Source organism: Clostridium sp. 19966, from assembly GCF_032335695.1.
Taxonomy (GTDB): domain Bacteria; phylum Bacillota; class Clostridia; order Clostridiales; family Clostridiaceae; genus JACTOJ01.
Map to the genome: position 1 here is coordinate 173015 of NZ_JACTOJ010000002.1, position 115343 is coordinate 288357.

At 32.4% G+C, this 115343-nt stretch carries 103 protein-coding genes, 2 tRNA genes and 1 riboswitch (1 of these 106 cut by a window edge); of the genes, 15 read left to right on the plus strand and 90 right to left on the minus strand.

The genetic code is table 11. From position 1 onward, the window contains the following. The 10 genes from prfB to IAI10_RS02740 form a co-directional block, all read right to left on the minus strand. Window positions 1-567 (minus strand): peptide chain release factor 2 gene (prfB, locus tag IAI10_RS02695; protein ID WP_315671753.1). Its coding sequence is split into 2 segments (ribosomal slippage): window positions 1-488 and window positions 490-567, totalling 1122 coding nucleotides (it extends 556 nt beyond the left edge of the window); the frame shifts between segments, so codons are not numbered across the junction. 19 nt (window positions 568-586) lie between these two features. After that, entirely contained in the window at window positions 587-3097 is a 2511-nt protein-coding gene (gene secA / locus IAI10_RS02700; RefSeq protein WP_315671754.1) for a preprotein translocase subunit SecA, read from the minus strand. Between the two features lie 261 nt (window positions 3098-3358). Beyond that, entirely contained in the window at window positions 3359-3886 is a 528-nt protein-coding gene (hpf, locus tag IAI10_RS02705; protein WP_315671755.1) for a ribosome hibernation-promoting factor, HPF/YfiA family, read from the minus strand. A 545-nt stretch (window positions 3887-4431) separates the two neighbouring features. Further along, a complete protein-coding gene (locus IAI10_RS02710; protein WP_315671756.1) occupies window positions 4432-5109 on the minus strand; it encodes a phosphoribosyltransferase family protein in 678 nt (225 codons plus the stop codon). After that, complete coding sequence (locus IAI10_RS02715) at window positions 5082-6101, minus strand: hypothetical protein (protein WP_315671757.1); 1020 nt, start codon at window positions 6099-6101, stop codon at window positions 5082-5084. Before IAI10_RS02715 ends, IAI10_RS02710 begins: the two co-directional genes overlap by 28 nt. A gap of 32 nt (window positions 6102-6133) precedes the next feature. Further along, window positions 6134-8353 (minus strand): ATP-dependent RecD-like DNA helicase, encoded by a 2220-nt coding sequence (locus IAI10_RS02720; protein ID WP_315671758.1) that lies wholly within the window; start codon window positions 8351-8353, stop codon window positions 6134-6136. A 366-nt stretch (window positions 8354-8719) separates the two neighbouring features. After that, window positions 8720-9895, minus strand: a complete 1176-nt coding sequence (gene metK / locus IAI10_RS02725; protein WP_315671759.1) for a methionine adenosyltransferase — start codon at window positions 9893-9895, stop codon at window positions 8720-8722. 64 nt (window positions 9896-9959) lie between these two features. Next, a riboswitch (SAM riboswitch) is annotated at window positions 9960-10060 on the minus strand. Between the two features lie 103 nt (window positions 10061-10163). Continuing rightward, a tRNA-Tyr gene (locus IAI10_RS02730) sits at window positions 10164-10248 on the minus strand. Between the two features lie 7 nt (window positions 10249-10255). After that, a tRNA-Thr gene (locus IAI10_RS02735) sits at window positions 10256-10327 on the minus strand. A 222-nt stretch (window positions 10328-10549) separates the two neighbouring features. Further along, complete coding sequence (locus IAI10_RS02740; protein WP_315671760.1) at window positions 10550-11221, minus strand: hypothetical protein; 672 nt, start codon at window positions 11219-11221, stop codon at window positions 10550-10552. Between the two features lie 104 nt (window positions 11222-11325). Here IAI10_RS02740 and yyaC point away from each other — a divergent pair, with 104 nt between their 5' ends. After that, the gene (gene yyaC / locus IAI10_RS02745) at window positions 11326-11865 is read left to right on the plus strand and encodes a spore protease YyaC (protein ID WP_315671761.1); all 540 of its coding nucleotides are present in this window, start codon (window positions 11326-11328) and stop codon (window positions 11863-11865) included. Between the two features lie 41 nt (window positions 11866-11906). On the opposite strand, the gene IAI10_RS02750 is transcribed toward yyaC, so the two are convergent. The 27 genes from IAI10_RS02750 to prmC form a co-directional block, all read right to left on the minus strand. After that, window positions 11907-12920, minus strand: a complete 1014-nt coding sequence (locus IAI10_RS02750) for a rod shape-determining protein (RefSeq protein ID WP_315671762.1) — start codon at window positions 12918-12920, stop codon at window positions 11907-11909. A gap of 84 nt (window positions 12921-13004) precedes the next feature. Beyond that, a complete protein-coding gene (spoIIID, locus tag IAI10_RS02755) occupies window positions 13005-13259 on the minus strand; it encodes a sporulation transcriptional regulator SpoIIID (protein ID WP_315671763.1) in 255 nt (84 codons plus the stop codon). A gap of 218 nt (window positions 13260-13477) precedes the next feature. Continuing rightward, entirely contained in the window at window positions 13478-14209 is a 732-nt protein-coding gene (locus IAI10_RS02760) for a M23 family metallopeptidase (RefSeq protein ID WP_315671764.1), read from the minus strand. A 126-nt stretch (window positions 14210-14335) separates the two neighbouring features. Further along, entirely contained in the window at window positions 14336-15394 is a 1059-nt protein-coding gene (spoIID, locus tag IAI10_RS02765; protein ID WP_315671765.1) for a stage II sporulation protein D, read from the minus strand. A gap of 154 nt (window positions 15395-15548) precedes the next feature. Further along, entirely contained in the window at window positions 15549-16802 is a 1254-nt protein-coding gene (gene murA, locus IAI10_RS02770; protein ID WP_315671766.1) for a UDP-N-acetylglucosamine 1-carboxyvinyltransferase, read from the minus strand. 65 nt (window positions 16803-16867) lie between these two features. Further along, on the minus strand, window positions 16868-17536 hold the full coding sequence (locus IAI10_RS02775) for a hypothetical protein (RefSeq protein WP_315671767.1): 669 nt from the start codon (window positions 17534-17536) through the stop codon (window positions 16868-16870). Window positions 17537-17759: 223 nt separating this feature from the next. Then, complete coding sequence (locus IAI10_RS02780) at window positions 17760-18155, minus strand: F0F1 ATP synthase subunit epsilon (protein ID WP_315671768.1); 396 nt, start codon at window positions 18153-18155, stop codon at window positions 17760-17762. A 14-nt stretch (window positions 18156-18169) separates the two neighbouring features. Further along, window positions 18170-19570 (minus strand): F0F1 ATP synthase subunit beta, encoded by a 1401-nt coding sequence (atpD, locus tag IAI10_RS02785; protein ID WP_315671769.1) that lies wholly within the window; start codon window positions 19568-19570, stop codon window positions 18170-18172. Window positions 19571-19600: 30 nt separating this feature from the next. Beyond that, window positions 19601-20452: an ATP synthase F1 subunit gamma gene (atpG, locus tag IAI10_RS02790; protein ID WP_315671770.1), complete on the minus strand. Its 852-nt coding sequence runs from the start codon at window positions 20450-20452 to the stop codon at window positions 19601-19603. Window positions 20453-20475: 23 nt separating this feature from the next. Continuing rightward, complete coding sequence (gene atpA / locus IAI10_RS02795; RefSeq protein ID WP_315671771.1) at window positions 20476-21990, minus strand: F0F1 ATP synthase subunit alpha; 1515 nt, start codon at window positions 21988-21990, stop codon at window positions 20476-20478. A gap of 4 nt (window positions 21991-21994) precedes the next feature. Next, window positions 21995-22540, minus strand: coding sequence for a F0F1 ATP synthase subunit delta (locus tag IAI10_RS02800; protein ID WP_315671772.1), 546 nt, complete (start codon window positions 22538-22540; stop codon window positions 21995-21997). A gap of 2 nt (window positions 22541-22542) precedes the next feature. Beyond that, window positions 22543-23022 carry a F0F1 ATP synthase subunit B gene (locus IAI10_RS02805; protein ID WP_315671773.1) on the minus strand — a complete coding sequence of 160 codons (480 nt, stop codon included), beginning with the start codon at window positions 23020-23022 and terminating at the stop codon, window positions 22543-22545. Window positions 23023-23077: 55 nt separating this feature from the next. Continuing rightward, a complete protein-coding gene (gene atpE / locus IAI10_RS02810) occupies window positions 23078-23320 on the minus strand; it encodes an ATP synthase F0 subunit C (RefSeq protein ID WP_315671774.1) in 243 nt (80 codons plus the stop codon). Between the two features lie 35 nt (window positions 23321-23355). Further along, on the minus strand, window positions 23356-24042 hold the full coding sequence (locus IAI10_RS02815; RefSeq protein ID WP_315671775.1) for a F0F1 ATP synthase subunit A: 687 nt from the start codon (window positions 24040-24042) through the stop codon (window positions 23356-23358). Window positions 24043-24046: 4 nt separating this feature from the next. Further along, complete coding sequence (locus IAI10_RS02820) at window positions 24047-24421, minus strand: ATP synthase subunit I (protein ID WP_315671776.1); 375 nt, start codon at window positions 24419-24421, stop codon at window positions 24047-24049. A gap of 712 nt (window positions 24422-25133) precedes the next feature. Further along, complete coding sequence (locus tag IAI10_RS02825) at window positions 25134-26312, minus strand: acetyl-CoA C-acetyltransferase (protein ID WP_315671777.1); 1179 nt, start codon at window positions 26310-26312, stop codon at window positions 25134-25136. Between the two features lie 199 nt (window positions 26313-26511). Further along, complete coding sequence (wecB, locus tag IAI10_RS02830; RefSeq protein WP_315671778.1) at window positions 26512-27657, minus strand: non-hydrolyzing UDP-N-acetylglucosamine 2-epimerase; 1146 nt, start codon at window positions 27655-27657, stop codon at window positions 26512-26514. 19 nt (window positions 27658-27676) lie between these two features. Continuing rightward, window positions 27677-28708, minus strand: coding sequence for an MraY family glycosyltransferase (locus IAI10_RS02835; protein WP_315671779.1), 1032 nt, complete (start codon window positions 28706-28708; stop codon window positions 27677-27679). 37 nt (window positions 28709-28745) lie between these two features. Further along, on the minus strand, window positions 28746-29234 hold the full coding sequence (locus IAI10_RS02840) for a deaminase (protein ID WP_315671780.1): 489 nt from the start codon (window positions 29232-29234) through the stop codon (window positions 28746-28748). A 23-nt stretch (window positions 29235-29257) separates the two neighbouring features. Next, window positions 29258-29887 carry a uracil phosphoribosyltransferase gene (upp, locus tag IAI10_RS02845; RefSeq protein ID WP_315671781.1) on the minus strand — a complete coding sequence of 210 codons (630 nt, stop codon included), beginning with the start codon at window positions 29885-29887 and terminating at the stop codon, window positions 29258-29260. Window positions 29888-29905: 18 nt separating this feature from the next. Beyond that, window positions 29906-30355, minus strand: coding sequence for a ribose 5-phosphate isomerase B (rpiB, locus tag IAI10_RS02850; protein ID WP_315671782.1), 450 nt, complete (start codon window positions 30353-30355; stop codon window positions 29906-29908). A 49-nt stretch (window positions 30356-30404) separates the two neighbouring features. Then, window positions 30405-30860, minus strand: a complete 456-nt coding sequence (locus IAI10_RS02855) for a low molecular weight protein arginine phosphatase (protein ID WP_315671783.1) — start codon at window positions 30858-30860, stop codon at window positions 30405-30407. A gap of 12 nt (window positions 30861-30872) precedes the next feature. Further along, window positions 30873-31925 (minus strand): L-threonylcarbamoyladenylate synthase, encoded by a 1053-nt coding sequence (locus IAI10_RS02860; protein WP_315671784.1) that lies wholly within the window; start codon window positions 31923-31925, stop codon window positions 30873-30875. Window positions 31926-31975: 50 nt separating this feature from the next. Beyond that, window positions 31976-32701: a ZIP family metal transporter gene (locus IAI10_RS02865; protein WP_315671785.1), complete on the minus strand. Its 726-nt coding sequence runs from the start codon at window positions 32699-32701 to the stop codon at window positions 31976-31978. Between the two features lie 71 nt (window positions 32702-32772). Further along, complete coding sequence (locus IAI10_RS02870; RefSeq protein ID WP_315671786.1) at window positions 32773-33354, minus strand: hypothetical protein; 582 nt, start codon at window positions 33352-33354, stop codon at window positions 32773-32775. Window positions 33355-33377: 23 nt separating this feature from the next. Beyond that, window positions 33378-34460 (minus strand): peptide chain release factor 1, encoded by a 1083-nt coding sequence (prfA, locus tag IAI10_RS02875; RefSeq protein WP_315671787.1) that lies wholly within the window; start codon window positions 34458-34460, stop codon window positions 33378-33380. A 167-nt stretch (window positions 34461-34627) separates the two neighbouring features. Continuing rightward, on the minus strand, window positions 34628-36412 hold the full coding sequence (gene prmC / locus IAI10_RS02880) for a peptide chain release factor N(5)-glutamine methyltransferase (protein ID WP_315671788.1): 1785 nt from the start codon (window positions 36410-36412) through the stop codon (window positions 34628-34630). 179 nt (window positions 36413-36591) lie between these two features. Here prmC and rpmE point away from each other — a divergent pair, with 179 nt between their 5' ends. After that, window positions 36592-36804, plus strand: coding sequence for a 50S ribosomal protein L31 (rpmE, locus tag IAI10_RS02885; protein WP_315671789.1), 213 nt, complete (start codon window positions 36592-36594; stop codon window positions 36802-36804). A gap of 100 nt (window positions 36805-36904) precedes the next feature. Here the strand turns inward: rpmE and rho are convergent, their stop codons facing one another. The 5 genes from rho to ypeB all read right to left on the minus strand — a co-directional run bounded on the left by rho (window position 36905) and on the right by ypeB (window position 42838). Beyond that, entirely contained in the window at window positions 36905-38383 is a 1479-nt protein-coding gene (gene rho / locus IAI10_RS02890; RefSeq protein ID WP_315671790.1) for a transcription termination factor Rho, read from the minus strand. Between the two features lie 355 nt (window positions 38384-38738). Then, on the minus strand, window positions 38739-40346 hold the full coding sequence (locus tag IAI10_RS02895; protein ID WP_315671791.1) for a CTP synthase: 1608 nt from the start codon (window positions 40344-40346) through the stop codon (window positions 38739-38741). 178 nt (window positions 40347-40524) lie between these two features. Beyond that, window positions 40525-40824 carry a ribose-5-phosphate isomerase gene (locus IAI10_RS02900; RefSeq protein WP_315671792.1) on the minus strand — a complete coding sequence of 100 codons (300 nt, stop codon included), beginning with the start codon at window positions 40822-40824 and terminating at the stop codon, window positions 40525-40527. Window positions 40825-40919: 95 nt separating this feature from the next. Beyond that, on the minus strand, window positions 40920-41336 hold the full coding sequence (locus IAI10_RS02905; protein ID WP_315671793.1) for a DUF1934 domain-containing protein: 417 nt from the start codon (window positions 41334-41336) through the stop codon (window positions 40920-40922). 116 nt (window positions 41337-41452) lie between these two features. After that, window positions 41453-42838: a germination protein YpeB gene (gene ypeB, locus IAI10_RS02910; RefSeq protein ID WP_315671794.1), complete on the minus strand. Its 1386-nt coding sequence runs from the start codon at window positions 42836-42838 to the stop codon at window positions 41453-41455. Between the two features lie 222 nt (window positions 42839-43060). Between ypeB and IAI10_RS02915 the strand changes: the two genes are divergently transcribed. Continuing rightward, window positions 43061-44188 (plus strand): MGDG synthase family glycosyltransferase, encoded by a 1128-nt coding sequence (locus tag IAI10_RS02915; RefSeq protein WP_315671795.1) that lies wholly within the window; start codon window positions 43061-43063, stop codon window positions 44186-44188. 70 nt (window positions 44189-44258) lie between these two features. On the opposite strand, the gene spoIIR is transcribed toward IAI10_RS02915, so the two are convergent. The 10 genes from spoIIR to IAI10_RS02960 all read right to left on the minus strand — a co-directional run bounded on the left by spoIIR (window position 44259) and on the right by IAI10_RS02960 (window position 56070). Continuing rightward, complete coding sequence (gene spoIIR, locus IAI10_RS02920) at window positions 44259-44894, minus strand: stage II sporulation protein R (RefSeq protein ID WP_315671796.1); 636 nt, start codon at window positions 44892-44894, stop codon at window positions 44259-44261. A 142-nt stretch (window positions 44895-45036) separates the two neighbouring features. Then, window positions 45037-46212 carry a Ger(x)C family spore germination protein gene (locus IAI10_RS02925; protein WP_315671797.1) on the minus strand — a complete coding sequence of 392 codons (1176 nt, stop codon included), beginning with the start codon at window positions 46210-46212 and terminating at the stop codon, window positions 45037-45039. Then, window positions 46209-47309, minus strand: a complete 1101-nt coding sequence (locus IAI10_RS02930) for an endospore germination permease (RefSeq protein WP_315671798.1) — start codon at window positions 47307-47309, stop codon at window positions 46209-46211. Before IAI10_RS02930 ends, IAI10_RS02925 begins: the two co-directional genes overlap by 4 nt. 39 nt (window positions 47310-47348) lie before the next feature. Then, complete coding sequence (locus tag IAI10_RS02935) at window positions 47349-48812, minus strand: spore germination protein (RefSeq protein ID WP_315671799.1); 1464 nt, start codon at window positions 48810-48812, stop codon at window positions 47349-47351. A gap of 14 nt (window positions 48813-48826) precedes the next feature. Further along, window positions 48827-49030, minus strand: a complete 204-nt coding sequence (locus tag IAI10_RS24630; protein WP_396334334.1) for a CLC_0170 family protein — start codon at window positions 49028-49030, stop codon at window positions 48827-48829. A 135-nt stretch (window positions 49031-49165) separates the two neighbouring features. Next, window positions 49166-50008 (minus strand): 4-(cytidine 5'-diphospho)-2-C-methyl-D-erythritol kinase, encoded by an 843-nt coding sequence (gene ispE, locus IAI10_RS02940; protein WP_315671800.1) that lies wholly within the window; start codon window positions 50006-50008, stop codon window positions 49166-49168. 89 nt (window positions 50009-50097) lie between these two features. Next, window positions 50098-52725, minus strand: a complete 2628-nt coding sequence (gene cphA, locus IAI10_RS02945; RefSeq protein ID WP_315671896.1) for a cyanophycin synthetase — start codon at window positions 52723-52725, stop codon at window positions 50098-50100. A gap of 33 nt (window positions 52726-52758) precedes the next feature. Further along, the gene (locus IAI10_RS02950) at window positions 52759-53556 is read right to left on the minus strand and encodes a cyanophycinase (RefSeq protein WP_315671801.1); all 798 of its coding nucleotides are present in this window, start codon (window positions 53554-53556) and stop codon (window positions 52759-52761) included. A gap of 154 nt (window positions 53557-53710) precedes the next feature. After that, window positions 53711-55273: an SPOCS domain-containing protein gene (locus tag IAI10_RS02955; protein WP_315671802.1), complete on the minus strand. Its 1563-nt coding sequence runs from the start codon at window positions 55271-55273 to the stop codon at window positions 53711-53713. Between the two features lie 563 nt (window positions 55274-55836). Then, window positions 55837-56070: a Veg family protein gene (locus tag IAI10_RS02960; protein WP_315671803.1), complete on the minus strand. Its 234-nt coding sequence runs from the start codon at window positions 56068-56070 to the stop codon at window positions 55837-55839. A 480-nt stretch (window positions 56071-56550) separates the two neighbouring features. Between IAI10_RS02960 and IAI10_RS02965 the strand changes: the two genes are divergently transcribed. Together IAI10_RS02965 and IAI10_RS02970 are read left to right on the plus strand one after the other, a co-directional pair. Continuing rightward, on the plus strand, window positions 56551-59793 hold the full coding sequence (locus IAI10_RS02965) for a cadherin-like beta sandwich domain-containing protein (RefSeq protein ID WP_315671804.1): 3243 nt from the start codon (window positions 56551-56553) through the stop codon (window positions 59791-59793). Window positions 59794-59902: 109 nt separating this feature from the next. Further along, window positions 59903-60493: a hypothetical protein gene (locus IAI10_RS02970; RefSeq protein ID WP_315671805.1), complete on the plus strand. Its 591-nt coding sequence runs from the start codon at window positions 59903-59905 to the stop codon at window positions 60491-60493. Window positions 60494-60496: 3 nt separating this feature from the next. Here IAI10_RS02970 and IAI10_RS02975 read toward each other — a convergent pair whose 3' ends face one another. The 6 genes from IAI10_RS02975 to IAI10_RS03000 all read right to left on the minus strand — a co-directional run bounded on the left by IAI10_RS02975 (window position 60497) and on the right by IAI10_RS03000 (window position 68525). Continuing rightward, the gene (locus IAI10_RS02975) at window positions 60497-61942 is read right to left on the minus strand and encodes an MFS transporter (protein ID WP_315671806.1); all 1446 of its coding nucleotides are present in this window, start codon (window positions 61940-61942) and stop codon (window positions 60497-60499) included. Continuing rightward, entirely contained in the window at window positions 61939-62400 is a 462-nt protein-coding gene (locus tag IAI10_RS02980) for a MarR family winged helix-turn-helix transcriptional regulator (protein WP_315671807.1), read from the minus strand. Before IAI10_RS02980 ends, IAI10_RS02975 begins: the two co-directional genes overlap by 4 nt. Window positions 62401-62626: 226 nt before the next feature. Further along, complete coding sequence (locus tag IAI10_RS02985; protein ID WP_315671808.1) at window positions 62627-64165, minus strand: hypothetical protein; 1539 nt, start codon at window positions 64163-64165, stop codon at window positions 62627-62629. 138 nt (window positions 64166-64303) lie between these two features. Then, window positions 64304-64546: a hypothetical protein gene (locus tag IAI10_RS02990; protein ID WP_315671809.1), complete on the minus strand. Its 243-nt coding sequence runs from the start codon at window positions 64544-64546 to the stop codon at window positions 64304-64306. Window positions 64547-65109: 563 nt separating this feature from the next. Next, a complete protein-coding gene (locus IAI10_RS02995; protein WP_315671810.1) occupies window positions 65110-66777 on the minus strand; it encodes an alpha-glucosidase in 1668 nt (555 codons plus the stop codon). A 62-nt stretch (window positions 66778-66839) separates the two neighbouring features. Then, window positions 66840-68525: an alpha-glucosidase gene (locus IAI10_RS03000; protein ID WP_315671811.1), complete on the minus strand. Its 1686-nt coding sequence runs from the start codon at window positions 68523-68525 to the stop codon at window positions 66840-66842. A 276-nt stretch (window positions 68526-68801) separates the two neighbouring features. On the opposite strand from IAI10_RS03000, the gene IAI10_RS03005 reads away from it, so the two are divergent. Further along, window positions 68802-70115 (plus strand): helix-turn-helix transcriptional regulator, encoded by a 1314-nt coding sequence (locus IAI10_RS03005; protein WP_315671812.1) that lies wholly within the window; start codon window positions 68802-68804, stop codon window positions 70113-70115. 145 nt (window positions 70116-70260) lie between these two features. On the opposite strand, the gene yabG is transcribed toward IAI10_RS03005, so the two are convergent. Both yabG and IAI10_RS03015 read right to left on the minus strand, forming a co-directional pair. Then, window positions 70261-71130 (minus strand): sporulation peptidase YabG, encoded by an 870-nt coding sequence (yabG, locus tag IAI10_RS03010; RefSeq protein ID WP_315671813.1) that lies wholly within the window; start codon window positions 71128-71130, stop codon window positions 70261-70263. Between the two features lie 140 nt (window positions 71131-71270). Further along, complete coding sequence (locus tag IAI10_RS03015; RefSeq protein WP_315671814.1) at window positions 71271-72269, minus strand: CotS family spore coat protein; 999 nt, start codon at window positions 72267-72269, stop codon at window positions 71271-71273. Between the two features lie 124 nt (window positions 72270-72393). Between IAI10_RS03015 and IAI10_RS03020 the strand changes: the two genes are divergently transcribed. From IAI10_RS03020 to IAI10_RS03030, 3 genes are all read left to right on the plus strand, one after another. Further along, window positions 72394-73518, plus strand: coding sequence for a glycosyltransferase family 1 protein (locus IAI10_RS03020; protein ID WP_315671815.1), 1125 nt, complete (start codon window positions 72394-72396; stop codon window positions 73516-73518). 142 nt (window positions 73519-73660) lie between these two features. Continuing rightward, entirely contained in the window at window positions 73661-74977 is a 1317-nt protein-coding gene (locus tag IAI10_RS03025; RefSeq protein WP_315671816.1) for a putative DNA modification/repair radical SAM protein, read from the plus strand. A 10-nt stretch (window positions 74978-74987) separates the two neighbouring features. After that, entirely contained in the window at window positions 74988-75728 is a 741-nt protein-coding gene (locus IAI10_RS03030) for a TIGR03915 family putative DNA repair protein (protein ID WP_315671817.1), read from the plus strand. Between the two features lie 67 nt (window positions 75729-75795). Here IAI10_RS03030 and IAI10_RS03035 read toward each other — a convergent pair whose 3' ends face one another. From IAI10_RS03035 to IAI10_RS03045, 3 genes are read right to left on the minus strand one after another with little or no spacing between them, the layout of a single operon-like run. Next, window positions 75796-76830 carry a CotS family spore coat protein gene (locus tag IAI10_RS03035; RefSeq protein WP_315671897.1) on the minus strand — a complete coding sequence of 345 codons (1035 nt, stop codon included), beginning with the start codon at window positions 76828-76830 and terminating at the stop codon, window positions 75796-75798. A gap of 18 nt (window positions 76831-76848) precedes the next feature. After that, on the minus strand, window positions 76849-77607 hold the full coding sequence (locus IAI10_RS03040; protein WP_315671818.1) for a spore coat protein: 759 nt from the start codon (window positions 77605-77607) through the stop codon (window positions 76849-76851). Between the two features lie 16 nt (window positions 77608-77623). Next, complete coding sequence (locus IAI10_RS03045) at window positions 77624-78631, minus strand: CotS family spore coat protein (protein ID WP_315671819.1); 1008 nt, start codon at window positions 78629-78631, stop codon at window positions 77624-77626. Between the two features lie 166 nt (window positions 78632-78797). On the opposite strand from IAI10_RS03045, the gene IAI10_RS03050 reads away from it, so the two are divergent. Beyond that, entirely contained in the window at window positions 78798-79925 is a 1128-nt protein-coding gene (locus tag IAI10_RS03050; protein ID WP_315671820.1) for a glycosyltransferase family 1 protein, read from the plus strand. On the opposite strand, the gene IAI10_RS03055 is transcribed toward IAI10_RS03050, so the two are convergent. The 4 genes from IAI10_RS03055 to IAI10_RS03070 form a co-directional block, all read right to left on the minus strand. Next, window positions 79918-81222 (minus strand): ABC transporter substrate-binding protein, encoded by a 1305-nt coding sequence (locus IAI10_RS03055; protein WP_315671821.1) that lies wholly within the window; start codon window positions 81220-81222, stop codon window positions 79918-79920. The two genes, IAI10_RS03050 and IAI10_RS03055, sit on opposite strands and share 8 nt — an antisense overlap. 186 nt (window positions 81223-81408) lie before the next feature. Next, window positions 81409-82566, minus strand: a complete 1158-nt coding sequence (locus IAI10_RS03060; RefSeq protein WP_315671822.1) for a galactokinase — start codon at window positions 82564-82566, stop codon at window positions 81409-81411. A 26-nt stretch (window positions 82567-82592) separates the two neighbouring features. Next, window positions 82593-84149: a UDP-glucose--hexose-1-phosphate uridylyltransferase gene (gene galT / locus IAI10_RS03065; protein WP_315671823.1), complete on the minus strand. Its 1557-nt coding sequence runs from the start codon at window positions 84147-84149 to the stop codon at window positions 82593-82595. 150 nt (window positions 84150-84299) lie between these two features. Further along, window positions 84300-85319 carry a LacI family DNA-binding transcriptional regulator gene (locus tag IAI10_RS03070; RefSeq protein WP_315671824.1) on the minus strand — a complete coding sequence of 340 codons (1020 nt, stop codon included), beginning with the start codon at window positions 85317-85319 and terminating at the stop codon, window positions 84300-84302. Between the two features lie 235 nt (window positions 85320-85554). Here IAI10_RS03070 and IAI10_RS03075 point away from each other — a divergent pair, with 235 nt between their 5' ends. The 3 genes from IAI10_RS03075 (at window position 85555) to IAI10_RS03085 (ending at window position 88204) form a co-directional block, all read left to right on the plus strand. After that, window positions 85555-86676: a carbohydrate kinase family protein gene (locus IAI10_RS03075; protein WP_315671825.1), complete on the plus strand. Its 1122-nt coding sequence runs from the start codon at window positions 85555-85557 to the stop codon at window positions 86674-86676. 97 nt (window positions 86677-86773) lie between these two features. Further along, window positions 86774-87613, plus strand: coding sequence for a phosphatase PAP2 family protein (locus IAI10_RS03080; protein WP_315671826.1), 840 nt, complete (start codon window positions 86774-86776; stop codon window positions 87611-87613). Window positions 87614-87694: 81 nt separating this feature from the next. Beyond that, window positions 87695-88204, plus strand: a complete 510-nt coding sequence (locus IAI10_RS03085) for a ferritin (protein WP_315671827.1) — start codon at window positions 87695-87697, stop codon at window positions 88202-88204. Window positions 88205-88270: 66 nt separating this feature from the next. On the opposite strand, the gene trxB is transcribed toward IAI10_RS03085, so the two are convergent. The 5 genes from trxB to lgt form a co-directional block, all read right to left on the minus strand. Beyond that, entirely contained in the window at window positions 88271-89215 is a 945-nt protein-coding gene (gene trxB, locus IAI10_RS03090) for a thioredoxin-disulfide reductase (RefSeq protein WP_315671828.1), read from the minus strand. A 96-nt stretch (window positions 89216-89311) separates the two neighbouring features. Next, on the minus strand, window positions 89312-89542 hold the full coding sequence (locus IAI10_RS03095; protein WP_315671829.1) for a glutaredoxin domain-containing protein: 231 nt from the start codon (window positions 89540-89542) through the stop codon (window positions 89312-89314). Window positions 89543-89556: 14 nt separating this feature from the next. Beyond that, entirely contained in the window at window positions 89557-90009 is a 453-nt protein-coding gene (locus IAI10_RS03100; protein ID WP_315671830.1) for a DUF134 domain-containing protein, read from the minus strand. A 283-nt stretch (window positions 90010-90292) separates the two neighbouring features. Further along, window positions 90293-90865 carry a hypothetical protein gene (locus tag IAI10_RS03105; protein WP_315671831.1) on the minus strand — a complete coding sequence of 191 codons (573 nt, stop codon included), beginning with the start codon at window positions 90863-90865 and terminating at the stop codon, window positions 90293-90295. Window positions 90866-90886: 21 nt separating this feature from the next. Further along, window positions 90887-91654 (minus strand): prolipoprotein diacylglyceryl transferase, encoded by a 768-nt coding sequence (lgt, locus tag IAI10_RS03110; RefSeq protein WP_315671832.1) that lies wholly within the window; start codon window positions 91652-91654, stop codon window positions 90887-90889. 197 nt (window positions 91655-91851) lie between these two features. Here lgt and IAI10_RS03115 point away from each other — a divergent pair, with 197 nt between their 5' ends. Beyond that, window positions 91852-93177 carry a methyl-accepting chemotaxis protein gene (locus IAI10_RS03115; RefSeq protein ID WP_315671833.1) on the plus strand — a complete coding sequence of 442 codons (1326 nt, stop codon included), beginning with the start codon at window positions 91852-91854 and terminating at the stop codon, window positions 93175-93177. A 231-nt stretch (window positions 93178-93408) separates the two neighbouring features. Here the strand turns inward: IAI10_RS03115 and IAI10_RS03120 are convergent, their stop codons facing one another. The 18 genes from IAI10_RS03120 to IAI10_RS03205 all read right to left on the minus strand — a co-directional run bounded on the left by IAI10_RS03120 (window position 93409) and on the right by IAI10_RS03205 (window position 112723). After that, on the minus strand, window positions 93409-94428 hold the full coding sequence (locus IAI10_RS03120) for an SGNH/GDSL hydrolase family protein (protein WP_315671834.1): 1020 nt from the start codon (window positions 94426-94428) through the stop codon (window positions 93409-93411). A 151-nt stretch (window positions 94429-94579) separates the two neighbouring features. Next, window positions 94580-95407, minus strand: a complete 828-nt coding sequence (locus IAI10_RS03125) for an urease accessory protein UreD (RefSeq protein ID WP_315671835.1) — start codon at window positions 95405-95407, stop codon at window positions 94580-94582. Between the two features lie 21 nt (window positions 95408-95428). Further along, the gene (gene ureG / locus IAI10_RS03130) at window positions 95429-96037 is read right to left on the minus strand and encodes an urease accessory protein UreG (RefSeq protein WP_315671836.1); all 609 of its coding nucleotides are present in this window, start codon (window positions 96035-96037) and stop codon (window positions 95429-95431) included. 11 nt (window positions 96038-96048) lie between these two features. Further along, window positions 96049-96738 carry an urease accessory protein UreF gene (locus tag IAI10_RS03135; protein ID WP_315671837.1) on the minus strand — a complete coding sequence of 230 codons (690 nt, stop codon included), beginning with the start codon at window positions 96736-96738 and terminating at the stop codon, window positions 96049-96051. After that, window positions 96731-97174 (minus strand): urease accessory protein UreE, encoded by a 444-nt coding sequence (locus IAI10_RS03140; protein WP_315671838.1) that lies wholly within the window; start codon window positions 97172-97174, stop codon window positions 96731-96733. The genes IAI10_RS03135 and IAI10_RS03140 overlap by 8 nt, the downstream gene beginning before the upstream one ends. Before the next feature lie 44 nt (window positions 97175-97218). Next, window positions 97219-98937, minus strand: a complete 1719-nt coding sequence (gene ureC / locus IAI10_RS03145; RefSeq protein ID WP_315671839.1) for an urease subunit alpha — start codon at window positions 98935-98937, stop codon at window positions 97219-97221. Then, window positions 98938-99306, minus strand: coding sequence for an urease subunit beta (gene ureB, locus IAI10_RS03150; protein ID WP_315671840.1), 369 nt, complete (start codon window positions 99304-99306; stop codon window positions 98938-98940). A 15-nt stretch (window positions 99307-99321) separates the two neighbouring features. Continuing rightward, window positions 99322-99624, minus strand: a complete 303-nt coding sequence (gene ureA, locus IAI10_RS03155; RefSeq protein WP_315671841.1) for an urease subunit gamma — start codon at window positions 99622-99624, stop codon at window positions 99322-99324. Window positions 99625-99856: 232 nt separating this feature from the next. Beyond that, window positions 99857-100549, minus strand: coding sequence for a TVP38/TMEM64 family protein (locus tag IAI10_RS03160; protein WP_315671842.1), 693 nt, complete (start codon window positions 100547-100549; stop codon window positions 99857-99859). An 86-nt stretch (window positions 100550-100635) separates the two neighbouring features. Continuing rightward, complete coding sequence (gene argC, locus IAI10_RS03165; RefSeq protein ID WP_315671843.1) at window positions 100636-101577, minus strand: N-acetyl-gamma-glutamyl-phosphate reductase; 942 nt, start codon at window positions 101575-101577, stop codon at window positions 100636-100638. Window positions 101578-101658: 81 nt separating this feature from the next. Continuing rightward, complete coding sequence (locus IAI10_RS03170; protein ID WP_315671844.1) at window positions 101659-103788, minus strand: methyl-accepting chemotaxis protein; 2130 nt, start codon at window positions 103786-103788, stop codon at window positions 101659-101661. A gap of 33 nt (window positions 103789-103821) precedes the next feature. After that, the gene (locus IAI10_RS03175) at window positions 103822-105948 is read right to left on the minus strand and encodes a methyl-accepting chemotaxis protein (protein WP_315671845.1); all 2127 of its coding nucleotides are present in this window, start codon (window positions 105946-105948) and stop codon (window positions 103822-103824) included. A gap of 242 nt (window positions 105949-106190) precedes the next feature. Beyond that, a complete protein-coding gene (locus tag IAI10_RS03180; protein WP_315671846.1) occupies window positions 106191-106904 on the minus strand; it encodes a hypothetical protein in 714 nt (237 codons plus the stop codon). Beyond that, on the minus strand, window positions 106901-107767 hold the full coding sequence (locus IAI10_RS03185; RefSeq protein WP_315671847.1) for an ABC transporter ATP-binding protein: 867 nt from the start codon (window positions 107765-107767) through the stop codon (window positions 106901-106903). Before IAI10_RS03185 ends, IAI10_RS03180 begins: the two co-directional genes overlap by 4 nt. A gap of 212 nt (window positions 107768-107979) precedes the next feature. After that, on the minus strand, window positions 107980-109032 hold the full coding sequence (locus IAI10_RS03190; RefSeq protein WP_315671848.1) for a glycoside hydrolase family 88 protein: 1053 nt from the start codon (window positions 109030-109032) through the stop codon (window positions 107980-107982). Window positions 109033-109178: 146 nt separating this feature from the next. Further along, window positions 109179-110054, minus strand: a complete 876-nt coding sequence (locus IAI10_RS03195; RefSeq protein ID WP_315671849.1) for a carbohydrate ABC transporter permease — start codon at window positions 110052-110054, stop codon at window positions 109179-109181. Window positions 110055-110066: 12 nt separating this feature from the next. Continuing rightward, the gene (locus tag IAI10_RS03200; protein WP_315671850.1) at window positions 110067-111008 is read right to left on the minus strand and encodes an ABC transporter permease subunit; all 942 of its coding nucleotides are present in this window, start codon (window positions 111006-111008) and stop codon (window positions 110067-110069) included. A 122-nt stretch (window positions 111009-111130) separates the two neighbouring features. After that, window positions 111131-112723: an extracellular solute-binding protein gene (locus tag IAI10_RS03205; RefSeq protein WP_315671851.1), complete on the minus strand. Its 1593-nt coding sequence runs from the start codon at window positions 112721-112723 to the stop codon at window positions 111131-111133. Between the two features lie 300 nt (window positions 112724-113023). Here IAI10_RS03205 and IAI10_RS03210 point away from each other — a divergent pair, with 300 nt between their 5' ends. Next, a complete protein-coding gene (locus IAI10_RS03210; protein ID WP_315671852.1) occupies window positions 113024-115270 on the plus strand; it encodes an AraC family transcriptional regulator in 2247 nt (748 codons plus the stop codon). Window positions 115271-115343: the final 73 nt, after the last annotated feature.

Sequence of the window (115343 nt, forward strand, 5' to 3'; positions counted from 1 at the left end):
GCATATTCTCCATTGACCTTTATGGTGACTCCCTTTATTCCAGCTTCATCCCCAGGAAGATAATCCAAAGTTTCTAAGGTATATCCTTTTTTTTCGCACCATCTGGTATACATTCTTAAAAGCATTTGGGTCCAATCCTGAGCATCAGTACCGCCAGCTCCAGCATGCAAAGTCAATATAGCATTATTGGTGTCATACTCACCAGAAAGCAGTATTTGTATTCTGAATTTCTCAATTTCTGCAGCTGCTGATTTGAATTCTTCCATTATTTCTGGAATCAAGGCTTCATCATCTTCTTCGTTAGCAAGCTCAATCATAATCTCTAAATCATCAACTCTGTTCTCTAATTTATTGAATTTCTCAAGCTTACCCTTCAATATTTTACTCTGCCTAGCAAATTCTTGAGCTCTATCAGCATCCTCCCAAAATCCTGGTTCCTGCATGCTGCCTTCTAGTTCTGCTATTCTCTTTTCAATGCCTGCAACGTCAAAGAGAAGCCCCCATTTCCTTTAATGTTAGTTTCATTTCCTGTATGTTGCTTAAAACTTCTTCCAGTTGCAATAACATTTCTTCAACTCCTTTATATTTATGACATCCTTCCACAGCAATTTTTATACTTTTTGCCGCTTCCGCATGGACAAGGGTCGTTTCTGCCAACCTTCTTATCTTTCTTTACTGGTTCCTTTTTAGCTGAATCATCTGATCCTCCGCTTACACTGGTTTCCTTCACAACTCTTTCTCTTTCAGGTGCTTTTTCAACTTGAACATGGAATAGATATCTAACTGTATCTATTTTTATGTTATATATCATTTCGTCAAACATTTCACTACCTTCAAATTGATATGCCTGAGCAGGATCCTGCTGCTTGTAAGCCCTTAAGCCCATACCTCTCTTAAGATGATCCATATTATCTATATGATCCATCCACTTTGTATCAACTACTCTTAAAAGTATTACTCTTTCTATTTCTCTTAAAGCTTCAGCTCCAAATTCCTCTTCTTTTGCTCTATAAGTTTCCACAGATATTTCATAAAGCTTTTCAATTATAGCTTCATCTGAAAGCTCTACAAGCTCTTCTGCTTTTACACTTCCTTCTGGAATGCATAGTTCTTCAAGATAATCTACAAGCTTTTCACAGTCTTCATTTATATTTTCGTCAATACCTGATATATGAGTCTTAACTGCGCTTGAAATTACGTCCATGAACATCTCTTCTATCTGCTCTTTTAGATCTGTTCCTTCAAGCACTGAAGACCTTTGCTTGTAAATAACTTCTCTCTGCTGGTTCATAACATCATCATAGCCAAGCAATGTTTTTCTTATATCAAAATTATTTCCTTCAACCTTCTTCTGGGAATTTTCAATGGCACTTGATACCATTTTGCTCTCTATAGCTTCATCATCCTTAAGCCCCAGCTTCTCTACTATACCTTGAAGTCTCTCTGAACCAAATATTCTCATAAGATCATCTTCTAGCGATATAAAGAACCTAGAAGATCCTGGATCTCCTTGACGACCTGAACGTCCTCTTAACTGATTGTCTATACGTCTTGATTCATGTCTTTCAGTACCTATTATTTTAAGTCCGCCTACTTCTATTACACCTTCACCAAGCTTTATATCAGTACCACGGCCAGCCATGTTAGTAGCGATAGTAACCATTCCAAGTTCTCCGGCATGGGATACTATTTCAGCTTCCATATCATGATACTTGGCATTAAGTACCTGATGAGCTACTCCTCTCTTCTTAAGAAGGCTTGATAATCTTTCTGATTTTTCAATACTTACTGTACCTACAAGCACTGGCTGCCCTGTAGCATGAGTTTCTTCTATCTCATCAGCTATAGCATTAAATTTACCTTCTTCAGTTTTATATACTACATCTGGATAATCAGCTCTGGATACTGGTTTATGAGTAGGTATTACTATTACGTCAAGTCCATATATTTCTCTAAATTCCAATTCTTCTGTTAAGGCAGTACCAGTCATACCTGAAAGCTTAGTAAATATTCTAAAATAGTTCTGGAAGGTTATTGTAGCAAGAGTTTTAGATTCTCTTTGAACATTAACTCCTTCTTTTGCTTCTATAGCCTGATGAAGTCCATCGCTATATCTTCTTCCTTCCATAAGTCTTCCGGTAAATTCATCTACTATTATAACTTCTCCGTCCTTAACCATATAATCTTTATCTTTTTTCATCATGTAATTACCCTTTAACGCCTGGGATACATGATGCTGAAGTTCCATATGGGATGGATCTGCAAAATTTTCAATTTTAAAGAATTTTTCAGCTTTTTCTACACCATCATCGGTCAATATTACAGAATTAGCTTTTTCATCTACTGTAAAATCATCATCCTTAACTAAGGTTTTAACAAAGAAGTCCGCTACCTTATAAAAATCTGTAGATTTTTCTCCCTCGCCAGAAATTATAAGAGGAGTTCTTGCTTCGTCTATGAGTATGGAGTCAACTTCATCCACTATTGCAAAATTAAGCCCTCTTTGAACTCTTTCTTCTTTATATATAACCATGTTATCTCTTAGATAGTCGAATCCAAATTCATTATTAGTACCATAGGTTATATCGCAGTTATAAGCATCCTGTCTCTCTTTCTGTGTTAAATCATGTATGATAACTCCTACAGTAAGTCCTAGGAATTCAAATATTTGTCCCATCCACTCTTTATCTCTTTTAGCTAGGTAGTCATTTACAGTTACGATATGTACTCCTTTTCCGCTTAAAGCATTTAAGTATGCTGGAAGTGTAGCAACTAATGTTTTACCTTCACCAGTTTTCATTTCTGAAATTCTTCCCTGATGAAGCACTATTCCACCCATAATCTGCTCTCTATAATGCTTTTGACCTATAGCCCTAAAAGCACCTTCTCTTACTACTGCGAAAGCTTCTGGAAGTATATCATCTAAAGTTTCTCCATTTGCTAATCTGTCTTTAAACTCTAGTGTTTTATTTTTCAATTCTTCATCTGTAAGCTTTTGCATAACTTCATCGAAAGCTTCAACCTTATCAACTATAGGTATTAACCTCTTTACTTCTCTATCACTATAGGTGCCGAAAACTTTACTAAACAATCCCATCTTTTCATCCTCACAATCATATAGCTTTATTAAATCATTCTATATTATATCATTTTAATATAAATGATTTCAACTTATTATAGACATTCAAATAAAAAATAAGGTTTTATTTTAAATAATTGTAAAATCCCACATATATTTTTAATATCGTACTATACTTAAAAAACAGTTTTAGTCATTAAAACTCAATATTTACTTAAACCATAACCTGCATTATAAAAAGCAAAAGGGACATCTTGCGACATCCCTTTACCTTCTATGCTATTGTGGTTCTATAAGCCCGAAATTTCCGTCTTTTCTCTTATAAATTACATTAATTTCGCCTGTCTGCGCATTTTCATATACAAAGAAGTTGTGCCCCAGCATTTCCATTTGAAGCACTGCTTCTTCATCTGACATTGGCTTCATGGCAAATCGTTTTGTTCTTACTATTTTGAACTCTTCTTTTTCAGCTACCTGTTCATCATCAGGTATGTATTGAAATTTTAATGAATTTCCGCTATTTCTTCTAGCTAGCTTTGTTTTCTGCTTTCTTATCTGTCTTTCTATTTTATCTATTACCAAATCTATAGAAGCATACATGTCATCATTGCTTTCCTCTCCTCTAAGAAGAACCCCGTTAAATGGTATTGTAACTTCTATAGTTTGTCTATTTTTTTCTACACTTAATTTTGCTGATGCTTGAACTTCTGGGCTAAAAAACTTTTCAAGCTTAGATAATTTTTTTTCAACAGCACCCTTCAATGCACTTGTCAATTCAATATTTTTTCCACTTACTATTACTTTCATATATTCCAGCCCCTCTCCTACCTGTTCGGTAATATACTAGATTTAAGTATTGAATTTTTAAGAAATAAATCAATCCTCTAATTAATATAATATTCTGAAGATTTTATTGAAAAGAATTTATGATTTATGTTATTTATATTTTAATATGAATTTAACATAAACTCAACAGTTATTTTTTGAATTTACAAAATATTTAGTAAAGTTAATTTGTTCTATCTTCCTTATTCGCATTTTATTACTTATTTTTGACATTCAACACTTATTGACAAAAGCATAAGTAAAAAAAAACAGCAGTTCTTTTAAGAACTACTATTTGATCACACTCTTATATTAAAGCTGGTTGACCTGGTCTTTGACCCCACACTCGCCTGCTGGAACTTTTGCTACCCGGACTCAACCTCTCACTACTCATACTCTCGCTAAAAGCGGCAGGACTTACTTCTAAGCCGCACCATGCTCATTAAGACTTTTGCTCAACTTACGTGGATCGTTTTGCCTGCGACTGGCATCGACTTTCAACCACAAACCCAGCTTTAACAAATATATTATACCGTACTTTTGGCAACAGTCAATACAATTACTTCTTTTGCTCCGCATTTTATTAGCTCACTTCCGCAATTATGAGCTGTGGCACCAGTAGTTATGACATCATCTATAATAATAATTTTTTTGTTTATTACTTTATTTTTGTTTATAACTGTAAAGCTGCCTCTTAAATTATCCCATCGCTGATTGGCATCAAGACCTATCTGATCTTTGGTCTGCAGGTTTTTTATAAGCAGTGAAGCTTTAGTAACATTTACTTCATCAGCTACAAGCTTACACAAAAATTCACTTTGATTAAAGCCTCTAGAAGAATAGTTTTCTTTAGAAGATGGAACAAAGGTGATTAAATCAGCTTGTATATTTAGATTTTGTATCAATTTTATGATTAATTCAGCTAATACGCGACCTACCTCAAAATCACTTTTGTACTTTAACCTTATAACCATCTCTTTAATAATATCTGCGTAGTAGCTTGCAGAGTAATAAACTATATTGAAACCATCTTTCTCAATTCTTCCTTCTATATTCATAGCAGCAATGCTTTTTCTGCAGGAACTGCAAATGGGACTTTCTTCTGCATATTCTCCACATATATGACAGTTCTCATCCTCACCATACACCGCGTCTATAATAGAGCTCAGAATATACTTTATATATAAAGCAAACCTTTTTCCCATGCTAACTTATTAAAACCTCTTATAATTTCTTTACAGTTTTCCATATCTCTGGATACATCTTTAGAAAGAAATATTACTTCTCCAAGTTTTATGCTGTCAGGATTACAAGTTTTTGAACATATATATGTAAGCATCTTATAATCATAAATCTTGTCTTCAGTAGAATACACTATAAAGTCTGTATCTTTAGAGGCTAGGCTTAAACTCTCTATGCTATCTGTAACAAGTATAACCTTATCGCTGGCCATGCATTTTTTTATACTGCTGACCTTAACCCCTTTTATAAATTTATGAATATTGCTGCACAATGAATCTTTGAAATTTTCAAGATAAACGGATAAATTTTGAGCAGTATCTTCGTTGGGAACAAATATCATCACATTTTTTCCGCTAAGCAATGACCAATCTATATACTCATATATCATGCTGGGAATTTCATGCTCCAAGTCCACTCTTGTAGTTATTATTCTAGGCTCAGGTATCGGCATTCCATTTGCTCCTATGGGCATATCAATAACCGGTGCATTTTGAAATATCGTTTCCATTGATCTGCATATTATCTTAATCTTACTTTTATAGAATTTCCCAAGCAAATCTAATATTTCAAATTTGCTATATTTTGAATAAGCTACAGCATCATCATATATAACTAAATCATATTTAACGCTTGCCTCTAGAAGCTGTTCCGTAAGAACCATATTCAGTGGCGCATCTAAATTTATTTGATCAATATCGCCCTCACTAAAGCAATCGCTCATTTCCTTTTGTCTTAATGATTTCTGCAATGTCTCGAATCCTTTTTTTTCATTGCAAACATACAGAACTTTTTTCCTAGAAGTTATATATTCCATAATTATATCTATAAAAATATTGCTTTCGTTATATGGAACTGTCTTTATATTTAGTACCCTTGCCTTGCTTCTATCCCATTGAAAAATAGACTTTATTAAAAATTCCTTCTGTTTTTGAGTAGAATCAATGTATGAAATCATATTTTAATTCTCCTTACTTAAAATTGTTTACCTTAAGCATCCTTATCCACTATATTTTGAATTCTCCATTTTAATGAAGAATACCTATCAAAGCCCTTGTTATTATTTATCATAAATCTAACTGCCTTAATATCTCCTACTAATACCACCATTTGCTTTGCTCTTGTTATTCCTGTATATAGGAGATTCCTGTTCATCAGCATGGGCGTCCCCATAAACGAAGGCATTATAACAACAGGAAATTCGCTTCCTTGGCTCTTATGAACCGTAGACGCGTAAGCTAAATCTAACTCATCCCAATTCATATGTTCATATTCTACTTTTCTTTCTTCTTCAAAAATAACAGTAAGAATATTTTTTTCTTCATCAATATCAGTTATAAACCCTACATCTCCATTAAATACACCTATCCCTTCAGGTTCACCTTCTCCTGCAGTTCTTTTCCACTTTAGAGTATAATTATTCTTGGTTTGCATCACTTTATCTCCTGCTCTAAAGCATATATCTCTATATAATTTTTCTTTTTTCCATTTTTCATGAGGATTAAGCACATTCTGCAGCTCTAAATTAAGCTTGTTTACACCTAACATACCTTTTCTAGTGGGTGACAATACCTGTATATGTCTTGTTCCATTCCAGTTTGCGTTAAACTTAGGTAATCTTTTACTTATAAGCTCTACTACAGTATTCAAGATTATTTTGTTATCTTTTTCATTGATAAAATAAAAATCTTTTCCTTTTTCATTAAGAAGAGGCATTTCACCATTATTTATTTTATGTGCATTTACAATTATCATGCTTTCTTTCGCCTGCCTAAATATCTCCCTTAGTCTCACAACTTTTATGCACTCACTATCTATTAAATCTCTAAGCACATTTCCAGGTCCTACCGAAGGAAGCTGATCGGCGTCTCCAACTATTATAACTCTAGTTCCCATCCCTATGGCTTTCAAAAGACTATTCATAAGCAGTATATCTATCATCGATGCTTCATCTATGATAAGAACATCGCACTCAAGAGGGCTGTCTTCATCTCTCATAAAAGTCATATCATCCTCTTCGCTATATCCAAGCTCTAAAAGTCTGTGTATTGTTTTAGCTTCTCTTTCTGTAGCTTCTGTCATCCTCTTAGCAGCCCTTCCTGTTGGTGCTGCCATCATTACTCTCATACCTATATCTTCAAATACACTTAGTATACACCTTATTATGGTGGTTTTACCAGTACCAGGACCACCAGTTATTATTTCGACCCCATTATCAACTACGCCCTTTATTGCATCTATTTGAGACTTTGCGAAGTTAACATTGTTCTTATTTTCAAAATCACTTATCTTTTCATCTATATTAACTTTTAATACATCATACTCTCCAAAAGCTAATGTTAATATTCTTTTGGTAACACTGAGTTCGGCATAGTAGTATGGCAATGTAAACACACATTCCATGCTATTTATGGTCTCTATTTTAATTTTTCCATCCAGTACTGTCTCTATCAAGTTCTTCTCTATATCTTCCTGGCTTACTGTCAGTATCTCTTTTCCTTGTCCTATAAGCTTATCTATAGGCATATAAGTATTGCCAAGAGCACAAAATTGATTAATTATATATCTTATTCCGCTTTGTATTCTATATGGAGAATTGCTTTCAACACCTAAATTTCTAGATATTTTATCTGCTGTTTTAAATCCAATTCCTGAAATTTCGTCCGTCAATCTATATGGATTTTCTTTCACAGCATTGACTGAATCAGCTCCAAATCTTTTGTATATCTTCATGCATTGATTAGGCGATACTCCATAGGACTGAAAAAACACCATTATATTTTTAATTTCCCTTTGTTTACTATAAGACTCACAAATAATTTCTATTTTCTTATCGCCTATTCCTTCTATATCTCTGAGCTTTTCTATATTATTGTCCAGTATATCAAAAGTTTTTTCACCGAATTTTTCCACTATTTTTTTTGCTGTAACTGGCCCTATGCCAAAAATAGCTCCGCTAGCTAAATATCTTTCTATACCAACTAAAGTTGAAGGAATAAGTTCCTCAAACTCTTCAACTTTAAACTGCTGACCGAACTGGGAATGATTTACCCACTTTCCAGTTAACCTTAAGCTTTGACCTTCAACTATATAAGGCATTACTCCCACTATAGTTAAACTATCTTGACCACTCTTTATACTCGCAACAGTATAGCCATTATCTTCATTACTAAATATTATTTCTTCAACTGTTCCTTGTATTTCCGTCATATTTATCTCCTACTTTTGCAAATTGTATAATAATATTTTACCAGCAATCAGGCAATATATTTTTTAGTAGTAAAATAGACTATTCAATATACAAATTATTAACTTAAAACTATGTCAATTTCTATTTTATCTCTATTATAACCACTTTTTTAATTAATGTATAATATTTTTATTAAATTTAGCGTTTGTTTAAAATTTATCATAATAAGCATATCCAATATATAAATTTTAAAATAAAATGTGTTTTTTTTCAATAGAACATGTATATTTTTCCATATACTTCTCTTTTACTTGCTGCGTAAGCTTGTTTACATGGAAAAAAAACATAAAAATAAGACCACCAAAAGGTGATCTTACTCTAATCCATTATAAATATTTTTTTATTGCTTCAACTTTATTGGTTTTTTCCCAAGGCAAATCTACATCTGTTCTTCCAAAATGTCCATATGCTGCGGTCTGCTTATATATTGGTCTTCTTAAGTCAAGCTCGTTTATTATAGCTGCAGGTCTCAAATCAAAGACCTTATTTACGATTTCAACAATTTTATCATCAGATATTTTTCCTGTTCCAAAAGTATCAACTTCGATAGAAACAGGCTTTGCAACTCCTATAGCGTAAGCTAATTCAATCTCAAGCTTATCCGCAACTCCAGCAGCCACAAGGTTCTTAGCAACCCATCTTGCAGCATATGCAGCAGAACGGTCTACCTTTGTTGGATCTTTTCCTGAAAATGCTCCGCCGCCATGTCTTCCATATCCGCCGTAGGTATCAACAATAATTTTTCTTCCTGTTAATCCGGAGTCTCCCTGTGGTCCTCCTATTACAAATCTTCCTGTAGGATTGATAAAGTATCTAGTATTTGAATCCAATAAATTTGCAGGTATTACTGGCTTTATTACATTTTCTATAATATCTTTTTCTATTTGCTCTCTTTCAATTTCAGGACCATGCTGTGTTGATACAACGATAGTATCTATTCTTACTGGAGTATTATCTTCATATTCAACAGTTACCTGTGTCTTGCCATCTGGTCTTAAATAAGAAAGTGTTCCATTTTTTCTAACCTCTGCAAGCCTTCTAGAAAGCTTATGAGCCATAGCTATTGGCATTGGCATAAATTCAGGAGTTTCGTTTGTTGCATATCCAAACATCATACCCTGGTCTCCTGCACCTATTGCCTCAATTTTATCCATTTCACCTTTTTTAGATTCTAAGGCTTCGTCTACACCCATAGCTATATCTGCAGACTGTTCATCTATTGAAGTCAGCACTGCACAAGTATTAGAATCAAAACCGTATTTAGCTCTTACATACCCTATATCTTCAACAGTTTTTCTAACTATTTTAGGTATATCTATATAGCAATTAGTTGAGATTTCTCCCATAACTAAAACCATTCCGGTAGTAACTGCTGTTTCACAGGCAACTCTCGCATTTGGATCATTTTCCAATATGGTATCTAACACAGCATCTGAAATTTGATCACAAATTTTATCTGGATGCCCTTCTGTAACTGACTCTGATGTAAATAATCTTTTCAATTTTTTTCTCCTTTCAAAAAACAAAATAAAACCTCTTCGATAAGAAGAGGTTTATAAACCATCTCTCTTATCTTGCAGAAATACTGCAGGAATTGGCACCATTGTGTACTATCACCGGTTGCCGGGTTTCATAGGGCCCAGTCCCTCCACCTCTCTTGATAAGAGTAATTTTATTAATATAATATTACTATAACATTTCAATATTATTATTGTCAATACACATTAAAGCTTGATTACATAAAAAAAAGACACGCTTATTGAGTGTCTTTGGTGGAGGAGAGTGGATTCGAACCACTGAAGCAACTTGCAACAGATTTACAGTCTGCCCCCTTTGGCCACTCGGGAACTCCTCCATATTTAAGCTGGCAATAGGAATCGAACCTACAACCTGCTGATTACAAGTCAGCTGCTCTACCGTTGAGCCATGCCAGCATTTACTTGCCTGACGCGCTTGCCGCGTTACTGACAAGGAATAGTATACATAGAACCAGCTTCTATTTCAAATGGCATAATGGTGCTTTATACAGAATTAAACTTATTTTTCTCCATTTTTCTAAGTATTTCTAGCAATTAATGCACATTACATATTTATATTTTAAGTAAATGTTTTTCAAGAACAGCAAAATAATCTTATAAGAACACGTAAATTAATGATTAATTATCGCTGTTTTTTATGTATTTTTCTACGCAGTCCACATCTAGATATTTACTGGCTATTTTTTTTATGGTTTCGTAATCTTTACTACCTAGCCTTAACCTTAGCAGACTGAATGTATTTATTATTCCTTCAACAGGATCATCATTTGTTAAATAGTCTTTAAGCTTATAATAGTCAGATGGCGGTATTTTACTTGCAATTTCTAATATTTTAGCCTTATCTAAAAAGCTCAATTCTCCTTTTATTTTATATGCATCCACTTTAAACACCGCTGAGGAATCTGGATATTGTTCTTGATCAGTATTTTTTTCTTGAATTGTATCCTGCTTCGCATCCTCTTCTTTCTGAACATTGTAATTTCCATCAGTGTTTTCTTCAACTTTCGGAATTTTGCTAGAACTTGCTGGAGCTGTTTGCGCCTGGGGTTTAGTTTCTTTTACTTCATTTACAGGCTGCTTATTCTCCTCATTCTTAGCATTATTTTCTACTTTCTTATCTTCTTTTACTTCCTTAGTTTTTTCTGCAGCAGCAATGTGGAGCCTAGATTGTTGCTCTGATATTTTTTTAACATTCTCAATTTTGCTTATTATAGCATCACTATAATTCATTATGCTAACAGATATAATTGTGCAAATTATAACTGTTAGTGATAAAAATTTATTTTTCACAGCTTTCACCTCATTTTAATTCTTTCATCTTTTTAATTTTTTATTCTCACATTTCTAATATTTATATGACTATCCTCATATATATTATTGGGGGGTGTGATTGTTTGGATAAGGTTAAAGTAAAGTTTACTAATGCTTTGGCATACTACGAATTAGCAAACACTGTAAAAAACTATCTAAATGAAAATACTATAATAATATGCATAGGAACCGATAGATGTATAGGTGATTGTTTAGGTCCTTTAGTGGGTACATTACTTAAAAATAAGTTTTTTCCTTTGCCTGTATACGGAACTATATCTGAACCAATACATGCGTTGAACTTAGAAAAAAAATTAGTGGATATAAAAAATAATCACCCCAAAGCTAAAATAATAGGTATAGATGCTTGCTTAGGTGACAGTAATAGTATTGGTGAAATTCAATTTAGAGATTATCCAATTCATCCAGGAAAAGGAGTTGGTAAATCATTACCAGATGTAGGAGATACTTCGCTGATTGGCATTGTAGATTCTTCCGAAAATAATGAATTATTCACAAATAGAACTATTAGATTAAACTTAATAATAGAAATGGCTAAGGTTATTTCTCACAGCTTTTTACATGCATATTTTTTATATTCTAAAGAAAATAAAAAGGATTAGAGCTTATTCTCTAGTCCTTTACATAATTATATGATTTACTTTTACTTATATACGCTGCTATCTAAAATATCGAGATACTCAAGAGACTTTCCAGTTCCTGCTGCTACGCAAGATTCTGAATTCTCTGCTACGTATACGGGAACCTTTGTGGCTTGAGATATCACTTCTGAAAGTCCATGAAGAAGTGCTCCTCCTCCAGTCATAACAATACCTTTTTCCATTATGTCAGCAGCTAATTCAGGTGGGGTTTGTTCTAAAACTGAATATGCACAATCAACTATTCCAGAAACAGTTTCACTTAACGCTTCCCTCATTTCTTCAGATGTAACTACAATATTTTTAGGTAATCCAGAAATAAGATCTCTACCTCTTATTTCCATTGTGTTGTCTACATCTCTTTTATATGCAGTTCCAATATTAATTTTTAATTCTTCTGCAGTTCTTTCTCCTATCATAAGCTTATGCTTTTTTCTCACATATTTCATTATAGCTTCATCAAATTTATCTCCGGCAACTTTTATAGATGCTCTCACTACCATTCCGTCTAATGATATTACAGCTATATCTGTAGTTCCTCCGCCTATATCAATTATCATATTGCCGCTTGCTTTAGTTATATCTAATCCTGCGCCTATTGCTGCAGCCAAAGGTTCTTCGATAAGAAAAACTTTTTTAGCTCCTGCATTCACTGCAGCATCCTTAACTGCTCTTTTTTCAACTTCTGTAGCTTCACAAGGAACGCATACCATTACCCTTGGTGCAGAAATTCTTCTTTTCCCACAAGCTTTAGAAATAAAATATTTAAGCATTTTCTCAGTGACATCATAATCTGAAATTACTCCGTCCCTGAGGGGCCTTATTGCTACTATATTTCCTGGAGTTCTGCCTATCATCTGTCTAGCTTCTTGTCCAACTGCTAATACTCTGTTATTCATCTTATCTATAGCTACTACTGAAGGTTCCTTAAGCACTACTCCTTTACCTTTCACATACACGAGAACTGTAGCTGTTCCTAAATCGATTCCCATGTCTGCTCCCATCCCGAAAAACCACATTACAACTCACTCCTGACTTCTTCATCTTTGTAAGTAAATATTTAAAATATTACAAATCTACCCTTAATTATACTAGTAATATGGTTATCCTTCAATAGCTTTATATTTCATCTTTGTCGCTTTTCCGCCTCTTATATGTCTTTCTGCCTTATTCAAGTCAAGTATACTCTTAGCCTGTTTTGCTACAATAGGATTTATTTTGGGCAGTCTTTCTGTCATATCCTTGTGTATTGTGCTCTTGCTAACTCCAAAAACTTTTGCCGTTTTTCTAATGGTAGCTTTGGAATCTATTATATAATTAGCGACTTCAAGAACTCTTTCTTCAATGTAGTCTTTCAATCCGCCATCTGCCGCTAAAAACATTATTAAATATATCTATGAAAATTGTGTGCTTTTTTAAGATATTATTTAATAATATTTCCATACTAGCAGCAGATTTTTCACCACCTTTCTTCAATTTATATTTTTACAAAAATGTTAAATTAGGAAATTGCATAATTTTTTTATATTAAAATAATAATTTTTATTATGCAATTTCCTATAATAAAAAATTTATTTTAGTTTGCTGCTTTCGAATAAACAATATATTTAGCTGGATCTACATATTCCGTTCCCTTCATTACTTCAAAATGTAGATGATCGCCAAACTTTTCTTGTGAGTAACTAGTTCTAGTTTTTCCCACATATCCTATTATTTGATTTTTCTTAACAGTGTCTCCTACTTTTACTTTTACATCTTCTCTCAAGTTGCTATATATAGTTTTTAGGCCATTTTGATGGTCTACTATTATATATTCTCCTAATTCAGTCTTATCATTATCTATTGCTTCTACCTTACCATCCAGTACTGCATGAACTTCACTATTCAATTTTGCTGAAATTTCTATTCCATGATTAGTTTTGTATGAGCCTATAGTCTGACAATACTGAAGATCAGTGGAGTAACCCCTTGCAAGCGCTCCATCTACTGGTTTTGTAAATGTCGTATCTACAGCATTTGATACCGACTGAGATGATGTTCCATTCTTTGGAACTGATACTGCTGAATTAGTTTTGTTATCTTTCACTTCCAAAGCATTAGGAATATTATTCTTTACAGTGCTTGGAGTAGTAGATGCTACACTTTGCTTTTTCTGCTCCTGCACTACAGGTGACTTTTTGCTTGACTTATTGTTTTTCGCTACTATAGCCGCTGTAGTGGCAACCACGCATATGCAAACAAATAGTATTACGTAGAAACCCTCTCTCTTAAAAAAGTTTGACGATTTGTTTAAAAATTTTTTGTCCATATGAACACCTCCATTTTGTAGTCTGTCCGTTGATTAGTAAAAAATACATATTTTTATTCAAAAATATTACTTTTTTTCCGACTAATTCTTGTGTGTTTATTTATATTTCTACAAAACGGAAGCTATTTATTGCTTTATTTTGTCTATTTTAGTTCCATTATAATAATGAGTTAAAATATCTATGTAATTGTGTCCGTTTTTAGCCATTATATTTGCTCCCCATTGGCTCATGCCAACACCATGCCCATTCCCTATACACGTAAATGTAATTGAATCTTTATTAAATTTAAAAGATATATTTGTTGAATTTAATCCTAAAGCAAATCTAAATTGCGGTCCTGAAATAGTTGTTTTTCCAACCATTATTTTAGATATAGATTTGGTATCGTTTGATTCCAATATCTTTATTTGCTTGTTTATATTACTTTCTTTAAGATTGGCTTTTGGAAAACTGGAATTTATCTTATAGGCTACTTCTGAATTTTTTATAGTAGTATCTGTCTTATATTTTGGAGCCTCTTCTTCACCAAGGCTGTCAACACTTTTAAGATATGGTTTATCTTCACCAAAAACCGCTTTTGCATCCTCAGTTCTTCCACTGCTTACCGCAAAATACATTGGGCTAGTAACAAGTTGTCCATCATAAGTTAAAACTTCATTTTTGGTTTCATCTACTGCAGCAGAAATTTTGCTCCAATATGCTTCTCTATCTTTTTCCGACCACTCTTTAAACATATCCGACTTGGATTTATATACTTGATAGTCTGTAGAATCAGAAACATCTGCTTCCTCATTATAGGTGCAGCCTTCACCGCCAAATTTTTTCATATGAGCTATTACATAGGTTCTAGCTGCTACAGCTTGGGCTTTTAAAGTCTCTTCTTCGAACTTAATCGGCATCTCTCCTGCAACTACTCCCTTTACATAGTCATCTAAATTAAGATCTATCACTTTTTTTTCTTTTGTGAGATATAATTTTACTGATACATCATTAATACTTATATTCTCCAATTTTATGCTGCTATTCTCTAAATGAAATGAAATATCTTCCTTGACAGTAGCTCGTCCATGTCCCTTGCTAGTAAATGCCCCCATGATTACAGGTAAAATCAGTATTATAATCACAGCAAGTATGGTTACAGTCAACTTGATATTGATATGAGTTGATTTAAATACTATTTTCATATGACCTCCTAAAAGTAAAATAAGCATAAAAACATCTTCTTTTATCAAAATATTCAAATCACATATACAATATATATTCCAATTTCCCCTTACTTATAACAAAATAAAAAACTGTCTCTTCCTAGAACTTTCTTCTAGTCAAGACAGTTTTAACTTACTGTTTTATTCTTTCAATATTTGCACCTAAAGCTTTAAGCTTATTTTCTATCTGTACATATCCCCTATCGATATGATATATGTCAGATATAGTTGTATTACCTTCTGCGGCGAGTCCAGCTAAGATAAGTGCTGCTCCTGCCCTTAAATCCGTAGCTTTAATATCAGCTCCTGTTAACCTGTCAACTCCCTCTATTACAGCACTCCGTCCATCTATTTTTATATTAGCTCCCATTCTCTTAAGCTCAGGAGCATGCATATACCTATTTTCAAATATAGTTTCTGTAATGATGCTGGTTCCTCTTACAGTGCACAATAAAGACATCATTTGTGCCTGCATGTCCGTTGGGAAGCCTGGATATGGCATAGTTTTAATATCTATAGGCTTCATAGCATTTCTGCCATCCACAATTATTGAGTTATCTTCTATTTCCATTATAGCTCCACTTTCGGTTAACTTAGCTATTATAGGCTTCATATGTTCTTCATGAATGCCATTTATCTTTATCTTACTCTTTGTTATTGCAGCCGCTATCATAAATGTTCCGCTTTCAATCCTATCATATATAGGTGTATGAATAGTACCTTTTAGTGCTTTAACGCCGGTTATTTTAATAGTTCCTTGCCCTGCTCCCATGATATTGGCTCCCATTTTATTCAAAAACAGAGCTAGATCCTCTATTTCTGGTTCTGCTGCAGCATTCTCAATAGTAGTTTCTCCTTCTGCTATGCAAGCTGCCATCATGATATTTTCTGTTGCTCCAACAGATGGAAAGTCTAAATATATTTTATTTCCAACTAGTTTATTACAAGTAGCTTCCACATATCCATGCCCTAAATCAAAGTTTACCCCTAAAGCTGATAACCCCTTAAGATGTAAGTCAATTGGTCTTGTTCCTATATTACAGCCTCCAGGTAATGCTGTTTTAAATCTTCCAAATCTAGCTAACATAGGACCCATTATAAAGAATGACGCCCTCATTTTTCTTACAAGATCGCTGCTAGGCTCTTTTATTATTACATTTGATGTATCTATATCAATCCTATCTTCGCTAACTTCTATAGAAGCATTTAAGTCTCGTAATACATCACAAATAACAACCACGTCTTCCAACATGGGTGTGCTTAGTATTGAACATTTATCTCCAGCTAATATGCTAGCTGCTATTATAGGTAGAACAGCATTTTTGGCTGCACTTATATTTACTTCACCACTTAACTGTGCTCCACCTTTTATTATAAATTTTTCCATATTGTCCTCCATTTATAATTGTTGCTTATATGTCTTTATTTTTGTTATTTATGTTATATTTTTCTTTAAAAGTTAATATAATTTATTGGAACGCCTATTATAAGGTAGGTTCCGCTAGAGTACTTAAATATATCACAGTTAAAATCTATAATTTTATTTCCACTTTTTATTCCCATGTTACTGCCTAAATTTGCTGATAAAAAATATCCCGACGAAAGTTTCTCAACATTTACATCTTCTAATGCATATTTTTTAATAATATTTTCAGCTTCATCCTTATATTTATTAATATCATTATTATCAATTTCAGCTTTTATATAATAATATATTTTAAAATCAAATTTCTTAAATTCGCATTCAAGAGTAGACTTTAATTTTGTCATATCATTATAAGATTTTCTTTCAGTAATATCCATTATTACTGTGCCCTGATTTTCTTTTGTAAATTCTATATATCCATTGGTAAATTGAAAATTAATATTTATTATGCCGTCATTAGATTTAATTTCTTTTTTCATTCCTAATGTTCTTTCAAATTTTTCTATTACTTCATCTTGATTTTTTTCACATTTAGTTACAACCACTCTTATTCCATATTCTTGTACACTTCCTCCCATCTCCTGTAATATTTCTAAATCTACATTGTTATTGTTTAGTGCATATACTGATTGATGATTAATATAGATAAAAATAATACTAAGTAGAAATATTAAAATATTTTTTTGAATCTTCATAATCCATTCCCCCTATCAAACATTTAAATTATTGTCACAGTAAGAGGAATTTATACCTTATGAAAATATATTTTTATATTATTAATATATTAAGAATGTGAAAAAGTGTGAAATGCAATATAGCCCTGTGCTAAATAAGTATATATCTTCACACTTATTTGGCGCAGGGCTATTAAAATTATAATTTTATATAGCAAAAAAGCACCACGATGGGCGCTTTTTGTTATTTTAATTTTAATCTAGCTACAGACTTCTGAAGCGCAAGCTCGGCTCTCAACACATCTATATTATCTTTACTTTCAAGACGTTTTTTAGCTCTATTCAATGCAGCCTCAGCTCTATTTACATCTATTTCTTCTGGCCATTCGCAAGATTCACATAAGATGCTTATTTCATTATTATGAACCTTTAATACACCATCAGAAGTAAATGCTTTATATTCTTTATTATCTTTGTCTGTAAACTCTGTAACTCCAGGTCCTAAAATTGATACCATAGACATATGATTTGATAACACTTCAAATCCTCCGTCTATGCCTTCAGTTTTAACACTTGTTACCTCTCCTTTGAAAAACTGCTTTTCTGGAGTGAGGATAGTTAGCTTAATTGCTTCTCCCATATACTCTCACTCCTTTATTCAGCCATCATTGATTTTGCTTTTTCTCTAACATCTTCTATAGTACCAGCAAATAAGAAAGCTGATTCAGGAATATCATCACATTTACCTTCTAATATTTCTTTGAATCCTTTTACAGTTTCTTTTACAGGAACATACTTACCTTTTAATCCAGTAAACTGTTCACCAACTGTAAATGGCTGTGATAGGAATCTTTGAATTTTTCTAGCTCTTGTAACAGTAAGTTTATCTTCTTCTGATAATTCATCCATACCTAATATACTGATGATATCTTGAAGTTCCTTCTGCCTTTCAAGAACGTGTTTTACTTTAGTTGCTACTTCATAATGCTCTTCACCAACTAATCTTGGATCAAGTATTCTAGAAGAAGATTCAAGCGGATCAACTGCAGGATATATTCCAAGTTCAACTATTGCTCTACTTAAAACTGTAGTTGCATCCAAGTGAGCGAATGTAGTTGCTGGTGCTGGGTCTGTAAGGTCATCGGCTGGAACATAAACTGCCTGAACGGAAGTTATGGAACCATGCTTTGTAGATGTAATTCTTTCCTGTAAAGCACCCATCTCAGTTGCAAGAGTAGGCTGATATCCAACGGCACTTGGTATTCTTCCAAGAAGCGCTGAAACTTCTGAACCAGCCTGTGTAAATCTAAATATATTATCTATAAATAGAAGAACGTCCTGTCCTTTATCTCTGAAATACTCTGCCATTGTAAGACCTGTAAGAGCAACTCTCATTCTAGCTCCTGGTGGTTCATTCATCTGACCGAATACTAGAGCGGTCTTATCAATAACGCCTGATTCCTTCATTTCATAATATAAGTCGTTACCTTCTCTTGTTCTTTCACCAACTCCAGTGAAAACGGATATACCTCCGTGCTGCTTAGCTATATTGTTGATAAGCTCCTGTATTAGAACTGTCTTTCCAACTCCAGCTCCACCAAATAGACCTATCTTACCACCTTTTTGATATGGTGCAATAAGATCTATAACCTTTATTCCAGTTTCAAACATTTCTGGTTGAACTGACTGCTCTTCAAAGCTTGGTGCTGGCCTATGTATTGGATACTTCTGTTCTGTAACAACAGCCTCACCTTTATCTATAGGTTTTCCCAATACATTAAATAATCTTCCAAGTACTCCTTCACCTACAGGTACCAATATAGGATTTCCAGTATCTTCTGCATCCATTCCTCTTTTTAAACCCTCAGTGGATTCTAGCGCTATAGCTCTTACTATGTCATCTCCTACGTGCTGTTCAACTTCAGCTATAACTGTTTCACCATTATTGGATTTAATTTCAAGAGCATTTAGGATGTTAGGAAGCTGACCAGCTTCAAATCTTATATCTATAACCGGCCCTATGATTTGTACTATTTTACCTATACTACCGGACATAATGCTCCTCCTTTTCTACACACTTTAGTCTTATCTCTGAACTTCAGAACCTGCAACTATTTCAGTAATTTCCTGAGTTATCGAACTTTGTCTTATTCTGTTGTAAAGCAAATTAAGATCGTCAATTAGTTCATTAGCATTCTTTGTAGCTCCGTCCATAGCATTCATTCTAGATGCATGCTCACTAGCCTTTGCTGTAGTTAGGGTATAATAAACTGATTGCTTCACATATTCCCTTAACAAATAATCAAAGCTTGCTTCTATATCAGGTTCAAAAGTAATGTAATTATTATTCATTTTAGTCTTATCTATTTCTATGGGCAGCATTTTATCAATCTTAACATCTTGCTTTACAGAAGAATGGAAATGAGTATATACAAAATACACTTCTCCAACTTTACCTTCTTCATACAAGGAGATGATATGCCTTGATATGTCAACAGCTTCCTTTATAGTTGGAATATCAGAAACTTCAACATATTCAGCAGCTGTCTCATATTTAAATCTTCTAAAATAGCTTCTTCCTTTTTGACCAACCACAAAAATTTCTGAATTTTCTTTATCGTCACCGATAAATTCTGCAACACTATTCACTACAGAAACATTGTAACCTCCGCAAAGACCACTTTCAGATGTAAAGACAACATAAAGCTTTTTTTTGCTTTTGTTGCCTCTTACAAAAATACTGTTGCCTTCAAAGTTGTCTTTAACATCTTCAAACAATTTTGCATATTCGCTGTTAAATTCTTCAGCTCTTGCAAGAGAAAGTCTGACTTTTCTAAGTTTAGAAGTGGCCACAAGGTTCATTGCCTTTGTAATTTTAATAGTATTTTTTACAGATTTCATTCTTCTTTTGATGGCTATTAGTCCTGCACCTGCCATAGTCCACCTCCTGTAGACAAATACTATTGCTCAGATATAAATATCTTTATAAAATCAGCTAAAGCTGTCTTTAATTCACTTTCAGCTTCTTCTGTAAGCTTCTTTGTCTCTTCAATTGATTTTATTATATCTCTATGATGTACATTTATGTGCTCTAAGAATTCTTTCTCAAACTTAGTTATCTTAGCTACCTCTATAGGTTCAAGATAATCATTAATTGCAGCATATAAAACAATTACTTGATCTTCAACCTTCATTGGCACATACTGATTCTGTTTTAATACTTCAACTAGTCTCTTACCTTTTTCAAGTCTCTTTCTAGTTTCTTTATCAAGATCAGAACCAAATTGTGAAAAGGCTGCAAGTTCTCTATACTGAGCAAGTTCAAGTCTTAATGTACCTGAAAGTTTTCTCATAGCAGGTATCTGTGCACTACCACCAACTCTTGATACGGAAGTACCTGCATTAACTGCTGGTCTCTGACCTGCATAGAATAATTCAGCTTCAAGGAATATCTGTCCATCTGTTATTGATATAACATTTGTTGGGATATATCCTGAAATATCTCCTGCCTGAGTTTCAACTATAGGAAGTGCAGTTATTGAGCCACCGCCTAAGTCATCTGAAAGCTTAGCAGCTCTTTCAAGCAATCTTGAATGTATATAGAAAACATCTCCAGGATATGCTTCTCTTCCTGGTGGTCTCTTAAGAAGTAATGACATTGTTCTATAAGCTACTGCATGCTTTGAAAGATCATCATATATTATTAAAACATCTTTTCCTTCGTGCATGAAGTATTCTCCAATACTACAGCCTGCATATGGTGCTATATATTGAAGTGGTGCTGTATCAGCTGCTGTGGATGAAACTACTATAGAATAGTCCATAGCTCCTACTTCAGTAAGAGTATTTACAATATGTGCAACTGTAGACTGTTTCTGTCCTATAGCTACATATATACAGATAACATCCTTACCTTTTTGATTTATCATTGTGTCTAGTGCTATTGCTGTCTTTCCAGTTTGTCTGTCCCCAATTATAAGCTCTCTTTGTCCTTTTCCGATTGGTATCATGGAATCTATAGCCTTAATACCTGTCTGAAGAGGCTGTTTAACTGATTTTCTGTATATAACTCCAGGAGCTACAACTTCTATAGGACGTGTCTGAGTAGTATTGATTGGACCTTTTCCATCGATAGGCTCTCCTAGTGAGTTTACAACTCTTCCCAGCATAGCTTCTCCTACTGGAACTTCAACAACCTTACCTACTCTTTTTATTGTGTCTCCTTCTTTTATTCCCTTTTCTGGTCCAAGTAAAACACAGCCTACATTATCTTGTTCAAGGTTTTGCGCCATACCATAAACACCATTAGGGAATTGAATAAGTTCACCTGCCATACAGTCTTTTAGACCATATATTCTGGCAATACCGTCTCCTACCTGAATTATAGTTCCGGAATCTACAGTTTCGACTTGTTTGTCGTACTTTTCGATTTCGCTTTTTATAATTGAGGTAATCTCCTCCGGTTTAATTATCATCAAATCACCTCTGCTCTGCTTTAAGCATTAATTCTTTCATCTCTTCGAGTTTTGATTTCAGGGTTCCGTCAATTACGTCGTCCCCCACCTTTATGAAAACACCACCAAGAATTGTTTCATCTATTTCTTGGTTCAATATTATCTTCTTACTGTACTTTTTCTCTAACTTTTCTACAAGGCTGTCTTTCTCATTCTGCAATAGAGGAACTACAGTTTTAACAGTTGCTATAACTGTGTTATTTTTTTCAAGATGAATTTTCTCCATCTGATTTAATTTTGACTTTAAGTTATCTATCCTATCCTTATTAATAAGGATAATCAGAAATTCATATACTTCATCTTCAATTTTTCCCTTGAAGAGTTTTCCAAAAATTTCTTTTTTTCGTATATTACTTACTTGCGGATGTTTTAGTAAATTAAGCAAATCTTCATTACCATCGATAAGTTCTACAACATCGCGAAGCTGCTGCAAATATAAATCAGCTTTGCCTTTTTCTTCTCCAGCTTGATAAAGAGCTAGTGCATATCTTCTATCTAAGAATTCATACATGATTAGATACCTACCTTAGCTATAAAGTCATTAATAAGTCTTCTGTGTTCTTCTTCATCAATAGACTTTTCAAGTGCTTTAGAAGAAAGCAATACTGCTAAATCAACTACTTGATTTCTTATTTCTGATTCAGCTTTCAACTTTTCTCTTTCAGCTTCCTTGGTAGCTCTTTCCATAATTATTTGTGCTTCTTTATTTGCTTCATTTTTTATTTCTTCTGATAAAGTTTCAGCTCTCTTTTTATAATCTTCTACGATGGTTTTTCCCTGGTTTCTGGAATCTTTTAGGTTTGCTTCGCTTTCAGCAACATACTTTTCTGCCTTTACTTTGTTTTCATCGGCACTTTTTATAGTATTTTGAATTTCTTCTTGCCTGGATGTAAGTTTATCATCTACAGGTTTATACAAAATACGCCATAATATGAAAAATAAAATACCAAAATTTATTATGGTGATTACCACTCTTGTAATATCTATATCCATTAAAACTTTAGCCTCCCCTCTAAATTATGTAAAATGGTGAGGTGCCATTTGACTATTACTTAAATGCAAGTATCAATGCAATTAGCAAACTATAAATAGCTGTAACTTCTGATAATGCAGCAGTTACGAAGAATGTACTCATAATCTTACCACTTGCTTCTGGCTGTCTTGAAACGCCCTCAACTGCTTTTGCAGCTGCGTTACCAACTCCAATACCTCCACCTAGGCATCCAATAGCTGCTAAACCAGCACCTATTGCTGACATAGCTGTTATAAATGATTTTGCATCAATATTCATTATTAAATTCCTCCTTAATATAAGTGTTGTAAATTTTAATGCTCAGCAACGATCTTAATATTCATCATTGTTAACATTACGAAAACTAGAGTTTGAATACCACCATCAAACACGTCAAAGAAGCCATGTAATGGTATTGGTATAATCAGTTGTGGAACCCATGATAATCCAAGTGAACCCATTAAACCATAAAACATGTCTATTACTACCGCTCCAGCTACCATGTTACCAAAAAGTCGCAAAGCTAATGAAACTGGCAGTACTAATCTTTCAATGATATTTATAGGTATCAAAGGCCATACCGGTTCCTTGTAGGCTAAGAAATAATGTTTTACGCCTACTTTTTTGATTGCATTAACTTGAACTATAACAAAGCTTATCAACCCAAGACCACCTGCTACGCTTAAGTCCTTTGTTGGAGGTGTTACGCCAAGTAGTGCCGTCAAATTCATTAACAAAATGAAAATAAAGAGAGTTCCAACATAAGGTATAAAGCTTACATACTTTTCTCCCATATTTTCTTTAACAAAATTCTGCAGCATTTCTATAAGAATTTCTACAGCGCTTTGTTTTTTGTCAGGAACCTTTTTTAAATTGGTTGTTAGCACCTTAGCTAGAATAGCTAATAATACGATAATAACCCATTGTACAAGGATACTGGATGTGATAGTAACATTTAGACTACCCAGATGTATTGTGAACAATGGTTGAAGTTTCTCCACCTCATCACTTCCCTTCCAGATTTGCTAAACTTGACGAATATATTATAACCCCTATAAAGTAGGAGGTATAACCAAATAAATAAGCTGCAGCATTGTATTTATTATAAGTATAAACTACAAATCCTATAACAGCTGCAAATATAATTCTAAAAGTAAAACCTACCAAAAACAAAACCATGGGCGAAATCTTGATTTTTGTAAGTATAAATTCACTTGCCGCAGCATTTATCACAAAATTAAATACAGCTACAGCTACTCCTAAGAATACAATCAATCCATATGAATTAAAGACAAACTGAATTGCTGCACTTTGAACTATACCTATTATCAGATCAATTATTATAACCTTACGTAACATATTTTTTATATCTTTATCCAATCATAGTTCCTCCATGTTCTTATCGTTCGGCAATAATAAAATTATATATCCCCCAATGTTTATTTAAAAAGCTAAATTTCCTTATAAAACAATGATTTTTAACTAAAAAATTCAATTTAATTAAATTATATCCCCTATTTCTCATTTTAGCTTATTATGGCATTACTTTTCGTATTTTTAGCATGGATTTTAAAACAATAATCATATGTTTGAATATTCTGAAAATACCGCAAATTACTTCACCTGCTGTGTTATCCTTTACATACAAAATTTTACTATTGCAACTTCTTTAAACATCAACAAATTGTCACTTTCAATTATTGTCATATCCTGTCAATATGTGTACAATACTAATCTTTGTCTTTAGTTTTGCATAATCAAGAATTCAATTATTCATATTTTGTTAAATTTATTTATAAAGTTAATAATTTATTCACAATTTGAGTTGTGTGTACTTTTTGCTTTTTTCCTTAATACATAGCTTTATGTCATTTATGTTACAAATTTAATAATGTTATTGTAAATATTGTGTAAATTGTAGCATGAAATATGTAAAAGTTTTCAATTCAAAAGCAAAATATACTATTAAAAGCCTGAAACCTTAATAGCATAGTATATATTATATGCATTTTTTTATTCATATATAGCTAGATTCGATAAATAAAAAGGTAGTTATGTGATATAACTACCTTTTTAATAAATTGTTATATAATTATCTTTCTACTACAATAGCAGTACCCATTCCGCCGCCTATGCAAAGTGTAGCTAAACCTTTTTTAACATCTCTCTTTTCCATTTCATGTAACAATGTAACAAGTATTCTAGCTCCTGAAGCTCCTATCGGATGTCCTAAAGCAATAGCTCCTCCGTTTACATTTACTTTATTCATATCGAAGTTAAGATCCTTTGCAACAGCTATACACTGTGATGCAAATGCTTCATTAGCTTCTATTAAATCTAATTCATCTGCAGTTATTCCTGCTTTGTCTAACGCAGCCTTTGTAGCACCTACTGGTCCGTATCCCATTATTGAAGGATCTAATCCCTTTGAACCATATGCAAGAATCTTAGCAAGAGGTTTTATTCCAAGCTCTGCTGCTTTTTCCGCACTCATTACAACGAATGCTGCTGCTCCATCGTTTATTCCAGAAGCATTTCCAGCTGTAACTGTTCCGTCCTTCTTAAATGCAGGTCTTAACTTAGCTAATGTTTCAGCTGTTGTTCCAAATCTAGGAAATTCATCTGTATCAAATACTTTAGGTTCCCCTTTTCTTTGAGGTATAACCACAGGAACTATTTCGTCTTTGAATCTTCCTTCTTTTATGGCCTTCTCAGCTTTTGCCTGAGAGGAAGCAGAAAATGCATCTTGTTCTTCTCTTGATATTCCCCATTTTTCAGCTACATTTTCAGCTGTGATTCCCATATGATAACTGTTGAAGGCATCCCACAATCCATCATTTATCATTGAATCAACTAATGTTCCATTTCCCATTCTTTGTCCCCATCTTGCATCATTTAGCAAGTATGGTGCCCTTGACATGTTTTCCATACCTCCAGCAACTACAACATCTACATCTCCTGCTTTTATTAACTGTGCTGCAAGACTAACTGCTCTTAATCCTGAACCACAAACCTTATTTATTGTCATTCCTGAAACTTCTACTGGAAGACCTGCTTTTACAAGAGCCTGTCTAGCAGTATTTTGTCCAAGTCCAGCCTGAAGAACATTACCCATTACAACTTCATCAACAAGTTCTGGCTTTATTCCAGCTCTATTAACCGCTTCCTTTATAACCAATGCTCCTAAATCTACTGCTGAAACATCCTTTAAGCCTCCGCCAAATGATCCTAAAGCAGTTCTTACTGCACTTACTATAACTACTTCCTTCATGATTATACCTCCTAAATTAAGTACATCTTTCATTCTTATTTAAAGTTTTATTAATCATCTTTAATTTAATTATACCCATAATTCCATATTATATCAATAGGATTTTGTTAAAAAATAAACAATCTTTTTATTTTTTTTATGGATAAAATAAAAATAAACAGAACAAAGTTCCTATCAGGCTTTATTCTGCTTATTTTACTTATCCTTTAAATTCTTCTATTTCTTTTTTATTTGTGAAATATGAAACTATTGCATCGCATATCCTCTTGGATGCGAATCCATCACCATATGGGTTAACTGCCTTACTCATAGCATCATAAGCCTTTGAATTGTTTAACAATTCATTAGCATTGCTAAATATATTTTCCACATCTGTTCCTACTAGCTTTACAGTGCCAGCTTCTACAGCTTCTGGTCTTTCTGTAACATCTCTTAAAACTAAAACCGGTCTTCCAAGATGAGGAGCTTCTTCCTGCAATCCTCCCGAATCAGTCATAACCATAAAGCACTTATTCATAAGATTGTGGGTTTCTTTGGTATCCAAAGGAGGCAAAAGATGAATTCTAGGATTATTTCCAAGATGTTTATTCACAGCATCCTTAACAATTGGGTTTAAATGTACCAAATATATAACTTCTACATCTTCATTTTTTTCCACTATTTTATTTATAGCTTCGCATATATTGTCTATTCCTTGTCCCCAATTTTCTCTTCTATGAGCTGTTACCATAATTATTTTTTTAGAGTAATCAATATGATTTAAAATATCCGTATCAAATATATAATTCTTTTTTACAGTATGGTTCATAGCGTCAATTACTGTATTTCCAGTTATAAATATGTCTTCTTCATTAACGCCCTCTCTTAGAAGATTTCTTTTAGAACTGCTGGTAGGTGCAAAATGCAAATCTGCTAATGCTCCTGTAAGTTTTCTATTCATTTCTTCCGGATATGGAAAATACTTATCAAAGGTTCTTAAGCCAGCTTCCACATGTCCTACTTTAATTTGCTTATAGAATGCTGCTAATGCTCCTGCAAATGTAGTGGTAGTATCACCATGAACAAGGATAATATCCGGTTTTTCATTTTCAAAAACTTCCTCAAGTCCTTCAAGCACTCTAGCAGTTATACCAGTTAAGCTTTGCTTACTCTTCATTATATTTAAATCAAAATCAGGATTAATATCAAACAGTTCCAGCACTTGATCCAGCATTTCTCTATGCTGTGCTGTAACGCAAACCTTCGATTCGATTTGTTCACGCTTTGATAGTTCTTTAACTAATGGCGCCATTTTTACAGCTTCCGGCCTAGTACCAAATATAGTTAATACTTTTATCTTATTCAATTAATACATCTCCTCGTTCTTATTGTTGGCGTTTAAAAAATCCTAGTTTCCAACATACTAAAGCTATAATTAGAGTAACAACAAATAATAATACATAGGATGCTGTAGAATTCATTTGAATAGCTATGACAGCTATTCCGCTAAGCACTGCGCTTATTAAATACATCACCATAACTGCTTGCTTTTGTGTAAATCCCATATCTAAAAGCCTATGATGCATATGCCCCCTGTCTCCTTCGCTTATAGGCTTTCCATTTATTTTCCTTCTAATTATAGCAAATAAAGTATCAAAAATAGGAAGAGCCATTGTAAGTATTGGCACCACAATTGCAAAGGCTGCTGCTGATTTTACTGCACCTTCTATGGAAATTGTAGCCAAAAGAAATCCTAGCAGCTGTGCACCTGTATCCCCTAAAAATATGGATGCAGGATGAAAATTATAAGGCAGGAATCCTATAATAGATCCTGATAATATTGCTGTTATCAATGCTGAGCCTATATTGTCTTTCATGATTGATATTATCATTATAGTAAGGCAGGATATAAGAGATATTCCTGCTGATAATCCATCTAGTCCATCCATAAGATTAAGAGCATTTGTAATGCCTATTATCCATATTATAGTCATTGGAATAGAAAGGATTGGCCCTATGCTGATGGATGGATCTATAATACTTAACGGATTAGTTAACACTTCTATTTTTAATCCCATTGCAATAACAACTATGGAAGCCAATAATTGAAATATAAGTTTCTGATGAGGTCTTAGCTCAAATCTATCATCAAGCATTCCACCTATGAGTATTATAAAAGCTCCCAGCACTATTCCCCACTCTTTAATATTGACATCACCATTTTTTATGAGTATCACTACTATAAATGATACATATATTGATATTCCTCCCCATCTAGGCATGGTAACTTTATGTATTTTTCTGCCGCCCCTAGGTATATCTACAGCCTTAAACTTGAACGCAAGTTTTCTAACTAAGGGTGTGATTAGGAAAGAAATAATAGCTGCTATTGCACTTAAAAAAAACAAATTATCCATAAATATCTTTCTCTTTCTATTTAATGTTGCATGTATTCTAATACGACCCGTCTCCGATTAATGAGTCATCTTCCTGGACCCACATCTCAGCATCTACGACTCTGTAATCATTTTTAGTATCACGAATAATAACTTTTTCGATTCCTGAATTTAATATAAATCTTTTGCAAAGAGAACAGGGCTCGCTATTTTTAACATACTCTCCGGTAGTGCATTCTTTTCCAACTAAATATAGTGTAGAACCAATCATATCCTGCCTTCTAGCGGATATGATTGCATTTTGTTCTGCATGCACCGAACGGCAAAGTTCATATCTTGTTCCTCTAGGAACCTTCATCTGCTCTCTTCTGCAATAATTCAAGTCACAGCAATTTTTTCTACCTCTAGGCGCACCAGAATATCCTGTAGACATTATTTCATCATTCTTTACTATTATTGCCGCATAATTCCTTCTTAAACATGTTCCTCTTTCTAAAACTGTCTCGCATATATCTAAATAATAATTATTTTTGTCTATTCTTATCATTTGAATTTTACCAGATTCCTTTTCTATTTTGTTCCGAAAAGTCTGTCTCCAGCATCTCCTAATCCTGGGACAATATAACCCTTTTCATTTAGTTTTTCATCTATTGACGCCACATAAATATCTACATCCGGATGAGCCTTTCTAACAGCTTCTATTCCCTCTGGAGCAGCAATCAGACACATTAATCTTATATTTACAGCTCCCCTTTTCTTTAATAGGGTTATAGCATCTGCAGCAGATCCGCCAGTTGCAAGCATCGGATCAGTAACAATTACATCTCTTTCTTTAATATCCTGAGGCAGCTTGCAAAAATATTCTACTGGCTGCAAAGTTTCTTCGTCTCTATATAAACCTATATGTCCAACTTTGGCAGCTGGTATAAGCTTTAGCATTCCATCTACCATTCCTAAGCCTGCTCTTAAAATTGGAACAATAGCTAATTTCTTACCCGAAAGCATATTGCATTTAGTCTTGCAGATAGGCGTCTCTATTTCAACTTCTTCAAGCTGTATTGTCCTAGTTACTTCATAGCCCATAAGCATAGCTACTTCTTCTACTAATTCTCTAAAATCCTTTGCACCTGTGTTCTTATCCCTTATTATTGCAAGCTTGTGCTGAATTAAAGGGTGATTTATCTGTGTTACATTACTCATTGTTAATTCCTCCTAAATTTATTTATTGTATTTTTTCTCAATATCAGTTATTTTATCAATTCTTTTCTGATGTCTTTCACCTTCAAATTTTGAATTTAAAAAGGTTTCCACAATATCTATGGCAAGACCTGGTCCTACTATTCTCTCCCCCATAGTCAGTATATTTGCATTGTTGTGCTCTCTGCAGGCATGAGCACTAAATGTATCGTGACATAACGCAGCCCTTATTCCTGGTACTTTATTGGCAGCTATACCTATACCTATACCTGTTCCACATATTAAAATTCCAAATTCATACTCACCTTTAGCTACAGCTTCAGCTACAAATAAAGAGTAATCTGGATAATCGCAAGAATTTTCATTAAATGTTCCAAAATCCTTGAATTCATAATTTTTCTTCTCAAGATACTCTATTACATATTTTTTTAGTCTAAATCCTGCATGATCAGATGCAATAGCTATATTCAATTAAGCCACCTCCAAATTTTTATACTATAAAAAAGAGAGGACAATATATCTAAGATATACTGTTGTCTCCCTTTAATTTTGCAATAAGCAATTTAATATTCTCCATAAGCTGCTCAAAAGTGGAGCTATATATCTCTATACTTCCACCATAAGGATCTGATATTTCTCCAGATTTCCCAACATATTCATTTAAAGAGTATATCTTATTTTTAAGTTCCGGAAAAACACTTACTAAATAGTCTCTTATGGACTTTGTCATAGTAAGTATTAAAGATGCTTCCTCTAAATGTTTTCTATCCAGCTTTACTGAAGCCCTTTTAGAAATATCAACACCTAATTTATCTTTAACTATTTTCGCAGAATTAACCGATGTAAAAGTTGAGGGTATTGCCGCCGCCCCAGCAGAAACCGCCATATAATCCTCTAAATCATTTATTGAATTAAATATAGCTTCTGCCATACAACTTCTGCAAGTATTACCTGTACAAACAAATAATATATTCATATGTTCCTCCTGTCAAAAAACGTTAATGATTTCAAAAGCAGCCGCCTTTTTTAGTCTGTTCATAACGGCTACACCTATTCCTTCTTCCTCAAAAGCTTCTGAGAGTATTATATCTACATTTTTATCATCCATTTTGCGAAGAGCTTCAAATAAATTTTTAGCTATAGATCTCATATCACTCCGGCTTCCAAGACTTATAACTTCACCATAAGGATAAGAAGACTTTGTTTCCTCAGTAGCTATTATACCAACCTTCATATTTCTATCTATATAATTTTGCACTATTTCATTGATTTTTTCAATAGTTTTTTGTATATCTCCATTAATAATTCTTACAGGTGCCTTAGGAGCATAGTGTCTATACTTCATTCCAGGAGCTTTAGGCTTAAAATCTTTTTCAGGCTTTTTTAATATAGCCCCATCTATATATGTGTCGTCATGCACTTTCTTAAGCATCTCTAAGGTTATACCGCCTGGCCTTAATATACATGGAGGCTCTACTGTACAGTCTACAACTGTAGATTCTACGCCGACTGTGCACTTTTCTCCTCCTATTATGTAATCAACCCTACCCTGCAGATCTTCTATACATCTCTCTATATCCGTAGGACTTGGCTTTCCAGATATATTGGCAGATGGTGCTGCTATAGGAACACCCGCAAGCCTTATAAGTTCTCTTGCAATAGTATTTTCGGGCATCCTTATTCCAACTGTACTTCCGCCTGCACTAGTTATATTAGATATTTTATCCGATTTATTAAGAATGATTGTAAGAGGACCGGGCCAAAATTTATCCATCATTTCTTTAGCTACTTTAGGTACATCTTTTACATATTCATTTATGCTGAAGTCAGCTACATGAATTATTAGTGGGTTATCTTGAGGTCTTCCTTTTGCCTCAAATATCTTTTTTGCAGCTTCTCCATTGGTAGCATCCGCTCCCAAACCATAAACAGTCTCGGTAGGGAAGACTACGAGTCCTCCATTTTTTATAACCTCCGCTGCCTCTGAAAGCTCATGATAATCAATATTATCTGGCATCATCCTTATTATTTTTGTATCCAAATCAACCACTTCCCCTGTTAATTAATCCTCAATTAGGATTTTAATTTAACTTATAGCACATTTATCATAATAAGCCCTAGTATGAGACCTATCAGCATTCCGAAAGTGCTGCTTTTCCCCTTAGACATTTTTATTGCCTGAGGTATTAATTCTCCACAAACTACAAATAGCATTATACCTGAAGCTATAGCTAAGCATGCGCTTAATGTGACCTGAGATATGTTTCCTGCAAAAATTCCTATCCAAGCACCTATAGCTGTAGGGATAGCTGTTATAAATGCATATAATATTATTTTTGATACTTTAACATTTGAAACCATAAGCGGAGCCGATACAGCCATTCCCTCTGGAATATCATGAAGTGCTATGATCACGCTAAGTTTTATGCCAAGGCTCTTGCCGCCAAGGAATCCAAAGCCCATTATAATACCTTCCGGCAAATTGTGCAGCATCAGCCCTAATGCTGTAAGCGTAGCTACTTTTATCCCTTCGTTAATCTTAACATTATCTACCTGTATAAAACTGTCCAATAACATTATTATTAGCATACCTATAATTGAAAATATAACAGTTTCTGCAAAATTCCATTTTTCTATAGATTCAGGAATCAAGTCAAAGACTACTATAGAAAGCATAAGCCCTCCTGCAAATCCCATTATACCACTTAAAAAAGTCTTAGAAGGCTTCTTTATTATTAATCCCATACAGGCCCCCAGCATAGTTCCTATAAGGGAAATTATGCTGGATAGCACAACTACTGTTAGTATATCATTCATATCCATCCCTCCATTACTATACAAGTTTATTTATAGTAATGAAGAAATATTCCCTTCCAATGCAGATAGAATCATTGCTTACATGCTTTCATAACTTCAATAGCTTCCTTTGAATATTTTGCTTTGACACAGACCTTATAAATATCAGTTAAGAGTTTATACTTTATATTTCCGCCTCTGGATATGATCATATAATAGTAATTTTCTTCCGGATTAATAGTCTTTAATTTATTGTACTCATAAGAAACTTGAGCATTTCTTTTTAAAAATTCTTTGCTTACTGGTCTTATATGTTTATTTCTTGATTTAGTGGTGGTTAAAATAACTATATCTATATTCTTTTTCTCTTCATTCTTTTTAGCATGCACATAAGCTACCTTTTCCCAAAAGATATTATATTGACGTTTTTTCAATCCTTGAGTTATCTTCAATCTTCCACTCTTAATATCATAATCAAGTTTTTCCGTATCCATCCTTATAATAATTGCACATATTATAAGGAGTTCTATAATAAACAAATATGCTATAAAAAATATATTTATTTTTTGAGCCAAAAACATTATTACAGGCAGTGCAAAAAAAATAAAGCACATAATAAGCATAAATCTCTTATAAGAGCTATGTTGCTTTTTTATGGCTTTATTAATATCCATGCTTTCACCTCTAAATTATCAAATTACATCACATCAGTATTACCCATATTCTTCATTTTCTCTGCCTGGTCAGCAGTGATAAGAGAATCTATAATTTCATCTATATCTCCATTCATAACGGAATCTAGCTTATAAAGTGTAAGTCCTATTCTATGATCTGTAACTCTGCCTTGAGGAAAATTATAGGTTCTGATTCTTTCACTTCTATCTCCTGAACCGACCTGACTTTTTCTGTCTGCAGCAATGCTGCTGGTTCTTTCCTGCTCTGCTATTTCATATAGTCTTGCTCTAAGAACCTTCATAGCCTTCTCTTTGTTCTTGAGCTGAGATTTTTCATCCTGACAGGTAACTACAAGACCTGTAGGAAGATGAGTTATTCTTACTGCAGAATCTGTGGTATTAACGCACTGTCCACCATTACCTGAAGATCTGTAAACATCAATTCTTAAATCATTTGCATTTATTTCGATATCTACATCCTCTACTTCAGGAAGAACTGCAACGGTAGAAGCAGAGGTATGAATTCTTCCGCTAGCTTCAGTATCTGGAACTCTTTGCACCCTATGGACTCCACTCTCATACTTAAGCCTGCTGTACGCTCCATTTCCTTTTATCATGAATACTATTTCCTTGAAACCTCCTATATCAGTTTCATTAGCACTCATAACTTCTACTTTCCATCTTCTAGTTTCAGCATATCTGGTATACATTCTAAAAAGATCCGCTGCAAACAAAGCCGCTTCTTCTCCACCAGTGCCTCCACGAATTTCTACGAAAACATTTTTTTCATCATTAGGATCCTTAGGTAGCAATAGTATCTTCAATTCTCCCTGCAAGTTTTCGCTGCTCTCTTGAAGCTCTTTAAGTTCCTGCTGAATCATCTCTCTCATCTCTCTGTCGTCTTCTTCATTCAGCATCTCCTTTGAGCCTTCAATTTCTTCCAAAGTCTTTTTATATTCTTTGTATTTCATAACAACAACTTCTAAGTCGGCATGCTCTTTGCAAAGTCTCTGCCATTCTTTTTGGTCTGCCATTACTGAAGGATCACTAATTTTTATAGATAATTCTTCATACTTTCCTTCAATAAAATCTAATCTATCTAACATGTAATAATCAACTCCGTGTAAAAATTTTATATTCAATATTTTTTATTAGTTTTTCTCAATAATTTCAAAGTAAATTCTACAATAAAATAATCATAAAATTACCTCAAACATTATATCAATAATTATATAAATAATCAATAAAGTTTTAAATCCACATCTTTACACATTTACAAGAAGCCCACCACTACTCTATCATTTCCTGCCAAATCCTTAAGTACTTCAATATCGCTAAATCCAAAATTCTTCAATATGCCGCTAACTTCCTCTCTCTGATCATAACCAATCTCAAATGCCAGCATTCCCCCTGGAACTAAGCACTTAATTGATTGCTCAGTAATCTTTCTATAAAAGAATAATCCATCCTCCCCTCCGCTTAAAGCTAGGCGAGGTTCGTAATTCCTCACATCTTCCATCAAATCTTCTATATCTGAATCCTTAATATAAGGTGGATTAGATATTATAGAATCATATTTAATTTCATTAGATAAAGAAGCCTGAAATAAATCACTTTTAACAAACTCCACTCTATCCTTTAAATTATTTTTTTCTATATTAAATTTTGTTATTTTTTCTGCCTTTTCAGAAATATCTATGCAGGATACTTTAATATCCTCTATCATGGAAGCCAAAGCTATTCCTATAGCTCCACTTCCACTGCACATATCACAAATAGATTTATATCCTTTTTCTTTAATAACTTCATGAGCCTTTTCTACTAATACTTCAGTATCAGGTCTAGGAATTAATACTCCTTCTTCTACTTTTAAATTAATTCCCATAAACTCAGTTTCTCCTATAATATATTTTATAGGCATTTTTTCTTTTCTCTGCTGTATTAGTTCATCAAATTTTTCTTTAACTTCAATATCCACAAGCTCATCTCTGTTAGTTATTACAGCTATCCTATCTCTGTTTAAAACTTTAGCTAATATTAATTGAGTATCAAGCACATAGCTTTCTATATTTTCTGCTTTTAGAATTTCCACTCCGCTATTTAAAAGTTCTCCTATAGTTATTTTAGGTCCATACTTTTTTAAAGACTCTTTGTAATCAAGACCTTCTGAAGCTTCTAAAGCTACTATAGCCACTTGTAGTTGAGACAAATCCGGTTCCCGTGTTGTGAGATTTTGAAGTTTAAGTCCTGGGTAGGCAAATATATTAGATAATTTTCCTTTACTTTTTCCCATCCACCTTATTATCTCATATGAAACTCCCGATACTATTGGAAGAATCAAAATTCTATATAGTATTTTTTGCCACAAAGTATTAAACTGCGCTAAAGAAAATATTACGATGCTAACTATCATTACTATAAAAAGAAAATTAGTTCCGCACCTTGGATGAAACCTTTGGAACTTAGCTGCGTTTTCAGGAGTAAGCTCGCATTCATTTTCATAGCAGAATATAGTTTTATGTTCTGCGCCATGATATTGATACAGTCTGTTTATATCTTCCATCTTTCCTATAATGCACATATATAACAGAAGTATACCTACCCTGATAATTCCTTCAATAATATTCACTAAAAACATATTAGCACCAAATCTATAAAGAAAGTTTGCTAAAAATGTTGGAAATACAAAGAACAAGCCAATAGATATCGCTAAAGAAATTACAAGTGATATCCCAAGTATCACATCAGTACTTTTTTCCTTAAATAAATTTTCAAACCAGCTGTCAAACTTCGATTTTTCTTTTTCTTCCTCTTCAAAAAAGGATGCAGAATAATTCAAGGTCTTTATGCCTATTATCATCGATTCCAGCAATGATACAAATCCTCTTATTATCGGCAAAGATAATATCTTATGCCTTTTTACATATGAAGTAAATTCTTTTATATCAACATCAATTGTTCCGTCTCCTAATCGTACAGCGGTAGCTGTTCCTCTGCTTCCGCGCATCATAACGCCTTCTATGACCGCCTGTCCTCCAACGCTCGTTTTTCTAGCCATCTTTTCACCTCTACTTTTTAATAGCAATTATCCATAAATATCATAGTCCTATTATATCAATAAAAGGACTTAATAACTACTTAATTTTATAATTTGATTTTTTATTGACTGACCTTACTTGTTATGATATAATTGGGTGGTTAAAAAAACGTGTGTTTACACAAGGAGAGGTGAAAAATATGAGAGAAGGCATACATCCAGAATACCACCATGATGCTGTGGTTAAGTGTGCATGTGGAAATACTTTTACAACAGGTTCTGTTCATACGGAACTAAAAGTAGAAATATGCTCTAAATGCCACCCATTCTTCACTGGAAAGCAAAAGATTATGGATATCGGTGGAAGAGTTGAAAAGTTCAGAAAGAGATTCAATCTTCAAGACGAAAAGTAATCATGATAACGAGAAAGTTTTCTTTCTCGTTTTTTCATTTCCAAATAATTCAGCTATATAAAGGTGGTGCTGCGCAGCACCACCTTTAAAAAAGTCCATTTTACCTGCCATTAGATCCTAAATCTATTTTAGAAAAGGTATTTAAAAATTCCTTATTATTTTTTGTCTTGGTAAGCAGATTTATTAATTTTTCTGTAACTTCATCTACATTTCCATCTTTATAAAGAACTTTTCTTATGTTATAGGAAGCATCCTTCTCTTCATCAGTTTGAAGCATATCATCTCTTCTAGTTCCTGATTTATATATATCAATAGCTGGGAATATTCTTCTTTCCTGAAGTTTTCTATCAAGGTGAACTTCCATGTTTCCTGTTCCCTTGAACTCCTCAAATATCATATCATCCATTCTGCTTCCAGTTTCTACAAGAGCTGTAGACAATATAGTAAGACTTCCTCCTTCTTCTATATTTCTAGCTGCTCCAAAGAATTTTTTAGGCATTATTAATGCTCCTGGATCAAGTCCTCCAGACAAAGTTCTTCCTGTAGGAGTAATGGTTAAATTATAAGCTCTTGAAAGTCTTGTAAGGCTGTCTAAAAGTATAACCACATCCTGCTTTTGTTCAACCATTCTCTTAGCTCTCTCAAGCACCATCTCTGCCACCTTAGTATGATGATCTGGTTCTTCATCAAAGGTTGAAAAAATAACATCTCCATTTATGGATCTTTTCATATCAGTAACTTCTTCTGGTCTTTCATCTATAAGAAGCACAATTAATTTTATATTTGGATAATTAACAGATATATTTTGAGCTATTTTTTTCATTATAGTTGTTTTTCCTGCCTTAGGAGGAGCAACTATGAGACCTCTTTGTCCTTTTCCTATAGGACAGATTATATCCATAAGTCTAGAGGACAAATCCAGCTGGCTACCTGTTTCAAGCTTAAGTCTTTCGTTAGGATATATTGGAGTAAGGTGTTCAAAAGGCTTTCTTCCAACCGCTTTTTCAGGTGATTCTCCATTTACTCTTTCCACATATAGAAGCGCCTTAAATTTCTCTCCTTCTTTAGGTGTCCTAACTTTTCCTTCTATTTCATCTCCAGTTCTTAGATTGAATCTTCTTATTTGGGAAGGAGAAACATACACGTCTTCAGGAGTTGATAAATAATTTTTTCCTCTTAAAAATCCAAAATTATTATTTTCATTTATTTCAAGCACACCCTTGGCAGACCCGGATTCGCTTATCATTTCTCTTAATTTTTCTTTTTTCTCTCCTTCATGTTGAGTTCTATTTTCTGTTGCAGTTTCTATGTTTCTCTGAGGTTTAACAACTGTTGTCTCTTCTAACTCTTTTTCCTTTGCAGGTTCTTCTGCTTTTACTTCTTCTGCTTTATTAACAGGTTTTTGAGAGATTCTTTCTACTAGTCTAACTCCATCTTTTTCTATGTACAAAGGAGATTTTTTCTTAAGTTCATCAATAAGTTCTCCTTTTTTATACTTTGTAACGCTTTTAATATTTAATTCTTTAGCAATTTCTCTAAGTTCATTTAAGGTCATATTTTCATAATCTTTATTGCTCAAGCCGTATCCTGATTCACACATATATTTTTAAACAAACATTACGGAAATCAGGCATTCACCCACCTTTCTATATATTTTATAATTAATATTTAGCTCATTTAAACATTCTCACAAAAATAATTAATGGGAATATAAAAGACATTTTTGAAATATGTTAGAAATGCATATTGATTTTATCTTAATAAAGCAAGAGTACATCAATATATTATATACAATATCACATATTGCATACAAAAACAAAATATTTTTTTATACATTTTTTTCATCTATACATATAACAAATAAAATAGCTTGTATTTAAACACTAATTATTTAAATACAAGCCTTTAATTATTCGTTGTATTTGGTTTTCAAACTATTTTTCGCTATACGCTACTGCTGCAGTAATAAAATTCTTAAATAGCGGATGTGGTCTATTAGGTCTTGATTTAAGTTCAGGATGGAACTGAACACCTACAAACCAAGGATGATCCTCTACTTCAATTATTTCTACTAGCTTTTCGTCAGGACTTGTTCCTGCTATTTTAAGTCCAGCATCTACCATAGCTTTTCTGAATTCATTATTAAATTCATATCTATGCCTATGTCTTTCATAGATTAATGAATTGTCATAGGACTTGATTGAGAAAGTATTGTCATCTAATTTGCATGGATATATACCAAGTCTCATAGTGCCGCCTTTTTCATCAATATCCTTTTGGTCAGGCATTATATCTATAACAGGATGTGTTGTTTCAGGATTGATTTCAGAACTGTTAGCATCTTCATATCCCAAAACATTTCTAGCAAATTCAATAACAGCACACTGCATTCCAAGACATATTCCTAAGAAAGGAACCTTATTTTCTCTAGCCCATCTTACAGCTTCTATCTTTCCTTCTATTCCTCTATCGCCAAAACCTCCAGGTACTAAAACTCCTTGGCAGTCACTAAGTAATTCATCCGCATTGTTTTTATCTAAATCGCATGCATTTATCCATTTTATATCCACATTTGCGTCATTATACAATCCGCCATGATTTAAAGCTTCTACTACGGATATATATGCATCATGAAGCTCTACATATTTTCCTACAAGAGCTATCTTTACATTCTTCTTAAGATTTTTAAGTCTTTCTACCATTGCTATCCATTCATCATTATTTATATCCTTGCAGCCAAGATGAAGCTTTTCGCATACTAGATTATCAAGTCCTTCATTATGAAGAAGCAATGGAACTTCATAAAGGTTCTCCGCATCTACATTCTGTATTACTGACTTTCCATCAAGGTTACAGAAAAGGCCTATCTTGTCCTTTAAATCTTCAGATAATTCTTTTTCAGTACGACATACGATTATATCTGGCTGTATGCCTATACTTCTAAGCTCTTTAACAGAATGCTGAGTAGGTTTAGTTTTTAGCTCTCCAGCCTTGCCTAAGTATGGAACTAAAGTAACATGAATAAAGCATACATTTTCTCTTCCAACTTCATATTTTATTTGTCTTATAGCTTCCAAAAACGGCTGAGATTCTATATCTCCCACTGTTCCGCCTATTTCTGTTATCACTACATCTACATCTCTCTCTTTAGCAACTCTATATACTCTGCTTTTTATTTCATTTGTTATATGAGGAATTACCTGAACGGTTCCACCAAGGTAATCTCCTTTTCTTTCTTTAGATATAACTGACCAATATATTTTACCTGTGGTAACATTACTGTTCTTACTAAGATTTTCATCTATAAATCTTTCATAATGCCCAAGATCCAAATCTGTTTCTGCACCATCATCAGTCACAAAAACTTCTCCATGCTGATATGGGCTCATGGTACCTGGATCCACATTAAGATATGGATCAAATTTTTGAATAGATACATTTAGTCCTCTATTTTTTAAAAGTCTCCCTAGGGACGCTGCTGTTATACCTTTTCCCAAGGAAGAAACAACTCCTCCAGTGACAAATACATATTTAGTGCTCATATTATTCCTCCAATCAATGATAAATATTAATTTATGTAAAATCCATTTCAAACTATTGACAAAAACCAAAAAGCATTATACAATAAAAATTACCCTATAAATTTAATGTACAATGCCCATTGTATTGCCAAACATAAATATTATAATAACACATATCTTTTTTTAATGCTATCTTTTTTTAAATTATTTTTTTTGCTATTTTTTGCACTTCAAAAAACTTCTCTCTAAATTCCCTATTTATAAAAAATTTCTCTTCTGCTTTTTTAATATTATTTTTTATAGCTTGATTGCTTTTATAATTAAAATCCTGTTTTACCTTTTCACAATCAAAGCATCTATATTGATTTAAAAGCAAAAACAAAAAATATTTGCATTCTCTATCTTTTAATATCTTATTTATTTCTTCTTTTTTTATTCCCTTGTAGCTGCAAATAACCTCTAAGATCAATTCATATCTTTCTTCATTATAATATCCCATAAAAAACAAATCACTCCTGTTTAAATAGACTTATCTTAATTATAACCAGTTAAGTTTAATTTAAACTTGGGAGTGATTTACTTTTATATTCCAAATTACTGAGCTTTTATATTTATCTTCAATTCTGTCGGTTCTGCCATTTGCCCTGAGATGCTTAAATTATAATTAATAAAAACATCTCCTCCCTCGTCTCCAACATTTATATCCATATCTAAGGTATTTACTACAATCTCTAAATCCCCGTAAGGAGTGTTATACAATGACGTATGTTTATTATTTTTAGAGAATTCCATGAATGCATTAGTAGTTCCCTCTCTTACCAAAGAAAGTTTGTCATCATATATTTTTAAAGTTGTAGTGGTACCTTCCATACCAGAAATTTCAGTTTCGTTATAAATCGCTAAGTAGCTTCCATCTTCCTTATAGTAGCTTCCCGGTGTTATAACTTCTATCTTATCATTGTTAGCAGACTTCTGACTGCTGCAAATAGATATTAAAGCTTTTTTATTCATACACTAGCCCTTTCACTTTTCTAATTTTTACCAAAAAACATCAAAATCCATCATTTGTTTATAGTTTACTGGTTTTATTGAAATTTAGCAAGACACTTTTCATCAATTTTATACAATTAGATAGTGAGCTTTCCGTAGGGCGTATTTAGTATCTTTAATATATTTTGAGAACTTCCATCTGCAGCATTTATATATACTATAAATTCTTCATCCTTATATTTACCCGCAAACTCATAACACAAAACCTCTTTATTATTTTCTGTGGGTACTACAGCAAGTCTTGTAGAATAAACATGGAGCTTGCTTCCCACAGATTTTCTAGCTTTATCAAGGGTAACCTTAGGAGCTGCAGCCTTTCTATTATCATCATGAGCAGTTAAGTATTTCTCAGCTTCAATACCTATTATGCTTCCATCATTTAAAGCTACTTTTATTTTAATTTGATCTGGATATACAACCACATTATCTTTCATGAAAACATAGTTTATTACCGTGTTATCTTCGTATTTTTGGGAATAAGATGGCTGCATGCTTGAATATCCTAGCTTATTCAAAAAAGCTGATGCCGAGTCCATAACTTTATCGTCTGATAATTTAGGAGCTCCTAAGATTTTATTATCTAATAAATATACTATCTTCCCACCAGCTTTACTAACATCACAAATTATATTTTCAGAATTATTTCTATTTTTCATTTTTACATTGAAACTAAATACCGGTATCTTACTATTATCTGTAGACTGCCTTAATTCTACGCTTTGAATATTTTCTTTACCCAACACATTGATCACATAATCTTTAGCTTGCTGCTCAGATACTTGAGGCAACGAATTCACTCTTGGCTGTATCTCCAGCACATTATCTGAAAATGGTCCATCATATATTAGAGATGGATATTGAGCCACTTGCTTTTGAACAGATGTAAACTTAGCAGAAATATCTGCTTTATTTCCGCCAGTAACAAAACTTGTTATCTTCTGCCTTATTTCACCCCAGCTCACCTTTCCTTGATTCATATTAGCTAATATTCCATTCAATTGATTCTTAAGTTGTCTGGATTGTGTTCCCAACCTATCTATAGTACTAGAATCATCTTGAGATACCATATTATTATTCGAAGCCGAACTCTCATTGTCCGTTTTTTTAGCTAGAGTATAGCAATAATCTCCTACTTGAGATAAAAATTTTGTAACACCTTGAGACAGTTCCACTGGTACGGGAAGAGAACTTACTTTATCATTAGCAGAAGAAGCGTTTCTAAATATATCTTGAAATAGCAAAGAATTCTGTTCCTTAGTACCTGCTACCGATGATTTTCCAAGATTATTATCTATGCTTTCAAGGTTATCTATCAATTGATACAAATTTTTGCTGTACTCACCTTGAAGATAATTTCTGTAGTCTGTTCGTTCTAAAGTCATTAAAATAGCATATGTAGTTGAAAAAACTATAATCATTGTAACCACTATTGTGTATCCAAGTCTTTTATGTTTCATGTCCATAGATCCAAAATCACCTCTTACCCATTTTATTTGCAATTTAGTCTTAATTAAGTGGTAATATATAAGTATTATCTGTCATAACAGATAAAGTTATTCTTCCTAGAAATTTTTATTTGCTTGTTTATAAATGGTTGTGTTTTATGTATAATTAATTTATGCTATTTATGTGCAAAATAATAAATATATATCATAAATCTGTTTTTTTATAAAAGGGTGAATTAAATGCGGACATTAATACTATCGATTTCAGCTGGAGGCGGCCATGTAAATGCAGCCGAAGCTATAGAAAGCTATATCAAATTAAACAACCCAAATGCTGTAACTATGATTTTAGATACCTATAAATACATAAATCCATTTTTAGATAAGGTGGTTATAGGCGGTTACCTTAAGAGCCTTAAATTTTCTCCAGCTATATTTGGAAAGCTATATAAATTAGCTGAAACTGATGATTCAATAGCTAGTTTCAGCAATAAAATAAATGAGATGATAATACATAAATTGATACCATTGCTTGAAGAGTTTAAACCGGACATTATAGTAACAACACATGCCTTTTCTACAGAAATGATGTCTTTGCTGAAAAGCAAGTATACTATTGACATACCAGTGGTAACTATAATGACCGATTATGCTCCCCATAGTTTCTGGCTTCATCCTCATATAGATGCTTACGTCATATCTAATGACGACATGGTTACTGAAATGATTGACCGAGGAATACCTAGACAGGTTATATATCCTTTGGGTATACCCGTGAAACCAGAATTTATAACAAAATATTTAAGAGATGATATCCTATCATCTTTGAATTTGGATATTAACAAAAACACTTTATTGCTTATGGGTGGAAGTTTAGGTATGGGCAAGATAACTGAGCTCTACCAAGAACTTCAATACGTAAATAAAGACATACAAATAATTATAATAACCGGAAATAACAAAAAACTTTATTCTCAATTAAGAGAACTAAGCAAAACATCAAAAAAGACCACTAAAATAATAGGTTATACTAATGAAGTAAATAAATATATGCAGGCCAGCGATTTACTTATAACAAAGCCAGGTGGTTTAACAATAACCGAGGCTCTAGTTTCTCATACCCCGCTTGCTATTTTTTCAGCTATACCAGGCCAAGAAGAAAAAAATGCAGAATTTTTAATGGAGCATAATCTTGCCATTGATTTAAGCGATTGTAAAAACTGCAGTGACAAAATAGATGCTATATTAGACTCTGAAAGTTCACTTTCTAATATGAAAACTAATTGTATTAAATATGCTAAGCCAAACAGCGGAAATGACATATACGACTTACTATTAAAACTTATATCTAAAGAAGCTTATAATTAAATCTTGCTTCAATAAAAGCTTACACATGAAGACTCTTCTAATTTCTTCATGTGTAAGCTTAATGATATATCTAATTAAATATCTTATTCACAACATCAACTATTTTAAATCTATATTCTATCTTCTCATCATTTCTTATATAATCAATTTCATCATCATTAAGTACCTTTTTCATATCATTTACGCTTTCATTCTGTGACACTTCCCCTTTTGTAATGTCAATAAAGCAAAGAGGCGGAAACATGACACACCACCAATTTCTCCCCTTTGCATTTCCTATAAGCACTCTATAAGCTTGATATTTACCTGCTGGAAGAGTGATATTTCCATAGGTTTTTATAGGGAAATTTTCATTGGATAGCTCTGTATTTACAGAATAATTATAACCATTTTCCTTTATTACCTTGTTAGCTATCGATTTAATATGTTCATCACTGGAAAGTAATATTTTTTTAGTTTCTTCTATAGATTTACTGTTAGATAATCTAGGCTGCATATATTTTAATATTTCATCCTTTACCTTTAGCTTTAAATTTTGATCTTCATCACTGTCACTATTGGCAAGCACATGAAATCTAATGATCTTATTACTTATATCCTGTTGAAACTTAACATCTTGCGCACTAGTATCCTTAGCCTCAGTAATCACATTACAAAGCATACCTGCTAAAATTATGGCTGCAATTCCCATTAATAATTTTTTCATATATAAAATTTCCTCCCATCCATTTCATGTAGACTTTCACATCCTACATGTATAATTATGGACAAGGCTACTTTTTTTATACACTCACATTTATTTTTTGTTTTAAATCAGTGTTGATTTTTAAACTGATTTAAAACATTCCTTATTTTTTTATTCCTATCCTTCTCAATTCAACTCTTACATCCAAATTCATATTGGCTGATTTATAAGTTTCTTCCCAATTATTTTCTACTTTTCTCCACATGCTGGGCTTAAACTTCTCCACATACTCTCTTATACCTATCAAGTCTACACCGTATTCTCTCTGAATAGCAGTAAATATTTCTTTTCCTTCTGTACTTATAGATTCAGCATAATAGTTTTGCAGCTTATCTAAAAAGCCTCCATCTAATAAATTTTTATCCGTAGTATATTGCTTAACCTTCCCTTCTATTTCCACAAGAACGTTAATGTTCAATTTATCAGCTTCCTGAGTTAATTTTATTTTTCTTTTTATATTATCTATTTCCATATCTATAGGCTCATCATTATAATATATAACCTTTTTTCCGCTTATGAGCTTACCTCTTAAAATCTCAATAGCTGAGGTTTCCTGAGGATTTAAAGTCCCTTTTATAACATAATTCTTTATTATAGATATTCCATTTATTTTTATTTCTTTTTTTTCGCTATCAACTTTTAGATTAGGTACGATAGCATTACCACTTCTTCCTAAAAGTATTGTAAATTCATTTAATGTCATAGGAATTATAACCGCATTTTTCTTGCTGCTTTCCATTAAACCGTTCACATACGCTCCTATGGTACTTTCCATATTTAGTGGATATTTAACCAATTGCTCAGCACTTCCTTCTGCCACAGCTACATACATTCTTCTGTTAATCATAGGGTTTCTAGATAAATAGTCCACGATTTCTTTTACAATCTTAGAATTTTGAAACACATCACTGCTTATAAGCAATAAGCTTGCGTGCCCAATATCTATATTTCTGCTGCTTTTTAGTATAGCATTGGACATAGCATCCTCCATGGAATAGGCTTCCGTTTTTATAAATTTATCCGATGGAATCTGACTTTTTTGTGCAGAATACCCGCTTATATCAGGAAATGCATAAGTTACCTGAAGCCTTTCTATATTTCTTTCTCCAAAAGGGTCTTCAGGCTTTGCATCTTTTAAGATTTTTTTATCATTTATATCTTTTCCAGCGTCAACTGCTATAGTAGATACAAAAAAATTCCTATCTATTTCATTTCTATCCCAGCATCCGGTAGAAAAAAGCATGAATACGCAAAGCAAAATTAGCCCAAGTCTTCTCATTGATTCTCAGCCTCCTTTACACTTTTTCTTTTGCTTGTTAAATAAAGCAATAAAGGAACAAATATAAAGTTTATGCAATATACCACGGAGGCTACTTTATATGTGCTATCATATATCTCAGCTATATTGCTAGGATACATTGCTATAAAATATATGATTGGAATTAGTATAAATGAGGCTATCTTAACATCTCCTATGGAAACAGCATCACTGAGAAGAGTTGAGGAAAAAGAAAATCCATTAGCAAATATAGTAAAATAAAAAATCATCCACATTGCTAAAACTAATCCATCCCACCTCTCCACTAAAGATCCAGGAATGTTTATGCTCTTAACCATAGTTATAGTAGGCCATAAAAGCTTAGGCGTTTCATATTGGCTAAATACCGCTATACACAGCACAGTCACAAACACATAAAAGAGCGTTACAAATATCATACCCTTATAAGCATACTTAAAAGCCTTATTACAATCCTTTAATATGGGTGTAATAATATATAATATTTCCATTCCTCCAAAAGCAAATAATGTATATGGAATTACATTTATGTAGTTAGCTGCGGGTTTGTTAAATATAGGCAGAATATTAGTAAAATCAGAGATAGTGAAAGCAAACATAAATATTATAATTATAGGTATGAACATCAGCCAAAAGCTTATCTCATTAAATTTCACCATGCTTCTTATACCGCTTCTCACAGCATACCACCCACTAAGAATAGTTATTACTATTAAAAATTCTGTAGGTGTCTTATATAAAAGATACATTTTTATTACCTCTACAAATATTCTCATGCCCAGCGATATGCAGACAATAGTTCCAATAGACATTATTAAAAGAACAATTCCGCCAATTACTTTTCCCATATTTCTTCTGGCAATGAAGGTTATCTGCTTATTTCCATTTCTAGCCATAGCTCCTAATAAGAATTTTATTAATATTATATTTATAATTCCTATCAGTATGGTTATAATCCAAGCATCGCCCCCAACCCATGTTGATACTTCTTTAGGATAAGAAAATATCCCTATTCCAACTACAGTTACTACTAATGTGCAGAAATATCCATAAGCTGTAATGTAATTTTTTTTCTCCATTAAAATTCCCCATTTCTTATTACGTATTGACTTATTTGATTATGGTTTTTGTCTCACTTTATCTCCCGGTTTTATAAATTCAGGTCTTCTAATAAATTGGTCAATGGGACTTCTAACAAAGGAATCTTTCAAATCTTTTTTGTGTACATTAACAAAGGGTGATAAGTACGGAACACCAAAACTCTCTAACCTAATAACATGTATCAAAACTATTATTAATACTAAAGCTATTCCATATAAACCTATTACGGTTGATGCTATTATAAGAGCTATTCTAATAATTCTAAGAGATGCTACCACCTCATAATTAGGAGTCATAAAAGTTGTTATAGCCGTTATGGAAACAATTATGATCATCACAGGACTAACTATTCCAGCACTAACCGCTGCCTGCCCGATTATAAGCCCTCCAACTATCCCTACGGTTGATCCTAATGCTTTGGGAAGCCGAATGACGGATTCTACTAATATGGCTAGACTAATTTCCATTATTATAGCTTCCAAATAAGCAGGAAATGGTATGCCTTCCCTTGTAGCCGCAATAGAATAAGTAAGCCTGTTAGGCAATATTGTGGTGCTGAAGGATGTAACCGCCACGTATAAAGCAGGTAAAATCAAAGATAGTATGGTACCGAAGAATCTTATGAATCGCATTATACTTGAATAAATCCATCTTTGGTAATAGTCATCAGGTGACTGAAAAAGCATAGGAAGAGTTGCAGGCACCAATATACAAAAAGGAGAATTATCCACCATGATCGCTATTCTTCCCTCATATATGGCCGCAGCGGCTACATCTGGCCTTTCAGTGCTTTGTATCTGTGGGAAAATAGACCATTTATTATCTTCTATAAGCTGTTCCACATATCCACTATCCAATACTGCATCTATAGTTATTTTTTTTATTCTATTTTTTACATCTTCTAAAACTTCTTTATTTACTATATCATCTATATAGGCAATAGCTATATCCGTCTTAGATCTAACTCCTACATTCTGCATTTCTAATCTTAATCTAGTATCTCTAACTCTTCTCCTAAGCAGCACGGTATTAAATCTTATAGTTTCAACAAACCCATCTCTGGAGCCCCTAATAACGGTCTCAGCTGAAGGCTCAGACACTCCTCTCGCCTGCCATGCCCTTGTTCCCAAGATATATGCTTTTTTTATTCCATCAAGAAGCATTAAAGAGTCCCCAGCCAAAAGGAACCTTAATGCAATTTCTAGTTTTTCCTCCTCTTTAACATCTGTTACAGTTAATAGATTATCCTTTATATCTTCTACATTTTTGATATCATTTTTATATAGCATCAGAGATTCCAGAGCATAATCATCTAATAATATCTTATCCGTCATACCATCTATGTATATTATAGCTGCCTTGAATTCTCCGCAATAAAAGCTTCTGTAAACTACATCCATATTATCTTTTAACAGCTCTTTTATGTAATTTAGATTTTCATCAATATTAGAACTCAGCTCATTGTTTATTATCTCTTTCATCCATTACCATCCCTTTAATTAATTATTTTTCTTACTGCAAACAGTAAAACAAAAACAACAATAAATGTTATACCAATGAATCTTGACTTTCTCACCATATTAAGCTTATATGTTTTTTTAAAGCGATAAACATCTACAAAAATCACCCATAAAGCCGAAAATATAATCATTATAATAAAATATATGTTTACATTGTTTAACAATTTATCACTCCCCACCTATTAGAAAATTCCTTTCACTCATACTATTTTTTTCTATGGCAATATAAATTATGCGTACATGCGCCATTTTTTATAAAACAAACCTAAATAAAAAAACGCCAAATAAAAATTCAGCGTTTAAAATCAATACTCTTATATAGTTCTTGTTATAAATACTTCTTTAAATTTTAATTTCATTGCCTCGTAACATTTTTGCGCGTTAACCGAATCATAAAATAATCCAAATACTGTAGGACCGCTGCCACTCATCATAGCACCGGCTGCTCCTAATTCCATCATATCATTTTTTATTTCCTTTAACACTCTATGCTTTTTCAAAGTAACATTTTCTAATACATTTTTCATCAGATAGCTCACAGCAGTTAAGTCATCTTTCTCAATGGCTTTTATAATAGCTTGAGTATCAGGATGCTTATATATCTTACTTACGTCCAAGCTACTGTAAACTTCTTTTGTAGAAACTCCAAATGGAGGTTTTACCAAAACTACTATATGATTCTTAAATGGCTTTAGATGTGTTAAAACTTCCCCTATACCCTTACATAACGCTGTTTCACCGCCTACGCAATAAGGTACATCAGCTCCTATTTTTAGTCCCAACTTTCTTATATCATCAATGCTGGCTTCTACATTATATAAGTCTTTAAGTCCAAGCATCACTGCAGCTGCATTAGAACTTCCACCAGCTAGGCCTGCTGCAACTGGTATGTTTTTATAAATATTAATTTCCACTCCATCTTTTATGTCATAAGCATCCATAAACAATTCCGCTGCCTTATAGGCCAAATTTCTTCTGTCTAAAGGCACATAAGGCACATTGCATTTGATACTAATTCCACTATCTTTTCTATTTAAATTTATTTCATCATATAAATCTATTCTTTGCATTATCATCTCTAAAAGATGGTATCCATCGTCTCTTTTCCCCACAACATCTAATGATATATTTATCTTAGCATATGCTTTTATATCCATAATTCCTCCACCAATAATTTATTCTACTCTTTATCTATTATGTGGACATTTAACATAATTGTAAAGTAAAATTTGGATGCCTGCATATGCTACGCCATTATTTTTTCTTTTTTTTCTTCGTATTTAATCCTTGATTTTACTATGTTCAAAAGAGGTTCATATTCCTCCAAAAATACTATGACTATATCTTTGGGATTAGCATTATCTATGGCTTTAGTAAATGCCTCTTCTTCTTTTAATTCTATCTCTACACGCTCTCTGCTAATTTTTTTAGTATCAAGAATGGAGTCTTCAAGTATTTTAGCTACTTCTCCTGACCTTCTGCCCCTTCTGTCTTTATCCTCTTTTATATATATATAATCAAAACCTTCTGCACAAATTTCTCCTACCCTATTTATATCCTCATCTTTTCTATCTCCAGGAACTCCTATTACTCCGATCACCTTGTTTTCCTTCATAGATTTTAACGCTTGCACTACAGATTTATATCCTTCTATATTATGCCCATAATCAAGTATTACTTTTATTCCTCCTACATTAAACATATTAAATCTTGCGGGATTCAAGCTTTCATCGCACCTAAAGGTTTTTAAGCCTTTAGCTATTATATTATAATCTATTCCTATTCCAATTAGTCCTGCTATAGAAGCTAAACAATTTTCTATATTAAATCTAAGCTTTCCATCATAGGCTATTGGTATATCATTTACATTAATAATATTAATTTGCTTATGAGCTACAGAGGCATATATTATTTCATTGCATAAATATACTCCTATACCTCCATCACGTATAGCTTTTTTCATAATTTCATTTTCTTTATTCATGGAAAAGACAACTAAATTACTTTTTATTCTATCAATTAATGTTACAGAAACAGTATCATCTCCATTTATCACCGCATATCCTTCTTCTTTTACCGCCTCAACAACTAATGATTTTACACTAGCTAAATCCTTAAGATTTTTTATTCCATCTAACCCTATATGATCGCCAGTAATATTAGTTATTATTCCAACATCCGCCAAATCGTAGGCTAAGCCTCTCCTTATAATCCCTCCACGTGCACATTCAAGCACTGCAGCATCTATATTTCTGTTTATAAGAATTCTTTTTGCACTATCAAAGCCTGTGGTATCTCCCTTTTCCACGCACTCATTATTAATATAAATTCCACCAGTTACCGTCATTCCTACATGATATCCAGCCAGAGACATGGTATGGGCGATCAGTCTTGTAGTCGTAGTCTTGCCATTGGTGCCTGTAACAGAAATGATAGGTATATTCCCATTAGTATATTTAAACATCATATTTACTATAGCTTCAGATACATTCCTAGGCTTTCCTTGAGAAGGATAATGATGCATACGTATTCCTGGAGAAGCATTTATCTCCAGCACCACCCCTTGCTCTAAAAGTGATTTCTTTATATCTTTGCAGCATAAATCTATGCCGCAGATGTTTAATCCTACAGCTTCTGCAGCTCTCACGCATAATTCTTTGTTTTCATCGCTTATAATATCTGTACAGTCAATAGCTATTCCGCCTGTAGAAATATTAGCATTACCCCTCAAATATATCTTTGTTCCTTTTTCTAATACCGAATGCAATTTATATCCACATGCTGCTATATGAGCTATAACTTCTTCATCTATCTTTATTCTGGTAAGAGGTTTTTCATGATCGCATCCTCTTCTAGGATCATGATTTAAGTTATCAATTAATCCTTTAATAGTGTTTAAACCATCTCCAACCACAAAAGGAGGAATTCTAAGTGCAGCAGCTTCCACTTTTCCATCCACTACGCACACCCTATAATCATTTCCATATATATGATTTTCCAATATTATATCTTTATACTCACTTTTAAGCTTATTATAAGCTTTAAGCAATTCCTCTTCCTTGAGTATGTTTGTAATGACACCTTTCCCATGATTACCAAACTGCGGTTTCAAAACCAAAGGATACCCTAAAGTTCTGCTATAATCTAAAAGTTCCATTTCATCATTTATTTTAAATCCCGAAGATACAGGAATTCCATTCATTCTTAAAATCTCTTTACTGGCCATCTTATCACAGGAAATATCCACAGCTACGGTGCCAGTATTCTCACATATAGTAGATTCTATAATCTTTCCGTACTTACCTAGCCCCAGCTGGACCAAACCTGTTTCTCCTAGCTTCATAACAGGAATTCCCCGCTTTTTAGCTTCATTGCATATAGCTTCTGTACTAGTTCCCATATTTTCATCTATCATACAGCGCTTTATGTTTTTTATTCTGTCATCAAAATTAATTAATTTATCATTCTTACCTATGAGCTTATTTACTATATCCATGGCTAGGTAAAAACATTTTAAAGCAGTTTCTCTATACCTGTATTCAAATATTATATAATACTTAGGTCCTTGTATTTCTCTTGCCTTTCCATAGCTCACATCTATACCTGCTATATTCTGAAGAGCTATGGTAATGTGCTCACATATATGAGCCAAATACGTACTTTCCATAAGCCTCTTTATAAATCCGGAATCTTCATCTATTCCGCATCTATGAGTTGAAAGTTCTGGAATCATTCTTATTAAGCATCTATTGAATTCATCTATATCCTTACTTGGAGTTTCTTCATATCCTTCTAAATCTACATCAGCTCTTATGCATTTCCTGTGTGAATAAATATTTCTTCCTTCAAAAATTCGTATATTTTCAAGCCTCATCTCAGCTTTTTCATCCTTTCTTATATCCACCTATTAATAAGGTATTCTGTTTTTCAAATCAAAAGTGTTACCAGCTTTTAATACATGTAATTTTATATTGAATATAGATAATATTTCATTAGGATATTGCTCCGAAACATTACTTTTTGATATGGTGCTTCCATCTATAATATACACAGCTCCAGAACCTATAACCTGAAACTCGCCGCTTCTATTTACTACTATGGCAGTATCTTCATCTATACCTATTCCTAAGCTTTGAGGATTTTCGGCCACTCCTACCATAAGTCTTCCGAGTCTTCCCCTCTGAGCAAAGTGCTGATCAATAAGCACCCCATTTATAACTCCTAACCCAGGAGCCATTTTAAGAGTACACTTTTTAGGAGAATCATCATCAGGTCCCTGTATAATCATAGTATCGCTCATTACAGAAGCACCTGCCGAAGTACCTACAATGATTCCCCCGTTAGCATGATTTTCTAATAACTTTTGATATAGAGGAGTACCGCCTAGCATGCTAGTTATTCTTAATTGATCTCCTCCTGTGAAAAATATTAAAGATGCATGTTCTATCATATTTACATTATCAATGGAATATCCATCTTGACGATTTTCAATATTTAAAATGCTTATATTCACCAATCCTAAATTCTGAAATAAATTTTTATAAATCTCTCCAACTTCTTTAGGCGATTCAGTTGCTACTGTAGCTATTACAAGTTTTCCTTTGCTTTCTACATTTTCAGCCACCTTCTTGAGTATTTCTTTATGACCATTTTTATCCTCTGCTCCCCCTATTATTATTAATGAGATATTATCGCTATCCTTCAAATAATCACCACCTCACAATATATGTTTTTTATTTTTTCCAAATGATTTAATTAATATACAAAAAAACCCTCAAAATAATTTCGAGGATTTTTCTGTAACTTACTTTCTAAAAATATATTTTTTACAATTATCTGCACTATCCTAAAACTTAATATTACACAACTGCTCTTCCTGGAATTAATAACTTTTCTCCTGGATATACCTTATCCGGATTTTCTACACCATTCATTCTCACTATTTCATCTATTGTTGTACAATATTTTTTAGCTATTTTCCACAGAGAATCTCCAGGCTGAACTATATATATTGTAATACTTGCCTTCTTAGCAGGAATTTCATCTTCTGACTCTACTATATCTACCAAGAAATCCTTATTTTCAATGTAGTGAGCTTTAGCATCTACGGTTACCAACGCCTTAACAGCTATGGTACCAGCCTCAATAGAAGCTTCTATGCTTTCCAAGTTTGCTTTAGCAAAGCTCTCCATATCAATTTTAACTCCTTCTATATCTGCGCTGCAGTTAAAAGGCAGTTCTTCAGTAACCTGCGCTACAGTTTTGTCTGACGCATTAGTTTTATACAGTACATTAACATTAACTATTCCATCAATAACAATTTTATTTTCCACCAATTTTTTATCTGTAATCACCACATCTCCATCGGTCATTATTACTTCTAAAGCTGGAGAATTTCTTGACGCATCAATATTATCTTTAACTATAACCTCTACCTTTGCTGCCCCTTTCATAACGTTAAGGTTATAGTTTTGTCTTACCATATTCATCATAATCCTAGGTGAATATGCATCCTCTATCATATCCACGCTTTCTTTGTACAAAACTTTTAGATTTGTATTAACAATAGATTCTATATCTACTATTTTATTTTCTCCAAAATCATCTTGCTTAATGCTGTATTCGCTCTTATCAACCTGAAAATCATATGATGCATACATAGAACTATCTATACCATAAATCTCCACCTCTTTGCTTATGAATACATCATCTGAAAGCAGCACCAATTCCTGACTTTCCTCTGCTCTATAAAGAACATTTACGAAAGCAAAAGCTGAAAGCTGTGCCCTACTCTCCATAATTCTCACATCTTTTTTGTGAAGCCTTATATCGCACTTAATTACATTTCCTATTTTAGGTTTGCTTTCTGGAACCAGAAGCTGGGTTTTCATTATAATCTCGTCAGTTGAGGATCCAAGAAGCTTATCTACTAATGCTTCATGCTTAAGAAGCTGTATTTCATCATCCCTGCCAATACCCTTTACAATTTCAAATTCATAATTTTTATATACCGCTGATTTAAGCTTTATTATTCCGCTTATTCCAACTTTTCTTTCATTTATTATGTTAGAGTCCATATGCTCTATATAACATTCGCTTTCACATAACATTTTATGCTCCGCACCTTTTATGTCCACATAATTTGAAAACTTATCCGTATAGGTAACATTATATACTCCCATTGTTTCTTCTTCTTTTGCAAGATAGATTACATTATAGAAAATTTGTCCTTCTACATATACCTTGTCCTGCATAGTTTCTCTTGTAACTATGTAGGGTTTAACCTCTACCATAAGTATTTCTGCCACATCTGGATGAGTATCAGGTATGAGATATTCCCCTTTTACCATGGTATCAGTAAAATTTTCTTCAAGCAATTGTTCATATTCTATACTTTCTTTTATTAAATCAAAAGCAGCCATACTATTATACCTCCCTATAATATCTACTGATAATATATATTCCATTTACTGAAAATATTACTTATTTTTTTATTTTTAGAATCTATTTTAAATTAATGTTGATTTTTATACTGATTTAAAGCTTCGATTTGTGATTTACAAATTATAAGTAATAAATTAAGAGTTAAGAGCTTATGTAGAAATCGCCTCTTAAAAGAGGCGATTTCAATCGTATAATCCTGCAATATTCATGCATAATATTGCTATAATTTTTAATTTTATATTGACAGACGACAAAGTTTGACGTATCATAGTATATGGTTATTGACCATATAACCTCTCATAAATTCTCAATACCCTTTTATACCATAGTTGAAAGATGGATACCCACCATCTTTCTTTTTTTATGTAATAATTTAAATTTACTATTAATGTTATGATTATATTATATATATCATTAAACTTCCTATATTACAAAATTCCTGGTATAAAAAATAATTATTTCAAAATATTGTATACTACAGGTAAAAAAATAAAGATCACCTTGTTATATATCAAGATGATCTTTTGGATATTTATGTACGTTATACATAAACTAATTGAACTGTCTTAGTAAGTACATCACTATAACTGTAAGTCACTGTCCTGTGGGTGTCATTATCCAATCTGATAACAAATATGCTAGGGTACGTTTTTTCAATAAAGCCCTTATTAATAAGAACTTTTCTTCTGCCACCATTTGCCTTCAATGTAACTGCTTCCCCAACATGATCTTCTATGTCCTTTTTTATGGAAGCAAGTTTATTTAATTTTTCCATAGAAACACCCTCTTTCCACAATTATATTATAGCTAACAACTTATAATTTGTCAAATAAATATACTATTTTATCACTTAACAAACATATTTGTCAATGTTAACTTTATGTAAACATTCTGTGTTTACTCTGTAAACAAGTATATTATTGCACGATTTTAAATAATTATTCGTTATTACGATTTTTTTGTTAATAATTTAGCATTTATATTTTTTTATATAATTCCATACATTTCATTATAATAAAAAATTTACATTAATTATTGGTAAATTTACTATATATGCAGTTTAAATTTGTAAAAAATACAATTTTTAATACAATTACTTTTAAAACGTACTCTTAATTAAAATTATATATATAATTATCAAGGCTATAAATGTATTAAGATATTTTAACAATTATTAATTTAATTGATGTTTTTTTTAATATTTTACTGCATTAGAATTTATTATTGAGCTTTATTTTTAGGAGGATGATGTTTTATGTCTATTAAAAAACACGGGATTGGTAAGATAGCTTTTAGCTTTTTAGTTATTTTATCTATCGAATTTTCTGGCTTTAGCTTACCCAAAATAGGAAAAACTGTAATTAGTACTAAAGCTGCAGCCAAAGCTTATACTTGGAACAACACTATTCCAGTAAAATCACCAAAGGCAGGTGCAAAAAATAATCACAAATTAGTTCTATTTGATAACACTCATGACAACACTGCGGGGCAAGCTGATTGGGTTATTGACGGAGGTTTCTCTGACTTCGCTGACGCCTTAGTAAATGAAGGCTATACCGTGGAAGAATATAGAGGTGTAGATAAAAATGGCGATGGCGCTATAAGATTTTATGATGATAGAAATTTACCTGCAGATGAAGAAGGTACTGCTGAAGATAAGAACGAAGCAATAATTACATATGATGCTATAAAGGATGCTGACGTATTTATAACTGCAGAATCAAACAGACCTATGAGAAAATCTGAATATGCCGCATTAAAAAAATTTGTTGATGCTGGAAAAGGAGTTTACTTCATAGGAGATCACTATAACGGTGATAGAGATTTAAACACTTGGGACTCCACAGAAGTATATGATGGATACAATAGATGTACCAATGGCAGCTACAATATGGGTGGCGTGTATGGTGACTTAAGAAACCCTGATGATGCATCTAAAGGATGGCTATCTGAGAACTTTGGAGTTCGTTTCAGATTTAACGCTGGCGATTCAAACCCACAAAATGGACAATCAGGTCCTACTGATATAAGACCTGCTAACGAAACTGAAGGCTTGACTGATGGCGTTGTTGGACAAAAAATACTAATGGCCGCTGGGTCAACTATTTCAATTACAGATTCCAGCAAAGCTAAAGGAATAGTATATTTCCATGACAGCGACAGCCTGGTGCCTTGGAGTTCCGGAGTAGAAAACTCTCATGGAGGAAAAAGCATATATTTCGGAGGGGAAAAAGAAGGAGCTTTTGTTGCTATATCCAAGCCAAGTAATGGCAGAGCTGCATTTTTAGGTGATTCTTCTCCCGTTGAAGATTCCACTTCTAAATATTTAAACGCAACTAACGGAAAATCTAAAACTGGCTATAATGGATGGACAGACCTTGGTAATGCTGCTAAACTTTCAATTAACATAGTTAATTGGCTTGCGGATTCTTCTCAAAGCTATGTTGGCTTCGGAAGCACTGGTCACCCTAAAGATATATACGGAAATACTCCCGTACCTATGGCAGATGTAGAAAAATCTGACCCTGACAATGGTAATCCTTGGTCTCAGCCTTCTGGCGGATATGATCCATGGAATACAGATACCTGGGCTGCTGGATCTTATGGAGCGCCATATGCAGCTACACAAAATACTGCTTACAAATTATCCATATATCCTAAATATGTGTATTTAAATGAACCTTTTGCTATAAATATCACTGGTACTGGCTCTAGTTTAAAATTAGGTGCCTATATCAATTCAGGTGCTCAAAATGGTACTCAAGTAGCTCAAATATATGATAAGACAAATGATACTTGGTCTCAAAAAGGATACACTGGAATTACGGGTTCTACTCCAACAACTGTGACAGCCAAGATTGCCCAGCTTCCTACTGATGCAACAGGTCAAAATATAAGCATAAGAATAAAGGACGGCTCCACAAACGGTGATACTCAAAAGGTAACTGGAATTTCCAGCGGATATGGATATATCTCAGGTTCTGTTGATGCAAATTCAGGTGACATTGCTGTAGCAACTCAGGGAAGCGATATAATAGGAACAGCTCAAGTTGATGATAGCAAAAATGTAAAAATAGCCTGCATAACAGGTTCCAATATAAATTTGAGTTTGTATAATTCTCAAGGCATAAAACAGTCAGATTTATCTGGTACATATTCAGTTTCAGATGGCCAAACTACAGCTATTTCAGTTCCTAAATCAAGCAATGCTAATTTAAAATCACTCTCTCTAGCATCTGGAGAAAATAATATTACTTTATCTCCTGCATTTAGCTCTGCAGTTACTGAATATACTGCTGAAATAGATAACAGCATAAACACTGCAAATATATCTATAGCTGCTGAAGATTCAAAAGCTACTGCAACTATAAATGGCAAAGCCGTAGTAGACGGAAAAGCATCGGTAGATAACATTGCTGTAGGCAATAATACTATTTCGATAGTAGTTACTGCTGAAGATGGCTCAACAAAAAATTATACAATCACTTTGACAAGAGATATTCTTCACGTATCCTCAGTTAAATTAGACGAAAATAGTATAGAAATGCTTTCAGGAGATTCTCATAAGCTTTCCTACAACATTTTTCCAGCTAATGCTGATAATAAGGATGTAAAATGGACATCTAGCAATACAGATGTGGCAACCGTAGATGCTGAAGGAAACGTAAAGGCTGTAGGCCTTGGTAATGCGGCAATAACTATTGAAACTCTAGATGGTGCTTTTAAAGATACTTGTACAGTAAAAGTTACTTACAATTCAGCTGTTGAGATAACTAATTCTCCTGGTGATATTCAAAGCGCCATAGCTAATTCAAATAGCGGTACAACTATAAATGTAAATTCTGAAAGTAATCCTATAGTAGATTCTTCAATATTTTCAGCAATAAGCGGTGAAGACAAAACCATAGTGTTTAAACAAAATAATGCTGAATGGTCCTTTAGTGGAAAAGATATTAGCGAAACCGCAAAAAATATTGATTTAACAACTTCTATAAGTAAAATTGATTCTTCTACATCTGAAGATGCCAAGGATATTTTAAATAAATTAGAAGATGATAATTCAATACTTATTAAATTTGCTGATAATGGAGTTCTTCCAGGAAAAGCTACAGTTAAATTACTTTTAGGAAGCGATTATGCTAACAAAAAAGGATTATACTTGTTCTATTACAATCCTTCAACAAAATCTTTAGAAAAGCTTAGCAATGCTATCAATGTTGACAGTGATGGATGGGCAGTAATTCAAATAGTACATTGCTCAGAATATGTATTATCAACCAATGATGTTAAAGCATCAACTTCAACAGATACTACAACAAATACCGGAAATAACAATAACACTCAAAATATAAGTGCACAAGCCTCAGCTTCAGGCAGCTCTTCACTACCTAAAACAGGAGCTATCATTGATGATAAAGTTTTAGGAGCTGCAGGAGTAATATTGATTATACTGGGCGGAATACTAATTTTTAGAAAGAAAAAAGGAAACTTAGAATAATTTAAAATAGTTTAAATGCCGAAGTTTAATTATATAATCAAACTTCGGCATTTTTTCATAGAATGTAATGTATAAATAACCTTATGATATAGAAAAGCGGTGAGGGTTAATGAAAAAACGTAAAAATATTTGCAATACTTATGAAAATGCTATTCTTCCTCCTTGTGCTAACTTTTTAAATAATGCCAATCCTTTAGTGAAAGATAACACTTATATATATAGAAATTATAATTCATTGTACTGCTTCATAGCCACTAACCCTTTAAATTCTACTCAAAATAGCAATTCTATTCAAGTTTATACCAATTTGCAAATCAGCCTTTATAACTATATAATAGGTTTATTTATAAACGAAATACAGCTTAAAAAAATTAAATATGATGAGCACCTAGAAATTCATTCAGATAAAAGTACTAATAAATTTATTCATGATACATTAAAAAGCAATCTTGAACTTAAAGCTAATTTTATTCCTTACTTATCACTAATAATTTCAAACAGCTACTCTATAGTGTCCCTTTATACAAAAAATATACCAATAACCCCTCTTAATTATTATATACTTTTTGTTTTAAATAGACTTGAGGGGCAGCCAGGATTATTTTTTGGCAATAATTCCTACACCACCCCTGATATTATTAATTTTAATTTGGCAGCTCTTAATATAAAATTTCCTTACATGAATCCAAAGAAAAAATAATCCTTAAGCTACCTTAGCCTTGCTATCTTTGTTTTTTTTACTACGATATAGCCTTACAGCAGTCATTGCAGCACCTATTATACAGCTTAAGCCTGCAAAGATATAAACATATCTCATACCATATACAAACACGTCATCTCTGCCCTTTACATAATCTACTACCCTATATCCTATTTTGTGACTCATTCTGTTATATAATATAAGAGTGGCAAGAGCAGTTCCCAAAACCATTCCTAAGTTTCTTATAAGAGCATTTACACTCCCTGCAATTCCTAATTTATCCTTAGATACTGTAGACATTACTAAAGAGTTATTAGGTGATTGGAACATACCATTTCCTATGGTCATAATAACTATATACATAACCAACATTTCTGCAGAAGAATTTTGATTAAGGCTGGATATTAAAAATAATCCCATGCTAGTAATCAATAATCCAAAGAAAGTCAATATTTCAGATCCAATTCTATCTGACATATATCCACTAAAAGGTGCTACAACAGATAACACTAGCGGTGATATCATCATAAATAAGCCTGTCTTAGAGGCTGAAAATTTTAGTACATCCTGAAAATAAAAGGGCAGTATTATATTTGATGCGCTTATAGCTATAAAAGATGTAAGTGCACATATTATGCTTATATTAAATAAACTGCTTTTAAATATGCTAAGCTGAAGCAGAGGAGTATCTATTTTACTTTCTGCTATAACAAAGATTACAAAAGCTGCAGCAGATATTATAAAGGCTGAAATTATCATAGCATTATTGTAGCCTGTATTTTGTCCTTGAACTAAAGCTCCAAACAAAAGCACAATGGCAATAGTAAACAAGATTGCACCCTTTCCATCCAGCTTTTCTTTGGCTTCAGTTTTAGCTCTAGGGAATACTTTTAAGGTAAGTATAAATACTGCTATTCCAACAGGAACATTTACCAGGAATATATATTCCCAGCCTACTGCTGAAACTATAAATCCACCAAGTGGAGGACCTGCCATAGCACCTAAAGCTACAAAGGTTCCTAAAACTCCAAGAGCTCTTCCTCTTTCATTGCTTGGAAACACCTGAGTAATTATACCTTGATTTGTACCCATAGTAGCAGCAGCACCAATAGCTTGTATGACTCTAGCTATTACAAGCACCACTAGAGAATGTGTAAGTCCGCACAAAAACGAACCAAGAGTAAATATGAGCACTCCAATTCTAAATATTTTTACCTTCCCTAATATATCACCTAGTCTTCCAAATATTAATATAGTAGCAGCTATAGTAATAAGAAAGCTAGTTACAACCCATTCAATAGATGCCATGCTTACCTTAAGGTTATTTGCCATGTTAGGCAAAGCTACATTTACAATACTTCCATCTAAAGTTGCCATAAATGTTGCAAGCACTATGGTTATAAGCATTATCCATCTATTTTTATATGCATTACTATCTGTTTTGTTCAACCTTTCTTCATCCTTTCACATTGTTTTTTCCTATAATTTTTACCATTTACTAAAACTCTCTCTAAAAATCCTATTATTATTTCTACCTCTTCATCACTATAGCCTTCCACTAAAATGTCTATCCATTCAAATATTATTTTTCTTATGTCTGGTATTATTATTTTTGCCTTTTCCGTGATATATAGCTTATAAGCTCTTACGTCTTCTTCATTTTCCTCTTTTATTATGTACCCAAGCTCTATAAGTTTTTTAATTGACCTTGCAGACATGGCTTTATCAATATTTAGTTCTCTGCTTATATCATTTTGACTAATGCCTGGCTCACGATTTAATACCATTAAGTATGGATAAGTTCCTATAGTCAGCTCATATTTAATAAGTTTCTGATCTAAATAGGCTTGAGTGCATCTGTAAATATTGCTGTTTAATTTTATAAGAGAGTCTCGCTTTTTGTTCATATGCAGTACCTTCCACATAGGTTATAATTATTATTTCTTAAATAGCTTATCATTATATAGTTGATTAGTCAACTATATTTTTGTTAAAAATGCTACATAAAAAAAAGTAATAAGCAACAGATAAGGGTGAATATTTAGGTTAAAATTCGCCTCCCTAGTGACCAATTTCCGCCTAAATTATTCTCCCTTAAATATTTACTCTTACTCCTTTAGTGATTTCAGCCTTCTATAGATTTTCATATTCTTCTCTAGTATAAAATTGTCTGCCTTTTAGATACTTTGGAATATCCTTTTCCTCATCATTTATGCTTATCTTAGCATACTTTTTCCCTATTTCTAAGGAATATACATTTGTATCATAGGAAAGCTTTCCTATACATCTTAACCTTAATTTTAGATTATCACTGAGATTAGGTATATCAAATAAGGTTAAAAATCTCTTGCAGCGCCCTTTAAAAGCCTTTTCAGGATCTAGGTTGTCCAATTCTTCATTATCGAAAATAAAATCTATGCAGAACACTTCATTTTCTACATATATGTCTGTCTTACAAAATTCAGCTACATACTGCCTGTTTTGATTTGCCCTAGATATTCTGGAGAATTCCTCAAGCTCGTCTATGAAGGTAAGAATAGCTGAATCATCTGCTAAATCATTTATTCTATAAGCAGAACTAGTGTGATTTGAAACTGTCATAAGTATTTCACGTTTTGTTCCATAGGAGGAATAATCCACATCATTTGATGAAATATCCGACTTATTACTATATTGCAACTTAGAATTAGCAAAAGACTTTACTGTTCTCATAAGCAGAAATGCACTCATAATTCCATGTTGATATTCTTCAAAATCTTTTGAATATCGAAAATAATAATTTGTATTTCTGCTAAGATATATCCTTGTAATCCAACTTTTTTTAACAATTTCTATTTCTTGTTCAGTTAATTTTTCTAAATTTTCTTTGTTTAATCCGTTATATACTCCATTTTCTGTAATAAATATCTTTCTTTCTATATTTTCAGCTTCCTCATCACCCTCTTCACTTCCAAATTGCATATTTAGCGCATTACTTAAAAATTGTAAAAAGCTATCAATATTATTCTTTTGGACCATGTCAAAGTTAAATTTAAATTCACTAAAATTATTTATAGAAAAATACGGAAGTATATTCCCTATAGACTTATTAATTTTGTTTATTTTTTTTAAAGGGTATCCTAAATCATGAGTAAGACATACTATACACCTTTTGGAATCTTCTAGTATAATAAGTCTATAAAACTCCTTAAGCCTGCTAATAAAATCTTTTAAAGAGTCCTCCAACCCTAATTTACAAAAAACATCTCCTAGTTCCTTCATAACTTCAAATTCTCTATATTGATTCTTAAACAAAAATCCATACTCTTTATTTTTAGTTATATATTCCCCCAAGAAATAAACCCAAAGGCAGTGTACCGTGTGATCTCTATAAAAAGAATCTGATGCAAATATCAATTCTTCAAAATTTACGAATTCATCAAAATAGCTAAAAAGTTCATCGTATCCCCTTTTATCAGGATCAATATAACTCATAGCCGACTCAAAGAGAAGTTTCCAAAGCTTTTTAGAAGCTTCTATCTTTTCATGCATATTTTCTGCTTCTTTTAAATTTAAAATATATCTTCTGATTTCTGTTTTAAACTTGGGTCTATTTTTCAAAAAGTTTATATTGTCCTTGTCCATTTCAGAAAGATAAAATTCCAATACATTATTTTCATTTACTAATGCCATTTATATGCCCCCTATTTACTCCATTTACAATACTTAAATTAATTATGTATATTATACAATATTTTCTTTGAATAGTACAAAAAGTATTTCTTGTTTAGTTTTGTTTTAAAATTTTTATATTATCTTAAGCCATAGCCTTTATTTAGAATTTTCCTCTTTAACTTCTTCTCTGCTCTTGCTTACAAGCACATATTGCATACCTTGTTTCAATTGTTTACCGTTGGTTCCTTTCATAGCTGGAAAATTAAAATCATCTAAACGATATAAAGTATTTTCAGCTGTAGCTTTTTTATGAAGCAAGGAAAGCGCTTTGTTAAATATATCAAAATTTATTCCCTTTCCACTGTAATCATAAATAATAGAAAGCACTTTGTTATTCAAGGGAGAATCCTTTTTATTATTTGGTTCTGTTTTAAATCAGTGTTGATTTTTACACTGATTTAAAACTTCCTTCAGTTCGGGAGGCTATGTTTTAAAATGTTGATATTATCGTTTGAGTTCTAGGAACTCTTAGGGATTGCGACTTATAATTGGCGTAATTTTGCCCAGGACGGGCAAAGCAATTTTAGCGCCACGGAGGGCGCATTAAAATTGGTAGTCAATTATAACAAAGTAGCCCTTAGAGTTCATCCCATGGGTTCTGAAAGAAACCATGCCATTACGAAAAATGCCTTTATCAACATTCTTTTAAAACATAGCCTATTATTTAAATTCTCAGCAAAATAGTTATTCACGGTGTTATTTTCTATATTAGATATTTCAGCAGAAAAACTATTGACAGCGCCGTAATATACACCTTTAGGGAGTTTACTATATAATAAATTTTTTTTAAAATGCAAATGTTTTACATAAAACATTAAATACACTAAAAAAAGTAGCCTACTGTAATAGTATGGCTACTCGGCAATTTATTTAGTATATTATTTTACTCTGTAGTTGATAACCTATTGTAATTCAAGCATGTATAATCTGGCTTCGTAAGGTTTTAACACATATTGGTTTTCTTCATTTATTTTATCATAATTCTTTAGTAACAGCTGTCCATGGGATAAATCATAGGGCACCTCTAAAATTTGCTCTTTCTTGGATAAATTGCAGGCAATTAAATATATTCCTTTTTCATCTTTTCTTTCATAGGCAAATATGCTCTCGCTATCCTCCATCAGCAATTTATATTTTCCATATATGAGGGTCTTATGATTTTTTCTTATGCCTATCATAGCCTTATAAAAACTTAAAATAGAATCCTTATCCTTTTTTTGCTGCTCTGCATTTATATATCTATAATTTTTATTAACCTTCATCCATGGAATTCCATTAGAAAATCCACCATTTGTATCATTATTCCACTGCATTGGAGTTCTTGAATTATCTCTGGTGGTGGCCTTCATGATATCCAAAGATTTCTTCTCGTCCATCCCTTGTGTTATTCTTTCCTCATAAACATATATAGAGGGCGCATCTTTAAATTCATATACGGAATCATAATCTGCATTTACCATGCCTATTTCCTGTCCTTGATAAATGAAAGGTATTCCCTTTTGCATAAAATACATAAGAGCTAAGCATTTAGCGCTTTCTTTCCAATACTTATCTGCATCCCCAAATTTATTTATGCTTCTTATTAGATCATGATTCTCTAAAAATAAGGCAATCCATCCATCTTCCTCTGTAGCGTACTGCCATTTAGACAATGCTTCTTTAAATTCAATAAAAGAATGCTTTTCTACATTATTCATATTCCAAAGATGCTGATGCTCAAACTGAAATATGCAAGAAAATTTACCTTTTTTAGTTGATATCCATTCTTCCATTTCATCCGAATGAACTCCGCTTGCTTCTGCAATTGAAAAAACATTATAGGGTTTAAAAGTTTTTTCACTAAGCTCCAATAAAAATTCCTGAATTCCCTTTTGATTCATGTGCTTGTCAAAGGATTGTACATACTCCAAATTATCTGGATTAGGCATATCGGAATAATCATTTTTCTTTATATGGCTTATGGCATCAACACGGAAACCGTCTATTCCCTTATCTAGCCACCAGCATATCATGTCATATAAATGATTTCTTGCATCTGCATTTTCCCAATTAATATCTGGCATCTTTTGGCTAAACACATGAAGATAGTACTGATTAGTTTTTTCATCATATTCCCAGGCCGAGCCTCCAAAAATGCTTGCCCAATTGTTTGGAGGCAGTCCATCCTTTCCATCTTTCCAAATATACCAGTCTCTCTTTGGATTATCCTTAGAGCTCCTTGATTCAATAAACCATTGATGCTCATCCGACGTATGATTTATAACTAAATCCATTATGATATTTATACCTCTAGCATGAGCTTTTTCTAATAGCTCATCAAAATCTTCCATGGTTCCAAATTCCTCTTGAATGCTTCTATAATCGCTTATATCGTATCCATTATCATCATTAGGAGATTTATATATAGGGCAAATCCATATTAGGTTTATGCCTAAATCTTTTAAATAATCTAATTTATCTATTATTCCTCTTATATCTCCGATTCCATCTCCATTGCTGTCATAAAAGCTTCTAGGGTATATTTGATAAGCTATACTTTCCCTCCACCACTGACCTTCTTTATTTACCATTTGTAAACCCCCTTTGTAAAATTTGAATAAACTAAAAAGTAAAGCTATGTTTTTTAATAAATCTAAAATTTATATTCATATACTCTTGCTTCGTAAGGTCTTAATTCTATTACTGATGATGCTTTTTCTTCCGGGTAATTTGATACTAAAAGTTTCCCATTGCTTTCTTGAAATTTTTTAGGTATTGTAAAACTTAATTTATTCTCAGAGAAATTGCATACAATCAATAAATTTTCATTATTCATGCTTCTTGTATAAGCATAAATGTATGGATCTTCTGGCAAAAGCAATTCATAATCCCCATACACTATTATTTCATTCTCTTTCCTTAAGGAGATTAACTTTTTATAGTAGTTATATACAGAATTTTCATCATTTATCTGAGCTTCCGCATTGATTTCACTATAGTTTTCATTTACCTTTATCCAAGGATCACCAGTGGTAAAGCCAGCATTAGGGGTTACATCCCAATGCATAGGAGTTCTAGCATTATCTCGGCCTACGTGATAGATATAGTCCATCATAACCTCAGGCTTTATGCCTCTTCCAGCAACATTTTCTTTATATGCATTTATAGTTTCGATATCTCTATAATCCTCTAGAGAATCGAATTTTACATTTGTCATGCCTAATTCTTCACCTTGATATATATAAGGAGTACCCTTTAGCATATGCAGGCATGTGCCTAGCATTTTAGCTGAAATTTCCCTATATTCTTTGGTATCGTTACCGAAACGTGAAACAGCTCTTGGCTGGTCATGATTGCTCCAAAACAAGCAATTCCACGCCTCTCCCTTCAATCCCTTCTGCCATTTATCAAAAACCTTTTTAAGCTCCACTAATGAAAATTTTTTATTGCTCCATTTTCCGTATTCTCCGTTAGTGAGATCCATATGTTCAAATTGAAATACCGTATTTAACTCTTTTGAAGCATATCCAGCGTATTTTTTTGCCTCTTCAATAGTAACTCCGCTGGCCTCTCCCACGGTCATTATATCATATCTGGATAGTACTCTTTCATTCATTTCCTTAAGATATTCATGAACATGTGGTCCATGTATACAGTAAGGTGATAAATCTCCATACAAACCTCCATGAGTTTCTCCATCAGGCAAATCTTTGACTTTAGATATGAGGCTTATTACATCCATTCGAAAACCATCGATACCCTTATCTAGCCACCAAGTCATCATTTTAAAAACTTCATCTCTTACCTTAGGATTGTCCCAATTCAAATCAGGCTGTTTTTTTGCAAAAATATGTAGATAATACATATTAGTTTCTTTATCATATTCCCAAGCCTTTCCTCCAAACCAGGAACCCCAATTATTAGGCTCTGCACCTTCTTTGCCTTCTCTCCAGATATAATAATTTCTGTAAGGGTTGTCCTTTGATTTTTTGCTTTCTATAAACCATTTATGTTCATCAGAAGTATGATTAACCACTAAATCCATAATGATTTTTATTCCTCTTCCATGAGCGGAAGCAAGCAATTCATCAAAGTCTTCCATTGTTCCAAAGTCATCCATTATATCTTGATAGTCACTAATATCATAACCATTATCTGCATTTGGAGATTTATATATAGGAGACAGCCAAACCATTGTAATGCCTAGATTTTTTAGATAGTCCAATTTTTCAATTATACCTCGTAAATCTCCCATTCCATCACCGTCACTATCCTTAAAGCTTCTTGGATAAATTTGATATACTACACTCTCTTTCCACCAAACCTTTTTTTTACACATATTTTACTCCTTTCAATTGTTTATTTCCCATAAGACATAAGTATACGATTACTTATAATGAAAGATTAGTAATGTATTTAATTATAATTAAATACTAAGTTAAGTAAAAAATATTTTCTCTTCCTTCATATACTACATCATACAATATTGCTTTTTCAATAGAAATAAAATATTTTACAAAACAAAAGCACATACAGAAATTAGAACTTAGTGATAAATCTGTACTTATGTTGTATACTATATAGAAATGACCGCAAAAGGAGTGCAATATAATTTATGCTTTATGAAATATTATCACCAGGGGAAAAAATAAAGAAGATTAGAAAAGACTTTAAAATAAAACAATATGAAATAACGGGTGGGGAAATTACTAGAGAACTCATAAGCATAATAGAAAATGGAAAAAGTAAACTTACTCCAAGCGTAGCTGAAATTATTGCAGAAAACGTAAACAATATATGCAGTGAGAGAAATATAGCTTTCTATTTAACTTCATCATATTTATTGGAAGATATAAATACCCAAGCAAATAAAGTAGCTGATATATACATTGAATGCTTAGGAACTATTGAATATACTACTTCAAAAGATTTCATCACTATCATTAAGCAAATAGAGGAATTTTTAATAGCTTATGATGTACCCGAGAAAAAATTAACAATTTACGAAAAGATCGCTGATATATTCAAAAAAGATAGAATTTACGATAAGAGCTACATTTATTATGTAAAGGCTTATGAAAATTACAATAAATTTTTTACTGATATTGTTTTATTTAATCTGCTGCAAAAAATGGGTACAGTTTGTATTTCTCTATCCAAGTATAGAGAAGCCTTAGATTTTAATAATAAGGCACTAGCGATTCCTAAAGCAATCATTCCTGAATCTTTATCCTACAAAGCTTGGTTTAATAATGCTTTGGCCTACAAAAAACTTAAGGAATATGATAATTGCATAAAAGAAATTCATAATATAGAAGCTAGATTTAAAAATTTAACTAAGCAAAATAAATTTAAGCTTAATGTATTAAAGGCTAATTGCTTTAATGGAAAAAAATCTTATAAAAGTGCATTAGAATTATACAAATTCTTATTAGATTCTGAAGAGAGTGAAGCCCACGAAAATATAGCTCTAGTTACAAACAATATAGTGAATATCTATACAAATTTAAACGATATAGAAAATACTAAAAACTATATGCACAAGCTAATTTATTTAATAGATGCTTTTAATGATTCCATTGACAGCGAGTATCTATGCAATATATACAACCAGATAGGTGAAACGTCCAAAATAATAGGAAATATAGATTTAGCTAAAAAATATTATAGACTATCAATAAATGCGTGTAAAAAATTCAATAACACTGGACTTATACTGGAGCCTATGGACGACTTTCTATCCATACTAATAAATGAAGATGATTTTTCAGAGATAAATAAAATTAAAAATGAAATTTTAGAATTAATAAAATCTGAGACAATCTCTTCCACTAATATGATAATACTCAAACTTATAAATTATTATAATGATGCTGGTAAGCCGGATATTATACAAGAATTGTTAAAGCCTTTGTTAAATGAAAAGTAATTAATAAACTTTTTAAGTTAACTGCTTCTTTTTAGTTTATATTTTTTAAGACATGAAAACATTTTAGCTTTCATGTCTCGCTGGTGAACTACCACGGTTTATAGAAGATGTGATAATTTCTCGCTTTCAGTCAAAACATATCCTTTTATAAAAACGGAGATTTCGGATATCCCTCTCTATACTTTCCTCTAGTCTGCATACCCCCGATGCCTTTAAGTCCAGTAATAGTATTATCCAGCACTTCTTGTATTGGCACTATATTTTCTATATTAGTATAGGCTACTTTTTCACACACAAACACAGGATCTAAACAATGTATTAAAACGCGGCTTGGGGAACTGGCAAAGTTTGCCCCTGCATCTAATATTTTTTCATAACAGGATTGGCACGCTCCTGCAAATATAACCAATTCATCATAGCTTCCCTGCAATTCTCTGAGCACCTTCACTGCCTCAACAAAAAATTGAGAATTTCTATAGTTATTAAGATCACCATAGTCCTTTGCATCCTTTAATATGCTGTCATGTCCAGTGAGCACTACTATATCTGGTTTAACCTCTTTAACTATATCCAATATTTTTTTAGGTTGGTCGTATTCTGGAATAACTTTACCAACAGCCTCTATAGATAATTGCTTATACGCATTTAAGCAATTTTGTAAATACTCCGAATCTCCATCTATATGAAGAACCTTTCCAGGTCTTCCAAACATTAATTCTTTAGATGTAGTACTATGTTTACTAGCTTTTGTTTTTACATTTCTATATCCATCATGCCTGGAACTTAATATTTTTTTTATTGCAATATTAACTTTCTTATTTAAAGCTTCGTCATTTCTATTATGATAATTTTCCTTAACAGGCTCCAAATCTTCTGGTGGAGAGTCTGCTATAAGTCGCAAATTTAAACCTTTTATAACAAACTGCTTACCCTTTCTTGTGTCCTTAATATCGATTATTCTAAAGGTAATGTCCTTTCCATAGGATTTTCTTACCACTGTATCTCCTATATCCAACCTCTCATCTCCACAAATATTGCTTGAATTAAAGAAATTTCCTCATTACATAATATGTATCTTCCATACTTATGTGCAATAAATAATAGGGACGGCTCACAAAATTGATAAGACTATCAATTTTTGTGAACCGTCCCCTATTACTCAAGATATGTCTTTCTAAATTCATCTATAAAATTCAAATATATCTCCTGTTCTTCCGTTAATTCATCAATTTTTTTGGTAAATGTGTTTTGTCCCCAATTAACTTCATTGTAATAAAACCTATTGGAAAGTCTCCAAAACCTTTGAGGAAAAAGCAAAAAAGCGTATAATACCTTATATTCCTCTTCTTTTATAGGATATATCTTATCATAGGCATCCAAAAGGAGCCTGCAGGTTTTTATATCCCATTTACAGCGTTTAAGTACCTTTATCATGAAATTAGATATATCATAAGTTCTTATTTCTCTTTTGCAATAATCAAAATCAATTATGTTCACTCTGTTTTCTTGATCAATAATTATATTATGATAGGTATAGTCATGATGACAAAAATTTTTCTCCTGCTCCGATATTTCACAAAGTTCCATATACTTTGAATCTTCAAGAGCCCCAAGAGCTTTTTTTCCCATATCCTTATAAAATTGAATTTCTTTAATATATTTCAAATCAAAAGTAGTTTTTGACGTTTTTTTTCGCGCCATCTCCCTCATTTTATCAAAGGATTTAATTCTCTTCTCCATAAGATGCGGCCATCGTCCCAAATCAGTTTTTAATTTACTGTTTTCAGGAGGCTCATATCCTTTGGATGCCAAGTGAAGCAAGGCTAAGTTTTCCGAAGCTGCCACCAAATCTTCTTCTTTTTGAAAATCACATTCTCTTCCGTCTATCCATGTGGATAAAGTATATATATCTTCATTTACCAAAGCATAAGGCAATCCTTCCGTATTAAGATAATATTTATCCACATTGGTATATCCATTTTTGATGAGATGTTCTTTAGCTCCATAAACAAACAGCAGCTTTTGAACTCCATAATTTATTTTCTTAAGGCACCTTAGCCCGCTATCCGTCTTTAAATAATACACTCCCTTATTAGGTCTGATACTTTCGATTTTAATATTAAATTGTCTTTCTATTTCAAATTCTCTCATCATACCACCAATCACCTCCCATATAATTTATATGTTAAATAATTAATATTTAATACAAATTCTATATAACACTTTTGCTTTACTGTTAATATAATGGATTATGACTATTACGAAAGGATTAACCAGTATGAAAATCGGCATTGATGGAAGAGCAGCCAAATGGTATAGAGGTACAGGTATAGGAAACTATACTTATCAAATAATAAATTCGATAAACAATTTGGATAACTCTGATGATTTTCTTATGTTTATGCCAGAAAATTGTGATACAGATATAAAATTTAATAAAAACTTTTCTGTAAGAAATATAAGTGAAAGACCAAGTACAAATTTCTGGAATGAAATAAATATACCCAATATTCTTCAAGATAATGAAGTAGAAATATATCACGTTCCTCAAAACGGAATAGGTCTCCCCTTGGAGAAAACTTGTAAGATGATAATCACCCTGCATGATATCATACCATACAAAATGCCAGAAACAGTTGGTCCAAACTATTTAAAAATTTTTACTGAGCAGCTTCCTTATCTGATTCCAAAATGTGATGGAATTATAACTGTTTCAAATTATTCTAAGGATGACATCGTAAAATATTTTAACTTTCCAAAGGAAAAAATATACGTCACTCATTTAGCACCTGAAAAGATATATAATCCTAGAAACAAAATAGAAAGTAAAAAAATTCTTGAGAAATACTATGGTATATTAGGAGATTATATATTATATGTAGGCGGATTTAGCCCAAGAAAAAATATAATAGGTCTCATAGAAGCATTTTCAAAATTAAATGCTATCTATGATAATCGATTAAAACTCGTCATAGCCGGTAGAAAAGGAATATCCTATGATATATATAAGAAAAAAGCTGAAGAACTTAATCTTGATAATTTAGTTATATTTCCGGGCTTTATCCCTATAGAGCATATGCCATACTTGTACTGTGGCTCCGAATTATTTGTTTATCCCTCATTTTACGAAGGTTTTGGTCTTCCGCCTGTGGAAGCAATGGCCTGCAAGGTTCCTGTGATAGCTTCCAATACCACATCTCTGCCTGAAATATTAATGGACAGTGCACTGCTTATAGATCCTTATAATCCTTACGAACTTTATCAAGCCATGTTAAAAGTTCTTGAGGATAGCAAACTTAGACATAATCTTATATCAAAAGGTTTTTTACGAGCTTCTCAATTATCCTGGAATGAAACTTCTGCAAAAACCTTAGAAGCTTATAAGCAGGTAGTAAATAATTAATCTATATTTTTTATTTGCTCTTTTTTAACTCAGTGTTGATTTTTGCACTGAGTTAAAACTTATATGATAAATTCTATTCACAGGCGAACTTACGTTTGCTATAATATATCTATACCAAAAAGAAATTTAAGGAAGTGATATTTTGGAAGTTTTAGATAAACTGCGCATTCTTGCTGATAGTGCAAAATATGATGTATCCTGCAGCTCCAGCGGAAGCAATAGAAAAAACACAGCCGGTGGACTTGGTAATGCAGCTGAAGCAGGCATATGTCACAGTTTTTCTGCAGACGGAAGATGTATTTCACTGCTTAAAATATTGCTAACTAATTACTGCATTTATAACTGTGCATACTGCATAAACAGAGCTACAAATGATATCCCCAGAGCAGCTTTTACTCCTGAGGAAGTAATCAATCTTACTATGAATTTTTACAGAAGAAATTACATAGAAGGACTTTTTTTAAGTTCTGCAGTGTTTAAAACTCCTGATTATACCATGGAACTTTTGATAAGAGTAATCAAAGAATTAAGAACCATACATAAATTCAACGGATATATACATGTAAAAGCTATTCCGGGAGCAGATGAAAAATTAATAAAGCTTGCAGGTATGTATGCGGATAGAATGAGCGTAAATATAGAACTTCCTTCCTCTGCAGGCTTAAAAATTCTCGCTCCTCAAAAGAATAAGGAAAGCATTCTAAAGCCAATGCAGCTTATTCACGGAGGCATAGTTGAAAATCAATATGAAAAAAGCTTTGGAAAACCTTCAAATTTATTTGTACCAGGAGGGCAAAGCACTCAGCTTATAGTAGGTGCTACAGGAGACAGCGACAGAAAGATCTTATCCCTTTCTCAAGGCCTGTATGATAAATTTAAGCTTAAAAGAGTCTACTATTCAGCTTATGTTCCCGTAGCAAAAGGCCCAAATCTTCCAGCTCTAGCCCATCCACCGCTATTAAGGGAACACAGGCTATATCAGGCAGATTGGCTCCTAAGATTTTATGGTTTTAATGCTTCAGAGCTGTTAACAGATAAAAATCCTAATTTGGACACTAAGTTTGATCCTAAGACCTTTTGGGCTCTTACTAACATAGACAAATTTCCTGTAGAGATAAATAAAGCTCCTTATAATACTCTTCTTAGAGTGCCTGGAATAGGTGTGCGTTCCGCTCAAAGAATTATTTCCATAAGAAAAGTTCATAGACTAAGCTTTTCAGACCTAAAAAAAATAGGAGTGGTGCTAAAAAGAGCACAATATTTTATCCTGTGCAGCGGACGATATTATGGTGATGTTAGCTTTGATGACTCTTTAATTAAAAATAGACTTTTAGATAAATCCAAAGAATTCAAAACAATAAGCCAGCAGGAAAGCTTTGAACAACTGTCATTTTTTCCTTCTCTTCCTGCAATTGTAGGGAAAAATGATTTTTTCACTCGTATTCATGGTGAATTTTGAGGTGATGGCATTGAATTTTGTTTATTTATATGACGGAAGCTTTGATGGTTTTTTAACCTGTGTATATGAAAGTTATTATGGTGATAAAAAGCCTATAAAAATAACCTTAAAAACTTCCTTTATCCCTAATTTAATCGAAACTGTTATAGATGTTGAAACCTGCATTGAAAAAGCTTCTAAGGTATTTAATGCTATAGAAACAAAGATTGGCAGGGCTGCTTTAAAAAATATTTTCACAGTATATTTATCCGAGGCAGAAAACTTTGAAATGCTTCTTTTAAATTACATAAGACTTGGCTTTAGGCTTGGCTTTGAAATACATAATCATCTGCATAATGATATAGTGCTTCAGGTTGTTAAACTTTGCAGAAAAGTTAATAATGAAGCTCATCTTATGTGCGGATTTGTAAGATTTAAAGAGTTGCAAAACTCCATATATTATTCTGTTATAGAGCCTGATCATAATATTCTTACTCTCATTGCGCCTCATTTTTCTGAAAGATTAGCCAATGAAAAGTGGATTATTCATGATGTAAAAAGGGAATCAGCTGTACTATATGACACTAAGGAATGGATACTTACCCCTTTTTCAAAGGATGCTGCAAAAGAATTTTTTTCTGAGAGGGATGAATTCGAAGTGCTTTGGAGAACTTATTACAAGACCGTGGTCATAAAGGAAAGAACAAATCCTAGGCTTCAAAAGAGAATGATGCCGGCTAGATACTGGAAATATATAATCGAAACTTTGTAATTAGCCCCATATATGTAACTTAACTTATACATATGAAACATCATAATGTATAAGTTAATTTTCATATTTATTTCTCATTTATGATGCATTCCTGAAAACCCTTTAAAAAATCTTCCCTATCTTCCTTATATTCTAATTTTTTCTCAAACCTATCCAAAAACGTATCTTCATCCCATTCTTTTCTTCTGGAATAATAGTCTTTAGATATACTATAAAAATCTTCTGGGAATGCTAGCAGAGCCTTTAAAATGGCTAACTCCCTTATATCTAAGGAATTAGCACTTCTATATGCATTTATAATATCCTTGGTTTTGTCCATGTCAAAAGCAAAATTCTTAATAGCTTTGGTTATAAAATTGCACAAATCATGAACCTTTATATCTACTACTGCATAATCAAAATCAATAAAATATGCTAAATTATCTTTTATTAATATATTGTGATGTGCTAAATCATGATGACATATGGCTATCTTATCTTCTTCGCTGGAAATTTTAAAGTAAGGGGCTTCTTTTAATAGTTCTATGCTTTTTTCTACTTCATTTAAGTAGTAGCCTAGATTAGAGAGATACAATTTATCAAAATCATTTTTATATTCATGTAAGTTAGCTAAGTTTTTAAAAAATATTAATTCTTCATATTTACGTTTAAAATTATCTATGGTCTTACCAACCATATATCTTTCTGATATATGAGTTTTAAATCCTTCTGATGCTCTATGCATCTCTGCCATACCCTTTGCTGCAATGGCTACGTCAATAGGATTGGTGAATTCACATTCCCTAGCTTCTACTAAATCCAGCACACAATATAGTTCTCCATTCCAAACTGTAAAAATTTCACCTTCTTTTGTCCTCGTAAAACTCATAACTCTGTCAAAGCTTTTCCTGATATATTCTACTGCATCGTATATAAATTCTAATTTATCTCTAGAATACTCAACTTTTTTCAATATCTTTTTTCCTTTATCACTGAATATAAGGAATACGTTTCTCAGCGGCACAACATCGTTCACTTTTAAATCAAATCTATTGAAAAGATCAATATATAAATCATATCTGGACAAAAACTTTTTATCACTATACCTTATACTGTCAACTATTTTTGACACCACCTTTCTTTAAATAACGCTGATGCCATCTTTTTCTAAAGCTCTGTATATCTGAGCTTCATAATTTCTACCCTCCAGATTATTTTTATCCCTTCTGTACCTTTCAAAGCACCTCATAGTTTCTGAAGGAAATGATATCATCGCTAATATAAATTTCTCACTTTTACTATTTAGCTGTTCTAAATCGCAAAAATATCTAACAGATTCTTTTATATCGATATCATAGCCCCTTTTCTCAAGCTTTGATAAAAGATAAATTCCGTCAAATTCAACCATATTGAAGCAGCTTCTCTTTAGAGTTCTAACCCAAAGAGTATCTGTTTTAGTTAAATTATCGAACCAAGTATTTCCTAAGCATATCTCTATTCTTCTCATACTTCTGTCTATGATTTCGTAATAGGAGTTTTCATATATGGATTTAATACACTCTTCACCTTTGTCTAGGATTTTTTGGTAACTGCTAAGCAAAACTTTCTCAAAATTATTATTAGCTCCATTCTGAGATATTTTTTTTATATCCTTTTTCAGTTTCTTAATATATACCTTGTATTGTTCAACTTTTTTGCCTGTACAATTTTCCAATTTAAATGCAAAATATTCATCATACCCCATAGTTGCCTTATGAAATTCATTAATCACTCTAAGCTGGCTACATATGTCTTCAGCCGTATATACTTTTTCTTTATTTACCTCTTCATTCGTTTTAAGTACCATTATATTTAAGCTTCTTAAATATTCTTCATAATCCTTAAGAGGCATAATTTTCAATTAAAAATCACCTTCTCTACTTATATTTGAAGTGCATAAATTCTTCAATAAATTCTTGTTTATCATCACTGTCTTCTACTATTCTCAGTAACTTTTTTTCAAAAAAGTCTTCTTCCCACGGCTGTTTTTCCCAATAGTATTGTATGCCTACCTGCCAAAAATCCTGAGGGAATTCCATAAAAGACGCCATTATGGGTATCTCTTCTTCTGAAATTTCATGTACAAGTGAGTAAGCATCCAATATAAATTTAGCACCATCAATATCCCATTTTCCATTCTTCATTCTTCTTAGAAGCAAACTGGATAGATCATGAAGGTGAGAATCTAATATAACATAATCAAAATCAATTACATTTGCCTTACCTTCTATATCAATAAGTACATTATGATGAGCAAAATCATGGTGGCAAAAGCCTCTAAGATTAACTTCCTGCATCATTTTATTGTAGTATTGGCTATTTTCAATATGCTTTATGGCGCATTCCGCCCTAAACATTTCATTCTCTGCATTTTCCAAGTAAAGCTTGTCAAAATCTGTAAGCTCACTCTTTCTTTCTATTCTCCACTTAAAATCCAGTATTTCTTTTCTCCTCACATTAAAGGTTTCAGCCCACTTGAACCACCCTATTCTAGGCTTCATTTCCCTTTCTAACTGAAATCCTCTGCTTTTTACATGCAGCTCTGCTAAAATCTTCGCACTTCTTTCTATATCCACTGGATTATCGTAATTGCTCTCCCTTGCATTAATCCATGGAGTAAGGTATGCATAATAGTTTTCTAAACTTATATACTGCTGTCCATCCAAAGTTTCTATAATTGAAGGCACATTATTAAACCCATTTAAAATAAGATGATTTATAGCCTGCAATATAAACAAGAAATGTCCAAGTTCATATTTAATAACCTTCAGACAGTATTTATGTTCTTTATCACATATCTTATACACGTTCTTAATTTTTTTTATGGAATCTATGTGGATATCATACCTTTTTTCAACCTGGTATTTTAAAAAAGCTGTATCCAAAAGTCATACCTCCAAACTTTTATTCCTTTTTTATTATATGAATGAACTTTATCTTGTGAACCTAATAAATATAAATATAATTTTTTATTATATAGCACATTTTGTGTTCATTAATAATATGTATATTAGCATGAGGTATCAGCATTATAAGGAGAGAGAGGGTTATATGAGAATTGCTATAGATGCAAGAGGTATCAATTGGTATAGAGGTACTGGAATTGGAACCTATACTCAAAACCTGTTAAGTAATATGCTTAAATTATCTTACGATAATTATTTTCACATATATTGGTCCGGTGACAGCTATGATCCATTTTTTTCAGAGAATTCGAAAATAATAATGACCTCTAAAAGACATCACCGTTTTTTTCAGCAAAGTTATATTCCAAATAATTTATTAAAAGAAAATATAGATCTTTATCACGTGCCCCAAAACGGTATAGGGCTCTCAGACAGCATTAATTGTAAAAAAGTAATAACTGTACATGATCTTATCCCTTATATAATGCCTGAAACCGTTGGTAAAGGTTATCTTATGCAGTTTCTCAAAGAGGTTCCGCAGGTAATACAAAACTGTGATGCCATTATTACTGTATCAGAATGGTCAAAAAAGGATATTCTTAAATTTTTCCCTATAAATCCGGATAAAATATTTGTTACTCCTCTTGCCACAGATATGAAATATAAGAGCATGGATAAGAACTGGTGTAAATATATATTAGAAACTAAATTTAATATAACAACTCCCTACATTCTATATGTAGGAGGTTTTTCTCCAAGGAAAAATGTAAAATCACTGATAATGGCTTTTTCTAAAATTTATAATAATTTAGATAAAGAGCACTCTTTAGTAATAATAGGTTCCCTTAGAGATGAAGGTATTGTCTTAAAGGAACTAACGGAAAGCCTTGGTATTAGCTCTAAGGTAATTTTTACGGAGTTTGTAGAGGAAGATTATCTCCCTGTTCTTTACAATGCCGCTGAGGTTTTTGTATATCCTTCCCTGTATGAAGGATTTGGACTTCCTCTTTTAGAAGCTATGAGCTGCGGAGCTCCAGTTATTACATCCGATATTTCTTCCATCCCAGAAGTGGTTAATGATGCTGGAATTCTTATAAATCCATATGATAATTCTAATCTCATAGATGCACTGGGAAATGTATTATCCAATGAAACTCTAAGAAATGAGATGAGTGAGAAAGGATTAAAAAGAGCTTCTCAGTATTCCTGGAAGCTCACTGCTGATAAAACTCTTGAGAGCTACTCAAAAATTTTACAGGGTGATATCAATTAACATCACCCTGTTCATTAATTTTCTTATTTAAATCCTGAAGACTTGATTCCATATCTGCATTCTGATAAATAATTTTACTTTTTGCATCAAAAAGCATGGAACTGAAATATTCATAATCACCAAAGTACTTTATAGAGGTTTGTTCAGATGCCTCCTGCATCAAAAATCTCCACAGCTTTTTTTGTCCAAAATTATTGCTGGAAGAATTAAATGCCGGAAGATATCTGAAGTCATTTACTGAAGAAAGGTTGCCGGTTGTAGATAAAGCATTAATATTCACAGTGCTGTCGCTTACTATAAATTTTGCAAATTCTAAAGCCGCTGAATTTTCCGTATCACCCTGACTTAACATAAATGAACTCTCATCGCCCTCTACGCTATTTTTCCCGCCTGCTTCTAAGGCTGGAAGCCTTTCTATATCCCAACTGAAACTAGCATCATCAAATATAGTCTTAAGTAGTCTGCTATCTGCCAGCATACTCAAAGCTTTTCCCTGCTTTAAATCCTCTAATTCATTTTTTGAATCACTCTCATCATATATAAGATTACTAGCTTTAAGACTTTTAATTATGCTAATTGCTTTTGCGCTATCGCTAATATCCACACCAGTATCGCTATCTACAAGCCCTTGAGAAGACTCCCTTAATATATATTTAAGCAAATTGTCGCTATTTTCTTTACTTAACGCTATCATTTTTAAAGATGGATTTTTTCTTGATATATCCTCTCCAGCTGCTTTAAAATCTTCCCAGGTTTTAAAATCAAAAGGATCCATGTTATATTGATCACATAATTTTTTATTGTAAAGCATGACTATAGGATTTACTGTCCATGGAATGGCATATATTTTACTATCAAAGGTTAGTTCATCTAACCTCCAGCTAAAAATAGAACTTTTTAGGCTGCTGATAATATTTTTTAAATCTTTAAACTTGTCTGGGTATTTATTAATAAAATATGAAACATTTTCTGTTTTAGTTTCAATAATATCTGGTATATCTTTACCGGAATTTAAATTTTTTTCGTAATTGTTTTTTATTTCTTCTTCAGTTAAAGGAATTAAGTTTATATTCACTTCTGGATACTTTTTTTTGAAGCTTTCTGCGGCATTTTTTATAATATCCTCAGAGGTTTGGTAACACCAAATTGTCACATCACCTTTTAATTGAACTGCAGGTTTAGTAGTATTAATGATATTGGAAGTTTTAGTAGTGCTATAACCGCAGCTAACTAATATAGCTACCAAAAGTACTGCTATAACCAAAATATGTACAGTCTTTCTTTTATATTTAAACATATTCTCACATCCGATATATAATATAATTAAGTCATCCTAAGTTATTGTCGGCTTTTAATATTATACAATAAATATCATCTATATACCACCTATATTATTTTTCCAATGCGAGTAATCTTATATGCTCAAATATAAAAGGGCAGAAAAGTATGCGATACTTCCTCTGCCCTTTCTATATTTATAACTCTAGATTTCTACAGAACCATTACCTATTCCACTCATATAGAAGGAAGGCCTATAGCCTATTTTGGATTTATAATTTTCTCCTACAGAACTCTTAAATTCTTCAGTCTTGTTTTTCTTCACAACAGCTATAGCACATCCGCCAAAACCAGCTCCAGTCATTCTCGCACCTATGCAGCCTTCTGCCTTTAATGCTTCCTCTACGATGGTATCTAATTCCTTGCCTGTAACCTCATAAAGATCTCTTAGGGAATTATGAGAAGCTGTAAGAAGCTTTCCAAACTCCTCTAATTTACCTTCATTAAGGCATTTAAAGGCTTCCTTTACTCTTTCATTCTCATAAATTGCATGAGCTGCTCGATTTCTTACATTTTCTTTGTCTAAAACCCCTGCTATCTCTTCAAATTCTTTTGATGAAAGATTGCAAAGCTCCTTCACTGGTTTTACCTCATTAAGCTTGGCTAAAGCTTCATCGCATTCGGCTCTTCTCTCATTGTATTTTGATTCATTCAAGGCTCTTCTCTTGTTGGTATTCATTATAACTAAACAATAATCCTTTAAATCTACATTAGCATATTCATAATCTAAGGTGTCACAATTTAATAGAATAGCTTTCCCCTTCTTGCCCATTCCTACTGCAAATTGATCCATTATTCCGCAGTTTACTCCTACAAAAACATTTTCAGCCTTTTGTCCTATTTTAACCAAATCAACTTGCTCAATCTTTCCAGCATTAAATAAATTATTTACTATAACTCCTATTAAAAGTTCAAGGGATGCTGATGAGGATAAGCCTGCTCCATTAGGTATGTTTCCGCTTATTACAATATCCATACCTCCCACCTTATAGCCCATCTCCTTCATTATTTTTATCACGCCCTTAGGATAATTTGCCCAATCATCCTCTTCTTTAAAAACAATGTTTTCTACATCTACAGAAACCTGCAAATCAAAATTAGTGCTTGCTAAATTTACTTTGTTATCTTCTCTTTTTCTTACACACGCATAGGTACCAAACTCTAAAGCACAGGGGAATACATAGCCTCCATTATAATCTATGTGCTCTCCAATAAGATTAACTCTTCCAGGGGAATGAAAACTTCTAACCTGCCCCTCTCCATATAGCTCTACAAATTTTTCTTTTAATTCTTTTAGTTCCATAATTAATTCCTCCTATATCATTAACTCTATTTTTCTAAATCAAATCCAACACTCTTCATAAAGTTTGTAAATGCCTCAAGTCCTTTTTCATTTTTCTTATAAACACCAGCATCTAAAAGTACTTGTAAGAATTTATTTCCTACTTCCTGCTTCAATATATTTTCGACTTCCATTTTATCAATTTTATTTCCATACTTATTTATAAGCTCTTCCATCCAGGTTTTATGCTTAAATAAATCTGATTCTTCGGACACACTATCCAAGTTCTCATCACCTGTGATTATGTCAGCTATGCTAGCTAATTCCTGTTGAAGTCTTGCTGGTAATACAGCAAGTCCCATAACTTCTATAAGTCCTATATTTTCTTTCTTTATATGATGAAGTTCCTTATGAGGATGAAAAATTCCATCTGGATAAGCTTCACTAGTCCTGTTATTTCTGAGCACTAAGTCCATTTCGTATTCACCCTGTGCATTGATTCTTGCAATAGGAGTTATGGTATTATGAGGTACAGCTTTTTCTTCTTCATAGGTATATGCAAAAATATCTGCTGTTTTATCGCTGTATTCTCTCCAGGCACTAAGTATTTCATTGCTTAAGGATATAATTTCCTTTTTATTATTGCTGTTAAGCCTTATTACAGAAAGAGGCCATTTAACTATAGCTGCTTTTACAGTTTCATACTTTCTATTAGTGAATTTCACTTCCTCTTTTGCTACCTCCATAGGAAATATGTGCTTACCTCCCTGAAAATGCTCATGGGTAAGTATAGAACCTCCTACTATTGGCAAATCTGCATTTGAACCAATAAAATAATGCGGAAATTTTTCTACAAATTCAGTAAGTCTATTAAAGGTATTTTCTGATATCTTCATAGGCTCATGTTCCTTTTTGAAAACTATACAATGCTCATTGTAATAAACATAAGGGGAATACTGAAAATACCACTGTTCTCCTTTTAATTCCACAGGTATAACCCTATGGTTCTGTCTTGCAGGATGATTTACTCTTCCGGCATAGCCAACGTTTTCTATACAAAGCAAGCATTTAGGATATTGAGATTGAGGAAGAAGCTTAGCAGCTGCAATATCCTTAGGATCCTTTTCTGGCTTTGATAAGTTAACTGTTATTTCTATATCTCCATACTCTGTATCCGCAAGCCAGTATAAATTCTTTTTAATTCTGTCCATTCTTATATAATTTGAAGCTTGGGACAAAGCATAAAACTTATCTGTAGCTTTTTCAATTCCTTCCTTTTTGGCTAATTCATAAAACTTATTAACCACTTCAGATTCTCTTGGCATAAATAATCCCATTATTTTAGCATCTAGCAAATCTCTATAATTAACTGTGTCAATTTCTAGAATTCCTGTTTCTGCGCAGTAATCTAATATGCTGTTAAGAATTTCTGTAGGTACATCAAATTTTTCACTAGCTAATTTTCCTTCATAAGGCTCCGATATTTTAAGAAGATCCATCAAAGCATTTCTTGTTGGAATAACATCTAGCTCTTCTATCATTTCATGCTGCAGTGCAAAAGCCAATAATCTTTCAATATCCATAGCACATTGTATTTGCCCCATATTAACATCTCCCTCGATTAAGCTATTTATAAAACTATTTTAATTTTACAGCGAAAATAGAAAAGGTTTTCTATTTTCCTTTAGAAAAAAACGTGATATTCACGTTTTCTAATTTCATTATATACTAAAATCTATACCTTTTCAATAGCTTTAATTATTTACTCTAGAACAACTTTCTCTGACTATAAGCTTAGTTTTTATGGTTATATTCTTTCCTTGTGCAGAATTGTTATCTATTATCTTAAGCATTTCTTCTGCTGCCCTTTTTCCTATACCATTCATATCTAAATCTACTGAGCAAAGCCTAGGATTGCTTATATTAGCTATCATTGTGTTGTCACAGCCTATAATAGATACATCTTGGGGTACTTTTATATCTAAATTGCTGCAGGCATTCATAGCTCCCACTGCCATTAAGTCATTGCAGGCAAATATAGCTGTAGGTATCTCTCCTTTTCTGAGCATTTCTTCTACAAGCTTTTGGGTGCTTTCAACAACCTCTATACTATTTCCCATTCCTACATCCAGTATTTTTTTGTAGTTTAAATTATTGTTATCTAGTGTCTCCAAATATACTTTTTCTTTTATATCATAGGAATAGCTCTTATGCCCTCGTACAAACGCAATTTTTTTATGCCCTAATGAAATAAGATATTCAAAAGCTTCTCTTGAGCCTATTTCTTCATCATAACATACAAAACTGCATTTCTCTCCATGGGGATATCCATTAATAACAACCACAGGCAGATTCTCTGCAATATCTTCATAATATCCACTTTCAATATTTTCTCTTCTAGGATCTATCACGATGATGCCATCTACTTGTCTGGCAATTATATTTTCAATTATGTCCTTTTCTGCAAATGCATCTCCAGTGGTATTAGATAAGGATATGTTATATCCCATATGTTTTATATTTTTTTCTATAGCCTCAACTATGGTTGGGAAAAATATATTTGTTATTCCTGGGACTACTACACCTATCATAGATGTTTTTTTAGTTATAAGGCTTCTCGCCATCACATTGGGCTTATAATTTAACTTTTCTATAGCATTTTCTATCTTTAATCGAGTTTCTTTTTTAACTGGATAATTATTATTTAGCACTCTTGAAACAGTAGTGATTGATACTCCTGCTTCCTTAGCTACATCATTAATAGTAACTGACATATTAACACTCTCCGAAAACCTTTTTTAACTTAGAAATTATGTACTTATTATACTTATTCATTTAAGTGTTTGCAATATTGTATGCTTACTATATTATAAAAAATATTCATATGATATGCGGTTATGTTGAAAAGCCTGTTATTTGCTGATAAAATCTTATTATTGAACTTATAAAGAAGGGCTATGTTTTAAAAAGGATTTAAAACTTTCTTCCATTTTTGAAAGGAGCAAAATAATGAAAAAGGTTCGACAAGAGATAATACAGGAAGTCAATGATGTAAAAGAGTTTGTTAAAAATAAAAAAGTTACTGTAGGTTTGGATGGATTTATAGATAAAATAGTTCAGCCTGTTGAAATGAAGGATTCGGAGGGAAATATCGATTTTTTTGATTATATATCTAGTTTCGGAAATCATATTGTATCCAAAAGCGGTAAAAGCTGCGGAATAGAGCTTCGAGAAAGCTTTACAAAGCTTGGAGGTAATGGTCCTATAATGGCTCACGCTTTCGGTAAGCTTGGTGTGGCTACTGACTGCATAGGAAATCTAGGCTATCCTGATGTAGATCCTGTTTTCAATAAAATATCTTCAAACTGTAAGCTTCATACCATAGGAACTCCCTGTCTAACTACAGCTTTAGAATTTACAGATGGAAAAATAATGTTTTCCCAAAGAGAATTTTTCGATAAAATGGACTGGGATTGGATTAAATCGAAATTAAGCATTGAGGATCTAAAAAATTATTTTTTGAATACTGACCTAGTATGCCTAATAAATTGGACATGCATAATATACCTAAATAATATTTTTAAAGGTATTTTAGATGATATATTTTGTGGAACTGCTAAAAATAAATCAAGAATATACTTCTTTGACTTGGCAGATTTTTCAAACAGAAGTTATAGTGATATAGTGGAAGTCATAAAATTAATTAATGAATTCAATGATTACAATAGAGTTGTTTTAAGTCTTAATGAAAATGAAGCTATGCTTATGTACGAAACACTTTTCAAAGCATCACCTTCCTCTCCAATAAAAGAAATAGGTGAACTCATATATAAGGAATTGAAGATAGACTCCTTAGTTATACATACTTTGAACAACGCTTTAGCTTGGGATGAAAAAAGCTTTAGTGAAAGTCCTAGTCTTTTTATAAAAAAGCCTAAGCTTTCAACTGGGGGAGGAGATAATTTCAATACTGGATTATGCTTCGGACTTTTAATGGGTTTAGACCTTGCCTCTGCAGCTTATTTTGGAAATGCTACCTCTGGATATTATGTTAGAAATGCAGAAAGTCCAACCATAGCTGAAGTTTTAACTACCTTAAAGGATTGGGATAATCTAATAGAAACCCCGTAAATAAGGAATGTTATAAATTAATATAAAAATCTCCACTGATTTAAAACAGGCCCAAATATTTTGATACATTACATTTATTTTATAGAAAGGAGCTTTTATGGAAGTAATAAAATTTTTACAATCATTCCACAACAGCATTCTTGATTACTTTTTTGAAGGAATAACTATGCTGGGTGAAGCACCTACATTAATATTTTTTGTGGTAGTTATATATTGGTGCTTTAATAAGAAAAAAGGCTTCAGAATTGCTTTTGCACTTATTTTCAGCAATGTGTTAAACGGTTCAATAAAGAACTTGGTTAATGAAGTGAGACCTATTGGAAAAGAAGGAATATTTTCTTTAAGAACTGAAACTGCTACAGGAAGTTCTTTTCCCAGTGGACATACTCAAAATACCACAGCTTTTTGGACATCATTGATGATTATTTATAAAAATAAAATACTATATCTGGTTGGAGCTATCTTTATAATTTTAGTGGGTATTTCAAGACTATATCTTGGAGTTCATTGGCCTCATGATGTAATCTTCGGAGCTATTTTGGGAATAATTAGTGTTGCTTTATCCATAATAATAGTGAATAAGATAGAAGAAAAAAGAAATTTGAATTACTGCTTAATTCTTGTGATTCCAGCTTTGCTTGGATTGTTTTTTTTCAAAAGCGAAGATTATTTAAAAGCTGCTGCCCTTTCACTTGGATTTTATCTAGGGTCATTAGCAGAAAGCAGATATATTAATTTCAATCCTAAAGCTGAAGGCTATAAACAAGCAATGAAGTTATTAATAGGTATAGTTGGAGTAGTTTTAATAGAAATAATTTTTAAAAATATACATTTAAAGCACCACATATCTACATTTATTATATATTCTCTTTGGGGATTCTGGTTTATAGCAGGAGCACCTTATACCTTTGTAAAGCTAGGATTAAGCAAAAAATAATATTAATTGCAGAACCTTTATATTAAATGTATAATTTTAGTATAAACTGTAGTTTTAATTTAATGAACAGGAGATGATATTATGTTATCTAGAAGATTGCTTGATGCATTAAATGATCAAGTTAATTATGAACTTTATTCAGAATATGTTTATTTAGCTATGGCTTCTTATTGCCAATCTGAGGATTTAAATGGACTTGCTAATTTCTTTAAAGTTCAAGTTCAAGAAGAAAGATTTCATGCTATGAAATTCTTTGACTACATAAATCAAATGGGCGGAAGAGTATTCTTGGAAGGAATACATCAGCCTTCAAATGAGTTTGAAAATATACTTGATGTTTTTGAAAAAGCTTTAGAGCATGAAAAAACTGTAACAAAAAGAATCTATAATCTTTCAGATATAGCCTTGGAAGAAAAAGAACATGCTACTATGAGCCTTTTAAAATGGTTTATTGATGAGCAGGTTGAGGAAGAGGATACTTTCAACAACATTATAAAAAAACTTAGAAGAGTAAAGGATAATCCTGCAGGATTGTATATGCTGGATGATGAATTAGCTACTAGAGTTTTTACACCACCTGCTAATGCATAATAATTAAAAATTGCCTTTTCAAAATAAAACTGATTTTTGTGTTTTGCAAAAATCAGCTTTATTTTTTTATCTCTTGTTCTTCGCTAAATCAACTATAAATTTTTCAGCTGACAAGGCCGCTATGGTTCCGTCTGAAACAGCTGTTGTTATCTGTCTAAATTGCTTTTCTCTAACATCACCAGCTGCATAGACTCCTTTAACATTAGTCTGCATATTTTCATCCGTAGGTATATATCCTGAATCTGTTAGCTTTATACTTTCTTTAAACAGCTGGGTTTTAGGTTCAGTGCCGATATAACCAAATACTGCATCCAGCTGTATTTCTTTCACTTCACCATTTAATGTATTTTTTATTTTAGCCTTATCTACAAACTTATCTCCGTCTACATCTTCTAAATCCCAATTATACATAACCTCTATCTTAGGATTTTTAAGTACCTCTTCTAAAGTGGATTTCTCCCCTTTAAAATAGTCATACCTTCTAATCATTATTACTTTGGAAGCAAATCTAGTTAAGAATAGTGCTTCCTCAAGAGCTGAGTTTCCTCCTCCTACTACTCCCAAAACTGATCCTTCATAAACTGCACCATCGCATACTGCACAGTAATGAACTCCTCTTCCTGAAAATTTTTCTTCACCAGGAATAGGCAGCTTTCTTGGTGTAGCACCTGTGGATATAATTAATGCTTTTGGCTTATAAATATATTTTTCTGTTTCAATAAGCTTTTCTTCGTCACTAAGTTTCACGCTTATCAAACTATCAGAATCATCTATTACAGCTCCCAGTTCTTTAGCCTGATCTGCCATTATATCGGCCAAGGCTCCTCCTTCTATTGTCTTAAATCCTGGATAATTTTCTATGGTGTAACTATTTCTTACCTGGCCTCCAACTAACGCATCCTCTACCATCACCATGTTTAATTTAGCTCTGGAGGCATACATGGCCGCTGTAAGTCCAGCTGGTCCTCCTCCTACTATAAGCAAATCTATTTCTTTTATCTCTTTACTCATGCTCTAATCACCTCACGCATAAATACATATTTTTTAGGCTATGTCCTAATGAGATTCATTAAAACATAGCCTATATAATTAAGGGGTTATAGTTAATTACTTAGATATATATTCGTCAATAGCTGCCTTATCAAATCCAACAACGATATTTCCATCAATATCAAGAACAGGAACTCCTCTTTGTCCTGATTTATTTATCATTTCCATTGCTGCCTGTCTGTCCTGTGAGACATTAACTTCTTTGTATTCAACACCCTTTTCCTTTAAATATGCTTTTGCCTTTACACACCATGGACATGTATTTGTAGTATATACTGTAACGCTCATTTTAATTCCTCCTATTATTTTAATTTTATTTCATGGCACTGACACCATCTTTTGCATTCTTTTTCAGTGCTGCAGCACATAACCATCTGACTCCCACACTTGGGACAATTTGATATATCAAATTCTGTACTCGGCTGGTATGTTTCTCCGCAAACCTTACATAAATAAATGCATTGCTTGGGTAGATAGTTACCACCTCTTATATTTATTATCTTGCCTTCTGTAAGAGCTATAGCCACCTTTTTCCTAGCACTATCTATTATATTCTGAAAAGTTTGTCTGGATACATCCATTTTTTCTGCACACTGCTCTTGAGAAAATTCAGCTATGTCTTTTAATCTCATGGCTTCTAATTCCTCAATTTTTAGTTCTATTTCCTCTAAACCTTCTTTTTCCTTTTCATATGGACCAAAACAGGCTTCGCAAGGAAAACATTCAACTTTTCTGTATTTTGTTGGTCTAGGCATCTTTATCACCCTATCCAAGGTAAAGATTACTTATTGTTTAATAATCATTATCTTCTGATATTTTTATTATAGCACTATTTTAGTTTTTGTCAAATGCCAATTTAAATTTTTTTATATTATAAGCCTTCCATACTTAAAAAAAAATATTCTATAAAAAACAGGAAGACTTAAATAAGTTCCTGCTTTTATAGAATATTTTGGCTCTGTTTTAACTAAGTGCTGATTTTTATCCTTATTTAAAACTTCCTTCAGCGGGAAAGGCTATGCTTTAAATTGCATTTCATTAAGAATTAGGCACATATATTCTTATTATATCTTTTATATATTGAGCCTTTCCAGAATAAAGATAGATGTTAGAAAACATATCATTCACTGATTTACTTATTATATCCTTCCCTAGAAGTTTATAATTTTTATATAATGCTACTCTGTAATATTTGGGATCTGTTCCCCTTTGTTCAATGATTTCAGTATTGCCGCATTCAAAAGCATCCAACTGTCTTATGTATTCATTTATATTGACCAAATAGTACTCTTTTTGCACTCCATCGATATCAACTACATTTTTTTTAACATACAGCTTACTGTTTGAATCAATAACATATATATTCTTCTGCTCTTTTACTACTTCATCATCTACCATCCCTTTATGCCCAAAAATCCATATTGAATATGGTATGATGATCACAGTTAAAATCATTATTATTGCCATAACAAACATATCTTTTATAAATAATATCTGTAAAGCTTTATCCGCTTTTCTATTGTTTTTTTTTAATTTCTTCGTCTGCATAGTCAGTACTGCACTAATAAAAAGTACAGATATGGCGATTCCAATTATTAAAAACAATACCAAAGCTATCCCTCCATAAATTCCCTATTCCTTTTTAACTTTTCTATAATTTATGAAGTAAACAGCAACTATTGATAAAATCATTCCTAATATACTAACCATTTGAGCTGCTCTTAGTCCAAAGAACATCAAGCTATCCGTTCTCATTCCTTCTATAAAAAATCTGGCTAATGAATATAATCCTACATATAAAAAGAATATTGTCCCATCTTTCTTATTCTTTCTAATCATAAACATTAAAAATATAAACACTAAAAGGTTCCAGGAAGATTCATATAAAAAGGTTGGATTATAATAACTTCCGTCTATTAACATGCCATTTTGTATGAAACTAGGAAAATGGCTTATAAAAGCCTTTGAAACTTCTCCTCCATGAGCTTCCTGATTAAAGAAGTTTCCCCATCTTCCCATAGCCTGTGCAAAAATAATAGATGGTGCAGCCACATCCGCCAAAGCTAAAAAGTTCAGCTTTTTCCTTCTTGCCATCAGGTATCCTGCAAGTACACCAAATATTATTCCTCCATGTATTGCAAGTCCACCTTGCCTAATATTAAACATGTCAATAAGATTACCTTTGTACTCATTAAATTGAAATATAACATAATAAAGTCTGGCACCAATTATTCCAATAGGTATAGCTACTATAATAACATCTGTAAGAAAATCAAAATTTACATTTCTATACTTACAGTTGTACTCAGCTATTAATATTCCTAATACCATTCCTATTGATATTAATATACCGTACCATCTAATATCTAGTCCAAATACAGTAAATGCTACTGGATTCATTAATTTCACTTCCTTTGTAATTACATATTTTGTAAAATAATTATAACTTTTCTTCTCTATTATAGCAACTACTTATTTATAATTAAATACATTAGTTAAATTTTATTTAATATGTTAATTAGATTTAACTAATTAATTAATTATGGTAAAATAAATAAGATATGAATTAATTTTTTCATTATATGGAGGTTAATCAAATGAAAAAAAAGATTGCAGATATGACTATTAATTCAATTAAATTCAAACTAATAGCAATTGTGGTGATAGTTCAAATACTGAGCTCCTATATAGGACGAGCTGTTAGTTTTGGAATTGAAAAAAGCAGACAAACTCTTAATACTTTAGGCGGACCTAATCCTATGATAAGCAGAAACCTAGGTGTTTATATCTCTTCTGGAATAAGTATAATAATCACAGTAATTATTATTGTATTGTTCTATGATATTCTAGTACTTAAAAGATTAAATGCCATTACTAAATTCACAAAAAAATTAGGTGAAGGTGATTTTTCAGGTCAGCTGAAGACAGTTGGAAATGATGATCTTTCAAAGCTTGCTAAATCCATAAATTCAGCAGTATCAAATATTAAAACTTTACTTAGCGATATATCTACTAGTTCAAATGATATAAAAGAGTCCAGCGTTAAATTATTTTCTAGCTCCAACGCTTCAGTTTCTAAGGTGGAAAATATAAATGCTTCTTCTCTCCACTTATCTGAAGGAGCTGAAAAATTAAGTTCCAGCATAGAGGAAATCAACTCTTCTATAGAAGAGATTACTTCTATAGTAACTACTCTTAATGAAAAAGTAGCAAATACTAGCAGCTCCTCTGAGGAAATGAAAGTTAGAGCTACTAATATGAAAACCAAGGTTGAAGCTTCAATTCATGCTGCTACCTCAAAATATGAGGAAAAACAAGCTCACATTATTAAAGCCATAGAAGATGGTAAGATTGTTGATAATATTGAAATAATGGCTGATACAATAAAATCCATAGCTGAACAAACTAATTTACTTGCCTTAAATGCTGCCATAGAAGCATCCAGAGCTGGTGAACAGGGAAGAGGTTTCGTAGTTGTAGCTGAAGAGGTTAAGCAATTAGCAGAGCAATCTGCTCAAGCCATCTCTAACATAGAAAATCTAGTATCTAAGGTTAGGGATGTATTCAATAATTTATCTTCTAGCTCACAGGAAATACTGGACTTTGTAAATATAAATGTAAAAGGTGATTATTCTCTTCTTTTAACTACGGGAGTTCAATATGAAAAAGATGCTTCATTCATTGCTGACGTATCCAATGAATTATCTTCTTCAATAAATTCGGTTAACCAAGCTATGGAAGACATCAGCGGTGCGATTGAAGGTGTAGCAGAAATGTCTGAAAGAACTGTTTCTTCTACAGAAACTATAAATGATAGCCTTACTGAAATTTCATTAGCACTAGAAGAAGCTGCAAGTACGGTTGAAAAACAAGAGGTTTTATCTCAAAAGCTAAATAAGTCTGTAGGAAGCTTTACATTATAAAATAACGAAGCTTTAAATCGGTGTAAAAGACTTTACTACTAAGATAGAAAAAGAGCTTTAATTAAAGGATAAAGAAATTATGAAACTAAAAAGACGAAATGAATAAATTGGATGTCCAAATATGTATTTTTAAAATATTCTTGCACTGTCACAATTTTGTGGCAGTAGCAAGAATGTATATGCATAAATTCTAATTGCTGATGAAAAAAGGCGATTTAAATTACAAATATTTCATCTATTAATAAACTTTTCTACTATTCTGGTAGATACAAATTTAGTTATATTGTTCTTCCATATTAAATCAGGATGAATTTCTCCATGATTGTGAGCATTTAGAACTGAGAATCCACTTTCATTGAATGAATCAATAAAATATACACTACAAAATTGACAAACCCTTTCAATAATATCTCTTTTAAGTTTTCCATTATTGAATTGCATCCATGTTTGTGTTGTATCAGCTTGCAAAGGTGAAGCAACAAATATTTGAACATTTGGATAAGCAGATTGTAAGGTCTCGATTGCCCATCTTAATGCAGAAGCTATGCTATTTCTTGTAAGTTCTGAGTAAGCTTGTCCAAATACGCTGCCTGTATCATCATTAATAGGTACATTATCATTTTTTCCATCATTAGTACCAATAGCTATATAAATTATCTCTGGAATATCTGTAGTATGACCTAGACCTGTTCCTATAGATGTATCAATTGAAAATGCTCCATCAATAGGATGATTCCAAATTATTTGTGCCCCATTCGCTGTAGTATGTTGTAATATTCTTCTGATTTGATTGGAAAGCACATTATCATCAGTGTTAGTGTTTTGCGGAGTAACTAATGTAATTGTAGTTATATTTGTATCCCCTGAATGCCAATCTGAACAGCAAGCATATCCACACGCAAAATTACCAACAAGGGAAGTTGATAATTGTTCATTAACTGCTGTTCCTATTCCTGTCACCTGATCACTTGTTATACTATCTCCAAAACAAGCATATTTTTTATTTGCAATTAGGTAAAGTGCTGATATTTCATTTTCAAGTTTATTTTTAATTGCAGTAAATTCATTAGCAGATTCTACAACATCATCAATATTTACATTTTCTAGCACATTTATGGCATCTTCGATTTCAGAACTATTATATATTATTGTATCATCTGGTTTTATAGCTACAAATTTAATATCAGAATTCATAAATACGTATGGAACGCTATTATTTAAATCTATAGTTATCCTTCTGGTTATTGCCAAGTTTATCATCTCCTTGCTTAAATCCTAATATAAATCTATATCTGGTAGAACTAAATTTTTTATATGTATTTTATCTCCAAAAATATTTTTATTATTATCATAACTACCAGCTATACATAAAATAGCCTACATAGATTTGATTTACACAAATCTATGCAGGCCCTTGCCCTTTATTTTTTATGCTTAATATAGCTGATATTTCGTCTTTTAATCTATCTGTTATTTTCATAAGCTTGTCGCTGCTTTTTCCAAGAATTCTTACCACCATGATAAATTCGTATGGAATGCTTATACCATATTCTATACTATCATACTCTTTTAATATGTTCTGGAGATTCTTTTTAATTTCGTAGCTTAATCTTTTATTAGCTATAAATACATTAGCAGCATGAGTAAATCCTTCATATATTCCCATATCCTGTAGCTGCTGCAGCTTTGGTTCAAGATGTGTATTATCAAAGAATATCAGCTTTTCATCCATATAGATACTTACTTTAGAAGAAAACTCCTTAAAATCAAACTTTTCTCCCATGGCATATCTGCCGCAGGACATTATCTCCCTATATAATAGATCACTTTCTCCATGCAAAGCAAATTTTGCAGTTCCCCTAAAGGCAGAATCCTTATATGGTATAGTTGGATAAAGATAATATTCAAGGCTTGCTCCATCTTTAATTGTTACTTCTATATCCTGCTTTGCACAATCCTGTTTCATAGAAAACACCTTATTATAGGACTGAGAAAATATATGCAGTCTGCTGCCAGCATTAAGTACATACTTGATTTTATATCTATCTCCCTCTAGCATCCCTGGCGAAACACTCATTATGCAAAGCTTCATTCTATTATCTTCTTCATTATAAAATGGGCTAGTTATCTTAAAAGGAGCAGTAAAATAACTATCCTTAAGTATGGTCCTGCCATCTTTTACGCAGGTTTCTATGAATAGATTGCTTTCTTTTATGTAACTATTAGGCACTATTTTTCTCCTTTTTATGCTCTAGCAATTTTCTAGCAGCACATTATCCTTTATCCACTGAATAACATTTTTTAGTCCTGTTCCATCATTAAGATTAGTAAATATAAAAGGTTTTTGTCCTCTCATCTTTTTTGAATCTCTATCCATAATTTCTAAACTGGCACCCACATATGGAGCTAAATCTATTTTATTTATGATCATCAAATCTGATCTTGTTATGCCAGGGCCGCCTTTTCTTGGTATTTTATCCCCTTCAGATACATCGATCACATATATGGTTGAATCTGCAAGCTCAGGACTAAAGGTAGCGGATAGATTATCTCCTCCGCTCTCTATAAATACTAATTCTATATCAGGAAATTTATCTATTAATGCATCTATAGCTTCCAGATTCATGGATGCATCTTCTCTTATTGCCGTATGAGGGCATCCTCCAGTTTCTACGCCTATTATTCTTTCCTTAGGCAGAACACTATTTTTAACCAAAAATTCCGCATCCTCCTGGGTGTATATATCATTAGTTACAACGCCTATGCTGTAATCTTTGCTCATTTCTCTAGTAAGTCTCTCTATGAGAGCTGTTTTTCCAGAACCTACAGGTCCCGCTATTCCTATCTTCACGTAACTCATTTTTACTCCCCCTACGACATATATAACCTCGAATATAACTCTTCATGCTGCATAGCTCTTATTTCAAAGGCCGGACAGCACCTTCCAAGTTCTTCTTCACTAAGTCCTATTATGTCTTTCTTAACTTCTTCCATAGTGCTTTGCATATTAAAAAGTATGCTTTGCCCATCCATTTGTCCTATTGGTATGAGTTTAGCACAATTATTTATTATGCTGGAGCATTGATTATATATATAGGCTGATAAGGCCATATCCAATGAAATATTCGACTCAGCAGCAAATATTCCAAAAGCTATGCTATATACTCCATAGCACTTTCCATTTTTGATCAGTTCTGAATATTTCAATACAGCTTCCTTTTCATCAAATTTATTTATGAGCTTTAGGAACCTTAAACAAAGCTTTAAACTTCCTTCTCGAATTTCTTTAGCTCCCTTTGAAGTATGTAAAATATTATCTATTCTCTGAAGATATTCTATGTCTTTGCCTAGAGCAGCTTCATAAGCCAGCTTCATGCCTAATCCATCACCATACTTTATATTGTAGCAAAGCATATTATATAAATATTTTTTAGCAGAAGCAGAATCCTTGACTATATTTTTCTGAACATAAGTTTCCAATCCATTTGATTGAGTGTAAGAGCCTATTGGAAATATGGAGTCGCTTATCTGAAGCAAAGTAAATAAAGCTGCATTACTCATGGTGATGATGACTCTCCAATCCATTTATGAGTTTTGTTGTGACTTTCTTAGGTTCAAAACCCTTTTGTTCCAGAAGCTTCATAAGAGGTTCATCATAGGCTACTTCAACCCTGCTGCCATGGATGAAGACAGGCACATGCTTGTTGCCTATTTCAAAGCACAGCTTTCCCATTTCTTCCATGGTTTTAGGCTCAACAGCTATAGCTTTGCTTTCTTTTATATTTACTAAAAGAGCTTCTTTCTCATCCAAATATAATATATCTCCCTGAGTAAGATGCTTGTGCTCAGAAAATCTTATTCCAACCTCTTTTCCATTTCTGCTTTGTGTTTTAAATATTTTCTTATTTACTTCATACCACTCTATGTCAATAAAATCTATTTCTTTTCCCTTTAAATCATATTCCTTTTCATTGCCAATCTTTTCTTCAATAATCATATAAGTTCACTCCCAAATGGTAATTTTACCAAAAATGCAACATACTAAAACAAGAAATATCTTTGAGCCAAAGGAACTTCCTTTATTGGTTCACAGGTTATTCTGTCTCCATCAACAGTAACTTCATAGGTATCTGGATTCACTTCTATTTTAGGAGTCTTATCGTTAAGCTTCATATTTTTCTTACTTATATTTCTGCATTTTTCCACAGGTAGTATTATCTTTTCCAATCCAAGCTTTTTGATATTTCCATTGCTTATGGAAGCTTTAGATACGAAAGTGATGCAGGTAGAATATTTAGCCTTTCCAAAAGCTCCAAACATATTTCTATATATAACTGGCTGAGGAGTTGGTATTGACGCATTAGGATCTCCCATTTTGCTGGCAATTATAACTCCGCCTTTTATTATCATTTCAGGTTTCACTCCAAACATATCCGGTCTCCAAAGCACCAAATCAGCAAACTTTCCTTTTTCTACAGAGCCTACATATTTAGAAATACCATGAGTAATAGCAGGATTTATAGTGTACTTAGCAACATATCTTCTCACTCTAAAATTATCATTTTCAGCAGTGTCTTCTGGAAGAGCGCCTCTCTGCTTTTTCATTTTATCAGCGGTTTGCCAAGTTCTTATAATAACCTCTCCAACTCTTCCCATAGCTTGAGAATCTGAACTAAGCATGCTGAATACTCCCATATCGTGAAGAATATCTTCCGCTGCTATGGTTTCAGGCCTTATTCTAGAATCTGCAAAAGCCACATCTTCTGGCACATTTTTATCCAGATGATGACATACCATAAGCATATCTAAATGCTCATCTATGGTATTTACTGTATATGGTCTTGTAGGATTTGTGGAGGAAGGTAATACATTTTTAAAGGAAGCTGCCTTAATTATATCTGGTGCATGCCCACCGCCTGCTCCTTCTGTATGATAGGTATGAATAGTTCTTCCTGCAATAGCATTCATTGTATCCTCTACAAATCCAGCTTCATTTAATGTATCAGTATGTATGGCTACCTGTACATCATATTTATCTGCCACCTTAAGACATGTATCTATAGCCTTTGGTGTGCTGCCCCAATCCTCATGAAGTTTAAGTCCTATGACTCCTGCTTCCACCTGTTCCTCTAAGGCCTTCTCGCTGGAGGAATTTCCTTTGCCTAGGAAACCAAGGTTCATTGGAAATGCATCCGCTGCTTGAAGCATTTTTTCTATGTAAAAAGCTCCCGGAGTACAGGTGGTAGCATTAGTTCCATCTGCAGGACCTGTTCCTCCTCCTATCATAGTGGTTATTCCGCTATAAAGAGCTGTTTCTATCTGCTGCGGAGATATGAAATGTATATGAGAATCTATACCGCCTGCAGTAACTATAAGCCCTTCCCCAGCTAAAGCTTCAGTAGATGCTCCTACTATCATATTTTCATCAACGCCATCCATCACATCTGGATTTCCCGCCTTGCCTATACCTGCTATTTCTCCATCCTTTATGCCTATATCTGCTTTATATATGCCGGTATAATCTATTATTACAGCATTTGTTATTACCAGATCTAGCACACCTTCTTTTCTTAAAGCTCTAGCAGATTGACCCATACCATCTCTGAGAGTTTTACCGCCTCCAAATTTACATTCATCTCCGTATACTGTATAATCCTTTTCAATTTCTACTATAAGCTCGGTATCTGCTAGCCTTATTCTATCGCCTACAGTGGGACCATACATATTTGCATACTCTTTACCTGATATCTTATAGCTCATTTATTTCACTCCCTTAAATCCAAGACTTTTTGCTGTTTCTAATGCTTCCAGTTTATTTTCATCACAGGCTTTCTTCTCAGTGAGTCCATTAAGTCCAGAAACATACTTATTTCCACCAAGCTCCACTAATTGAACCTCTTTTTCCTCTCCAGGTTCAAATCTAACTGCTGTTCCAGAGGGTATATCAAGGTGCATGCCGTAAGCTTTTTCTCTATCAAATTGGAGTGCTTTGTTAGTTTCAAAAAAATGAAAATGTGAACCTACTTGAATGGGTCTATCTCCAGTATTTACTACTGTTATAATTTCTGTTCTGCGTCCATCATTTAATATGATATATTCATTTTTAATAAATATCTCTCCAGGAATCATAATTTTCCTCCTTACCTATCTTATAGGATTGTGAACAGTAACTAATTTAGTTCCATCAGGAAAAGTTGCTTCTATCTGCACCTCACTTACCATGCTGTCCACTCCATCCATAACATCCTCTTTTTTTAATATTGTAGCCCCATATTGCATCAGCTCAGTAACGCTTTTTCCATCTCTTGCTGCCTCCATTAGTTCTGAGCATATTAATGAAACCGCTTCCGGATAGTTAAGCTTAAGTCCTCTACCCTTTCTCTGCTTTGCTAATTCCCCTGCATAGTGAAGCATCAATTTATCTATATCTTTTGAATTCAAATACATTATCTCACCTCATTTTATACTACATATATAATATATTATAATAATATCTTTATATGAATTTCCATTTTTAAATAAAACATTTCCCAATTATTAAAATATCAATATTCCTGCTAATATATTGTTTATATAGCTTTAGTAAACATTTACAAGCATAGGGTTAGTTACATATGCCTAAGTTCATGCTTTGCTTAGACATATGCTCTATTATTTTAATTAGCTTTTAACCCTTAAACTAATCTCTAGTAAAATATCTAATTATTTTATCTTTATTTACCATAAGCAAAATGAAAATCAGGAAAAGTATGATAGCAGAAACTAAAAGCGAAGAATATTTTCTATTATATATATTAGCTCCCATGTATGCTGAAATAAATACCCCTGGGATTCTTCCAAGCGTAGAAATGATTATAAAAGGTTTAAATCCTAATTTTGTAATGCCAGCAACATAGCCAAGGATGTCTTTAGGAATGCCTGGAATTACATATAATATAAATAACACTAATTTATTTTTAGGTCTATTTATAACGCTATTTACACTATTATAATGCCTGCTAGGTATTATCTTTCTCAGTAAATCTTCTCCGAATTTTCTTCCTATGCCAAAGGTTATAGCAGACCCCAAAAGTATTCCCACAATAGACAGTACTGTTCCCCAAAATGCATTGTATATGTATCCTCCAGCTAGCTGAACTACTTCTCCAGGTATAGCAAATATAACTACTTGAATTATTTGAAGCAGTATGAATATAACTATTCCAAATTGTCCGAAAGAATTTATCCAATCTCTTATGGTTATCGGATCCCAAAGATTCTTTAATCTCATGATTTCATCTTTTTCCAATATAAAAAGAAGAATGGCAGCTAGCATTATAGGCAAGTACGTGTATATTTTTTTATTTATTTTTATCTTACGGTTTATTTTCACATCGACCTACTCCCTATCATAAATAATAATAGAAAATCCCCTTCTCTATATAGTACCTATAGAAAGGGGATTTGTCAAAAACACCATTATTTTAATCCTATGGATTCATCTAGTCCAAGCATTATATTCATATTCTGTACAGCAGCACCAGAGGCTCCTTTACCTAAATTGTCTAATTTGCTTATCAATACTATTCTTTCTTCATTTCCGAACACAGATATCTCCACATTATTAGTATCATTGCAAGCTGTTATGTTATACGCTCCATCTATCAATGTGCTATCATCACCATATTGAGTAATATTTACAAATTGTTCTCCTTCGTAGTATTGCGAAAGGAACTCAGCTATTTCCTTAGGGCTTTTGCTCTTATTCAACATATTAGTGTAAAGAGGTATACTAACTGCAAGACCCTTGTAATAGTTACTTACTACTGGTATAAATATAGGATAGTTATTAAGTCCTGAATGCTTTTTTATCTCTGGAAGATGCTTATGATTAAGTGTAAGCGCATATGGTCTTGGAGATTTCAGGTATTCTTCCTCACTGGTTTCGTAAGTTTCTATCATCTGCTTACCGCCACCGCTGTATCCAGTTATAGAAAATATATTCAAGGGATAGTCAGCTGAAATTATTCCGGCCTTTACCAATGGTGCTATAGCCATTATTGTTGCAGATGCATGGCACCCTGGAACGCTTACCCTCTTAGATATCCTTATTTTTTCTCTCTGCTCTTTGCTTAACTCAGGTATTCCATATGCCCAATCCTCATTAGTTCTGTGAGCCGTACTTGCATCTATCACCTTGGTATTTTCATTTTCTATAAGAGCCACCGCCTCTTTAGAAGCCGCATCCGGCAAACATAGGAAAACCACATCCGCCTCATTCAAACATTTTTTTCTAGCGCTAATATCCTTACGCTTTTCAAAGTCCAAATTTATAAGCTCCACTTGAGAGTGTTTTTGCATATATTCATTTATCCTCAAACCAGTAGTTCCATACTGACCATCAACAAAAATCTTAAACATAAACCTTACCTCCTAGTTTAAAAAAGCTATAATCATTCATACAGATTTTATAATTATACTTCTTATTTTTATGATGGTCAATTATTCAACTACAAACATTGACATTGTAGCATCTAATTTCTTTACCATAGAATCTAATTTCTGAGCTGCCTCTGCTAAAGTTTCCATATCTGAAATCTGCTCTTGAGCAGTGGCCGTAACTTCTTCAGTTATAGCTGCAGTTTCTTCGGATACAGCACTTATATCTTCAATATAAGCTGAAGTTTTTTCTTTTAACTCACTTATACTAGCTATGTCATCAACTATAGTATTTACCCTTGAATCTACCTCACTCATCGCACTTATAATATTTTCTATATCGATGCTGGTTTCATCTATCGCTTCTTCCTGATTTTTTATTATCTTGCTTGTATTAGATGCTTTTTCAACTATTCTATCTACCTTTTCCTTAAGCTCAGCTATTATATTGCTTATTTTTACAGAGGAACTTCTAGACTGATCCGCAAGCTTTCTTACCTCTTCTGATACAACTGTAAAGCCTTTTCCAGCTTCACCAGCTCTTGCTGCTTCAATAGCAGCATTTAGTGATAATAGGTTAGTATGATCCGATAACTCCACCATAACCTTAGTTATTTTTTCAATTTCCTTCATGCTGCTGCTAAGTTCCTTAACATTTCTAGATATTCCCTCAGTAACAGTTTTCGTATCCTGTGATTTTCCTTTTAAAATAGCTATGGAGTTTTTAGTTTCTTCACTCATAACATTAGTTTGATGAATGAACTTTGCAGAGTCTTCTATTCCTTCTTCCATATGGTTTATTCCTTCTGAAAGCTCTCCTATATAATTAATACATTTAGTCATTCCGTCTGCTTGATCTGAAGATCCTTTTGCTACTTCATTCATGGTAGAGGCTATTTCCTCTGACACCTTAAAAGATTTTTGTGAAACCGCTGAAATCTTATTGGTGCTTTGCAAAACATTATCTGCTTTTTCTTTTGTATTTTTTATTATAGAATTCATTTTATTCATCATTTCGTTGAAGCTTCTGTTAACTAGTCCTATTTCATCTAAACTGTCATCATGGCTGTCAACAACAAAATTTCCATCTTTAGCCTTTTCAATAGACTTCATAAGTTTATTTAACGGTGCAGATATGCTATAAGATATAGCAAAGGACATCAGCAACGCTATGATAAATATAATTACAGCTATGATTATGATTGCACGTATGACTTGTAAGGATTCATTGTTTACATAACTGGTTGGAACCAAGCTTACAACATGCCAATCCGTACTATCTATGTTGGAATATGATATGTAATAAGAAGCAGAACCTATTTTAATCTTTCCCGTGCCATCATCTTTTATAGCAGTATTTATAAGGTTATTATCAGAGTATTTATTTCCTATTTCAGCTTTGTTCTTGCTGGAAATAACCATTCCCTTAGAATTTATTATAAATAGGCTGCTGTCACTACTTTTGATGTTATCCTTATATATATCGTAGAGAGAATTTTCATCAAGATTCAAATACAAATATCCTATATTAGATAAAGTTGAATTAGATATAATACCTCTAAAAAAGTTAATATAATATTTTCCGTCACTGCCTTTTAATAAATTCATAGTGATCTGTCCTGATTTGGCGTCAGAACTTGCTAAGACAGAGGAATCATAATTTTTGCCTATTACTTGTTGCTTATCTGCTGTAAGCATAGCATAGGATACTACGTTTTTATTTTTATCATATCTGTCAGTTACTTTGCTTTTAAGACTTGCTAAAAAGTCGCTTTTATCTTGGTCATTTAGGCTGTTAAATTTAGCAAGACTATCTTGTATTTGCTTGTTTGTAGTGATCTCTAAAACACCGGATTTATATTCATCCAGCTGACTTCCTATATTTTTGCTTATCTGCTTTATCTCCTGAGATGAAAAATTAGTTATTTTGCTCCCCATAATTCCTTTAGAATACAAGGAGGAAAAAACAGATATAGCAAGTATAGGTATAACAAGTATTATAACAAAGGAAATCACCAATCTCTTTCTAATATTGGTTCTTCTCATTCTCTTAGAAATATCAACTGATTTATTAGTAAAATTTTTTACAAAATTAACACTCTTCTTACCCTTTGAAGAACTACTTTTATGTTTTTTGCTTTTGCTTGTTTTATCCTTAAAAAGTCTTAAATTTGGAATTTTTAATTTTTTCATATTATCACCCCTATTGAAGACATATTTATAATTTTATATCTTAAATTTCTCTGTTGAGCTGCTAAGTTCTTTCGCCATATCTGTAAGAATATCTATTAATTTACTAAGCTCCTTTATGTCTCCAATCTGATTTTCTGTATTTTCAGATACACTTTCTGTAATAGATACTGTCTCTTCTGATATAGCTGATATTTGTTCCATCATTTCCATGGTGCTTTCTTTAACATTCTTTATATTTTCTACGGATTCATTCATTGTTATAATTTTTGAGTTCACAGCTTCCATAGAAGCTTGCATATTTTTAAATGTATTAGTTGTTTCTTCCACAGACTGCATTTGAACTTTAATTATATCTGTAGCATCATTTGCTTCCTTTGTTGTAGCTTCAGTTTTTTCCTTTATTTCTTCGATTATAGAAACTATTTTTATAGAAGCCTCCTTGGACTGATCTGCTAGTCTTCTTACTTCATCTGCAACTACAGAGAACCCTCTTCCTGCTTCCCCTGCTCTTGCAGCTTCAATCGCAGCATTAAGTGATAATAGATTTGTTTGCTCAGAAACAGACATAATAATATCTGTTATCTCTTTTATTTCCTTCATATTATCATTTAAATTATTTATTTCATGAACTATCTCTTGAGAAAAGCTATCCGTCTGCTTTGCTTTGTCATTTAAATCGCTTACTGCTCTAATAGAATCACTTATGTTGGCTTTTGTTGCTTCAACCACATTTGAAACCTTTGAAATATTTTCAGCTATTTTATTAATATCCCCAGACAACTCCTCCATAGATTTTACTCCTTTAAGTACTCCTTGAGCTTGTCCCTGAGATCCTTTTGCCATTTCCTCCATAGTTGAAGCTACTGCTGAAGATCCTGAACTAGAATGTTTAGCTAATTCTTCTATCTTTTCTGTGTTTTCATAAACATTATTTGATAATTCCCTCATGTCACTTACCAAAAGAAAGATTTTTTCTGTCATTTCATTAAAATTTCTGCTTATTATACCTATTTCATCCTTAGCTGAATCTTCTGTTTTATACGTTAAATCCCCGCTTCCTACCGTATTTATTGCATTAACAAATTTTTTTAGCGGTATAGTTATGCTATTGGACAGTATGGATAAAATTATTATACTTGCTGCAAAACAAACAATTCCAACAATTAAAATATAAGCTAACATGAAGTCTATAGAACTGGAATAACTAGCTTTAGGTATTATAGCCGAAGTATAAATGCTCGTATTAGCTACATTAGAAGTCAATACTATATCGCTGCCTCCATCAAAAGATTTTACTCCCTTTCCTAAATCCTTTGATAAAAACTTTGTAGAAAAGTTTTTTCCCTTATATAGCGAATCCAAGGTTTTACCATTTTGAACATTTAATATAGTTCCATCATTAGTTGAAGTAAATAAGTATGTATTTGAGCCTAAATCTATATTGTCATATATATCTCCTATATCAGAAGTCTTATAGCTTGTAATAGAAAAACCAATATTATTATTTCCATCATCTTTAATGGTCTTAAGCATGATTAAGTAATCTGACGTCTGTTGAGAATTAGCATCGCTATGAAACCATACAGCTTTACCATTTGAATTGTTTAATTTATTTAAGTATCCTTCTATTATTTTGTCTTTATTTAAGTATCCTTCTATTATTTTGTCTTTATCACTAACACTTAAAAAACTTGGAAAGGTTCCGTATATATTTTTATTTTTATCAACTATGCAAATGTTATTAATTTCTTTATTTGAGCTGCCTAATGCACTAATTTCAGTGTTGATACTTGAGATTGCATTATACTTCTCGAAGGAATCATCTGTATTTAAAATCTTTTGCATGTTTGATACTATCTCACTTTCGCTTACCTTATCAGCGCTGTTTTCAATAGATGTAAATTTCTTTTCCACATTTATTGTCACTTGATTAAGTATACTTTCAGAGTAGGATATAGATTTATTTTTTATTGAATTAATTGATGTTTTATATACCAATACGCTTATAGCAGCGATTGATAGAGCAAGTAATATTATTAATGAAAACGTAAGTCTGCTTTGAATCTTTATATTTCTTATGGATTTATATTTTTTGATGGCTCTTTTTTCCAAATCATTTTTTGTCTTAATTTTCTTAAATCCCACATTGAACTTTGACATGGTAATCTCCCCCCTAGCCTTCTAGTCTAAATACTTGATAATATTTCTAGTGAACGTTTTCAATCATGTAACAATTTTATCATTTATGACAATAAATTTCAATATTTTAATTCTATTAAAACATTTATTAAAACGGCTCTATATCTAGGTTCATACGTTTTTAGTACAATATTTTGTAACTTCTCACAAAAATATAATAAGTTTTTAAACGCTATTTTAATGGCATATTCAGGTATATTTTCTCATAGCAACCTTTTTATTGTAATTTTTAAATAAAAAGCTAAAAGTATTGTCGAATATATTAATTCGTATAATATATTTGCTAAAAATTTTATATCGATATGGTACACAGACTGCTCTCCTAGTGAATTAAGCTCACTATTGAGTATATCCACTGGAGGTAGTATCCATCTTAGAAAGCTAAAATACGGCATGCTAGAAATTATACCAGTCTTTGCTGCTGTTAACACTATTAAAGAAAATAATATCATTATGCAATAGCTTTTATCTTTAATTATTCCTGATAGAACTATTGAAGTTACGCTTATTGCAATCAAGCTGGACAATAAATGCAAAGCTAAAGCTGCCACTAGCTCACCTATTGTTATCCTTCTATCAAATAACTTTGAAATCACAGGAAGAAGAACTACAATAACATCTAAGGGAATAAGAAAAATTAAATTTGCTGCAATCTTACTCATATAAAACCTAATTTCACTTTTACTGTGAAGAATAGCCAGATACTGCTGAGTTTTATCTTCAAATTCAAAGAATCCATAACTTATCCATATAGAAAATATAAATACTACTAAACATGTAAAGCTATAATTATTCCACACACCCATTGGATATTGAGAATAATTTATTCTTAAAAATATCAGGAATAAAATAATCGGCGCTACATATCTATATTTTTTAATATAATATTTTAATATATAATTCACTATATCTTTCATACTCTTTTCTCCTTTTGCAGTTGTTCTTCTTTGTAATACTTGTCCACATATTCTATAGAAAAATTCATATTTAAAAGTTTTTTCAATATTTCATCAGATTTACTTTTCTTCACTATAATTGAACAGCTGCCTTTATCAAAGTTTATTTTTTCGATTTCTCTAAAATTCATTACTTCCTTTTTTTCTATGCTGCCTTTAAAACAAATTTTCATTTTCTCCTGCTTAGCTTCTTCAGCAAGTTTCTTATCTATTACTATTTTCCCATTAGCTATAGATATTTCTTTATACTTCAACTCATTAGCTGTATTTTCTTCATGACATGTAAAAATTACAGTTGATCCTCTTTCATTCAAGTCCTTAAGTAAATATATCAGCTTATTAATTGATATATCATCTAATCCAGAAAAGGGTTCATCTAAAATAATGATTTTGGGAATGCTTAAAACCGCTTGGATAATGGATACTTTTTGAATAGTTCCTTTTGAAAGATTTCTAACTTGTTCATTCCTCATTTCTTCATTAATATTAAAATAATCTAATAAATTCTGTATTCTATTTTCTAAATACTCTTTCTGCAGCCCTTCAATTTTTCCCATCATATATAAATACTCCTTTGTTGCTATAGGTAGCTTAGGAAATATATCTGGAACATATGCAACATTCAAATCAGCTTCAGCCCTTCTATTTCCATTTGTTAAATTTATCATCCCCGCTAGTATTTTAACCAATGTACTCTTGCCACATCCATTTTCTCCTGATATCTTCACCATTTCTCCCTGAAATATTTCGATATTAATATCAGTGAATATGTTCTTTTCTCCATAATATTTGCTTGCTTTTTCTAGTGCTAATATTCTATTCATATTATTACCTCTCAATATTTTATTCCACTATTAGCCATTATACTTCATATATACCTCGATTGACAGTAAATTGATTTTAATATTGCTCACAGTAAGGGTTTGCTTACATATAAAAAAGATTGCTTACTACTAATACAATTAGTGCAAGCAATCTTCTTAACTAAAAAATTGTTTTAAACCAGTGTAAAAATCAACACTGGTTTAAAACAAAACTAAAAATTTAATTTAGCAATCTCGGAACAAGCTAACAGAAATACTCCTACGCCGAAATTTGAAGTAGATGTCTTATCAACAATTATGTCAGGAGATGGATTTTCTCCAATAGGCTGTACATATCCCACTTTTCCGTCTTCCTGAAGTGCTTTGCCAGATAAATATGACCATGCCTTAAGTAGTGTATCTTTATATTCTTCCACGCCTATGATATGATTATTAATTCCCCAAGCTAAACCATAAGTAAATAAGGCTGTACCACTAGTTTCTGGTCCAGGTCCTTGTTCAGGATCCATTATACTTCTTGTCCAATATCCCTCTGCCTGCTGAGCTCTTTTAATGCTTTTAGCCATCTTTTTAAATACTTCTATAAATTCATTCCTATAAGGATTATCAATTTTTATATCCTTTAGGACTTTAGCTAGAGCTGCAAAAACCCATCCTGAACCGCGTGACCAAAATTCTTTTTTACCATTTGGCGACTTATGTTTAGGATATATGTATTTAATATCTCTATACCAGAACCCATCTTCTTCATCGAAAAACCCATCTTTTGCATACTTATAATAACTGTATAATTTATCAATATATTTTTCTTCACCTGTAATATTATAAACTTTAATCAGTACTGGCATCACCATATAAAGTCCGTCTATCCACCACAGATAATCCTCTCTCTCCGTTGAGGTTTCATAGTCCATAACTTCTAAAGCTCTGGCAATTTTCTTTTCATCCTTCTTTTCATCAAGATTATATAAATCTATATAAGTTTGAAAGCAAACCTGCCAATCTCCAAAGAGAACAAATTCGTCAGTTTCTCCATAGGTATATTTCCAATTGTATTTATCACCGCTTTTAGCGCCCTTCCACTGATTTAGCTCAGCCCATTTATTGACATAGTCAAGATATCTTTTATCCTCAGTTACATAATATGCCTCCATATTACCAGTAAAATAAACTGCTTCATCCCAAAATGCCCGACCTGGCTTTGGATTATTAGCAATCCAATAATCATTGGCTTTCTTCATAATTTCAAGAGCTCTTTCTTTCATTATATTTACTCCTCTCCATACAATAGATTATAATGTAAACATTTTTATATATTTTAGTATACAATAAATGACAAGTAAAAAGGCACATAATTTCAATGTACCTTTTCAAATAAAGCTTTATATCGTCAGTTCTTTAAAAACAAATCTTATTCTTTTAGCGCACCAATCATTACACCTTTTACAAAATATTTCTGTAAAAATGGATATATGCATAATACCGGTACTGTAGAAACAACTATTAAAGCATACTTTATTGTTTGACTGATTGATTCTTGATCTATAAGCGTATTATTTACATCAGCATTTGTGTTTTGCAGAAGAATCTCTCTAAGTATTAATTGCAAAGGAAATAGCTCTCTATTTCTTAAGAAAATACTAGCATTAAACCAAGAATTCCAATACCCTACTCCATAATATAAAACCATAACGGCTATAGTAGGTCCTGACAAAGGAAGTATAATTTTTAACAGAATAGTAAAATGACTTGCTCCATCTAACTTTGCAGATTCTTCTAAGCTATCAGGAATTGCCATAAATGCTGTTCTCATAATTATCAAATTATAAGTGCTTACTAGATTAGGAATAATTAATGCCCAAAGACTGTTATCAAGATGTAATTCCTTTACTGTCAAATAGAATGGTATTAACCCTCCACTGAAATACATAGTAAAAACTATTCCGAACATTATAACCTTTTTCCACATTACATTTTTTCTTGATAAGAAATATGCTCCTATTGCTGTCATTACTATATTAAGAAAGGTACCTACTGTAACTATAAAAATTGTATTTAAGTACCCTTTGCCTAGCATAGCATTCTGGAAGGTTACTTTATAGGCATCAAAGCTGAAACCTATAGACTTAAAGAGCAGCCCTGTATGCTGCATTAATTTCGAACCATCGCTAAAGGAAGCCATTACTACGTACCAAAATGGGTAAAGAGTAATTACAACAATTATAAGCATAAAAATAATATTGAACACATTAAAAACCTTTTCTCCAACACTCTGTTTTATTCGCATATATATCACTCCTTACCACAGACTAGTATCATTGACTTTTCTGCTTATTTTATTTGTAGCATAAATCAATATAAAATTAATTATTGAATTGAACAAACCCACGGCAGTACTATATCCAAAATTATTTTCCAGAAGTCCTCGCCTATATACAAAAGTGGATATTACATCAGAGGTGGAATAAATCATAGGATTATATAGAAGAATAATTTTTTCATAACCTACATTTAATAAACCTCCCATGGCAAGAATAAACATTATTATAATCATAGGGGCAATTCCAGGTAAAGTAACATGAAGCAGCTGCTTCCATTTATTCGCGCCATCAATCTGAGCAGCCTCATACAGCTGTTGATCTATTCCCATGAGCGCAGCTATATATATAATTGAAGAAAATCCAATTTCTTTCCATATATTGGTACTTACATAAAGCGGCACAAAGTAACTTGGAACGGAAAGAAGATTTACCTGCTTACCTATAAAAAATTCTACTATAGAACTGAGCACTCCTCCGATTTGTGAAAAATCTACTATCATTCCGCAAACAACTATGAGAGATACAAAGTGGGGAATGTAGGTTATGGTCTGCACAATTCTAGAAAACCATTTAACTCTTAGTTCATTAATCAATAGTGCCAGTAGGATAGGAGCTGGAAAACCTAAAATCAAGGAAGTTACACTGATTATTAAAGTGTTTTTCATCAATCTTACAAAATAATAACTGCTAAAAAAGTCAGTAAAATATTTAAACCCTATCCAGTTACTTCCTAGAATCCCCTTTGAAGGATTAAAATCCTTAAATGCTATTATTACTCCATACATAGGCTTGTAACAAAATACTAAATAAAATAAAACCACAGGCAATACTAAAAGATATAATTCTTTATTCTTCTTAAAGTCTTTTTTAACCCTAGTGCCAAAGCTGTCAATTCTTACTTTCTTGTTAACTTGCAACATGTAATATCACTCCTCCCCATGAGAAACACTCACATACAAAGTATTAGAAATTTGCATACCCAAAGTTTAGATAATTTCCATAAGAGGGTATGCAAACACAGTTTATGATTTTAATTTAAGGATTAACGTTTATTATATCTGTTTAAAGCATCCTGATTATATTTTAGATACTTCTGAAGTCCTAGCTTATTAAGCTGATCAACATATTTATCAAAATTTGATAAAGGCTCAGTTCCCATAATAAATTTAAAGGACATTTCGTTCACATAGGTATTTATTCCATTTATTATAGAAGCAGCATCTGAGCTTTCATCGGATTTTAAAGATATCTGTGGCAGATTATATTTTGAAGCATCTGTTTTCCAAGTTTCTGTGGCTGCTTTTTGAAGAGGCGTTGCTAACTGCTGAGTTAAAACCTGCTGTATAGTAGGAGATCCCGCATAACGAGTATAGTTAGCCATTACACTGCTTCTAGCTATTTTATCTGGATTATTTAATACAGTGTCGGTATAAGTAGGATTTCCGTCTTTCATAGTATAAGATTTTCCCTCTATTCCAAGGTTATAAAGCTTAGCACCTTTTTCACTATATCCAAAGTCAAGGAGCCTTGCAGCTATTTCTGGGTATTTACATTTTGTAGTTATAGCGGCTGCATTATATGTGGTATATCTGCTATCCTGCTGTCCGAATTTAGGTGTTTCTCCTTTTTCAAGCACTGGATATTTAGCTCCTTCATACTTAAATCCATTTCCAGTCTTATCAGCATTAGTCTGCCATGCTGCCATATTTCCACCCCCAAGTCCAATGCTTACGCCAGAATTGCCACTGGTCATAGCCGTAGCTTTTTGATCTCCTGTCAAAGTTGCGAAATTTTTGTCCAAGAGACCGCTGATGTACCATTTTTTCATTAATGTTAAGAAATCCTTATAACCTTCCTCCGCTTGTCCAAATTTAACTTTTCCATTTTCAACATATAATCCAGGTTTAACGCCATAAGCCCCAACAAAAGCTGAGCTCCATCCTATAGCTCCCCAATCAAAAGTTAAAGGTGACTTTATTCCGGATTCTTTAAACTTAGTGAGTACGTTTTCATATTCATCAATAGTAGTTGGTGATTCTAACCCTAATTTGTCCAATAGATCTCTTCTGACAATTGGTCCTAAATAGGTGGTTAATTTATCATCATCTCTTAAGAATGGATAGCAATAGTAAGTTCCTGAGTCAGTTTTAACAGCTTTATCTAAATTAGGATTCTTCTTCAGATAGGCTTTTAGATTAGGAGAGTATTTATCTATTAAATCATTTAATTTTAATGTAGTTCCATTATTAATAGGCGCCTCTGGGCCTCCAGCAAAGGAATACCAATCATTTTCAATGATGTCTGGCAAATCGCCTGAGGCAATTAATAAATTTAGTGCTCCTGAGGTGTCATTACCAGATGGATGAACATACTTAACCTTTATTCCTGTTTCTTTCAAAAGTTCTTTTGCAAATTCTGTATCATTTTCAGTTTTAATATTTCCATAGCCTTGTATTTGGCTAAACCCAACCCACCAAGTTAAGGTAACGTCAGTTTTTAATGGATAGCTGCTGCTTGAAGCTGCAGAATCATTTGCAGCAGAACTATTGTCTGATTTCTTACATCCCATCATTAAAGATGAAGTCAGCATTACTACTGTCAATAAGGAGATAAATAATTTTTTTCTTTTTAACATCCATATTCCCCCGTTCACATTTTTAATTTTGTGAGGCCTCTTACAATGTGATACTAACACCACACATCAATTTTTTAAACGATTACTTTTTAATCTCATAGGTCATTTTTTAATACTTAAATATTGACCTGCTGCATGAGGCATAAACCAAATTGTATTAAGAATATTAATATGCTATATTTAGCATATGTCTTGAAAATGTTTACATTACCTATAAAAGGAGATTATTATGAGGATTAGTTTATCAGTAAAAAACAAAGCGTTATAATCACATGGTTGCTATCTTATGTTGTATTTCTAGTGCTTTTCATAATTGTAAGTGGGCTCATTTATTTATGGACTGACAAAAATATTAAGTCTGAAATAAATAATTCAAATACTTTTATGTTAAGTTCCATACGCACAAATATGGATAACTCTCTTGAAAATATAAAAAAGGTATGTCTAGAACTTAGCTATAATTCGAATATACAAGATATTCTTTCAACAAATGGAAATTTAACTGATGCGGATTACTTTAATGTATATAAGATTGCATCTTCGCTAAAATCTTACGCTTCCTTAAATAACAGCATAAACGGTGCTTATATAATGCTAAAAAATTATAATAAAATAATAACTGCTGATGGCATATTTGATTTAGAAGATTTTTTCAAAAACACTTACTCCTCAAATAATAATGATTTTGTAAAATGGCTTAAGGAATTTGATGAAAGAACTCCCGAAAAATACTTTACTACAATTATGGACAAAGATCATTCAAACAATAATAAACTTAATTATGTAAGAGCACTTTCTCAAATTAATTATCTAGATCTTTCTGTAAGCTCTGGAATAGTATTAAATGAGACAAACCTATTGCAGCAATTATCCGGAATTAATACCATGACTAAAGGTGTATCCTTCATATTGGATAGTAAAAATAACATTATTGCCTCTTCTGTTTCGGTAAATTTGTCTAACGAGCTTAATTTTAAAAATCTGCAGGGTAAGAGCGGTGTGCTGTATAAATATATAAATTCAAAAAAAGTGGTTATTTCCTATATCTCTTCTAAAGAAACTGATTGGAAATATGTAACTATGATTCCTAACAGTGTATTTTTCCAAAAGCTAAACTATATAAAATATTTCACCTTACTGGGCCTTCTTCTAAGCATGGTTTTTTACTCAATTTTCGCTTATTACTCACTGAAAAAAAATTATAATCCTATCACAAAGTTATTAGGTATTTTAAAAGATAGCACTAGTATTGAGGAAAGTAATTTAAATGAATATACTCTGATAGAAAAAGCCATACAGAAAACTTTAGCTGATAATGATTTGATTAGCAACAAGTTGTCTAAGCAAAATTTAATATTAAAAAATAACTTTCTTCAAAAACTTTTGAAGGGCGGCATTGATGAAAGCATTCCTTTAGATGAAGGACTTTCTTCTTTTGATATAACTTTTGAGTCAAATTATTTTGCAGTAATATCATTGTTTATAAATGACTCAGATGAGGATATAGAATCATTGAATTGTTATTGGGGAAATAGGCTCAGCACTTTAAATTTCATTCTTTCTAATATAATAATAGATTTAGTTAATAAAAAAAATAAAGCCTTTGTAGTAGAAGCGGATAACAATCTAGTTTGTCTAATCAACTTCAAGCAAGATAACATATTCTTTGCTAAATCTGATACCTTAAATACTATGAACGAAACGGAAGAATTCATAAATAAAAACTTTAAAACAAATATTTCTTTTTCTATGAGCGGAATACATGAAAATATTGAAAATATTGCTATAGCCTATAACGAATCTCTATATGCTATGAACTATAAAAATATCATGGGAATAAAACAAAATATTTCTTATGATGATATTAACAGTGCCTTTAAGGATACTTATTGCTATCCTTTAAATCAGGAACATCAGCTTTTGAATCATATAAAATCCGGAAATTATGCTATGGCTAGCAAAATCGTCAATGAAATTTTTTCAAAAAACCTCAATTCAGGAATGAATATAGAGCTAGCTCAATGCCTAATGCTTAACATGGTCAGCACTATGATAAGAGCAGTAAATGATGTGTCTGACCTTGACAAAGATAAATTTCTTCAGGAATTAAATCCGATTAAACAGCTCTTGCGCTGTAAAACCTTAAATCAGATGAAAAATCAATTAGATAATTTTCTTAAGGCTTTTTGTGCGCATGTTAATAAAAATATAGAAAAGAGCTCCAGTTGGGTAATAAGCAGTGTTATCCCCTATTTAGAAAAAAATTATAATGACCCCAATATTGGATTAGAACAGCTTAGTGAGCAATTCGGCGTTCATCCTGTATATCTTTCCAAAATATTTAAGGACCATGTAGGAGAAGGTTTGCTGGATTATATTTCAAAGCTCAGGATAGAGCAAGCAAAGGTTTTGCTTAAAGCTAATAAGAATTCCACTATTGAAAAAATAGCTGAGCTTGTGGGCTACTATAATGTTCGTACCTTCTCAAGAGTATTTAAAAAATATACAAACATCTCCCCAGGAAAATACAAAGACGAAGTTTCTTAAATTGTTTATATATACAATATTTTATTGACTTTTACACCATTATAATTTAGAATTTATATAAAGTTTAAGTAAA

What these genes read in the sequence shown, in the direction of transcription:
- IAI10_RS03060 (WP_315671822.1), bottom strand. Translation starts at nt 82,566, where the DNA reads ATGGAACTAAAAGAATTAAAAGAAAAATTTGTAGAGCTATATGGAGAG.
- murA (WP_315671766.1), bottom strand. Translation starts at nt 16,802, where the DNA reads ATGGAAAAATTTATAATAAAAGGTGGAGCACAGTTAAGTGGTGAAGTA.
- IAI10_RS02965 (WP_315671804.1), top strand. Translation starts at nt 56,551, where the DNA reads ATGTCTATTAAAAAACACGGGATTGGTAAGATAGCTTTTAGCTTTTTA.
- trxB (WP_315671828.1), bottom strand. Translation starts at nt 89,215, where the DNA reads ATGAGTAAAGAGATAAAAGAAATAGATTTGCTTATAGTAGGAGGAGGA.
- IAI10_RS02870 (WP_315671786.1), bottom strand. Translation starts at nt 33,354, where the DNA reads ATGGATATTAATAAAGCCATAAAAAAGCAACATAGCTCTTATAAGAGA.
- IAI10_RS02865 (WP_315671785.1), bottom strand. Translation starts at nt 32,701, where the DNA reads ATGAATGATATACTAACAGTAGTTGTGCTATCCAGCATAATTTCCCTT.
- IAI10_RS02835 (WP_315671779.1), bottom strand. Translation starts at nt 28,708, where the DNA reads ATGGATAATTTGTTTTTTTTAAGTGCAATAGCAGCTATTATTTCTTTC.
- IAI10_RS02895 (WP_315671791.1), bottom strand. Translation starts at nt 40,346, where the DNA reads ATGAGCACTAAATATGTATTTGTCACTGGAGGAGTTGTTTCTTCCTTG.
- IAI10_RS02930 (WP_315671798.1), bottom strand. Translation starts at nt 47,309, where the DNA reads ATGGAGAAAAAAAATTACATTACAGCTTATGGATATTTCTGCACATTA.
- spoIIR (WP_315671796.1), bottom strand. Translation starts at nt 44,894, where the DNA reads ATGAAAAAATTATTAATGGGAATTGCAGCCATAATTTTAGCAGGTATG.
- IAI10_RS02750 (WP_315671762.1), bottom strand. Translation starts at nt 12,920, where the DNA reads ATGTGGTTTTTCGGGATGGGAGCAGACATGGGAATCGATTTAGGAACA.
- ureB (WP_315671840.1), bottom strand. Translation starts at nt 99,306, where the DNA reads ATGATTCCTGGAGAGATATTTATTAAAAATGAATATATCATATTAAAT.
- IAI10_RS02995 (WP_315671810.1), bottom strand. Translation starts at nt 66,777, where the DNA reads ATGGTAAATAAAGAAGGTCAGTGGTGGAGGGAAAGTATAGCTTATCAA.
- IAI10_RS02715 (WP_315671757.1), bottom strand. Translation starts at nt 6,101, where the DNA reads ATGATTTCATACATTGATTCTACTCAAAAACAGAAGGAATTTTTAATA.
- IAI10_RS03080 (WP_315671826.1), top strand. Translation starts at nt 86,774, where the DNA reads ATGGAAGTAATAAAATTTTTACAATCATTCCACAACAGCATTCTTGAT.
- IAI10_RS02985 (WP_315671808.1), bottom strand. Translation starts at nt 64,165, where the DNA reads ATGGCATTAGTAAATGAAAATAATGTATTGGAATTTTATCTTTCTGAA.
- IAI10_RS03070 (WP_315671824.1), bottom strand. Translation starts at nt 85,319, where the DNA reads ATGTCAGTTACTATTAATGATGTAGCTAAGGAAGCAGGAGTATCAATC.
- IAI10_RS03100 (WP_315671830.1), bottom strand. Translation starts at nt 90,009, where the DNA reads ATGCCTAGACCAACAAAATACAGAAAAGTTGAATGTTTTCCTTGCGAA.
- IAI10_RS03195 (WP_315671849.1), bottom strand. Translation starts at nt 110,054, where the DNA reads ATGCGAATAAAACAGAGTGTTGGAGAAAAGGTTTTTAATGTGTTCAAT.
- hpf (WP_315671755.1), bottom strand. Translation starts at nt 3,886, where the DNA reads ATGAAAGTAATAGTAAGTGGAAAAAATATTGAATTGACAAGTGCATTG.
- ureC (WP_315671839.1), bottom strand. Translation starts at nt 98,937, where the DNA reads ATGAGCTATAAGATATCAGGTAAAGAGTATGCAAATATGTATGGTCCC.
- IAI10_RS02915 (WP_315671795.1), top strand. Translation starts at nt 43,061, where the DNA reads ATGCGGACATTAATACTATCGATTTCAGCTGGAGGCGGCCATGTAAAT.
- lgt (WP_315671832.1), bottom strand. Translation starts at nt 91,654, where the DNA reads ATGAATCCAGTAGCATTTACTGTATTTGGACTAGATATTAGATGGTAC.
- atpG (WP_315671770.1), bottom strand. Translation starts at nt 20,452, where the DNA reads ATGGCAGGTGCAGGACTAATAGCCATCAAAAGAAGAATGAAATCTGTA.
- IAI10_RS03085 (WP_315671827.1), top strand. Translation starts at nt 87,695, where the DNA reads ATGTTATCTAGAAGATTGCTTGATGCATTAAATGATCAAGTTAATTAT.
- galT (WP_315671823.1), bottom strand. Translation starts at nt 84,149, where the DNA reads ATGGGGCAAATACAATGTGCTATGGATATTGAAAGATTATTGGCTTTT.
- IAI10_RS03005 (WP_315671812.1), top strand. Translation starts at nt 68,802, where the DNA reads ATGCTTTATGAAATATTATCACCAGGGGAAAAAATAAAGAAGATTAGA.
- IAI10_RS03115 (WP_315671833.1), top strand. Translation starts at nt 91,852, where the DNA reads ATGAAAAAAAAGATTGCAGATATGACTATTAATTCAATTAAATTCAAA.
- rpmE (WP_315671789.1), top strand. Translation starts at nt 36,592, where the DNA reads ATGAGAGAAGGCATACATCCAGAATACCACCATGATGCTGTGGTTAAG.
- IAI10_RS03075 (WP_315671825.1), top strand. Translation starts at nt 85,555, where the DNA reads ATGAAAAAGGTTCGACAAGAGATAATACAGGAAGTCAATGATGTAAAA.
- IAI10_RS03190 (WP_315671848.1), bottom strand. Translation starts at nt 109,032, where the DNA reads ATGAAAGAAAGAGCTCTTGAAATTATGAAGAAAGCCAATGATTATTGG.
- IAI10_RS02720 (WP_315671758.1), bottom strand. Translation starts at nt 8,353, where the DNA reads ATGACGGAAATACAAGGAACAGTTGAAGAAATAATATTTAGTAATGAA.
- ypeB (WP_315671794.1), bottom strand. Translation starts at nt 42,838, where the DNA reads ATGGACATGAAACATAAAAGACTTGGATACACAATAGTGGTTACAATG.
- upp (WP_315671781.1), bottom strand. Translation starts at nt 29,887, where the DNA reads ATGAGTAATGTAACACAGATAAATCACCCTTTAATTCAGCACAAGCTT.
- IAI10_RS03015 (WP_315671814.1), bottom strand. Translation starts at nt 72,269, where the DNA reads ATGATGAGAGAATTTGAAATAGAAAGACAATTTAATATTAAAATCGAA.
- cphA (WP_315671896.1), bottom strand. Translation starts at nt 52,725, where the DNA reads ATGAGGCTTGAAAATATACGAATTTTTGAAGGAAGAAATATTTATTCA.
- IAI10_RS02980 (WP_315671807.1), bottom strand. Translation starts at nt 62,400, where the DNA reads ATGAACAAAAAGCGAGACTCTCTTATAAAATTAAACAGCAATATTTAC.
- IAI10_RS03205 (WP_315671851.1), bottom strand. Translation starts at nt 112,723, where the DNA reads ATGTTAAAAAGAAAAAAATTATTTATCTCCTTATTGACAGTAGTAATG.
- prfA (WP_315671787.1), bottom strand. Translation starts at nt 34,460, where the DNA reads ATGTTAGATAGATTAGATTTTATTGAAGGAAAGTATGAAGAATTATCT.
- IAI10_RS03055 (WP_315671821.1), bottom strand. Translation starts at nt 81,222, where the DNA reads ATGTTTAAATATAAAAGAAAGACTGTACATATTTTGGTTATAGCAGTA.
- IAI10_RS02760 (WP_315671764.1), bottom strand. Translation starts at nt 14,209, where the DNA reads ATGGACAAAAAATTTTTAAACAAATCGTCAAACTTTTTTAAGAGAGAG.
- IAI10_RS02780 (WP_315671768.1), bottom strand. Translation starts at nt 18,155, where the DNA reads ATGGGAGAAGCAATTAAGCTAACTATCCTCACTCCAGAAAAGCAGTTT.
- IAI10_RS03175 (WP_315671845.1), bottom strand. Translation starts at nt 105,948, where the DNA reads ATGTCAAAGTTCAATGTGGGATTTAAGAAAATTAAGACAAAAAATGAT.
- IAI10_RS03185 (WP_315671847.1), bottom strand. Translation starts at nt 107,767, where the DNA reads ATGAATAGAATATTAGCACTAGAAAAAGCAAGCAAATATTATGGAGAA.
- IAI10_RS02825 (WP_315671777.1), bottom strand. Translation starts at nt 26,312, where the DNA reads ATGAAGGAAGTAGTTATAGTAAGTGCAGTAAGAACTGCTTTAGGATCA.
- IAI10_RS02805 (WP_315671773.1), bottom strand. Translation starts at nt 23,022, where the DNA reads ATGGATATAGATATTACAAGAGTGGTAATCACCATAATAAATTTTGGT.
- IAI10_RS02905 (WP_315671793.1), bottom strand. Translation starts at nt 41,336, where the DNA reads ATGAATAAAAAAGCTTTAATATCTATTTGCAGCAGTCAGAAGTCTGCT.
- atpE (WP_315671774.1), bottom strand. Translation starts at nt 23,320, where the DNA reads ATGAATATTGATGCAAAATCATTTATAACAGCTATGTCAGCAATAGGT.
- IAI10_RS02935 (WP_315671799.1), bottom strand. Translation starts at nt 48,812, where the DNA reads ATGAAAGAGATAATAAACAATGAGCTGAGTTCTAATATTGATGAAAAT.
- IAI10_RS03135 (WP_315671837.1), bottom strand. Translation starts at nt 96,738, where the DNA reads ATGAGTAATGCAGCTTTATTTACTTTGCTTCAGATAAGCGACTCCATA.
- ispE (WP_315671800.1), bottom strand. Translation starts at nt 50,008, where the DNA reads ATGGATATAAAAGCATATGCTAAGATAAATATATCATTAGATGTTGTG.
- secA (WP_315671754.1), bottom strand. Translation starts at nt 3,097, where the DNA reads ATGGGATTGTTTAGTAAAGTTTTCGGCACCTATAGTGATAGAGAAGTA.
- IAI10_RS03180 (WP_315671846.1), bottom strand. Translation starts at nt 106,904, where the DNA reads ATGAAAGATATAGTGAATTATATATTAAAATATTATATTAAAAAATAT.
- IAI10_RS02960 (WP_315671803.1), bottom strand. Translation starts at nt 56,070, where the DNA reads ATGGAAAAATTAAATAAACTTGCTTCCATAAAAAAGGACATAGAAGAT.
- IAI10_RS03000 (WP_315671811.1), bottom strand. Translation starts at nt 68,525, where the DNA reads ATGTGTAAAAAAAAGGTTTGGTGGAAAGAGAGTGTAGTATATCAAATT.
- IAI10_RS02900 (WP_315671792.1), bottom strand. Translation starts at nt 40,824, where the DNA reads ATGGGATATTATAATGAAGAAAGATATGAATTGATCTTAGAGGTTATT.
- IAI10_RS03095 (WP_315671829.1), bottom strand. Translation starts at nt 89,542, where the DNA reads ATGAGCGTTACAGTATATACTACAAATACATGTCCATGGTGTGTAAAG.
- ureA (WP_315671841.1), bottom strand. Translation starts at nt 99,624, where the DNA reads ATGTATTTGAATTCAAAAGATATAGATAAATTGATGCTTCACTATGCA.
- IAI10_RS03170 (WP_315671844.1), bottom strand. Translation starts at nt 103,788, where the DNA reads ATGAAAAAATTAAAAATTCCAAATTTAAGACTTTTTAAGGATAAAACA.
- IAI10_RS02970 (WP_315671805.1), top strand. Translation starts at nt 59,903, where the DNA reads ATGAAAAAACGTAAAAATATTTGCAATACTTATGAAAATGCTATTCTT.
- argC (WP_315671843.1), bottom strand. Translation starts at nt 101,577, where the DNA reads ATGTTTAAGATTTTTGTTGATGGTCAGTATGGAACTACTGGTTTGAGG.
- prmC (WP_315671788.1), bottom strand. Translation starts at nt 36,412, where the DNA reads ATGGCTAGAAAAACGAGCGTTGGAGGACAGGCGGTCATAGAAGGCGTT.
- IAI10_RS03200 (WP_315671850.1), bottom strand. Translation starts at nt 111,008, where the DNA reads ATGTTGCAAGTTAACAAGAAAGTAAGAATTGACAGCTTTGGCACTAGG.
- ureG (WP_315671836.1), bottom strand. Translation starts at nt 96,037, where the DNA reads ATGAGTTACGTGAAGATAGGAATAGCGGGACCTGTAGGTTCTGGAAAA.
- IAI10_RS02925 (WP_315671797.1), bottom strand. Translation starts at nt 46,212, where the DNA reads ATGAGAAGACTTGGGCTAATTTTGCTTTGCGTATTCATGCTTTTTTCT.
- IAI10_RS02955 (WP_315671802.1), bottom strand. Translation starts at nt 55,273, where the DNA reads ATGGCTGCTTTTGATTTAATAAAAGAAAGTATAGAATATGAACAATTG.
- atpA (WP_315671771.1), bottom strand. Translation starts at nt 21,990, where the DNA reads ATGATAATTAAACCGGAGGAGATTACCTCAATTATAAAAAGCGAAATC.
- IAI10_RS02775 (WP_315671767.1), bottom strand. Translation starts at nt 17,536, where the DNA reads ATGAAGATTCAAAAAAATATTTTAATATTTCTACTTAGTATTATTTTT.
- IAI10_RS03020 (WP_315671815.1), top strand. Translation starts at nt 72,394, where the DNA reads ATGAAAATCGGCATTGATGGAAGAGCAGCCAAATGGTATAGAGGTACA.
- IAI10_RS03140 (WP_315671838.1), bottom strand. Translation starts at nt 97,174, where the DNA reads ATGATTATTGAAGAAAAGATTGGCAATGAAAAGGAATATGATTTAAAG.
- IAI10_RS02855 (WP_315671783.1), bottom strand. Translation starts at nt 30,860, where the DNA reads ATGAATATATTATTTGTTTGTACAGGTAATACTTGCAGAAGTTGTATG.
- IAI10_RS03050 (WP_315671820.1), top strand. Translation starts at nt 78,798, where the DNA reads ATGAGAATTGCTATAGATGCAAGAGGTATCAATTGGTATAGAGGTACT.
- spoIID (WP_315671765.1), bottom strand. Translation starts at nt 15,394, where the DNA reads ATGAAAATAGTATTTAAATCAACTCATATCAATATCAAGTTGACTGTA.
- IAI10_RS02710 (WP_315671756.1), bottom strand. Translation starts at nt 5,109, where the DNA reads ATGGGAAAAAGGTTTGCTTTATATATAAAGTATATTCTGAGCTCTATT.
- atpD (WP_315671769.1), bottom strand. Translation starts at nt 19,570, where the DNA reads ATGTCCGGTAGTATAGGTAAAATAGTACAAATCATAGGGCCGGTTATA.
- IAI10_RS02800 (WP_315671772.1), bottom strand. Translation starts at nt 22,540, where the DNA reads ATGTATGAATTCTTAGATAGAAGATATGCACTAGCTCTTTATCAAGCT.
- IAI10_RS02840 (WP_315671780.1), bottom strand. Translation starts at nt 29,234, where the DNA reads ATGATAAGAATAGACAAAAATAATTATTATTTAGATATATGCGAGACA.